The organism is Pseudomonas sp. FP215 (genome assembly GCF_030687795.1).
Classification (GTDB): domain Bacteria; phylum Pseudomonadota; class Gammaproteobacteria; order Pseudomonadales; family Pseudomonadaceae; genus Aquipseudomonas; species Aquipseudomonas salmasensis.
Genome location: NZ_CP117447.1, coordinates 3,268,811 through 3,384,153, shown reverse-complemented (window position 1 = coordinate 3,384,153; position 115,343 = coordinate 3,268,811). Strand labels below are relative to the sequence as shown.

The window sequence follows — 115,343 nt, the reverse complement described above, 5'->3', positions numbered from 1 at the left end:
GCTACGGCCCCGGCAGCCGTGCCAACCCGTTCGCGACATTCGAAGCGATCCCGGCCAAAGCGCGTTACCAATTCATGCTCGATAACGCCGAGTACTTCGTGCGTACCTTCATTCGCGGGCCGGTGTGCCGTGGGCAGATCGCCACGGACGTGATCCGCGATAACTTCTGGACGCTGTTCCAGGACCCCGACCACGACCTGTACATCACCGATGCGCGTTATCGCGGCCAGGCCACGCCGTTGCTGGCCATGCCTGGGCAGAATGACGACGTCGGCAGTGTACTGAGCCTGTGGCTGGCGTATCGCGACAAGCGCAACCAGTACGAAGCCCTGCGCCGCGACAACTATGCAGACCTGCCGGCGCCGAGCTGGTCGACATTGTGGGCGGGCAATGACAACGCCTTGCTGAGTATTTTCCGCCATTTCGACAGCGCCTCGGTGACCAAGGGCCTGATTGGCGAGGTGCCGCAAACGATGTGGTTGTTCGATTACCCACTGCTGGAGCGCACCTATTACCAGTTGGCGGTGAATTTCGATGTGTTCGGCAACGTCTCGCACCAGGCCCAGACCCGGCTGTATTTCGACCTGATCCGCAACGGCGCCGAGCAGAACTTCCTGCGCTTGATGCCAGCGGATACCCGCGAAGACTTCATGGACGACTGGTACCAGAACAGCGGCAAGCTCAAGTTGTGGCTGGACTACGAGGCGATTGACGATGACAAGGCCAGTGGTTTGCACCTGAGCGAGAAGGACCCCAAGCGTGACTTCGCCGACCAGTTGCTGACCCGCTACGGCCATTTGAACGCCAGCCCCGACCCGATCAACCGCTGCAGCGGCGCGTTCTGCTCCCGCGACGGCATCGACCCGGCCTTGCAGGATGCCGAGCAAGCCCTGAGCCGCCTGACCTCTCGCCCGGCGGCGGGGCTCAAGGTGATCGAGCAATTACCCGAAGCCACCATGCTGCGCATCGAAACCGCCAGCGGCAAGCGCGAGGTCTACAGCCTGCTGCGCAACCGTGCCCACAGTAACGTGGCGTTCCTGCTGGGTGAGGCGTATCGCTATCAGCCGGGCCTGGACACAGTGACGATCTACCCAGGCGTGCTCAGCAGCTACCCGAACTTCATGTTCAATATCCCGGCCCGGCAAGTGCCTGAGTTTGTCGCGCAAATGGAGCAAGCCAAGGACGCCAAGAGCTTCGAGAAAATCGTCGATCGCTGGGGTGTACGTCGCAGTCACCCGCTGTTCTGGCAGTACTTCCATGACTTGTCGCGGTATATCCACGAAACCACGCCGGTGGAAGAGGGCGTATTGGACATGAACCGCTACGAGAACCTATAACTACCGCTATTGATCCGGTCATTTCTCCATGCGGGGGCTGAAGCAGTCGGATATCTACCTACGGATTGGAAAGGGGATGCCGATGTTGATTTCAGTGCAGTTGCTACGCGCGTTGGCGGCATGGCTGGTTGTGGGGCACCACGTTATGCAGCTGTTTTTCAACTTCGAGGTCCACAACGCGTTGGAGGACCTGTTAGTCGAAAAGGGCGGCGCTGGCGTGGATGTGTTCTTCGTCATCAGCGGCTTGGTGATTTTCCTCGCAACTGCCGATAAAGCGCTGACACCTTGGCGTTTCATGCTGATGCGCGTAGCCAGGATTGCGCCGGCCTATTGGTTCTATACCGTACTGTTGGCCGTGCTGGCGGCGGCCATGCCTTCGATGTTTGCAGACGTTGAGCTCGAACTCGGCCATATACTCCTTTCAATGCTCTTTATCCCAGCGCAAAACCCCGCGGGCTATGGCGTCTATCCCTTGCTGGACGTGGGCTGGACGCTGAATTTCGAGATGCTGTTCTACTGTCTGTTTGCGGCTGCCTTGTTAGTGGGGCAAGCCTATCGGCTATGGGTGGTGGCGGTGTTGCTGTATCTGCTGTGTTACGTCATTGGCCCCGCCTTCGATTTGGCCGATGGGTTTTACCGTAATGACATTGTCCTGGAGTTTCTCATGGGCGTGGCGATCGGCATGCTGTATCGCCGCGGCCTGTGCCGGGCCAGGCCGTGGTTGGCGTTGCTGGGGATCATGGCGGCACTGGCGGCGATCTATCACGGCGCGGATGTCCCCCGTGCGTTGGAATGGGGCCTGCCCAGCGCTGTGCTGGTGATCAGTTGTGTGGCGCTGGAGCCGTATTTGCGCGGCTCGCGCGTTATAAAAATGCTGGGGGATTGTTCCTACTCGGTGTACCTGCTTCATGTCCTGGTGCTGTGCGCGGGGCGCTGGGCCATCGAGCAACGTGGGGTAGACCCCTACACCATGGTGCCTGTGTGTATCGTCATCATTGCGCTGGGCGCATTCGCCAGCTACCACGTGTTGGAGAGGGGCACGCACCGCAGGCTCAAACGCTGGTTTGGCATTGATGACGCGATACCCTCTCGGCAAGCTCATTAGGGCTGAGTTTCAGGGCCTCATGTACTTCCAGTAGGCTTTCCCGTAATCCATCAGCAACTCGGTCCCGGCAGGGATATCTCGCCAAGCGATTAAAAACACCATGTACTTGCCTACATACAGGGCGCCGACATTTTCAATGCCGACATCGGGCAGGTTCGGCACCTTGACCGCATTGATCAGGCTCAGCGTACTGCTGTTGCCGTGGCCGCTGATGGTCGCGCCTTGGGTGTTGGTCTGGAATAAATACGTACCGACGGCCGCCTCGCCTTTTTCGAGAATCTCGGCATTGATCGAGGCTTGATCCCGATGCAGCTTGCCGGTGTACGGCCCAAGGACATCGAAGCGCTTTATATCGGTCTTGGCCACCACCGACAGGCCTCGCTCCGGGCCATTTGCCAGTTTCTTGACCTCCAACAGCCGATCAAGGCGGCGATGATGGCTGCCCTCCTTGGAGATCCATTCTCGGATACTTTTGGTCGCAGCTTCTTTGACTTCGACGTGTTGCAGGCCAGTGAACTCGTCAAAAAAACGGTTGGCGTCGGTAATCTCGATGGTGTGCAGCGGGCCTTCAAGCTCGAGGGTCAAGCTGCGCCTGACGTCGGTCGGATCTTGCAAAATTGCCGCGTTGTTGTTGATTTTATGATCAAAAGAGCCTGTGATCGAGGTTGATCGGCGCCGCGTGGGTGGGGTGTTGTCTTCCAGGCGCGGGCGTTTTGAACTGCCTGCGGTAGGGGGCGGTGCAGGCCGTTTCCTGGCGACCGGCTGGTCCAGCGGGCTTCTTTGTCCGAACAGCCACATCTCCCGACCTGCGCGGGTCATGCTGCCATTGTCATTGACGTAACTGCGCCATATCACCGGGTTGAGGTTTTTGGCTTCGACAAACGAGAGCATCGAGACCCGTGAATTGGCAGCGTTGTAGTGTTTGTTCCAGGCTTTCAAGTGCTCGGGCGTCAGCACATCGAAGTCGCCGCCGCTGGCATACTTGGCCAGCACCTTGCCTGCCGCCCGGTAGCTGCCGTCCAGGTTGACATGCTCGGCAAAGTCCACCGGGTCAAGGTTGTGGTCGGCGGCGAAGCCTTCAAGGGTGAGGCTGTTGCGCTCACGTTGGGATACCTTGCTCCAGCGCTCCAGGTGGTCGTAGGTCACGCTGGAACGGGCGGTTCCCACACGGTCGAGCATCTGTTGGCCTCTGCGCGTCAGGGTGTTGCGGCTGTTGACGAACTGGCGAAATGCAGTGGGGTTCAGGTTGTAAGTGCTGACGAAGGTGTCCATGGTTTTTTTCAGGGCCTCTTCGCTGGCCTCGGTCCATTTCAACAGTATCGATGGCGTTACCACGTTGGATGCATCCGGCGCGCCGCCTGCCAGTTTGATCTGGCTTGAGTACCAGTGACCGGGCTCGACCGAGGACAGCGTGATCGATAAGTCGCGGTTGGTCTTTGGATTGACCAGTACGATCGAAAAGCTGTTGTCGGCGCCTGCGGCGGTCTCCTGAATAAACCCGTAGGAATTGTCGCGTACCTGGTACACCGCGATCTTGCCCTTATCATCGATATTGCAGATGAACTTTTGATTGTAGTCCGCTCGGGAGAAGAGGCCGCGAGCGTCGGGCGTCAGGCCCCTGATCAATTCGGGGTCGACCGCGTATCGACGGATCAACGGGCTGCTGTTGCTGATGACTGTGATCGGCTCTCGATAACGTGGCCCGAAGGCGGTATTTGAGGCGGCGTCGATCAGGCGATAATCGGGGGCGTCGAGGCTGCCGACGTTACGCATCGGGATATTGGCAAAACCGTCGACAGTAAACAGTCGATCGCCAGCCAGCAGCGGCTTCCAACTGTCAGGATCGACCGAACGCATGTGCCTGGCGGCGATTGTCCCATCGCGCAGTTGGGCGATGCCCCGTTTCGTCTGGCGCATCAGTTTGTGACCCAACTTGAGCATGCCCATGCGCGCCAGCCGGAGCAGGCTGGGCAGGGCGGCCAGGGGGTTGAATTCCTGCAGGGTGGCAATCACCAGTTTTCCCGTGAGTTTCGCCAGTTTCGGCATCGCCAGGCGCAGCCCGGTTTTGCCCGCCTGGATGAGCAGGCGGGTAGAGCCGGCCACATACCGACCCACCGGCAATGCGAAAGCCACGATGTCGATGAACAAGCTGGCGACGCCGGATTTGATGCGCTGGGGATCGCCGGAGGCGATGTCTTCGATACCGGCCCAGAACGGGACAAATATCTTGCCCCAGAACGCCAAATCTTCGAGTACCTCTGCGCCGATGTCCACTTCGCGTGTGTCTTTGCGGGTTTTTTCCAGCAGGGCTTCTTCGTCGCAAAAAAACAGCTCGCGGGCGATCATGCTCGCCAGCGCTTCACTGCGTGGCGCATACAGCGTGTTGGGCGCGAACGATGAGGGGCGCGATGTGTGCGAATCGATGCCAGGCAATGTTTCGCCGACTTGTTCAACGATCATCTCGGCCTTTTTGCCGCGCCTGGGCGCTTTGTTCTCGCGGTAGGCCTCGCGATCAAAGGGCACTTCGGTGGCCAATCTGTATTTGCACCAACTCATGGCGTCACGCAGTTCGACCACTTTGCCATTGAGCGGCAGGGTATCGATATCGCCACGTCGACGAATCACGCCGGCGAGGGGGAACACCTCGACGTAGAGGGCGCTGAAAGGATCGCGAGCCTTGACGATGCGCAGAATAAAACCCGTGCGGTAGCGAACGGCATCGGCCTTGCGTTTGGTTTCATATTCGATGGGCACCTTGTTCAGGGCCTCTCTCAATGAGTACACCGTGATTTCGTCCCGGTCCACATCCAGGGTCCAGCTACCCAGATGGGCAAGCAGGGACTGGATCAGTACCTTATAGGCGTTTCTCGGGCGCTCAAGGGCTTCACGGAAGGCTTTGTCGTACTCCGCGTCCGACGCCGAGCGCCAACGGCTGGGCAGATGGAGCGCAAGGTTCTGGACCGCGTTGAACACCTCATACTCATGCTGTTCCAGCGCGGTGACGGCCTGAGCGAGCTCCTCGCGGGAGTGGCCCGACTTTCGGCTGGCAATCAGGCCGTTGGCCTGCGCCCATTGCACGGTAGGGCCCAGCTTGGCCGCCGCGACCAGAGCCTGTTGTTTGACGTCATCGCCGCTGGCACGAAAATGCTCCGCCGTCAGGTTGAGCAGTTGCTCGAAGCTCATGTGGCGCGATGAGCCGGGCGCAAGTGTTTCGGCCAGCAGAAAACCGCTTCTGAAGTTGACCCAGGTACTGGTGGCGGCGTAGGGCAGGTCATCGGGAATATCGGCCACCCATACTTCGCTGGCGACATTGGCCTTGACCACGCACATGGCCAGTTGCGCCGCGTCAGTGCTGATCGACAAGGTGTGGTGATACTGGCTGATCAGGTCTTGGCGGACCGACTTGTAAGACGCCCCAGGCGTGATGAATAACTTCAATTCGTTATCCAACGTCGAGCGTGGGTTGGGGATGATCGTCAGCCACAGTGCGCGCCACAGCAACTTCACCAGCACCGGTTGTGGGCAGGTTTGCGCCTTTTGGCTGCCGTACCAGTCCAGCGCCTTGGCGATACGCTCGGCCAGCGCCAGGTTGCTCGGACTGTTGAGAATCTGCTCAAGCAAGACCGTCGGCGTGGTGCTGAGCATGGCCTGCTGTGATGAGGAAAAGGTCGGCGGCAGCACGCATTGGAACAGTGATTTACGGGTGTGTGTCTGGATCTCTTGGATAACAGACTTGATCTTTTTGTCAGCAGGCGCATCCAGTAAATGCTGCAGATCGCTGATGCTGCCTTCGTGGCCGAGTTTTTTCAGGGCGCAGTGTTCCTGCAAGCCATAAAGAACCGATTTCCACTGTTCGCCGGTTTTTGGATGGGACGGGAGGATGGCGTAATACTTGAGCACCAGGTCGAGCCGTACCGAACCGTCACTTTTAAGACCATTACCCACGCGCCGGTTGATATCCAGCAACACATCGACGTCGATGTACCAATAGGTGGGCACATGGCGCAGAATCACCGAACGGTCGGCGATGCTGAACGTTTCGGGAGGGTCGGGTACCGGCGAGCGGGCGCTGCTGAGTAGGGTGGAGAGCAGATCGTAAAGAAAGTCCCGGCCTAGCAGAGAATTATCCGGTTCAGGCTTGTCCCGCAGGAACTGCTGAAAGTCTTCATCGGCTTCCAGTTTTGCCAGGACCCGTAAGGCTTCCTTGCACTCGCGATTCAGCTCGGACTGCGGGGGAGGGTAGTAGTACACCTCGGCGGCGGTTACTGAACGTGAAATGTGCGCCGTCACGAACTCAATCAGATGGTCCAGGTGCGCTTGCTGTTCAGGCAAGCCGTTGAAATAGAAACTCTGCAACGCGTTGTTCATGCAATCCTCACAATCCTTGGTCGAAGAGGATTCACTATATTCAGCGCGGTTTTGCAGGTGGCCTACATAGGTAGGCATAGGTTTTCGCAGAAACCGGTAGGAGCGCCAGCGGGTTCGGTCAGCAGGATCAGGTCTTTCCCGACAAAAACACTCGGACTTTGTACCTGGGTAATAATTTGGCGTAAACTGCGGGCAAGCCTGTGAGGAGTTTCCATGACTGCCATAACCATTACCGACGCCGCCCACGATTACCTGGCTGACCTGCTGTCCAAGCAGAACACCCCGGGTATCGGCATCCGCGTCTTTATCACCCAGCCTGGCACCCAGTACGCCGAGACTTGCATTGCCTACTGCAAGCCCGGCGAAGAGAAGCCTGAAGACACCGCCCTGGGGCTCAAGAGCTTCACCGCCTACATCGACGCGTTCAGCGAAGCCTTCCTTGACGACGCCGTGGTCGACTACGCCACCGACCGTATGGGCGGCCAGTTGACCATCAAGGCCCCCAACGCCAAGGTGCCGAACGTCAATGCCGACAGCCCGGTCAATGAGCGCATCAACTACTACCTGCAAACCGAGATCAACCCTGGGCTGGCCAGCCACGGCGGCCAGGTGAGCCTGATCGACGTGGTGGAGGACGGTATCGCCGTGTTGAAGTTCGGCGGCGGCTGCCAGGGCTGTGGCCAGGCGGACGTTACGTTGAAGGAAGGTATCGAACGCACACTGCTCGAGCGCATTCCTGAGCTCAAGGGCGTACGTGACGTGACCGACCACACGCAGAAAGAAAACGCCTACTACTGAGTAAGGTGTTCACTGCGAACATAAAAAAACGGCGCCCCGTGAGCGCCGTTTTTTATGCTTAAAATTCAGTAGCTTGGGAAATATATCTAACAAAGCGGATCAGTCGGGGGAGCTGGCTGGCCCGCGATAGCCTAAGGTCTCTAAACAATTTCGCAAGTTTGTAGCAGCCGACACTCTAACCACGATGCGAAGCGAGCCGCTCTTGATCTTGATCTGCTTGTGATCTTGATCTCAGGCGCCCCGTTAAACCACGCTGGCCGGAATTCGACAGGGATTTGGGGGGTAAACCGGCAGGGATGCCGGTTTAGCCGCCCCGCGCCATGGATGGCGCGTGGCGGCGGCCCCCCAAATCCCTGGCGGATTACGGGCACACCGAGCCTAGGCGAGGTGCCGAGTGGTGGGGCAAGAGCGTTTTGCTTACTTTTGCGCTTTTCAAAAGTGAGCCGCCGTCAGGGCGGAACCCTAAGTGGCCGTTACCGCAGCAATGGATATGTACCCAATCCAACTGTGTTGACTGCCAGGCCGCCTTCGCGAGCAAGCCCGCTCCCACAGTTGGCTTTCGGAGCGTCCGGTGGATATGCACTGACTGTCGGATCGTCACGGGAGCAAGCTCCCTCGCCACAGGTTCAGCGCCGCACCAGCGCTGTATAGCTAACTACGCTGCGATGGCTCTAACCGCGTTAAGTGTGTTTCTTCAGGGCCGATAGAGGTGCGCATGCCCCGCGCGGTACAGCGACGACTCACTGAAACTATCACTGGCCAACACCCGGCCCACCACAATCAATGCCGTACGCCGGAACCCCTTGGCCGCGACTTTCTCGGCAATGTCACTCAGCGTACCCACCACCCACTCCTGATCCGGCCAGGTCGCCCTGTGCACCACGGCAATCGGGCAGTCCGCGCCATAGTGCGGCAGCAGTTCGGCGACGATCTTTTCCAAGTGATTGACCCCCAGATGAATCGCCATGGTGGTGCCATGCCGCGCCAGGCTGTCGAAGTCTTCACCGGGGGGCATGCTGGTTTTATCGGCGTAACGGGTCAGGATCACGCTCTGGGCGATGTCCGGCAGGGTCAGTTCGGTCTCCAGCAAGGCCGCGCACGCCGCAACCGCCGTCACTCCTGGAATGATCTGGAACGGGATGCCCAGCTCACGCAAATGGCGGATTTGTTCGCCAATCGCCCCATACAAGCTGGGGTCGCCGGAGTGCACCCGCGCCACATCCTGGCCTTGGGCATGGGCCGTCTTGATCAGCTCGATGATCTGCTCCAGGTGCAGTTCGGCGCTGTTGACCACCTGGAGCGCCTGGTGACCTTCCAGTACGGCGGCGGGCACCAGCGAGCCGGCGTAGATGATCACCGGGCAACTGCGGATCAGCCGCTGGCCCTTGACGGTGATCAATTCCGGGTCGCCGGGGCCGGCGCCGATAAAGTAGACGGTCATGGAGAAGTCCTGTTGAAAAACGGGCGAGCATGAAGATTGCTCATGATCGAAAGCGGCAATTATCGGGATTTTAACCTGCGCAGGCCAATGCAAGGGTGGCCTGTGCGCTTTTCTGGCGAGTGATCAGCAGGCGCGCGGGGCCATTGGACAGGTGCTCGGCCAGGGCCAGGGCGGTGCTTTCGGCCACGCCGTAACAGCCGGTGTGGGCAAAAGCCAGCGCAGAGCGATGGCTCAGCCGATGCTCATAGCCCACCAGTTGTTCGGCACTGAAACACTGCAAGGGCAGGTTCAACCGCTGGGCCAGCGCCAGCAGGCCAGGCTCATCGCGTTTGCGGTCAATGCTTGCCAGCGCAGTCACGCGTGAGCGCTCAATGCCGGCCTCGGCCAGGGCGCTGTCCAGCAACGCCAGCAGGCTGTGAACCTCACAGCCCCGCTGGCAGCCAAGCCCGACAACCAGAATCATGCCGAGTATTGGTCGTCGCGATTGCGGCGAAACAACCAGGTGCTGATCAGGCCCAGGGCCAACCAGAAGGCCACGTTGGTCAATTGCGAGGCGATCTTGAACTGCGCTTCGAGCGCCTCCGGAGCCAGCATCGAATGCACTTGCGGTTGCGGCGCGCCGATGAAGTGGGGCACGGCAAGGATCGCCAGCCCAAGGCCTTTCAATAGCCAATTGCGGCCGAATACGATCAGCGCCAGGCCGGCGGCGGTCGATGCTGCAGTGCCGATCCACCAGGTCTGGCGCAGCGTCAGGTCAGCGGCCGCGGTACCGGGCAGTTCCGGGGGCAGGCCCAGGGTGGGCGCCAGTACAAAGGTCGCGTAGCCGGCCAGGCCCCAGAGCAGGCCTTGGGCGGTGCGGGTCGGCGCGCGCAGCGTGTAGAGGCCGGCGAGCATCAGCGCAAAGCCTACTGCCACTACCAGGTTGCCGCCGGTGGTGGACAGCACGCGCTGCCAGCCATCTTCCGGCTCCCAGGCTTGGGCGTCGTGGGTGTGGGCTGCGGCGCCAGCGGCGTGCTCATGCGCCACTTCGGCGGCTGGCGGGGCTTTTTCATAGCTTTCCGCCTGCAGAATCAGCGGTGCCACCCAGAAACTTTGCAGCAGGGTCAGCAGCAGGGCCGCCAACAGCCCGGTGAAACCTGCGGTTTGCGCAATACGCTTGATCATGTCGGCAGCTCTCAATGGCACGGGAACGCGGCGCTGTGGCGGGTATCGTGGGCGGCGTTGTGCACCGCCTCGATATGCGAAAACCCGGCGAAATACACCAGGCACGCGCCCAGGATCGACGCGCCGATGGCGGCGGTCAGGCGTTGGCTGAGGGTGGCGGTGCTAGTGGCGGAGTGCGAAGTGCTGCTGATGATCGACATGGCGCGTCCCTTTCAGGTGTCAGGGTGAAACGAGCGCATGAAGACCCCACGCGCCAGGCACGCAGGGTTCGAACAGCGCCCGCCCACCGCGGGTTTGTTATCTGATTTTTTCGGGCCGGTCTCCGGGCTTGCGAGGGGCGGCTCTTGAAAGAGGCCTCCTGAAAGCGTCGCCTTCCCATGCAAACGCACAGTGGCCATGACGCTTCGCTCGCTTACCGTTGCGGGGGCAGCACCGGACTGGTCATAGGTCTATGACGCACCGGTTTCCCGTTTCACCCTGTGAAGGGCACCCGAAACAAGAGGTGTAGGAGAGCATGGGCCGGGGACGGTAGTCAAATGCTGCAAGCCCCTGTAGCCTTGCACCCTCGAGGTTCTTCGGCCCAGGCCGAAGCTAAGAAGGGAACGCGGTTCAAGCCGCGGCTGCCCCCGCAACTGTGAAGGGTTCAGTTGACTGCCACGCCACTGCCGATAGGGCGGGAAGGCGCAGTCAGCGTTGGTCGCAAGACCTGCACACCCCAAGCCAGGAGACCTGCCTCGCGACTGATTTTCCAATTCAACCGGGCGGGGTGATCCGGTGACGAAATCCGCTGCTGCGCGCCGCCGCAGGGCCTGTCGTCCCGTATGCCCGCCCCAAAGGGCATCCGATGAAAACACTGGCCAAACTTCCCGTCACCATCGTTACCGGCTTCCTCGGCTCGGGCAAAACCACGTTGTTGCGCCATATGCTCGACAACGCCCAGGGCCGTCGCATTGCGGTGATCGTCAACGAGTTCGGCGAGCTGGGCATTGACGGTGAAATCCTCAAGCAGTGTTCTATCGGTTGCACCGAAGAAGAAGCCAATGGCCGCGTCTACGAGCTGGCCAACGGTTGCCTGTGCTGCACCGTGCAGGAAGAGTTCTTCCCGGTGATGCGTGAACTGGTCGCCCGTCGCGGTGACCTGGACCATATCCTCATCGAAACCTCAGGCCTGGCCCTGCCCAAGCCATTGGTGCAAGCCTTCCAGTGGCCGGAAATCCGCAGCGCCTGCACCGTTGACGCGGTGATCACCGTGGTCGACAGCCCGGCCGTGGCTGCCGGCACCTTTGCCGCCTTCCCGGACCAGGTCGACGCCCAGCGCAAACTTGACCCCAACCTGGACCACGAATCGCCGTTGCACGAGCTGTTCGCCGACCAGTTGGCCAGCGCCGATCTGGTGATTCTCAACAAAACCGACCTGATCAGCGCCGAAGACCTGGCCCGTGTGCGCCTGGAAGTCGCCGAAGAACTGCCGCCCGCGGTGAAGATCATCGAAGCCAGCAGCGGTCGCCTGCCTCTGGACGTGCTGATCGGCCTGGGCGCTGGTTCCGAGGAGCATATCGACGGGCGTCACAGCCATCACGACCATCACCACGAAGGTGAAGACGACCACGATCACGATGCCTTCGATTCCATCTCCATCGACCTGCCCCAAGCCGATGAAGCGCTGTTGCTCGACGCCCTGACCCAATTGGTGGTGCAGCACGGCATCCTGCGTGTGAAAGGGTTCGCCGCAATCCCGAACAAACCGATGCGCCTGCTGATCCAGGGCGTGGGCACGCGCTTTGACAAGCACTTCGACCGCGCCTGGGGCGCTGACGAAGCACGCACCACGCGCCTGGTGCTGATCGGCCAGGAACTGGACGCCGTGGGCCTTGAAGCGCAACTGCGCGCCGCCCTCAGCGTTTAACCATGCACCTGCTCAGGACCCAACCCGGTGGTTTCGTCGCGGACGACAATATTGCCGACCTTGGCCAGACCCCCGCTGAACTGGTGATCCTGTGCAGCGGCGATTCCAGCCTGGCGCTGCTCGCCGAAGCCGCCCAGCAATTGCCCGAGGACTACCCCAGCCTGCGCCTGGCCAACCCGATGCAGGTGCAGAACCATGCCTCGGTCGACCTGTACGTCGACGAGGTATTGCGCCACGCCAAGGTCATTCTGCTGTCATTGCACGGCGGCATCGGCTATTGGCGTTACGGCATCGAGCGCCTGGTGGAGTTGGCCGAACGCGGCGTTACCCTGATCCTGGTGCCGGGTGACGACCGCCCCGACCCGGAACTCAGCGGCCTGAGCAGCGTTGCTGCCGAACACCGCGAGCGCCTGTGGCACTTCCTGCGCCAAGGTGGCCTGGGCAATGCCCTGGATTTTTACCACTGCCTGGCCAGTGCCCACCTGGGCCGCGACTATGCCTGGGCCGAGCCGCAAGCGCTGCCACGCACGGCGATCTATCACCCGCACACCGCCAATGCCCGCCTCAATGACTGGCAGGCCAATTGGCACGCCGATTGGCCCGTGGCTGCGGTGCTGTTCTACCGCTCCCATTTACAGGCGGCCAATACCGGTTTTATCGATGTGTTCTGCCAGCGCTTACAAGCGGCGGGCCTCAACCCGTTGCCGATTGCGGTGGCCAGTTTGAAAGAGCCCGGCTGCCTCACGGTGGTCGAGGACCTGCTGGATGACGTGCAAGCCGCGGTAATTCTGAACACCACCGGCTTTGCCCAATCGAGCCCGGAAGCCCCGCATTTACGCCCGTTTCGCCGCAATATCCCGGTGATCCAGGCGATCTGCGCCCAGGACAACCAACCCGGCTGGCAGGCCAGCGAACAAGGCCTGGGGCCACGCGACCTGGCGATGCATATCGCCTTGCCGGAGCTGGACGGGCGCATCATCAGCCGGCCGATCAGTTTCAAGGACCTGGCCTGGCGCAGCGAGCGCAGCCAGTCGGACGTGGTGTGCTACCGCGCAGCGCCCGAGCGCATGGATTTTGTCGCAGAGCTGGCACGCCGCTGGGTCGAGTTGGCGCGGGTGCCCAATGCCCAGAAACGGATTGCGTTGATCCTGGCCAACTACCCGACCCGCGACGGTCGCATCGGCAACGGCGTGGGCCTGGACACCCCGGCGGCGGCGCTGAATATCCTGCGCGCCTTGCAAACTGAAGGCTACCCGGTGGCGGATGTGCTGCCCGACAGTGGCACCGCGCTGATCCATGAACTGCTCGGCGGCGTCACCAACGACCTCGACAGCCTAGACCTGCGCCCTTGCCATCAAAGCCTGGGCCTGGAGGAGTATCAGACGATGTTTGATCGCCTGCCGGCCTCCAATCGCCAGGCCGTGCTAGAACGGTGGGGCGCGCCACAAAACGATCCGATGTGCCGCGATGGCCGCATGATGATCGCTGGCCTGCGCCTGGGCCTGACCTTTGTCGGCATCCAGCCGGCCCGGGGTTACCAGGTGGATGCCAGCGCCGTGTACCACGACCCGGACCTGGTACCGCCCCATGGCTACCTGGCGTTCTATTTCTGGCTACGCCATACCTACGGCGCCCACGGCGTGATCCATGTGGGCAAGCACGGCAACCTGGAATGGCTGCCCGGCAAAGGCGTGGGCCTGTCGGAGCACTGCTGGCCGGATGCACTGCTGGGGCCGCTGCCGAATATCTACCCGTTTATCGTCAACGACCCGGGTGAGGGCGCCCAGGCCAAGCGGCGCACCCAGGCGGTGATCATCGACCACTTGATGCCGCCGCTGACCCGCGCCGAAACCTACGGCCCGCTGCGTGACCTTGAGTTGCTGGCCGACGAATATTACGAAGCGCAATTGCTCGACCCGCGCCGTGCCCTGGAGCTGCAAAAAGACATCCTCAAGCTGGTGCGCGAAACCCGTATCGACCAGGAGTTGGAATTGGGCAGTGAGGCGGACGCGGCGGTGTGGCTGCCGCGCCTGGATACCTACCTGTGCGACTTGAAGGAATCGCAGATCCGCGATGGCCTGCATATTTTTGGCGAGTCGCCCGAGGGCCGTTTGCGTATCGACACCTTGCTGGCGCTGTTGCGCATTCCCCGTGGCGATGGCCGGGGCCCGCAGTCGAGCCTGCTGCGCGTGTTGGCCAAGGCGTTCGACCTGGGGTTTGATCCGCTCGATTGTGCACTGGCCGAGCCCTGGACGGGTCGGCGCCCGTTGGTGTTGCAGAAGATTGACGATCAGCTGTGGCGCACCGCCGGGGATACCCGTGAACGTCTGGAGTTGTACGCAGCGCGCTTGATCGAGCAGGCATTGGAAGGCCCCATCGAGCAGTTGGAAGAGCCCGGTTGGCACGAGGTGAAGTCGGTGATCGAAAGCCTGCGCATTGTCGTCGCGCCACGCCTGGATGCGTGCGGCCCAGCGGAGATGCGCGGCTTGCTCGACGCCTTGACTGGGCGCTTCGTCCCAGCGGGGCCCAGTGGCGCGCCGAGTCGCGGTCGGCTGGATGTGCTGCCCACAGGGCGTAACTTCTTTACCGTGGACGTGCGCAACCTGCCAACCACCACGGCCTGGCGCATCGGGTTTCAGTCGGCCAATCTGATTCTTGAGCGGCACCTGCAAGACCACGGCGACCATCTGCGCCAGCTGGGCCTGTCGGTGTGGGGCACTGCCACGATGCGCACTGGCGGTGACGATATTGCCCAGGCCATGGCGCTGATGGGCGTGCGCCCGGTATGGGCCACCGGCAGCCAGCGGGTGGACGACTTTGAAATACTGCCGATCAGCCTTCTGGACCGTCCGCGTGTGGACGTGACCCTGCGCGTGTCCGGGTTCTTCCGCGATGCGTTTGCCAACCTGATCCGCCTGTTCGATGCGGCGGTGCAGGCGGTGGCGGCGCTGGATGAACCCGACGACATGAACCCGCTGGCCGCCAAGGTGCGCAGCGAACGCCAAGCGTTGCTTGAGTCGGGCCTGGATGAAGCTGCAGCGGCCAAGCAGGCCGGCTGGCGCATCTTTGGCGCCAAGCCGGGCGCCTATGGCGCAGGCGTGCAGGGCGCGATTGACGGGCGCTTGTGGCAGAGCCGCGAGGACTTGGCCGAGGTCTACCTGAACTGGGGCGGTTACGCCTACGGTGGCTCCGATGAAGGCACCGCAGCCCGCGAGCAATTTGCCCAGCGTTTGAGCCAGGTGCAGGCGGTGTTGCAGAACCAGGACAATCGGGAGCACGACTTGCTCGACTCCAACGACTACTACCAATTCCAGGGCGGCATGCTGGCCGCCGTGGAAACCCTGAGCGGTGACAAGGCCGCCAGCTACCATGGCGACCATAGCCAGCCTGACTTGCCGAAAATCCGCACCTTGAAGGAAGAGCTCAACCGGGTGATCCGCTCCCGTGCGGCCAACCCCAAGTGGATCGAAGGCGTGAAGCGCCATGGCTATAAAGGCGCGTTTGAAATGGCCGCGACCGTGGACAACCTGTTCGCCTTCGACGCCACCACCGCGCTGATTGACGACCACCAATACGCCTTGCTCGCCGATGCCTACCTGCTGGACCCTGACACCCGTGCCTTTGTGCAACAGCACAACCCCGATGCCCTGCGCGACATGACCGAACGCATGCTCGAAGCCCAACAACGTGGCTTGTGGCAGGCACCGGGGGCGTACCGCGAAGCCTTGGAAAACCTATTGCTGGACATAGAAGAAGACAGCTGAGTGATCGTTCCCACGCTCCGCGTGGGAATGCAGCCCGTGACGCTCTGCGTCACAAAAACGGACGCCGAGCGTCCAGCGAAGCGTTCCCACGCGGGAGCGTTGGAACGAGCTATTAAGAGTTGACTATGACTGATACTCCCCATTTCCCGCTGTCCGCCGTGGTCGGCGCTGATGACTTGAAGCTGGCGCTGTGCCTGGCCGCCATCGACCCGAAGATCGGCGGCGTGCTGATCGAAGGGCCACGGGGCATGGCCAAGTCCACTCTGGCCCGTGGGCTGGCGGACCTGCTGGCCAGCGGGCAGTTTGTGACCTTGCCCCTGGGCGCGACCGAAGAACGCCTGGTCGGCACCCTGGACCTGGACGCTGCACTGGGCGAAGGCCGCGCACAATTCTCCCCCGGCGTGTTGGCCAAGGCCGATGGCGGCGTGTTGTACGTGGATGAAGTCAACCTGCTGGCCGACCACTTGGTGGACTTGCTGTTGGACGTGGCCGCCAGCGGCACCAACCTGATCGAGCGCGACGGGATTTCCCATCGCCATGCGGCGCGCTTTGTGCTGATCGGCACCATGAACCCGGAGGAGGGCGAGTTGCGTCCGCAGTTGCTCGACCGCTTCGGCTTCAACGTGGCGTTGAGCGGGCAGACCTTGCCCGCCGAGCGTGGGCAGATCATCCGTCGCCGCCTGGATTTCGACACCGACCCAGCGGCGTTCTGCGCGCAGTGGGCGCCAGCCCAAGCCGCCTTGCGCGAACGCTGCACCCAGGCGCGGGCACGGCTCGACAGCATCGCCCTGGATGACCAGGCGCTGGCCCTCATCACCGAGCGCTGCTTTGCCGCAGCGGTCGACGGCTTGCGCGCCGACCTGGTCTGGTTGCGTGGTGCCCGTGCCCATGCGGCGTGGCGTGGTGCGGCCGCTATCGAGCAGGAAGATATCGATGCGGTGGCAGAATTTTCCTTGCGCCATCGTCGTCAGCAACAGACTCCGCCAGGCGCGCCGCCCCAGCCGAATGACGGGCCGTCGTCGTCACCCTCTGACACCTCGCCCGGGCAAGGCCAATGGGGCGATATGCCCGCACCCGCCTTGCCCACGGGCGCTCGCCGCGATGTACCCACCTGGCCAAAAAAGCCCTAGGCATCCGCCCCCGACCTGACGCGGGGGCGGATGCCCGGCCCCACGCGGGGCGATTGAACACCGGCCGGCAGGGCAAAGCCCGCAGCGCACAGCGCGGGGCGATCAATTGGCCGGGCACGTTGCTCGGCGGTCGGCCGCAATGTCGCGCGGACCTGCTGTTTCATCTGCGTAGCCGGTCAGCCCCTGAGCTGTGGCTGGTGATTGTCGATGCCTCGGCGTCCACGCGGCGCCATCGGGCGCTGACCGACGCCAAGGGGCTGTTGGCTCAGTTGTTTGACGATGCTTATCGGCAACGGGCGCGCATGGCGTTGCTCACGGCTAGCGGGCAGTCACCGAAGTGGCAAGTGCAGGGCTTGAAGGCGGCGAAAGGCTTGGCCGAGTGGTTGGCGCAGTTGGGTGCGGGCGGCGGCACGCCATTGCTGGCTGCGCTGACAGAGGCGGGGCATTGGTTGGCGGCACGGCGCAAGCGCTATCCCGCCGAGCAGCAGAAGTTGCTGGTGGTGACCGATGGACGACTCAAGGCGATGGGCGCGCTGCCGCGATTGGAGTGCCCAGGCGTATTGATTGATATCGAGCGCGGGCCGATCAGGTTGGGGCGGGCTGAGGAATTGGCGGTGGGGTTGCAGTTGGATTATCAGCACATCGATAAGCTGTAGCGCCTAGGCTAGCGCTTTCGCAGGCAAGCCAGCTCCCACATGGGGTAGGCGCTGCGGCCCATTCTGTAGGAGCGAGCTTGCTCGCGAAAACGTCAACGATAACCCGTGTTTGCTGAATGAACGCGGCGCCAGCGAGTTTTTCGCGAGCAAGCTCGCTCCTACAAAAGGCAAGCCAGCGGCGCGGTCAAAATGTGGGAGGCTTGCCTGCGATGAGCATAGGTATCTACACAACTTTGTAGCCTGTAGCAGCCGACGGTAACTACGATGCGAAGCGAGCCGCTCTTGATCTTGATCTGCTTTTGATCTTAGGCGCCCCGTTAAACCACGCTGGCCGAACGCAGGCTTGAATTCGTGGGTAACCCGGCAGGACGCCGGGTTAGCCGCCCCGCGCCATGGATGGCGCGTGGCGGCGGCCCACGGATTCAAGTCTGCGTTCGGGCACACCGAGCCCAAGCGAGGTGCCGAGTGGTGGGGCAAGAGCGTTTTGCTTACTTTTGCGCTTTTCAAAAGTGAGCCGCCGTCAGGGCGGAACCCTAAGTGGCCGTTACGCAGGAATGGATATGTACACAATCCAACTGTGTCGCCTGTCAGGCCGCCTTCGCGAGCAAGCCCGCACAGTTTGATCGCAAGGTGTCAGGTAGATAGATGTCGGCTGTCAGGCCGTCTTCGCAGGCAAGCCAGCTCCCACATTTGGATCGCGTTGCGTCAGTTAGAACAGCGTCGGCTATCCGGTCGTCACGGGAGCAAGCTCCCTCGCCACAGGTCCAGCGTCGCACCACCGTTGTGTAGATACCTATGCTGCGAAGAGGCCCTCAAACACACCACACCTGTATCAGCCTGTCCCCGGCACATTCGGCCAAAGATCGGCCACCAGAAACAACCGCTCGGCTTCTTCCCACTCCTCACCGTTGGGCACCATGCGCACCAGCAACTGCGCCGGGGCCATTGGGTCCAGGTCTGCCAGCCAACCTTGCATCTGCACCTCACTCCACACCTCATCGGCCGGGTAATGCGCGGGCGCCAGCCAGGCATGCCGGGGCAGGGGTTGCCAGCGGCCCGCGGGGCGGGTGCTGACAAAGCCCGCCCAATCGCGCTGATGCAACCAGCGCCCACGCAGGTGCTGCGGGTGAGCGCCGAGGGGGGAGTGCGCCGCGCCGGGCCAGGGGTAGAGCAGATAGCCGCCGAGCCACAAATGCGCATCGAACTGTTGGATATCCAACGCCGCCAAGGCCTCGCGGCTTTCTGCCCGCGCGGAGATCGGCAATTGATGCTGGGCCAGGTGCGCCAGTTTGCGGTCCAGCCGGTCATGGCAGCCAGGCCCCAGCCATTGCGCGGCGTCCTGACCGTTGCCGTCCTGCGGGCCCAGGTAGAGTTTGATCGCCAGCTCCAGGTGGTGCACGCCATCGCGGTCGCGCACCAGCATGTCCAGCTCGCCCAGGGTATGCCCGGCACGGCGGATCGGCAGGTTGGCGGCCAGTAACTCCACGCCTGGCGCATGCTGCACCGCGAATTGCCATAAGCGTTCGTAATACAGGCCCAGGCGCCGGGTGCGTGACAGGCTCAGCCACTGCTGCAACGCGCTGCTGTCCTGGTCCAGCTGGCGCAACCAGGCTTCGAGCTGGTGAGGGGCCTGCACCCAGTCACTGCCGGCCAGCGGGTGGCGCTGGGGCCAAGGCGTCTGCGCCAGCATCGGAGGCGCGAGCATCACCCACGCCAGATCGCGCACCTCGGGGTGGCGCAGTTGGCGGGGCAGGGTGTGCAAGTCGGGGAATGGCGTCATGTTCCGAGCATAGCCTTTTCAGCGTGCGCAAGGTGCCTGAGAACCATTGTCATCAAGGCGTGGCGGCGACAAAGGATTTTGCCTGAGGCGGCCTTTCGCCCATAATCGCTCTTTTTGCCTCACCCCAGATTCCGCAGGAGCCCCATGGAGCACTTTCGCAATATCGGCATTATCGGTCGCCTGGGCAGTACCCAGGTGTTGGACACCGTCCGCCGGCTGAAGAAGTTTCTGCTCGAGCGCCACCTGCATGTGATCCTCGAAGACACCATCGCTGAAATCCTCCCCGGCCACGGCCTGCAAACTTCGTCGCGCAAGATGCTTGGCGAGGTGTGCGACATGGTCATCGTGGTCGGCGGCGATGGCAGCCTGCTCGGCGCTGCCCGGGCGCTGGCGCGGCATAATGTGCCGGTGCTGGGGATCAACCGCGGCAGCCTGGGGTTCCTCACCGACATCCGCCCCGATGAGCTGGAAGTCGAAGTGGCCAAGGTGCTCGACGGTCATTACCTGGTGGAGAACCGCTTCCTGTTGCAAGCCGAAGTGCGCCGCCACGGCGAGGCGATCGGCCAGGGCGATGCCCTCAACGATGTGGTGCTGCACCCCGGCAAGTCCACGCGCATGATCGAATTCGAGCTGTACATCGACGGCCAGTTCGTGTGCAGCCAGAAGGCCGACGGCCTGATCGTCGCCACGCCCACAGGTTCCACCGCCTACGCGCTGTCGGCCGGCGGCCCGATCATGCACCCCAAGCTCGATGCCATTGTGATCGTGCCGATGTACCCCCATATGTTGTCCAGTCGGCCAATTGTGGTCGATGGCAACAGTGAGCTGAAAATCGTGGTGTCCAAAGACATGCAAATCTACCCGCAAGTCTCCTGCGACGGGCAGAACCATTTCACCTGCGCCCCCGGTGACACCATCACCGTGAGCAAGAAGGCACAGAAGTTGCGCTTGATCCACCCGCTGGATCACAACTACTACGAAGTGTGCCGCACCAAGTTGGGCTGGGGCAGCCGCTTGGGAGGTGGAGGCGACTGATGCTCGATCCCGCGCGTAGCTACGACCTGATTGGTGACGTGCACGGTTGCGCTCATACCCTTGAGCACTTGCTCGACCAAATGGGTTACCACAAGCAGGGCGGCACCTGGCGCCATCCGTCACGCATGGCCGTGTTCCTGGGCGATATCATCGACCGTGGCCCACGCATCCGCGAGGCGCTGCATATCGTCCACGATATGACCGAGGCCGGCCAGGCGCTGTGCATCATGGGCAACCACGAGTTCAATGCGCTGGGCTGGACCACGCCGGCCCCGCCGGGCAGCGGCAAGCAGTTTGTGCGTGAGCATAACCCGCGCCACGCCCGCTTGATCCACGAGACCCTGACCCAGTTCGAACACCACCCGGCCGATTGGCACGACTTCCTCGGCTGGTTCTACGACATGCCGCTCTTTGTCGACGCCGGGCGTTTTCGCGTGGTGCACGCGTGCTGGGATGAAGGCTTCATCAAGCCGTTGCGCGCCACCTTCCCGGACGGCTGCATCGACCAACACTTCCTGCAAGCCGCTGCCGTACCGGGCAGTTTCGCCTGCAACGCGTTCGATCGCCTGTTGCGCGGCACCGATATGCGCCTGCCCGACGGCCTGACGTTGACCGGTGGCGATGGCCTGACGCGTTCGTTTTTCCGCACCAAGTTCTGGGAAGACGACCCCAAGACCTACGGCGACATCGTGTTCCAGCCCGACGCCTTGCCGGAGCCGGTGGCGCGCACGCCGTTGTCGTCCACACAAAAGAATTCCCTGCTGCGCTACGGCGTCGATGAGCCGCTGTTGTTCGTCGGCCACTACTGGCGCAGCGGCAAACCGGCGCCGATCCGCCCGAACCTGGCCTGCCTGGACTACAGCGCCGTGCTCTACGGCAAGCTGGTGGCGTATCGACTCGACCAGGAAACCCAACTGGATCCGCATAAATTCGTATGGGTCGACGTTGAGCGACCAGAGGCCATCCCATGAGTACCGTAGCTGTATTGCGCTTGCCCCTGAGCGTCGACCTGGGCGGCTTCGTCAAGTTGCTGCACCGCATGCAGGTGCCGCACCGCGTCAGCGAGGAGGCGGGTGAACAGGTGCTGTGGGTGCCCGAGGCCATCAGTGACGACGTGCGCGTGTTGTATCAACGTTTCCCCGCTGGCGACCCGGACCAGCAACTGGACATTCCCGAGCAGGCGAGCGTTGCGCGGCCAGGTTTTGTCCAGCAGGTGCGCCACAGCCCGGTCACCGCGCTGGTGCTGTTGGCCAGTCTCATCGTCGCTGCCGTGACCTTGCTGGGTGAAAACCTGCAAACCATGGCCTGGCTGACCTTCCTGCCGTTCCGCGTGCTGGGCGAGTACATCCAGTTCACGCCGCTGGCCGACACCCTGGCCTCGGGGCAGTGGTGGCGCCTGGTCACGCCGATGCTGATCCACTTCGGCATCCTGCATCTGGCCATGAACGGCATGTGGTACTGGGAGCTGGGCCGGCGCATTGAAGCGCGCCAGGGCGGTATCAACCTGCTGGGCCTGACCCTGTTGTTCAGCCTGGCCTCCAACTACGCGCAATACGCCTACGGTGGCCCCGGTTTGTTTGGCGGCTTGTCCGGCGTGTTGTACGGCCTGCTCGGGCACTGCTGGATCTTTCAATTATTGTCGCCTAACCCGGCCTATCGCCTGCCCCGTGGGGTGCTGGTGATGATGCTGGTGTGGTTGCTGCTCTGCCTGTCGGGGCTGGTCTCGATGATCGGTTTCGGCGAAATCGCCAACGCGGCCCATGTGGGCGGCTTGGTCATCGGTTGCTTGACGGGTTTGCTCGGCGGTTTGTACAACCGTCGCAAAGCGTCTCTTTGATAAGGAAGAGCCTTATGTCCTCTTTTGCTGAAATGATCGAAAACATCACCCCGGACATCTACGAGAGCCTCAAGCTCGCGGTAGAGATCGGCAAATGGTCCGATGGCCGCAAGCTCACCGCCGAGCAGCGCGAGCTGTCGTTGCAAGCGGTGATCGCCTGGGAAATCCAGAACCTGCCCGAAGACCAGCGCACCGGCTATATGGGCCCGCAGGAATGCGCGTCGAAATCGGCACCGGTACCCAACATCCTGTTCAAGTCGGATGCGATCCATTGATTGAAATTGGTCGCGGTGCAGTCAGCAAAATGTCGGCGCAACTCGGTGAGCCGACCGTTCAATACGCCTTTCGCTTAGGAAGCACTGAGGTGCCGGTCAATCCGCTGATCGGCACCCATGTACGCCTGGAGTACCTGGGCGCGATTCATTGCAGCCATTGCGGGCGCAAGACCAAGACCAGCTTCAGCCAGGGCTATTGCTACCCGTGCATGACCAAGCTGGCCCAGTGTGACCTGTGCATCATGAGTCCCGAGCGTTGCCATTACGACGCCGGCACCTGCCGCGATCCGGGCTGGGGCGAGACATTCTGCATGACCGACCACGTGGTGTACCTGGCCAACTCGTCGGGGATCAAGGTCGGTATTACGCGTGCTACGCAGTTGCCCACCCGTTGGCTGGACCAGGGCGCCAGCCAGGCGTTGCCGATCATGCGCGTGGCGACGCGCCAGCAATCGGGCTTCGTCGAAGACCTGTTCCGCAGCCAGGTGGCCGACAAGACCAACTGGCGCGCCTTGCTCAAGGGCGATGCGCAATCGGTGGACCTCAAGCAGGTGCGTGACGAGCTGTTCGCCTCTTGCGCCGAGGGCTTGCTGGGTTTGCAGGAACGCTTTGGCCTGCAAGCCATCCAAACCATTGCCGACATCGAGCCGATTGAAATCCGCTACCCGGTCGAGCAGTATCCGACCAAGATCGTCAGCTTCAACCTGGACAAGAACCCGATTGCCGAAGGCACGCTGCTGGGGATCAAGGGCCAATACCTGATCTTCGACACCGGCGTCATCAACATTCGTAAATACACGGCCTACCAGCTCGCCGTGCATCAGTAGAAGGATCCCCAGCATGCGCACCGAACAACCGAAGATGATTTACCTTAAGGACTATCAGGCGCCGGACTACCTGATCGACGAGACGCACCTGACCTTCGAGTTGTTCGAGGACCACAGCCTGGTCCACGCGCAGCTGGTGATGCGCCGCAACCCCGAGCGCGGTACCGGACTACCACCGCTGGTGCTCGATGGCCAGCAGCTTGAGTTGTTGAGCGTCACCCTCGCGGATCAGGAGCTGACCGCAGCCGATTACCAGCTGACCGACAGCCACCTGACCGTGCAGCCAAAGAGTGAGACCTTCACCCTCGACACCACGGTCAAAATCCACCCGGAAACCAACACTGCCCTGGAAGGCTTGTACAAATCCAGCGGTATGTTCTGCACCCAGTGCGAGGCCGAAGGTTTCCGCAAGATCACCTATTACCTCGACCGCCCGGATGTGATGAGCGTGTTCACCACCACGGTGATCGCCGAGCAGCACAGCTACCCGGTGCTGTTGTCCAACGGCAACCCGATCGCCAGCGGCCCTGGTGAAGACGGCCGGCACTGGGCGACCTGGGAAGATCCGTTCAAGAAGCCGGCGTACCTGTTTGCGCTGGTGGCCGGTGACCTGTGGTGCGTCGAAGACAGCTTCACCACCATGACCAACCGCGAAGTCGCGCTGCGCATCTATGTCGAGCCGGAAAATATCGACAAGTGCCAGCACGCCATGACCAGCCTGAAAAAATCCATGCGCTGGGACGAAGAGACCTACGGCCGCGAGTACGACCTGGACATCTTCATGATCGTCGCGGTCAACGACTTCAACATGGGCGCCATGGAAAACAAGGGCCTCAACATCTTCAACTCCAGCGCCGTGCTGGCCCGCGCCGAAACGGCCACCGATGCCGCTCACCAGCGCGTCGAGGCCATTGTTGCCCACGAATACTTCCACAACTGGTCGGGCAACCGCGTGACCTGCCGCGACTGGTTCCAGCTGTCGCTCAAGGAAGGCTTCACCGTGTTCCGTGACTCGGGCTTCTCTGCCGACATGAACTCGGCCACGGTCAAGCGCATCCAGGACGTGGCGTACTTGCGTACCCATCAGTTCGCTGAAGATGCCGGCCCCATGGCCCACGCCGTGCGCCCGGACAGCTTTATCGAGATCTCCAACTTCTACACCCTGACGGTGTACGAAAAGGGCTCGGAAGTGGTCGGCATGATCCACACCTTGCTCGGCGCCGAGGGCTTTCGCAAAGGCAGCGACCTGTATTTCGAACGCCATGACGGCCAGGCCGTGACCTGCGACGACTTCATCAAGGCCATGGAAGACGCCAATGGGGCCGACCTCAGCCAGTTCAAACGCTGGTACAGCCAGGCCGGCACCCCACGTCTGGCGGTGAGCGAAGCCTACGATGCGGCGGCCAAGACCTACAGCCTGACCTTCCGCCAGAGCTGCCCGCCGACCCCGGACAAGGTCGAGAAGTTGCCCTTCGTGATCCCGGTGGAGCTGGGCTTGCTGGACGGGCAGGGCGCCGGTATTGCCTTGCGCCTGGCCGGTGAAGCAGCGGCGGGCGACACTTCGCGGGTAATCTCGGTGACCGAAGCGGAGCAGACGTTTACCTTCGTCGACATCGCTGAAAAACCCTTGCCTTCGTTGCTGCGTGGGTTCTCGGCACCGGTGAAGCTCAGCTTCCCCTACAGCCGCGATCAACTGATGTTCCTGATGCAGCACGACAGCGACGGTTTCAACCGCTGGGATGCCGGCCAGCAATTGGCCGTGCAGGTGTTGCAGGAGCTGATCGGCCAGCATCAGGCCGGCCAGCCGCTCAAACTTGATCAACGCCTGATCGACGCGTTGCGCACGGTGTTGAGCGATGAAAGCCTGGACCAGGCCATGGTCGCCGAAATGCTTTCGCTGCCGAGTGAAGCCTACCTCACGGAAATCAGCGAAGTGGCGGATGTGGATGCCATCCACGCTGCCCGCGAGTTTGCCCGCAAGCAACTGGCCGACCACCTGTTCGAAGGGTTGTGGCTGCGCTACCAGGCCAACCGCGAACTGTCCAAGCAAACGCCTTACGTGGCCGAGGCCGAGCACTTCGCCCGGCGTGCCCTGCAGAACATCGCGCTGTCGTACTTGATGCTCAGCGGCAAGCCGGAAGTATTGGCGGCCACCCTGGATCAGTTCGACACCAGCGATAACATGACCGAGCGCCTGACGGCGTTGGCGGTGCTGGTGAACTCGCCGTTTGAAGCAGAGAAAGCCCAGGCCTTGGCGGTGTTTGCCGAGAACTTCAAGGACAACCCGCTGGTCATGGACCAATGGTTCAGCGTACAGGCCGGCAGCACCCTGCCGGGCGGGCTGGCGCGGGTCAAGGCGTTGATGCAGCACCCGGCGTTCACCATCAAGAACCCCAACAAGGTGCGCGCGCTGGTGGGTGCATTTGCCGGGCAGAACCTGATCAACTTCCATGCGGCGGATGGCTCGGGTTACCGCTTCCTGGCGGACCTGGTGATCCAGCTCAATACCTTGAACCCTCAAATTGCCTCGCGCCAACTGGCGCCGTTGACCCGCTGGCGTAAGTACGACAGCGCACGGCAGGCGCTGATGAAAGCGGAGCTGGAACGCATCCTGGGCGCGGGTGAGCTGTCCAGCGATGTGTTTGAGGTGGTCAGCAAGAGCCTGGCGTAAACCTCATTGCTTTATGTAGGAGCGAGCTTGCTCGCGAGAAACTCACAGGCGCCGCGTTCATTCAGGAAGCACGCGTCATCGTTGACGTTTTTCGCGAGCAAGCTCGCTCCTACAGACGGCAGGATTAATCCCTGACACTAGGCCGACTCATAACTTCGGCGTGTACGCTCTATCTCTTCGACCAACCGGTCAATGCCCGCCAACCGCGCCCGGTTGTCATGATCCCAGGGATGAAAGCCCGGCTTGAAGTAATGCAGCCACGGCCGGAACATCCGTGGAAACACGCCTTTGGGCCCATACAAGAATTTAACCATGCGCCACAGCCCCTTCAGCGTGCCACCCGAAGTGCGGTCGGCAATCAACAGGCGCACGTGAAAATCCAGCACCACCACCCAGAACAGCACGCTGGTGGTCAGCATGGTGCCGGTGCGCAGCAGGTAACGCGCAGGCCCTGGCTTGATCACGGTGTTCCACACATCGAACGCCACGGCTTTATGTTCGGTTTCTTCCAGGGCGTGCCAGTACCACATCTGCTGGTAACCCTTGAGTGAGTCGCCAAAGCGCGACGGGTCGCTCAGCAGGATTTCCGCGAGCATCGCGGTGTAGTGTTCCAAGGCGATGGTCACCGCCAGGTTGAACGACGGCGGCAGGTGTTTTTTCTGCAGGTCGAGGAAGAACTTCAAGCGTCGGTCGAGGGTGTGCGCTGGTAGGCCGGCGGCTTGCAGCAAATCGTTGTAGGCCACGTGCTCGCGGCTGTGCATGGCCTCCTGGCCGATAAACCCCTGGATCTCTTTTTTCAGTTCGGCATCGTCGATCTGCCCACGGTAGTGGCGCACGCTGTCCATGAAGAACAGCTCGCCCTGGGGAAACAGCAACGACAAGGCATTGAAGAAATGGCTGACCACCGGCCCTTGTTCGTGCCAGTTCTTGATGCGCTCGGCAGGCAAGGCAAAACGGATATCGCGACGGATCGGCAACATGCTGCATGCTCCTGTTCAGAGTCGGGGCTCGTCGTTGGTTTCAAACACTGGCGTGCGCGGTTTGGGCGCCATGCGTTTGCTGGCAAACACCACCAGGGCCTGATAGGCCGCCGGCAGGCAACGGGCGAGCAGGTCGAGGAAATAGGCATCGCGGCCAATCAGCACGCGGCGCTTGTTTTTGCGTACGCCTTGCAGGATCACGTTGGCGGCCTGGTCGGCGTCGGTGATGAAGAGCTTTTCGAAATCGGCGCGGGCTTGTTGCTCGCTGTGGATGAGAAAACCGGTCATGTTCGCGTCGATGCGGCTGCTGCGGCAGATATCGGTACGAATGCCACCGGGGTGTACACAGGTAGCCGACACGCCGCAGCGTTGCAGGTCGAGTTCCTGGCGCAAGGCTTCGGTGAAACCGCGCACGGCGAACTTGGTGGCGTTGTAGCCGCTCATGCCCGGCTGGGCGAACAGGCCGAACACGCTGGACGTATTGATGATATGCCCGTCGCCGCTGGCCTTGAGGTACGGCAGGAATGCCTTGGTGCCATGCACCACTCCCCAGAAGTTGATGCCGACGATCCATTCCAGGTCGGCGTAATCCACCCCTTCGACGGTGCTCGACAGCGCCACCCCGGCATTGTTGAAGACCAGGTTGACCTGGCCGTGCTCGGCCGCGCAGCGCGCTGCCCACTCCTGCATGGCTTGGCGGTCGGAGACGTCCAGCACCTGGGTGGTGACGGTAACCGGCGACAAAGTCGAGGCGCGGATCAGGTCCTGAGTCTGTTCCAGGCCCTGGCTGTTTTTGTCTGCCAGCGCCAGGTGGCACCCTTCCCGGGCCAGGGCCAAGGCCAGTGCGCGGCCCATGCCGGAAGCCGCGCCGGTGATCGCCGCGACGCGGCCGTTGAATGACTTCATGACAGGCTGCCTTCTGTGGTGGAGTGGGGCGTTGCAACCGCACGCGGGAGGGCGGGCGCCGGCGCCTGGCTGACGCTGTAGTCCTTGAGGGCAAAATGCCGGGTGACCTGTTTGAAGCGCCAGGTCGAGTCGGGCCACAGCGTGGTGTTCTTGCCGGTGCGCGGGTCGAGGTACCAGCTCTGGCAGCCGCCGGTGTTCCAGATGGTGCGCTTGAGCTTGTCCTGCAACTGCTGGTTGTAGGCGTGCTCCACGGCAGGTTTGACCTCCACCGTGGTGATGCGCTGGCGCTGCATGTGTTTCAGGGCATCGAGGATGTACGCGACCTGGGCCTCAATCATCAGGATCATCGAGTTATGCCCCAGGCCGGTGTTGGGGCCGACGATCAAAAACAGGTTCGGGTAGCCCGGCACGGTGGTGCCTTTATAGGCATGGGCGCCATCGCGCCAGGTGTCCATCAGGTCGATGCCGTCACGGCCGATGATGCAGCCACGGGGCAACGGGTCGCTGGCCTGGAAACCGGTGCCGAAGATCAGGCAATCGGCGGGGTGCTTGATGCCGTCGGCGGTGATCACGCCGTCGGCTTCGATGCGCAGCACGCTGTCGGTGACCACCTCGACATTGCTGCGCGAGAGCGCCGGGTAGTAATCGTTGGAGATCAGCACGCGCTTGCAGCCGATGGTGTAGTCCGGCGTCAGGGTTTTGCGCAGGGAAGGGCGGGCCACCTGTTTGCGCAGGTGACGCAGGGCGATTTTCTGCACCATTTTCATCAGGCGCGGATGCAGGGCAAAGCCCACCACGCGGCCTTCCAGTGCCCAGTAAAGTGCAGCGCGCACCAGCTTCTGGGTGAACGGGAGGTGCTTGAACAGCCACCGTTCGACCGTTGAAATCGGCCGATCAGGTTTGGGCATGATCCACGGCGGTGTGCGCTGGAACAGGTCCAGGTGCGCTACCTGCGGGGCGATCTGTGGCACGAACTGGATAGCGCTGGCACCGGTGCCGATCACCGCCACGCGCTTACCCTTCAAAGAATACTCGTGATCCCACTGCTGGGAGTGGAAACGCTTGCCCTTGAAGCTGTTCAGCCCTGGGATATCCGGCATGGCCGGGCGTGACAAGCCCCCCATGCCCGACACCAGCACCCGTGCGCTGACCTGGCGGCCGTCGCTGAAGGTCAGCTGCCACCGCTGCTGTTGTTCATCAAACACCGCACGTTGCAGGCCCATGCCGAAGCGCAGGTAGGGCACCAGCTCGAAGCGCTTGGCGCAGTCTTCCAGATAGGCGCGAATCTCGGGTTGCGCCGCGAACTGCCGCGTCCAGCTCGGGTTGGGCGCGAAGGAAAACGAATACACATGGGACTGCACGTCGCAGGCGCACCCTGGGTAGTGGTTGTCGCGCCACGTACCGCCGAGGGTCTCGGCCTGTTCGGCAACAAAGAAGTCGGTGAGCCCGGCTTCCTTGAGTTTGATCGCCATGCACAGGCCCGCGAATCCGGAGCCAATGATGGCGATGTCGATTGAGTCACGGGGGGCATTCATAGGGCTGCCTCGTCAATAAAACGCTTGGGCATCGGATGTGCTCCTGTTTTTGTTTTGTCTTTTAGATAAAACACCATTGCAAAGGAAAATTGAATTAATTATTTTAAAAAAGATTTTAAATAATCTACCTGAAAAATTCGCCTACGCTAGGACCTTGTTGCGCATGAGCGATTTGTCCGACGGACGAACGTGGTATGCATGAAGTTCAGGTCCAGGGTGTGGACGATGGCTGAGGCCAGGCCAATTCCGGTCGGGTCGCCAGCAGCAGGGAAGCAGAGGACCGAGCTATGGCTGTGGAGTGGGTTGTCGCTGCGGGTGTGCTGGTGGGCGCCAGCGCGGCGTTATGGGGCTTGAGTGCCTGGATGACGCGGCGCATTGAAGCGACCGTGCCGATCAACGGGCGCTTCGTCGAGGTGGATGGCGAGCGCTTTCATTATGTCGAAGAGGGCAAGGGCCCGCCGCTGGTGATGATCCACGGGCTGATGGGCAGCAGTCGCAACTTGACCTATACCTTGTCCGGTCAGTTGCGTGAGCACTTTCGGGTTATCAGCCTCGACCGGCCGGGCTCAGGCTATTCCACCCGGCGCAGCGGCACGCCGGCAGACTTGCCGGCCCAGGCGCGACAAATCGCGGCTTTCATCAAGACGCTGGACCTGGACAAACCGCTGGTGCTGGGGCATTCCCTGGGCGGCGCGATTGCCCTGGCGCTGGCCCTCGACCATCCCCATGCCGTCTCCGGGTTGGTGCTGGTTGCGCCCTTGACTCACCCCCAACGCATGCTGCCGCTGGTGTTTCTGTCTCTGGCCGTGCGCCCGGCCTGGCTGCGGCGCTGGGTGGCCCACACCTTGACCCTGCCCATCGGCCTGCTGACCAAAGACTCGGTGGTCAAGGGCGTATTCGCCCCGGACCCTGCGCCGCCAGACTTCGCCAGGCGTGGCGGCGGTTTGCTGGGCATGCGCCCCGACAACTTCTACGCCGCGTCCACCGAGATCAACCGGGTCAACGACCACCTGCCGGACATGGTCAAGCGCTACCCCCAACTGACCCTGCCCATCGGCCTGATCTACGGCGCGCAAGACAAGGTGCTCGACTTCCAGAAACACGGCCAGGCCCTGGCCAGCAAGGTGCCAGGGCTGAAAATGCAGGTGATCGAAGACCGCGGGCATATGTTGCCGATCACCGCCACCGAGCGCGTGGCGGCGCTGGTGGAGCAGGTGGCCAAGCGGGTTCGACCCGGTGAAAACGTCAGGCAGTTACAGCCATCGGTAGCCTTGGCGAGCAAATAACAGTGCCACCCGACTGCGGTTCATTGGTGTCGATGCCTGCCCTGAATACCTGACCAGATGGCTGAAAAGAGACTGCTCGGTCACGGAAAAAAGGGCTGGAGAAACTAGTTGACGACCTAACGATTCCGCGCTATTTATTTAAAAAAATTATTTCAATGTGTAATTTGAAATTATTTTTGAAATGCCTAAGAGCGAATAAAATAATGAAAAAAACGCCTTTTATCGCATGCATGATTTTTCGCAGCAGTCAGCTCATCGCTGCCGCATCGCCTAACGAATGTGTTCGGAGGCTGCCATGAACCAGACGCTGACAGCTGCGACCGTGTGGGCCGACGGCAAACGCCACCTGTGGTGGCTCGGCATCATGCCGCTGGCCACTCCCTTACTCTCCGGCGCCCTGGCCATCACCACAGGCGTGCAACAACTGTGGTGGGTGGGCGTACTGGTGATCTTCGGTTTGATCCCGCTGATTGACGGCCTGCTCGGCGAAGACGTCAGCAACCCGCCCGAATCTGCGGTCAGCCACCTTGAATCCCAACGCTACTATCGCTGGATCGTCTACACCGGCGTGCTGTTTGTGATTGCTTCGGTGATCATCACCGGTTGGCTCGCTGCTGGCGGTATCGACTGGATCATCAACGGCGGCCTGTTGCACGCCACGGCCACCCTGGAACCCTCGAACTGGCTGGCCAAGACCGCTGCATTCATCACCGCGCGCACCGAACTGCACGGCGAAATCAGCTGGTTGACCTATGTGGGCATGGCCATGTCCACCGGCGCCGCCACGGGTATTGCCATCAATACCGCCCATGAGCTGGGGCACAAACCCAAACCTCTGGAAGTGTTCCTGGCCAAGGTCACCCTGGCGCCGACCTTCTACGGGCACTTCTACACCGAACATAACCGTGGCCATCACGTACGGGTCGCCACCCCGGAAGACCCGGCCAGCTCGCGCCTCGGTGAAAGCTTCTGGGCCTTCCTGCCGCGTTCGGTGTGGTTCAGCGCGGTGTCGGCCTGGAACCTCGAGCGCGAATGCCTGCGCAAACTCGGCCTACCGGCGCTGCACTGGAAGAACGCCGTGCTCAGCGCCTGGATGTACAGCGTGGTGTTGTGGGGCGCGATGATTGCCTGGCTGGGGGCGGCGGTGATTCCGTTTCTGCTTATCCAGGGCATCTACGGGTTTTCATTGCTGGAAGTGGTGAATTATGTCGAGCATTACGGCCTCAAGCGTCAGAAGTTGCCCAACGGCCGTTATGAACGCTGCTCGCCGCGTCACTCGTGGAACAGTAATCGGATTGTCACCAATATCTTTCTGTTCCAGTTGCAACGGCACTCCGATCACCATGCCAACCCCACGCGTAGTTATCAGTCGCTGCGTCACTTTGATGAATCACCGCAACTTCCGTATGGCTACGCCAGCATGATTGTCTGGGCCTATGTGCCGTACTTGTGGCGGCGGCGCATGGACCATCGCGTACTCAATCACTATGCCGGTGATATCACTCTGACCAATCTTCAACCGTCAAAGCGATTGAAGTACCTGGAGAAGTACAGCGGTAGCGCCAAGCCATTTTGAGATGAAGTAAGCCTTCAGGGTGGACTCGGGATCTGTGTATCGCGCAGGCCCTTATTGCCCGGAATATTGAATGCAAGCACCTGGTTTGACCCTACAACAATAATTTCAAGGGAAGGACGTACACCATGCAAAGTTCTGCCAAGTTCACCGCCCACATCCTGTTAGCGGCCATCGGCCTGATTGTGTATCACCAGGCCCAGGCTGCGCGTATCGAACCCGCTGGCAGTGCCTTCACCGCCCAGGGGCCTATCAGCTTCTCCAAAGGCAAGCTCATCAGTGCCGATTGCACCATCAAGGTGGCCGGCAAGGTTGCAGCCGATGGTTCGTCGGTGAATGTGGACAAAGTCGAGTTCGACGGTGGCCTCAAGTGCAGCCGTGTCGAAGCCATCAACTTGCCCTGGGTGTTAATCGCCAAAGACACAAAAAGCGGCTCCATGTCGAAGATCAGCGTGGATGTGCATGCCTTTGGCCTGGGCGGCAAGTGCGGGCCTTCGACGGCCGACGGTACCTGGGATAACGCCACCGGCAAGTTGGAAGCCAGCGATGTGGCGATTGGCGAAGACTGCAAGATCAAGACGGTGTCGATCAAGATGCCGCCCAACTTCAAAGTTGTCGAATAACACGCTCCGACTGTTGTAGCGGTACATGCATTGAAATTTGGCTGGAAAAGGAAGTTCTGCAGTTTCACCGTGACCTCTCGATCATGGCCATTACCCCTGGCGAAATGAATCGCCATAACATGTGAGGAAAAACAATGAAAAGCTTGAAAACTCTCGTGTCGCTCTCTGCCTTGGCTGTTTGCATGGGTGCTGCTTCCATGGCCAATGCCTACAGCATCACGCCGGTTAATTCGAACTTTACGGCGCCTGGGACTATTTCGGTGAAGTCACCGTCGTCCTATCAGGCCACCGTTAACTGCACCGCCAACTTTACCGGCAACGTCGACGCCACTGGGGTGGCCAAGATCACCGGGGTGACGGTGAGCGGTAGCGGCCTTTGCGCATTGCCAAAAATCACTGGGTTGCCATGGACATTGACCGCCACCGGCCCAGCGGCAGGTTCGGTCGCCAATGTCGGCTATACCATCGCCTCTTCGGTCCTGTACCCAGCCTCTAACTGTGGCCCATCGACCATCACCGTGGGCTACAGCGGTGGGGTGCTGACGGCGGCCAACCAAGGGCTCAGCGGCACCTGCACCGTGGTGAGCCTGAGCGTGACCCCAAGCCCAACCTTCACCATCGTGCCTTGATGGCCGGTCGGAACACTGGGTTGATCACCTGCTGAAAGACTGGCGCCTTTACCGGGCGCCAGTTCAGGCAGTGCCGGGCAGCAAGACGAACGGGCGAGGCCGGTTCACAGGGATAACAAAAAGGAGTGCCGCATGAATAATAAGAAACAACACGTGCAGGTTTTGCTGGGGCTGGCGTTGATGGGAGGGGTAACCGCCTTCATCGCGCCTGCACAGGCTGGCGGTTTTTCAACCCCGACCTACGGCGCACCTGGTTGGGGCAGGGCGTTTGCCGGCGGCTCGTTGTTCAAGAACGACCCGAGCTCGGCTTACAACAACCCGGCCGCCATGGCGTTTGTCGAACACAATGTTGCGCAATTCACGGTCGACTATGCGCGCATCAAGATCAAGTACAAGGGCAGTGCCTCGGATTACGCCGGCAACCCGATTTCCAGTACGCCGTTGGACGAGAATGGTTTTCCCGATGGCGCCGCAACCACTGTCAATAACAACGACGGTGGCCAGGGCGGCTTCACGGCCTGGCTGCCCACCGGCTTCATGGTAATGCCCTTGGGCGACCGGTTTGCCTTCGGCTTGAGCCAAGTGGTGCCACAGGGCATGCGCTCCACCTGGAATGAAGACTCCAAACTGCGCGACTTTGCCGTGGATACCAAAATCGAAACCGTCGGGCTGACGGGCTCGCTGTCGTTTAAAGTCAACGACCAGTTCTCCGTTGGGGGCGGCATGATCGTGCAGCACAGCAAGGGCTTCGTCAGCCAGAACGTCGACCTGTTGTCCGCTGCGGCAGTGTCGGACTCCGAGCTTGGCGGGATCAACTTCCCCTCAGACGTGGGCCATGCGCTGATGCGGGTCAAGGTCGACAATATTTCCACTGGCTGGTTTGCCGGCGTGGTGTGGAAACCCACCGAGCGCGACACCCTTGGCCTGAATTACCACGCCAAGATCAAAAACAAGATGACGGGTAAGTACAACCTGTACGCCGACCAGTTTTCCTACAACCTCATGACCCAACCCAGCCCATTCGGGGGCAACGGTACGTTGGTCAACACCGCCTACCCTGGCCTGGAATTGGCCCCCAACGGTGCGCATGCAAAGGTTCAACTGGATATTCCTGCCACGGCGGGCCTGGATTGGGTGCATCAGTTCAACGATCGCCTGACCCTGGGTGCCAGCGTCACGTGGACCGAATGGTCGTCGTTCAAGGACCTGACCCTCGACTCCGGCGACATGCGCATTGTCTCTATTCCCTACAACTACAAAAACACCTGGATGTACTCCCTGGGTGGTGACTACCGTGCGACCGATGAACTGACCTTGCGTGCCGGCGTGGCTATCGACCAGACGCCTACACGTAACTCCACCCGCGATCCACGCATCCCCGATGGCGACCGTACATTCCTTTCGCTGGGGGCTGGCTACGATGTGAAGGCGGTCAAGGGCCTGAGCCTGGATGTGGCCTATTCCCATCAGTTCGTGCAGAAGGTCAATCTCAAGACCAAAAACATCGACCGGCTGGGCGGCGCAAGCCTGGATGGCAAGGCCGAGTCTTCGGGTGATGTGGTCAGTTTGTCGGCGACTTATGCGTTCTGACGGGGCCTGAGGACGATGGCGGAGGGCGGCAAGCGCATCTTGCAGCCTTCCTCCGAGGTGCGTCCTTCTACATAGCTGTGATGTGTGTCGGTGATAACAGGCTGAGGCATTCAGCCGTGTTTTTTTTGGCTTATTGATTAAATAAAAATTTCAAAACAAAATTTGAATTTGATCTTTGAAGTTTGTAGTGTGGTTTTCAGCCGCAGTTCATATCGAGCTGCCCACGCGTTTGCCACGCCCCGAATCAAGTAGAGGTATCCCCATGCTTATCTGGTTATTGGTGGGTCTCGCCGCGGCGATTGCCCTGGCGTATCGACAAGCCGCCGCCACCTTGTGGCTGGGCGCTGGCCTGGTCTGGTTGGCGGCGGGTTACCTGTTCAACGTGGTGGCCGTGCCGGGCATTACCCTGGCGGCAGTGCTGGTGGTGCTGCCCGCCGCGGTACTGGCAATCAAACCCCTGCGCCGCAAACTGTTGACCACCAAGGCCCTGGGCCTGTTTCGTACAATCATGCCGGCGATGTCCGACACCGAGCGGGCGGCCATCGAGTCCGGCACCGTGTGGTGGGATGCCGAGCTGTTCAGCGGCAAGCCCGACTGGCAGCGTCTGCTGCAAGCCGCGCCGGCCAGCCTGAGCGCCGAGGAGCAAGCCTTCCTCGACAACGAAGTCGAAACCCTGTGCGACATCGCCAACGACTGGGAAACCACGCAAGTCTGGCAGGACATGTCCCCCGAGGGCTGGCAGTACACCAAGGATGCCGGGTTCCTCGGCATGATCATTCCCAAGCAGTACGGCGGCAAAGGCTTCTCCCACTACGCCCATTCCCAAGTGGTGATGAAGCTGTCGACACGCTGCTCGGCGGCAGCGATTTCGGTGATGGTTCCCAACTCCCTGGGCCCGGCCGAGCTGTTGTTGCATTACGGCACCGACGCCCAGCGAAACTACTACCTGCCGCGCCTGGCACGCGGTGAAGACATCCCCTGTTTCGCCTTGACCAGCCCGTATGCCGGCTCCGATGCCGGCGCGATCCCCGACCTGGGCATCGTCTGCAAAGGCATGCATGAGGGCGAGGAAGTACTGGGTTTCAAAGTGACCTGGGACAAGCGCTACATCACCCTCGGCCCGATTGCCACGGTGCTGGGCCTGGCGTTCCGCGCCGAAGACCCGCAGGGCTTGCTTGGCGCGCCAGGTTCCCTGGGCATTACCTGTGCGTTGATCCCCACCTCCCATCCAGGGGTGAACAGCGGCCGGCGTCACTGGCCGTTGAATGCGGTCTTCCAGAACGGCCCAACCACCGGCAAGGATGTGTTCATTCCGTTGGAGTGGGTGATCGGTGGTCGCGAACAAATCGGCAACGGCTGGCGCATGTTGATGGAATGCCTGGCGGCAGGCCGCGCGATTTCCCTGCCATCGGCCAACGTCGGCCTGGGTAAAGTGGCGGTGCGCGGTACCACCGCCTATGCGGCGATGCGCAAGCAATTCGGCCTGCCCATCGGCAAGTTCGAAGGTGTGCAGGCGCCATTGGCGCGTATGGCCGGGCATCTGTATGCGTGTGATGCGGTGCGCAAGGTGTCGGTGGCGTCCCTGGATGCCGGCGAGAAACCCTCGGTGATCTCGGCCATTGCCAAGTACCACGTCACCGAGCGGGCGCGGATCATCGTCAACGATGGTATGGACATCGTCGCCGGCAAAGGCATCTGTATGGGCCCCAATAACTTCCTCGCCCGTGCCTACCAGCAAAGCCCCATCGCCATTACGGTGGAGGGCGCGAACATCATGACTCGCTGCCTGATCATCTTTGGGCAGGGCTTGATTCGTTGCCATCCCTACGTGTTCCGCGAGATGGAAGCGGCGCACAACCCCGACCGACGCAAGGCTTTGGAAGACTTCGACAGCGCGATGTTCGGCCATGTGAGTTTTGTAGTGGCCAACACCGTACGCGCAGCGGTGCATGCCCTGACCGGCGGGCGCCTGATTGCGGCCCCGGCCAAGACCGACCCGGCACTGGCTGCCTACTACCGCCAGGCCAATCGGCTGTCGGTGGTGCTGGCGCTGATCTCGGATGTTTCCATGGGCGTGCTGGGCGGTGCCCTCAAGCGCAAGGAAAGTATCACCGGGCGCCTGGGGGATATTTTGTCGCAGCTGTACATCCTCTCTTGCGTGCTCAAGCGTTTCGAGGATGACGGCAGGCCCCAGGCGGACTTGCCGCTGGTGCACTGGGCAGCCCAGGACGCGCTGCTGCGCGCCCATGAAGCCTTGGCCGAAGTGCTCGACAACTACCCGTCAAAACCCGCTGCGGCGGTGGTGCGCACGTTGAGTTTTCCGTTTGGCATCCCGCTGCGCAAACCGTCGGACCGCCTGTTGGCGCAGGTGGCGGAGGTGGTGCAGACCCCTGGCGAGACCCGCGACCGTTTGCTGGCCAATTCCTACATCCCGCGTCCGGAAGTCGACAAGCTGGCGTATGGCGAACTGGGGTTCCGTTTGTTGCCCCAAGTGGAGTTGATCGAGGCGCGGCTAAAACCCGCCATCAAGCAAGGTCTGCTCGGCCCGCTGCCGATTGCTGCCACGGCCTTTACCGATTGGCGCGTCAAGGCGCGGGCGCTGGACTTGATCAGCGACGACGAAGACGCCTTGCTGGCGCGCTATGTGGAGTACGCCGACCACGGTATCCAGGTGGATGACTTCCCCCAGGACTTTGGTTTGCTGGAGGCCCTGCAGCAGCGCAAGCAGGCGCTCGAGCCGGTCGCCAAGCGGCGCAGCGTCCCGGTCAATTAATAGAAACCCGGCCCCCACGTGGGAACTGGATTGCCCTAACTGTAGGAGCGAGCTTGCTCGCGAAAAACTCACAGGCGCCGCGTTCATTCAGGCAGCCCCCGTTATCGTTGACGTTTTTCGCGAGCAAGCTCGCTCCTACAGAGGGCAATCCAGTTCCCCACATTTGATCGGGTTTACCAGCCAAGAACTGTGTTGTGAGTGGAACCCTCTATGAGTGACAGCTACCTTTCGTTCGTCAATTCCCCCTGGGGTCGGCGCCTGGCCCAGGCCGTTGGCTTGCCGCAACCCTTGGCATTGCAACGGCATCGCAGCGGCCAGGCCGGCCTGGCCAACCCGGTGATCATCGCCGGGGCAGGGCGCCTGGTGGCCTCGGTGCAGCGCATCTTCAGCGCCACTGACACCGTCGCCGCGACCCCGGCGACGCTCAAGGCGCCGTCCACGGTCAAGGTGCAAGGCGCGGTGTTCGACGCCAGCGGCGTGGCCGACCTGCAACAGCTGGATGAGCTCTACCTGTTCTTTCACAGCAATGCCAAACGCCTCGGCCAGCATGGCCGGGTGGTGGTACTCGGCACGGCCCCCGAGCATTGTAACGACTTGCCCCAGGCCATCGCCCAACGCGCCCTTGAGGGCTTGGTGCGGTCGCTGGCCAAGGAGCTGCGCCGCGCGATCACCGTGCAATTGCTGTACGTGGCGCCGGGCGCCGAAGACGCGCTGGACAGCAGCCTGGGGTTTTTCCTGTCGCGTCGTTCCGCCTATGTCTCGGGGCAGGTGGTGCGCCTGGAAAAACCGGTCGATGGCCACGCCGCCGTCAACTGGGACAAACCCTTTGCTGGCAAACGCGCCCTGGTCACCGGCGCCTCCCGTGGCATCGGCCTGGCAATTGCCCAGGTGCTGGCGCGCGACGGTGCCCATGTGGTGTGCGTCGACGTGCCCCAGGCCCAGCAAGCCTTGCAACAGGCGGCGACCAGCGTAGGCGGTTCGGCGTTGCCCCTGGATATCACCGCCGCTGACACCGCCGCGCTGTTGCAAACCCACGTCAGCCAATACGGCGCCTTTGATGTGGTGGTGCACAACGCCGGGATCACCCGCGACAAGACCATCGCCAAAATGACCGAGGCCGCCTGGCGCAGTGTCCTGGCGGTCAATCTCGAAGCACCGTTGCAGCTCAGTGAGGCCTTGCTCGACAGCCAGGGCTTGAACCCCGGCGGGCGCATTGTGTGCGTGTCGTCAATTTCGGGTATCGCCGGCAACCTGGGGCAAAGCAACTACGCCACATCCAAAGCCGGGGTGATCGGCCTGGTGCAAGGCCTGGCACCGCGTGTGGCAGCCCGGCAGGTCACGGTGAACGCGGTGGCGCCCGGCTTTATCGAAACCCAGATGACCGCCAAGATCCCGCTGATGATCCGCGAAGCGGGGCGGCGCATGAATTCGTTGTCCCAGGGCGGGCAGCCCATCGACGTGGCCGAGACCATTGCCTGGCTGGCCCATCCGGCGTCGGGCGGGGTCAATGGCCAGGTGGTGCGGGTGTGCGGCCAAAGCCTGTTGGGAGCCTGACCGATGGACTACGTGACGCAGATCATCGACCCACCGCCGTCGCGCACGCAGTTGTTGCTCGACGGTCTGCGTGCCTTGCGCAAACCCAAGCTCGACGGTGCGCCGCCATTGCCTACAGCACGCCTGGTGCGCAGCGCGGTGGAGCTTTCGCCGGCCGGTATCGCCGCTTACGCACGGGCGTGCGGCTTTCGTCGCGAGCAGGGCGTGCCATTGTCCTATCCCCATGTGCTGGCGTTCCCACTGCACCTGCTGCTGATGACCCGGCCAAGCTTCCCGTACCCGGCCAGCGGCATGGTGCACCTGGCCAATCGTATTCGTCAGCACCAGCGCCTGCACGAGGGCCAGGCGCTGCGCCTGGAGGTGTGTTGCGAGCGCTGGGTGGCCCATCCGAAAGGGCAGGCCTTGAGCATCGCCACTCGGGCCTACAGCCAGGAAACCCTGGTGTGGGAAAGCGACAGTCTGTACTTGCGCCGTGACGTCAGCAATCCGGTGGGTGAACCCTGGAATGACCCTCTGCCACTGCGGGAAGACGGCCTGTTACGCACCCAGCGTTGGGTGCTGCCCGCCGACCTGGGGCGACGCTTTGCCAAGGTCTCGGGGGATTTCAACCCCATTCACACCTCAATCATCGGTGCCAAACTATTCGGCTTTCGTCGCGCCATCGCCCATGGCATGTGGACCCTGGGCCGCGCATTGGCAGCGCAACAGCCACCCGGTGGCCTGGACCAGGCTGAGGCCCATTGCGACTTCAAATTGCCGATCTTCCTGCCCGGCCAGGTCGCCCTGTGGGGGCACCCGGTGACCGGCCCACGGCGCGAGTTCGAAGTGCGCAATTTCGCCGGGGACAAGCCCCATATGCGCGGGCTATTCATTTGCAAAGAGAGCCAGCAATGAGTGACTACAGCTTTACCCCAGCCCCGACCCGCCGCGTGGCGATTATCGGCGGCAACCGTATTCCCTTTGCGCGCTCCAACACGGTGTATGCCCACGACAGTAACCAGGACCTGCTGGTCGCCGCCCTGCAAGGGTTGGTCGACCGCTACAACCTGCATGGCCAGCGTTTGGGCGAGTTTGCCGCCGGGGCGGTGATCAAGCATTCGCGGGATTTCAACCTGGCCCGCGAGGCGCTGTTGTCCACCACCTTGTCCGCGCAAACGCCGGCCTATGATGTGCAACAAGCCTGCGGCACAGGGCTTGAAGCCGCGCTGCTGGTGGCGAATAAAATCGCCCTCGGCCAGATCGAAGTGGGCGTTGCCGGTGGCGCCGACACCACTTCCGACGCGCCCATTGGCATCAACGAATCCTTGCGCCATACCTTGCTTGCGGCCAATCGCGCCAAACGCCTGGGCGACAAGCTCAAAACCTTGTTGAAAGTACGCCCCTCGATGCTGTTCAAACCGTTGCTGCCGCGCAATGGCGAGCCGCGCACCGGGCTGTCCATGGGCGAGCACTGCGAAGACATGGCCAAGCGTTGGCAGATCAAGCGCCTGGCCCAGGACGAGCTGACCCTCACCAGCCACCAGCGCCTGGATGCGGCTTATAAACGCGGCTTCTTCGACGACCTGATCAGCCCCCATCGCGGCTTGGCCCGTGACAACAACCTGCGTGCCGATATCAGCCTGGAAAAGCTCGCAGGCTTGTCGCCGGCCTTCGACCGCCAGAACGGTACGCTTACCGCCGGCAACTCCACGCCCCTGACCGATGGCGCCTCGGTGGTGCTGCTGGCCAGTGAAGAATGGGCCGCCGCCAATGGCTGGCCGGTGTTGGCCTACTTGCGCACCGGCGAAACGGCTGCGGTGAATTTTGTCGACGGCACCGAGGGCCTGCTGATGGCGCCGGCTTACGCCGTGCCACGCATGCTTGCACGTGAAGGCTTGGGTTTTGCCGACTTTGATTTCTTCGAGATCCACGAAGCGTTCGCCGCCCAGGTGTTGTGCACGCTCAAAGCTTGGGAAGACGAGCAATATTGCCGCGAACGACTCGGCCTTGATGCCCCTCTGGGCGCCATCGACCGGGCCAAGATGAACGTCAACGGCGGCTCACTGGGCTGCGGCCATCCCTTTGCGGCCACCGGTGGCCGCCAACTGGCGGCGCTGGCCAAGGCCATCCACGAACGCGGTGGCGGTCGCGGCCTGATCTCGATCTGCGCGGCGGGTGGGTTGGGCATCACCGCCATCGTCGAAAAGTAGCGCTATCAAACACAACAATAAGGACACTGCGATGAACGCTATCAGCCTAGAACACACCGAACGCATTTGGTTGAACACTTACCTGCCCGGCGTGCCGGCGGACATTGAGGCCGGGATCGAGGATTACCCGTCGCTGCGCGAAGTGTTCCTGGAGCACCTGGAAAAATTCCGTGAGCGGGTCGCCTACGTCAGCATCGGCACGGAAATGACCTATGCCGATTGGCGCACCCAGGGCATTGCCTTTGCCGCCTGGTTGCAGGGCCAGGGCGTGAAAAAGGGCGATCGCGTGGCGCTGATGATGCCCAACTGCTTGCAGTACCCGATCTGCCTGCTGGGCACGATCCTGGCTGGGGCGGTGGTGGTCAACGTCAACCCGTTGTACACCGCCCACGAACTCAAGCACCTGCTCAAGGACAGTGGCGCCGAAACCGTGGTGATCTTCGAAAATTTCGCGCATACCCTGGAAAAAGCCATGGTGGGCAGCAGCGTCAAGCGTGTGGTGGTCGCGGCCATTGGCGACTTGCTGGGTACCTTCAAGGGCGCGGCGATGAACTTCATTCTGCGCAGCGTGCAGAAGCAAGTGCCGGCCTTCACGCTGCCCGGCTCGCTGCGTTTCAACCAGGTGCTCAAACAGGGTAGGGCCATGCACCATTTGCCGGTCAGCCTGGGCCGCGAAGAACTGGCCTTTTTGCAATACACCGGCGGCACCACCGGCGATGCCAAGGGCGTGATGCTCAGCCATCGCAATATCATTGCCAACCTGCTGCAAGCCAAGGCCTGGGTCGGTGACCAGTTAAACCTGCACAAGCAGGAAACCAACGTGACCTTGCTGCCGCTGTACCACATCTTCTCCCTGACGGTGAACTGCCTGATGTTCATGTGCCTGGGTGGGCGCAATATCCTTATCGCCAACCCTCGGGACGTGAAGCGCGTGCAGATGATCCTGCGCAAGGAACGCTTCAATGGCATTGCCGGGGTGAACACGCTGTTCAATGGTTTGCTGGAAAACAAGGCGTTCTGTGCACGGGACTTTTCCGACCTGCGCCTGGTGATTGCTGGCGGCATGGCCACCCACACCGCCGTGGCCAAGCGCTGGAAGGAAGTGACCGGGCTGCCGATCATCGAAGGCTACGGGCTGACCGAGTGCTCGCCCGTGGTGAGCATCAGCCCCATTGATATTTCGCGCATGCACGAGATGGAGTTCACCGGCAGCATTGGCGTGCCGTTGCCCTCGACCTGGGTGCGCTTTGTACGCGAAGACGGCGAACTGGCGGACATCGGCGAGCAGGGCGAGTTGCAAGTACGCGGCCCGCAAGTCATGCAGGGCTACTGGCAACGACCGAAGGAAACCGCCGAGGTGCTGGATGCCGAGGGCTGGCTGTCCACCGGTGATATCGGCGTGATGGACGCACGCGGGTATATCCGCCTGGTGGACCGCAAGAAAGACATGATCCTGGTCTCGGGTTTCAACGTGTACCCCAATGAAATCGAGGACGTGGTGGCCATGCACCCTGGCGTTGCCGAAGTGGCGGCGATCGGTGTGGAAGATGCCGTGAGTGGGGAGAAGGTCAAAATCATCGTGGTGCGCAAGGATCCGACCCTGACCCAGGAGCAGATTCTTGCGCATTGCCGGGAATACCTGACGGGGTACAAGGTGCCAAAGTATGTGGAGTTTCGCACCACGGAATTGCCCAAGACAACGGTGGGCAAAGTACTTCGTCGGGCGCTGCGTTGATCTAAAGTGACGGAGACCCAAGAGTGGGGGGGATACCGCACCCTTAAACGCAAGCAGCGCAAGGTACGTGTCGACAATGGGAGGTTGTTCGATAGCTAACTGTATGCTGAGTTTGATGAGAGGATTTTTGAGGTGCTGGTGTTTTAAGTTATTAAGGTTATAACTAATGGGTATAGATGTCTGCAGGGTTTCACAGGTGTATTTAGAATGAAAGGTCTCTTAACTTAGGTGGCAGGGATGTTGCGGTTAACACTGCAATCGTGCCCTGAGGCACACTTAATGGAGATTCTTAAATGGTGAGCAAAAAATCGTCGGCCTTATTGCTTTCTGGCGCATTGTTTGGTGGTGTAATGGCTTCAACTTACGTGCGCGCAGAGACGCAGGTTTATAATCAACCTGGTACCCATTACTTCACCGCCCCACTAGGAGTTACAGTAAAAGTCACTGTGATCGGCGGTGGCGGCGGGGGTGGGGGCGGTGGGGGCGCTCTTGACCGGCTTTTGGTGAGAAGTCGTGGCGCTGGTGGCGGTGGGGGGGGCGCAGGTGGTGGTCTAGTGTGTTCGGTATCCACCGCGTCAAATCCAACCTTCACCATTACTGTCGGTAGCGGCGGCGCCGAGGGTAGCGCAGGAAAGAAAGGCAGTCACACCCAGCTCGGCACATCGGGTGGTAATGGAGGGGACGGCGCAAAAAGCATAGTTAATACAAATGACGGTGTTTATTCCGCTGATGGGGGCTCTGGTGGAGGCGGCGGCGGCGATGGTGGGCTTACAACCGCTAAACCTGGACATGGCGGAAACGGAGGCGCTGCCCACCTCCCGGAGAATCAAGGAAACAACTGTTCTACGTTTAAGATTGGGGGCGTTGGCGAAAGCGGAGGCCTTTACGGTGGCTCAGAAACTCCTGGCAATGGCGGAGACAGTTTAGGTCTGTGCAGCAACGCGGGTAAAGGTGGTAAAGGCGGCGTTGGCGGTATCGCTAACTCAAGCAGCCAGACTGGATATTCCGGCTCTCCAGGGCTCAAGGGGGGAGATGGCTGTGTCATTCTCGAATATTGACTTTCCCTTAACCGTTTTCATCAATATCGAGGCTGTAAAGAATGATTGTGGGTTCTTTATAGCCCCTGCGTATATCGTTTAAAAAAGGAAGGTATATTATGGCTCTTACTTTGGTTAATGTTTATGTGCTCCTGCGGCATGGGAAAACTATCCCAGGCCCAACACCTAATGATCCGGCCTATGGAAAGCAATACAAAACTTGGATTGATACCAGCACGACTACCGGGAAAGATCTCGCATTGATCATTGCTGGTTTGTGTGGGGCTCAGCCATTAAAAAGGTACGGCGACCAGCCCGCGTTATACTATTTTAGTAATGTTGCACCACTTGAAAAGCCTGAGGGGACGGAGTTTGTGCAAACAGCACAACAGTTGAGAGTAAGAGGCTTGCCAAATTTAATGGATGTGCCGTCCATGTCAGGAGTTCCTATTTGGGAGGTAAGCCTACTTGCAGAAAAGCAGGTTAGCGAGGCTGGTTTGATTTTTTGCCAAACGTTTCGTTATCGATACTAGTATTATATGACAAGGAGTATTTCCGGTGGTCCGCGATGCCTAGGCACTCGCGGACTAGCTGACTTTAATTTAAAGTACCGTGCCCTCTACCTCCCCAAAATTTTTGGGTTGACTGTTTTTGAGTGGCCCGTGCGCGCTGACCTTGACCCAACGTTCTTCGAGGGCTGCCACGCGAATCGCTGTCGCCAATCGCTCTATCTCCCATGCAGCCTCGAAGTCGGTGCCATCCGCACCTTGCCCCGCCAGCGCCATGATCAACTCCTGCACCTCCAGCGTCTTCAACTCGTTGTAGCCCAACTGATGCCCCGCCGCCGGGCTGAACGCCGCATAGCCGGGCAGGGCAGGGCCATCCAACAGGCGCTGGAAACCGTCCTGGCCGATGCGGCACAGGCGCAGTTCATTTAAGCGTTCCTGGTCAAACGCCAGCGTGCCTTGGGTACCGCTGATCTCGAAACTCAGATGGTTCTTGTAGCCGTGCTTGAGCCAACTGCTGCTCACCGTGCCACGGGCGCCGTTGGCGAAACGCAACAGGGCGTGCACCTGGTCATCCACGGCAATGGTTTTTGAGGTCGGGCTGCCGGCGGTGGCGGGGCGCTGGCTGTGTACGGTCTGGGTATCAGCACAAACATGGGTTACCTCGCCCACCAGATAGCGGGCCATCGACAGCAAATGGCTGCCCAGGTCGGCCAGGGCGCCGCCGGCGTGCTCCACTTCGCAGCGCCACGACCAAGGGGAAGCCGGGTCGGCCATGAAGTCTTCGCTGAACTCACCTTGAAAACTGATGATCTGGCCCAATTCGCCCCGGGCAATCATCTGCTGCGCCAGCACGATCATCGGGTTGTGCTGGTAGTTGTAGCCGACCCGAGTCACCACCCCAGCGGTATGGGCGGCGCGGCGCATGGCATCGGCTTGTTCAAGGCTGACGGCCAGAGGCTTTTCGCAATACACGGCTTTACCCGCCGCTATCGCGGCCATGGCCATGGGGTAATGCAAATGGTTGGGGGTGGTGATGGCTACGACGTCGACCTTGGGATCGTTGACCAGCGCTTGCCAGTCACCATGGGCCTGGGCAAACCCCCAGGCGCTGGCGCAACGCTGGGCGCGCTCGGTGTCGGCATCGGCCAGGGCGGCCAGCTTGAGGTGCACCGGCAGTTCAAATACCGCCCGCGCGTTATTGAACGCCAGCGCGTGGGCGCGGCCCATGAAGCCTGTGCCGATCAAGCCGATTCCGAGTTCACGCATCGTCGTGGTCCTTTGGATTATTGTTTTCAGGAAGCCTATTAATGGAATAAATATTCTCTAAATTCAATAGATGGAATAAAAATTCATTGCGCCTGATCGCTCACCACTTGATCAGCGGCCGTTCGACTTTTGTGCGACTCCAACCATTTTTGTACATGCAGTCCTTGATCAACGTTTCGCGAGGCAGGCGGTTTTTATCCGTATAGCTGTACTCGGTGTCGGTCTGTTCATTCTTTTTCCTGCAAGTGCTGTCGTCACTCGAGCAGGTTGAGCGTTTGGACGTTGCCGACGCCCTCACGTTATTGGGGGGCAGTGCCCTTAGCGCATCCGCTTCACACGCTGCTTGCTGATGCTTGCGTTGCTCGCGGGAGGCATCGGCCTTGACCCACGTTCGATCGTAGGTCGTACAGGAAACCAGAAGCAGGCAAGACACTAATAGGGTTAGGGCAGGGGGGGTCATGGCTGGCGCGTCCTTATGGCAAGGTTTGAGCGCCGATTGTGGTTCAGCTTGCAAAGGGCCAGCCAGTAAGCCGTTTCCGAATAGGCCCGTCGAAATTTCCGATATCGCACGTTAAAACGCCATCATTGCGCCGAATGCTCGGCTATTCACCCTTCGCTTTGCAGCCATCAGTTAACAAAAGATAACGTAGCGCCGATTGTCAGACGATTCCAAAGCCCGATAGGATGGCTCCTGCTTCCTCCAGGCGCTCTAGATTGCAGGTTTCAAGGTCCTGGCAGAGAAGACGACCTAACAATAATAAATGGGAGAAAGGTCTATGAGTGAGCCTGTCATGGGTTGGGTTGTTTGCCGCCCACGCGCCGCACGCAGGGTTGCGTTGCTGGCCACAGCGCTCTCGCTGCTTGCTGGCAGCGTATTGTCGCTGCCGGTGCTGGCCGCCAGCGATACCCCCGCCGCCGCAGTCTTTGCGATTGAATCCCCCAAGGCCGCCAAAGGCTTGATGATCGACGTGGTTCACGCGGGCAAGCGCCTGGTGGCGGTCGGTGATCGCGGGCATATCCTTTATTCCGATGACCAGGGCAACACCTGGGCCCAAGCCAAAGTACCCACCCGGCAACTGCTCACGGCGGTGTTTTTCGTTGATGATCAGCACGGTTGGGCCGTCGGCCATGATGCGCAGATTCTTGCCAGTACCGATGGCGGCGCCACGTGGACCCAGCAATATCAAGACCTCAAACGCGAAGCGCCGTTGCTCGATGTGTGGTTCAACGACGCCAACCACGGCCTGGCCGTGGGCGCCTACGGTGCGCTGATCGAAACCACCGACGGCGGCAAAACCTGGAACGACGTCAGCCAGCGACTCGACAACGAAGACCAGTACCACCTCAACGCCATCGCCCAGATCAAGGGCGCCGGCCTGTTTATCGTCGGTGAACAAGGCAGCATGTTTCGCTCCAGCGATGACGGCCAGACCTGGGAAAAACTCGAAGGCCCCTACGAGGGTTCACTGTTTGGCGTGATCAGCACCGCACAGCCACAGACCCTGCTGGCGTATGGTTTGCGCGGCAACCTCTACCGCTCCACTGATTTCGGCAGCACCTGGGAGCAGGTCCAATTGAACGCGGCACGTGGTGCGCTGGAGTTTGGCCTGTCGGGTGCGACCTTGCTGGAGGACGGTTCTATCGTCGTGGTCGGCAACGGCGGCAGCGTCGTGGTCAGCCATGACGACGGCCAGACCTTCAGTGTGTTCAATCGCCCAGACCGCATTTCACTCTCGGCGGTCACGGCGGCAGGCAATGGCAATTTGATCCTCGCGGGGCAGGGTGGCGTGCGGGTTGCCACATCGGCCGGCGCAGAGCTCTCAAAATAATAAGAAGGCGGGGATTCAATGAGCAGTCATCACAACGATAAAGCGACCTTTCTTGAGCGTCTGATCTTCAACAATCGCCCGGCGGTGATCGTCATCTGCCTGCTGGTGAGCCTCTTCCTGTTCTGGCAGGCGACCTTGATTCGCCCGTCCACCAGCTTTGAAAAGATGATCCCCCTCAAGCACCCCTTCATCGAAAAAATGATGGAGCACCGCAACGATTTGGCCAACCTGGGCAACACCGTGCGTATTTCGGTGGAGGCCAAGGATGGCGACATCTTCACCAAGGAGTACATGGAGACCCTGCGCCAGATCCACGACGAGGTGTTCTACATCTCCGGTGTGGACCGCTCGGGCCTCAAGTCGCTGTGGAGCCCCAGCGTGCGCTGGACCGAAGTGACCGAAGAAGGGTTTGCCGGCGGGGAGGTCATCCCGCAGAGCTACAACGGTTCGCCACAAAGCCTCGACCAGTTGCGCAATAACGTGCTCAAGTCCGGCCAGGTCGGGCGGCTGGTGGCCAATGACTTCAAGTCGAGCATCGTTGATATCCCGCTGTTGGAGTCCTACCCGGACCCGCAAGACCAGGGCAAGTTGCTGGCCCTGGACTACCGCAAGTTCTCCCATGAACTCGAAGACAAGATTCGCGACAAGTTCGAAACCCAGAACCCCAACGTCAAGATTCATATTGTCGGCTTTGCCAAAAAGGTTGGCGACCTGATCGACGGCCTGGTGATGGTGGTGCTGTTCTTCGGCGTTGCGTTTGTCATCACCCTGGTTCTGCTGCTGTGGTTCACCAACTGCCTGCGCAGCACCATTGCGGTGTTGAGTACGACATTGGTGGCGGTGGTCTGGCAACTCGGGTTGATGCACTTCTTCGGTTTCGGGCTGGACCCGTATTCCATGCTGGTGCCGTTCCTGATATTCGCCATCGGCATTTCCCATGGGGTGCAGAAGATCAACGGCATTGCCCTGCAATCCAGCGAAGCAGACAACGCCCTGACCGCCGCGCGGCGTACCTTCCGACAACTGTTCCTGCCGGGGATGATCGCCATTCTGGCGGATGCGGTAGGCTTCATCACGCTGCTGATCATCGACATCGGTGTGATCCGCGAACTGGCCATCGGCGCGTCCATCGGCGTGGCGGTCATTGTGTTCACTAACCTGATCCTGCTGCCGGTCGCGATTTCCTACGTGGGCATCAGCAAACGCGCCATCGCCAAGAGCAAGAAAGACGCGAACCGCGAACATAGCTTCTGGCGCCTGCTGTCCAAATTCGCCAGCCCGAAAGTCGCGCCGGTTTCGGTGTTCCTGGCCCTGATCGCCTTTGGTGGCGGCCTCTGGTACAGCCAGAACCTGAAGATCGGTGATCTGGACCAAGGCGCACCGGAACTGCGCCCGGACTCGCGCTACAACAAGGACAACAACTTCATCATCAGCAATTACTCCACCAGTTCCGACGTGCTGGTGGTGATGGTCAAGACCAAGGCCGAAGGCTGCTCGCGCTATGAAGCCATGGCGCCCATCGACCAGTTGATGTGGAAGATGCAGAACACCGAGGGCGTGCAGTCGGCGATCTCGTTGGTGACCGTGTCCAAGCAAATGATCAAGGGCATGAACGAGGGCAACCTGAAATGGGAAACCCTGTCGCGCAACCCGGATGTGCTGAACAACTCCATCGCCCGTGCCGATGGCTTGTACAACAACAATTGCTCGCTGGCGCCAGTGCTGGTGTTCCTCAACGACCACAAGGCCGAAACCCTCGACCGCGCCGTGCATGCAGTGCAGGACTTCGCCAAGGAAAACAACAAGGACGGCCTGGAATTCATCCTCGCCGCGGGGAATGCCGGGATCGAAGCGGCCACCAATGAGGTGATCAAGGAGTCGGAGCTGATCATCCTGATCCTGGTGTACCTGTGTGTAGCGGCCATGTGCATGATCACCTTCCGTTCCTGGGCAGCGACCCTGTGCATCGTGCTGCCGCTGGTGCTGACCTCGGTACTGGGTAACGCGTTGATGGCGTTCATGGGCATTGGCGTCAAGGTCGCGACCTTGCCGGTGGTGGCCTTGGGTGTGGGCATTGGCGTGGACTACGGCATCTACATTTACAGCCGCCTGGAAAGCTTCCTGCGTGCCGGCCTGCCGTTGCAAGAGGCGTATTACCAGACGCTGAAATCCACCGGTAAAGCCGTGCTGTTCACCGGCCTGTGCCTGGCCATCGGCGTGTGTACCTGGATCTTCTCGGCCATCAAGTTCCAGGCTGACATGGGCCTGATGCTGACCTTTATGCTGCTGTGGAACATGTTCGGCGCGCTGTGGCTGTTGCCGGCGCTGGCGCGGTTCCTGATCAAGCCCGAGAAGCTGGCGGGGCAGAAGGGCAACTCATTGTTCGCGCATTAAGCCTGGGTAGCAGAACAAAAAGCCGCACACTGTGCGGCTTTTTGTTGGGCCTCAGGCCCAGGGTTTCACAATTTCAAGAACAGCTTTTCAGCCAGCGGCTTGGTGATAGCGGCCTTGATGAGTTTCTCAACGACCCCGTTGTTTCCGGCTTCTTCAATCAGCATCTTTTGAGTCTTGATGCGTTGCTGCGGTGTTTTCAAGTGCGCCGCCCTGAAGTCATCACGCGCCCAGCCTTTTTCTGGGTAGTGAAAGTGGGCATACCACAACGCATCGATTTTGTTTTTCTTGCGCACCACATACTCGGTGAAGACATCGCCACTTCTGGTCGGGATGTCGCGCCGTACCAGGTTGATATCGACAAAACCGTGACGCCACAGGTAATCGACGTTTTCCGCCGTGGGCGTCTGTACCAGATAGCCATCAGCGGTATGCTGGCGGGCCTTTTGCAGCATTTGTTCGGCCGCTGCTCGCCAGCGCGCCACCCATTCGGCGGTTTCCGGCTTGTTGCCGTGGGCGGCTTGTGCCTGTTGCGCCTTCTCGAAAAGCAGGTTGGCCTGGGCTTCGAGCATGTCGTTCCAGTCGCGGGGGCTGACAGTGTCTCGCCACAGCGGGTCATCGAGTTTCTTTTTCTGAAAGAGGATGGTTTTTTCTATCTTCGGCACGCCGTCGATGAGGTTTTGCGCCTCACTCTTATACGTGGACCAGGACTTGGGCGGTGAGGCTGGGCGAGGTGCTGTGGGCTGTCCCTGGACGATTTTCACCCAGCCGCGTTCCCCAGGGTGTTCGCTGTAGCTGGCAATGGGTTGCCCGCTCATTGGGTCGACCACGTCGATGATATCGACGGTTCGGCCCGGCTCCGAAGGGCGCAACGTGCCGATAAATGTTTCCTGGTGCTCGGTCCTGAACACGCGTTGGTTCTGCGGTTTCGCCCTTTGGTTGGTGCGCGCGGGCGCGGCAGGAAGCAGAAACTGCTCTTCTTTGACCACCTGGACCAGTTCGGTTTCGGCCTGAGTGATGAACTCATTGAGCAATTCGTTGAAGCGGTGGTGGTACTCGACTCGAAAAAACTCTGGGCGCTGCTCCTGCATCAGTCGACTGTCGTTCAGCACTTGTTTGAACTTGGTAATAATGGTGATCAATGCGGCATGGCGCTCCTCAAGGGTGTAGTCGTGGTATTGGCGAAGATCCTCATAGGTCAATATCTCGGTTTTCAGGTTTTCTGTCATCAAGCGGTTCATCTGCAAATACACGGCTTCATCGGGGCGACGTGCAGCCCGTGTGGTGGTCAGTTGCTGGAGGTACAACAATCTGTTCAGTTGTGTAATGAGTCGCAGGGTGTTCATGGACACCGGATACCGTTGCTTAAGAAATCCCTCGGCGGCCTTGTGGCCAAAAGGCGAGTCGTTCCTCCAGCTTTCGAATATGGCACTCATGGTTTGTCGCAGTGCCAACAGGTGCTCAGTGTCTTGATAGCCTATTTTGTACGCTTCCATCATTTCGTTATAGGACGCCTCTAAACCGTTATTGGATCTGTCGGTCAGTTCAACCAATGAGGCGCCATTCACACCATATTTCAGCGTGTCGCCGGCCAAACGCACGTATACAGTATCTATCTCGATCAGCGCGCTTAGAGTCTGCTGATATTCCAGTGAGCGGTTCTCTTTGAACTCGGATAAATCGTCAATGCCGCCGATCTTTTTCGGCGCCAAGGTTTCGATGTTGTGCTCGCTGGCCGCTATCAGTGACTGCGTCAACGGCCTGAGGTTTTCAAGTTGTTGGGCCAGGTCGGCCCTGAGTGCGTCGGCGACCTGCCGCTGATTGGAGTAGGTCCCCGCGAAACGCCCAGCAGATGCTTCATTGGTTGCCAGGCTGCGCAGCGTCTTGAGTTTTTTTCGTGCTTGTTCGTACTCGGCAAGGGTGTTGCGGATTTTTTCCATGCTGCCAGCATGCTCTTTTGAAATCTTGCTGCGTTCCTGCCAGCCGCGTTGAAAATCCGCTTCGGTACGGGCCTTGGCTTCCAGGTTTTGTTTGATCGTATTCTGCAGGTCTTTGGTTTTCGGCATCCCGCCCTTGAGCCTTGGCGCCAGGTCAAAGTACCAGTTGCCCCGGGCGTCCCGTGCTATCGAGGGCGCGGTGCGTGCCTTGTTGTGTTCGTCAATCACGTAAGGGCCATCCAAGTCGGTGGCGACGCGAAACCAGTGGTTGTCGATCTTGGCGTACCAGCGGTTATCCACCTGATACAGGCCCTTCCTGATGCCTTCGGCGATGGGGGTGCCGGGAGCTGCCGGTGCGGGCGCTTTGAACGAGTCGATGTGCGCGCGCAGCTCAGGGGTGAGTCCGCGTGGGCTCGACAGCCTGATATCGATGGCCGTACCTGCGCCCAAACCGGTGGTGACCGGCGCGTTCGGGTCCTGGTGAATGGTGGGCGCAGGGCGTACGGGGTCATTGCTCTGACGGGGGCGAGGCGCAGGGTTGCTGGTCTCTGGCCTCGGCTTGAACGGCTCAAAGGTGCGCGTCGGCGTGGGTTCGGCAACTGGGACATGGGTCAGGGTCATGCCCAGGTTCACCAGCAGGTCGACCATTGCCCCGGCCGGGTCCGGATCGTTCGCGGTCGACAGGCGCTTGATGTCGTTTTCGGCATTGGCCAGTTGCAGCAACCAGCCGGCCATGGCGCCCGGCCCGCGCATCAGCGGCAGCAGGGTATTGAACAGCAGCCAGCCGAGTTCCTTGTAGGAGGCCCATCGGCTTTGCGCATCGGAAGTGGATTGGCCTTCTGCGAGGGTAACCAGGCTGTTGGCGTTGGAGTGGAACCAGTGCGTGGCCAGGTCGCCATTGAGCAGGTCCTGGCGTAACGTGCTGGCAGCGGCATAGCCGTCGACAGCCAGAGTGGTCGGCTTGGGCGTAGCAGGCGGGTCAAACTCATTGAATACGGTAAAACGGGCAATATTGGGCGTGTGAAAACCGCCATTGCCGTACACCGCCCGTACTTTGTCGTCCGGCAACCAGGCCAACACGCTTTCCTGCAGCGCACCGGGCTTGCGGATGGCCTCCAGCAGCGCGTCGCGGCTGGCGAACTCCAGCAGTGCCGGCTTCAGCTGGGGGCGATATAAAAGGTGTGGGCCGCCGCCGCTGGCCAGCGGTTCGATGATGAACATATTGGCGACCACATCCGGCGTCGCTCCCGGCTTGCGCACAAACGCCAGGGGCCGCACGGTAATCTCTTGGCCGTCCACCCATTTGCTGCCCGCGCCGGGTTGGGTGACGGCTTCGATAAACGCGTGGCCCTGGGCGGTGATGCCGGCTTCACCCTTGAGCTTGAGTTCCAAGGCCTGCATCGCGAGCTGCAGGGGTACCTGCTCGATGAAACGTGCCAGCCGATCACGGGCCGCTGGGCTGTCGTCCAGCAGTTCACGCTTGAGCAATTCGGGGTAGTGGCCGCCTATGTCCACGGTGTTGATCAAGTCCTTGAGCATTTTTGGCAGGCTGGCATCGCTGACCCGTTGCCCATGCAGGTGGACTTCCATCTCACCCTTGGGCAAGCCCGAAAGGTTTTCCAGGGCCATGTCCACCAGGCTCATTTTCACCCGTTCCAGGTAGTTGCTGCCCATATCGCCCACCGGGACCTTGAACACCACCTCCACATCCTTGGCCGTGTAACCCTTGCCGGCTAAATGCTGGTCGAGCTGTTGCTCGGTGTAGGTGCGGATATCGGGGATGCCGTCTAGGAAGGTGCGGCCATTGTTGCGGCGCACACTGCTGGCCAGGGCCAGTGCGTGCTGTCGATAGGTGTCGCGTTCTGCGGTGCTTGCCGGGCCGAACCAGGTGGGCAGCTGTTCATGCAGGCGTTCAAGCTCGCGCACGTTGGGTGCATAGGCCCCGACAAACCAAGGGCTCGGGTCGCTGGCCTGGGTGAAAGCCTGCTCCAACGCCTCAAGCGAGCCGGTGGTGGGCACCTCGATGGACGCAACGTTCTCCACCATGGCATTGAGGATGACCGCCGCCTGGGTATCGAAAATATTCCCCGCAGGCTCCTGGCGCTTCCAGTTCAGGCTGTCGAAAACGAAGGCATCGCCCATTTTCTTGCCCCAGGCTTGGCCGAATGCGTGCAAGGAGTCATAGGGCGTCACCACGCCGGCGGCGGTGGCGTGCAGCACCTGCGTGCGGCCATCGACCTGGCGCGTGATCAACAGGTCTGGGGTGAGTTGCGAGGCATTGCCACCGGCATGGCTCACCGCAGAGTCGAGGATAAACACCTGCGCCGCGGCCTCGCCTTTGGCCGCTTGGCGCTGCGCACGGTCCGGGTAGGTCAGTACCTGGTCGAGGGTTTCGCGCTGTTGAGCGCTGAGCCCCGGCTGTTTCAGAGCGGCGATGGTCAAGGTGTCGCACAGCGTGTCGCTGAGCCAGCGCCAGTGGTTGTTGCCTTGAGAGTGGGCATCGGTGCTGCCCATGAAGTGCTTGAGCAGGGCCTGTTCGAAGGTTTTTTTGAGCGGGGCGCGCAGGCTGCGGATCGCCAGTTCGATGGCCTGTATATCAATGCCGGGCATCAAGGCATCTGGCGACGGCGCCGGTTTGAGGGTGTGCCCGGTGGCTGGGTCGACCAGCGTGCAGGGCAGTGCATGTTTGTCGGTAAAGTCGAGGTCGCCTTCGGTGGTCAGGTGCCTCAGGGCGATGTCCAGCAAGGGGGTCAGGCGATACTGGGGCGGGCTGCTTGAAATGGGTTCGGCGACCGCCGTTTCGGCGGGATTGAATGCCAAAGTGGGGTACAGGCTTTTGATCGCCTCCTCGAGCATCCCCGACACCACTGAACGCAGCGTAGGGCGGGTATCGAACTGGTGGGCGACCGCCGTTGCGGTGAGCGGCGCCGAGCTTTCGCTGGCCGGGGTGGAAGCGGTGGTCCCTGTGGTGCGCAACGGTGCGGATGCACGTCGGGGCCGGCTCAGCGGTTGGTCGTTTGCGGTATTCGATAAGGGTTCTTGATGGGGGCCGACGGTCTGGCGGGCAGCCGGTGTTGGCAGTGACAGGGGCAGGTTAGGGGCAAAAAAACGCTGGGGGTAGTTTCCCTGGATCATCGTGCAGCTTCCTTGTCGAGTCATGCTAGTCATAGAGGTGACCCTGTTCGCGTCATGCGGGCAGGTAACAAGGAAACTACCGAGGCGGGTTTTTCAGTGAAATCGGCAAAAGGTAATCAAGCATTTCCATTGGCACGCGCTGGCCGTCAACCCTTGATACGGCACGGGGTGGAGCAGGGCGCGGGATATATGGCTGCATGTAAACGCGGCGCAGGCCACGCGAGGATTTACGCCGCTGCAACCATTTGCCCTATCATGGGGTCTTTCCTCTGAACGATTGATGTTATGACTGCCGAATCCGCCTCCTTGCGCCCCGTGCTTGAAACCAGCGACATGCTTGAAATCGACGGCCTGCATGCCTTTGATTTCGAGTTGACTGAACTAAAGCTTGTGATTACCGCCATGGATGGCCGGGCCGAAAAACGCTGGAGCTTCACCACGGCGCAGGTGGACGCCGCCACATTTGACGACACGCTGCAAAGCTGGACCCTTACCGGTGAGTCGGGCGAGCACCGCTTGATCTGCATGAGCGCCTTCACCGGCAACAATAACGACGAGGACGAAGCGGATGATGATGCGTAAATTCTGGCCCCTGCTGATGGCAGGCAGCGTCGGTGCGATGTCGGTACAGGCCGCACCCAGCGATGTGCATGAACTGCTGGTGGGCAGCTACACCGCCGGTAGCAGCGAGGGTATTTACCGCCTGCAGTTCGACAGCCGCACCGGGCAGTTCAACGGCAAGCCGGTGCTGGCGGCGAAAACCGCCAACCCTTCCTGGCTGACGATTTCCAAAGACCAGAAGCAGTTGTTCGTGGTCAATGAAAACGGCCCGGGCCAGGAAGACCCGGTGGGGCGTGTCAGCAGCTACAGCATCGACCCGCAGAACCACCAGCTGACCCTGATCAACCAGGTGCAGAGCCTGGGCAATGAGCCCACCCATTCCAGCGTGGCCGCCGATGGACGTTACCTGTTCGTCGCCAACTATTCGGTGGTGGAAGACCCGGGTGGCAGCTTGGCGATCTTGCCGGTGGATTCCAGTGGCAAGCTGTCGGCGCCGGTGCAGTTGAGCGGGCACCCGGCCAGCCGCGTGAACCCGGAGCGCCAGGCGTCCAACCATGTGCACTCGGTGGTGTCGTCGCCGGACGGCAAGTATGTATTCGTGCAGGACCTGGGCGCAGACAAGGTGTTTGCCTACCGCTACGACCCCAAGGCCAATCACGAGCTGCCACTCACCGCGGCCAACCCGGCGTCGGTGCAGTTGCCACCGGGCAGCGGCCCGCGTCACTTGCTGTTCAGCGCGGACGGCAAACACGCCTGGCTGACCACTGAGATGAGCGCCCAGGTGGCCGTGTTCGACTACAACGACGGCAAGCTTAAGCAAACCCAGTTGGTGGACTATGCGGCTGGCCAACCGGTGTCCGACAAGGCCGGTGCAGCGTTGCATGCGTCAAACGACGGCAAATTCCTGTACGTGAGCAACCGTGGCACGGCCAATCAGATGCTGGTGTTCAGCATCGACCCGGCCACCGCGCACCTCAAGGAAATCCAGCGGCGCTCTGTCGAAGGCGACCATCCGCGCGAGTTCAGCCTCGACCCGAGCGGTAAGTTCCTGCTGATCGCCAACCAGAAAAGCAATGAAATCGTGGTGGTTGAACGCGACCCCAAGACTGGCCTGCTGGGTAAAACCGTGCAGAAATTGCTGATCGATGCCCCCAGCGACCTCAAGTTTCTGGTGCGTCAATAAGCCACAGGCCCCGCACTGCGGGGCCTGAGCCTTTGTATTAATCGCAGTGATAACGGCTACTGTTTCAAAGCATTTCTAAGGTTCAACCCTCGGGCGTAAGTTGGGTTCCAAGGCCTTCCCAGGCCACCCAACCAAACGAACACAAGGGTTACCGCCATGAATTTCAATCTCTTCTCGATCATTGCTGCTTCTGCTGTTTCCGCTACTGTGGCATTGCCTGCCGCTGCTAGCGTGGAAGTCTCCGGCAAAAAATCCAATGTTACGGCCTATACCCAGAAGTACCTGCAACAGAGTGCCAACTTCTACGCCGCGCTGGATCACAAGAGCCAGCACTGAGCCGCCATTGAGCCAAGGTCAACTGTGGGAGCTGGCTTGCCTGCGATGGCCATAAGTATCTACACAACCCTGTAGTGCTCAACGGTAACCACGATGCGAAGCGAGCCGCTCTTGATCTGCTTTTGATCTTGATCTCAAGCGCCCCGTTAAACCACGCTGGCCGGAATTCGACAGGGATTTGGGGGGTAAACCGGCAGGGATGCCGGTTTAGCCGCCCCGCGCCATGGATGGCGCGTGGCGGCGGCCCCCCAAATCACTGGCGGATTACGGGCACACCGAGCCTAGGCGAGGTGCCGAGTGGTGGGGCAAGAGCGTTTTGCTTACTTTTGCGCTTTTCAAAAGTGAGCCGCCGTCAGGGCGGAACCCTAAGCGGCCGTTACCGCAGCAATGGATATGTACACAATCCACCTGTGTTGACTGCCAGGCCGCCTTCGCGAGCAAGCCCGCTCCCACAGTTTGGACCGCGGGGTGTCAGGTAAATAGATATCGACTGGCAGGCCGTCATCGCAGGCAAGCGAGCTCCCACAGTTGGTTGGATTAGCCTCAGGGTTTTGCCATCACCGCCATAAACAACGGTGAATCCAGAAACCGTTGCAGCCAGGCCTGCAAACGCCGATACGGCGTGCTCGCAAACCACTCCCGATCCACATGGGCAAACTGGCGTACAAACGGCATCAGCGCCGCATCTGCCAGGCTCAGGTGCTCGGCGAGCAGGTACTCACGGTCTGCCAGCAATGTTTCCAGTTTCTGTAAGAACACTTCACCCTCGGCCCGATAATGCTCCATCGAGTGCTCCGGGTAGCGTTCGGCGTACTTGTATCGATTCAAATGATGCTTGAACACCTGATCATTCTCGGTAATCAACGCCAGCACCGCAGGGTCACCTTGCAGCAGCCAATCATCCGGGTCGTGCTGCGCCAGCGCCCACTGCATGATCTGCAGGCTTTCCTCGATCACTCGACCTTCGACACTCAGCACCGGCACCGTGCCCTTGGGCGACAGCTTGAGCATCTCGGTCGGCTTGGCTTTCAGGCTGACTTCGATAATGCGCACCGCCACGCCGGAGTAGCGCAGCGCCAGCCGCGCGCGCATTGCATAGGGGCAGCGCCGGAACGAATACAGCAGCGCTTCGCTCACTTGACCTCCAACGTGCTCAGGCCGTTGCCCTGGCGCTGGACCTGAATCTGCACCGGGATGCGTTCATGCATTTCCTGTACATGGGAGATCACCGCCACTTTGCGGCCCTGGGCTTGCAAACCGTCCAGGGCGTCCATTGCCAGTTGCAATGACTCGGGATCGAGGCTGCCAAAGCCTTCGTCGATAAACAGCGACTCGATCTTCAAGGTGCTCGACGCCATCGACGCCAGCCCCAACGCCAGTGCCAACGACACCAGGAAGGTTTCGCCACCGGACAGCGAGTGCACCGAGCGCAGTTCATCGCCCATTTCTGTGTCCATGACCAACAGCCCGAGCATGCTGCCGCCGCGTTTAAGCCGGTAGCGGCGCACCAGTTGGCGCAGTTGCACGTTGGCGTGGTGCACCAGCAAGTCGAGGTTGTAGGCCTGGGCGATCTTGCGGAAGGTGTCGCCGGTGGCCGAGCCGATCAGCGCATTCAGGCGTGCCCAGCGCTGCCATTGTTCGTAAGCCTTGGCGATCTGTTCGGCCAGGGCCTGGTTGGCATTCTGGCGACGCTGGTCTTCGGATTGGCGTGCGCGCAGTTCGGCGCAGTGTTTCTCACCCTCGAGCAGTTGCTGGTTAAGCGTTGCCAGGGTGGCGTCCAGTTGCTCGGCCTCCAGGTTGCCGTTGTGCAGGGTCTGGTGTTCGGCCAGGCGCTGTTCGCGCTCGTGCAGCAGAACCTTGGCTTGCTCCACGGCCTTTTCGCTGCTGTGCAGGTGCTGGCGTAACTGCGCGACTTGGGCCTCATCGAAGGCCAACAGGCGTGTCAGACCCTGATCATCCAGTTCAGGGTGCAGGGCGCGCCATTCGCCGATGCGCGTCGCAAGGGCTTGCTGTTCCGCCTCCAATGCCTGCTGGCGTTGCTGCTGGGCGTTGAGGTCGGCGGCCAGCTGTACCAGGGCCGTGTGCACAGCGTGCAGTTCCTGGTTGGCGTCGGTCTCGCTCTGGCGGGACTGGGTGACGGCTTGTTCCAGTTGCTGTTGCCAGTGTTCGGCGCTGGGGTGGTCCCCTAGCAAGGCGCGGAGTTTTTCCTGGACGGCGTGTTGCTGGTCGGCCAGCTCGGCGACTTGCAGATTCAAGGCATCGAGTTGCTGCTGACGATGCTGCTGGTGGGTGTGTTGTTTCTCGATGGCCTGTTGGCGCTCTTGCTGCTCGGCCTGCTCGTCGCGTTGATGGCCCAATTGCTCAAGGCGCTGGCTGACCTGCTGGTCAAGCTGCATGAAGGTCGCCGCAGGCGCGCTGCGCAAACCCTCCAGCGTATCGGCGGGCAACAGGCTGGCGAAGGCGCTGAGTTCCGCCTCCAGGCGTTCGCGGTCGCCGGCCAGTTGCCGCTGTTGGTCCACCAGCAATTGCCGGGCTTGCTGGCTGGCGTCCTGGGCCGCTTGCAATTGTTGCTGCAAGCGCCCGGCGTTCTGTTGCAGGTTGAGCAGGGCGCCCTGGCGTTGTTCGTCCTGGCTGATGCTTTGGGTCAACTGGGCCAGTTGCTGGGCCAGCCAAGGGCTGCGCTTGTCGACGTCCTGGTTGAACAGCGAGGCGCACAGCGGATGGGCTTGCAGGCTCGGTGCCAACCCCTGCTGCTGCATGGCCAACTGTTCCTGCTGTTGCAGGAACTCTTTTTGCTGGGCAATCAGGCCGCCCACTTCACCGCGCAATTCAGTGAGTTTTTCCTTGAGGCTGTCGACGGCTTTCTGCGCCGCTGCCTCTTCACTTTCATCATGGCGACCCAGGCTTTGTAGCAGGGCTTCAGGCTGGTGATAGGGGTGTTCGTGGCTACCGCACACCGGGCAGGGTTGGTCATCCTGCAACTGCTCGCGTAATTCCTCGACGCTGGCACTGCGGGCCAGGCGTTGGCGTTCCAGCAGTTGCTTGGTCACCGCCAGGGTTTGTTCGGCAACGGTGAGTTCGGCCTTGGTTTGCAGGCCGGTCTGGTTCAGTTGTTCGCGTTTTTGCGCGGCCTCGGCGAGTCTTTGCGTGAGCGCAGCGGCCTGTTGATCCAGCTGTTGCTGGCTGTCCCACAAGCGGGCCAGGTCTTCGAAGGCGCGCTGTTGCTTGCGATTGTCTTGCAGCAGGCTGGCCAGTAACTGGATTTGTTCGGCCACCGCGTGCGGTTCGGCACCGGCCTCGTGGTAGAGCAAATCCAGGGCTTCGCGCTGTAGGGTGAACTGTTCGGCGGCGGCGCTGGCGCGCTGTTCGAGCTGCCCCAGCTCGGCCTGGCCTTGGTTGAGGCGATTGCCAATCAACACCAGCTGTTGCAGGCGGTCACGGTAGGCGTTCCAGGCATCGCTCAGCGGCGCGAGGGCGGCGCTGTGTTCAAGCTCGGTGGCCAGGCGTTGCAGGCGCTCGCTGCCTTGGGCCTGCGTGTGTTGCAAGCCGTCGAGCAGGGCCTGGCCTTCGGTGCAGGCGCTTTCGTGCTGGTGTTTTTCCTCGTTGCGCTTGGCCAGTTCGCGGCTCACGTGGGCGAGGGTGTTTTGCTCCTCGATGGCCTGGCGCAGCAGGGGCGCGGCGTCGGCCTGGTTTTTCAGGGCCTCAGCCAGTGCTGCCTGGGCGGCCACTTGCTGGTGTTGCGCCTGTTCCTGGCGGGTGTGCAGGGCGGTTTGTTGCTCCAGGTGCTGGGCAATCTGCGCCGCCAAGGGGGTCAGCAAGGTGGCGAGTTCTGCCTGGCGCAGGAAGTGATGGCGTTGCGGTGCCAACTGCTCCAGCAGGCTCAGGTCCTGGCGTTGCTGGCCTTGGGCGGCCCAGGTCTGTTCGTCGCGTTGCAGTTGCTCCACGGCATGCTGATGGCGCTCCTGCCATTCACGCAGCTCCTTGAGCCAGGTGTGCTGCAACTCCAACTGCTTGAGCTGGGCTTGCTGGGTCTTGAGCTGTTGCTGGGCCTCGGCCAACTGTTGGTCCAGCTCGGCGCGGGCTTCGGGGGCCAGGGGCACCACGCCGGTGGCTTGGTCCTGCAGCTGTTTGTGGGCGTCCTTGGCTTCTTTGGCCTTGTCGAACGCACGGCGGCCGAGCTGGGTGTAAAGCGCGGTGTCGGTGAGCTTTTCCAGCAGCTCGCTGCGCTCATTGTCATTGGCCTTGAGGAAGGCGCTGAACTCGCTTTGCGCCAGCAGCACCGCACGGGTGAACTGTTCGAAGTTCAGGCCCAGGGCCAATTCCAGCTGGGTCTTGTATTCGGTTTTCTGGCTGGCCAGCAGTTGGTCGCTGTCCAGGTCGATCAGGCTTTGCCGGCTGTTCTGTAACTTGCCGCTGGCTTTGTCGCGAGCGCGGTTGGCTTCCCAGCGCGCACGGTAGCGACGGCCACTGACACCGACAAAATCCACCTCGGCATAGCCACCACCGGTGCCGCGGCGAATCAGGGTGCGCGGGTCGCCGATGGAAATATCCGTGTCGGCATCCGGCATTTTGGCCTGGCCGGTATCACCCAGGCGCGGCACCGCGCCAAACAGCGCCAGGCACAACGCATCGAGCAGGGTGCTTTTACCCGCGCCAGTCGGCCCGGTGATGGCGAACAGGCCTGCACTGGCCAGGGGCTCGGCGGTAAAGTCGATTTCGAACGGGCCCGCCAGGGAGGCGAGGTTTTTCAAGCGGATGGCGAGAATCTTCATGGCTGTTCGCCCTCCTGTTGCACTTCCTGGAGCAGCACGGCGAAGTCCTTCAAGGTCTGTTCATCCACTTCACTGCCGTAGCTGTCCTGCCAGGCGCGGCTGAACAGTTCCTGGGGCGTGAGCTGGTCGAGTTCGATCAGTTGCGCATCGTCTGCCTCCGCGCTGCCGCGCGTGCCGGCGTATTCGGCGGCGATACGCACCAGGCGCACGGCCTTGCCTTGCAACGCGGTTTCGATCTGTTGGCGCAGGTCTGGTTGCGGCTCGTCGAGGCGCACGCGCACTTCCAGCCAGGGGTGGCGCTGGGTTTCGGCGAGCAGGTCGATGTCGGGCAGTTCACCGAGTTGCTTGAGGATATCGGCCAGGGGCGCGGCGTCCAGGCGTTGCAGGTTGACGGAGCGGGGGATCAGGATCGGTTCGCAGCCCACCAGCCTTTCGCCCTGGAACGTCACGTCGAGAATCTGGTGCTTGTAGCCGATTTCGGAGAACGACAAGGGTATCGGCGAGCCGCTGTAGCGAATGCGCTCCTCGCCATTGACCTTTTGCGGCTTGTGCAAATGGCCGAGGGCCACATACGCCACGCTTCGGTCGAACAGTGTGGCGGGCAGTGCCTCGGCATTGCCGATGATCAGGCTGCGTTCGGAGTCTTCGGATACCGAGCCACCGGCCATGTGCGCATGGCTGATGGCTATCAACGCCTGGCCTTTGTTGCGCTTGGCATTGGCGGCCGCGATCAGCCATTCATGCACTTGGCCGATGCCGCGCAGGTAATCATCGCCCAACTGGGCACCGGTGACTTCCGCTGGCCGCAGGAAGGGCAGCGCCAGGCACCAGGCGACGATCTTGCCTTTGGCATTGGGCAGCGGGATCAGCAGGCGGTCGGCATCCAGTTGGCCGTCATCCAACCACAGCACCCGGCCCAGGGCATGGGTGCGCAGGCGGCGCATCAGGGGCGCAGGCAGTTCGATGCGCGAGCCGGAGTCATGGTTACCGGCGATCATCACAATGGTCAGCGTCGGCTGTTGTTCGTGGGCGCTGATGATGAAGTCATACAAGCGCTCCTGGGCCTTGAGCGGCGGGTTGACCGTGTCGAAGATATCGCCGGCGATCAACAGCACATCCGGGCGCTGGGCCTTGAGTTGGCCCAGCAGCCATTCAAGGAAACAGGCGTGTTCGAAGTCGCGTTCCTGGCCGTGGAGGTTTTGGCCCAAGTGCCAGTCGGAGGTATGAAACAGACGCAAGGCGAACTCCGTGGAGAAGATGAAAAGGAGGGGAGTTTACCTGTATTGCGAACACGCTGCCCCCGCTGTCCCATTCTTCAATTGCTGCAATCAATGGGAACAGCTACTCAACTTCCGCCACGGTTTGCCCTCTGGCCCAGCGTTCAGGTCGGGACGCTGACGTTGTGTCCAGTGCGCAACCTCATAGTTGTAGCCGGCGTAGGATGCTTTCTCGTTAACGGTTGCGTAGATTTTTTCTTCCTCCCAGGGCGCAGCGCATAGGGCCAGCGCTGTAAGAATGACGACGCTCGAACTGCGTTTAACCTCGTTTGTGCCGTCGCTGACCGTCACATAAATAGTGGTGTTAGTGTCTTTATCGACGTCTGCCGCAGTATAGATGCCGCTGGGCCGCCCCCCCGTGGTGCCGGTGTACATGCCCGCCGTCCTGGACCAGGCGTAGGTCAGTGGCTTGTCGGTTGAACTGTAGGCGTCGACCTTGACGGGCAATTGACCACCAGCGATAACGGTCGGCGGGATATCCATGGTGGCGGTAATCGGTGCAATAGCGGGCCTGATCGTGAGGGTCTTGTTCAGTAGGGTGGTGCCATAGGCGTTGGTCAATTTCACCGAAATGGGTTTTCGCAGGGGTTGCGCAACATTCGGGGCTTTCAAGCTCAGCGAATCGGCGCTACCGACCTCGGGTGTGAAGCCAGGCGCGGACCAGGCATAGTCCAATGTGCTGCCACCGGGGTCGGTCGCTATAGCGCGGGCGACGAACGTCTGGTTGGCCTCGACATCCAGGGGAATCTCCAATTGGCCGACAGGCAGTTGGGCCTCGAGTGGTGGGTAAAAGTTGGCGAGCACTTCGCGCCGTAGATTGAGGACACGCACGCTGTTGTGAATACCGGCGATGCCCATGGGCAAGCCGTTATATGTACGGTTGGGGCTGGACCAATAATTGCCCCTTGGACACGCCGGTATGCAGTCGTAGGCCATGGTCGTACGCCAGAAAGGACTATGCCCTTTTTGTTGATAGCCGAAGCCATCGCCGTATTGGCCTGCCGGCACATCCGAATAATGGTTCAAACCAAAGTTATGCCCCATCTCATGGGCGAAAGTGTAGTTGCCGGTTGGGCAACTGACGATGCTGAAGGCGTAACCCTTGGGCGCATTCACGTAGGCCAGCCCGCAATAGATACTGGCCTTGCTGACCATGACAACCAGATCGGCCCGTTGTTGTTCGCGCAATAAACTTACCGGCCCGCCCAGGGCCGCATGGGTGGGTGTCCTGAGGTCCACGAGCATTTGGCTGTAACCGTCCGTTCCCTGCTTATCGGAATAGTCGAGGTGATAGACCCCTGCGCTCTCAAAATAGATCGGTACGTCGCTATGGGCCATGCCTTGATTGGCTTCAGCGAACATCAGTGCGGCATGGCCTTCCATATCGGGCCACGCCGCCTTGGCCTGGTTGGTGTAGATCAGCAGTACACGAATGGCGCTTAGCGCAGTGCTAGTCGGTGCTGCCGGGGAGTGTTCCAGGGGGGGATCAACCGGTAGGACGAGGTCTTCAGGGTATTTGGAGGTGTCTACTTTAACGATGACGTGTTCTCCCACGCCCACCGGAACGATTTGATACAGCTGGCCGAGATAATGAATAGAACCGGAGACTTGATCGCCATTACGCACCAGTATCGCGCTATTGAGCTCGTCCACCGGCACTTCTTTGCCGGTTTGCACCCCGGCGTTGATCATGCGCTGATCGGGAAGGCGTCCATGCCAGGTGAACAGGCGAGTGCTGGCGAATTCGGCTTGAAACTTACTCGCCACGACAACCAGGCCTTCCTCCAGGGGAAACGCCAATTCCTGCATATCGGTTGTCAGCAACCCAGCATCCAGGGTCAATTGGTTGACTTGTACTGTGGTCTGATCGTCGAGGATGGCTTTCAAGGCGCTGTTCGCCGGATGGCCTGCCGTGGACTGGGCTGATACCTGTGGGCCCAGCAGAAATAATGCCTCGGCGGCGAACAGCCGTGAAGACATTAGCAGCCAGCAGGTGGCAAGGGCATAAAGTACGAGTCTGTTCATTGTTTGCGCTCTCCTGGATGCTTCCCGCTTGGGACGTTCCGTACAGCTAAATCGGGAATCGCGCGGGCGGATACTGTCGTAAATACCAGTTCCGATCAGTGGTCAGGAGGGGAAGCGCCTAAGTGCCTGGGTGCCTGCACACACCCAGGCTGGGGTTACGTCATACCTTGGGTTGCAGGCAATCCAGCGCACGGTCGGCGAGGGTGCGGGCCATGTCGATCAGGTGAGCGGTGGAGCAGGCCATGTCTCGCTGGGTGCCTTTGAGGCCCTCGGCGGTTTCGGTGGCGGTGGTGGCGGCGCAGCGCAGTAGCGAGGAGATGCTGGCGATGGCGTCTTCGAAACTCAGGTCTTCGTGGGCGACGAAAATCGGGAAGGGTGGGTCGGGGATGAGTTTGTTCATGGATAAAGCTCCTGCTTGGATTGGGAGCCATTCTTTTGCCGATCTCACACGTCAAAAGGTGGCAGCTATGTGCGGGGTGAGATACCGGAAAACAGGACCCGGCCAGACCGAAGTCTGCCCGCACACAGCCGCCATAGACGGTTGTAGCGCATTGCGCCTGCTAATAACGGGATCTCACACCCGATCGCTGATATGCAGCGACGAAGCGAAGGCTAGCCAGCGAAATGAGCGGGCGCAAGGCCAAAGGATTGTCTAGGAAACGTCCTGCAAATTAAAGGGATATGGATTGCTGGCCTTTAACAATGCATGTCGAGCGGGCGGTGATAAATGGAACGGCAGGTTGAGTGACGACCACCCACAAGGTGGATTTTTCAATCAATCCCTGAATGAATCAGAGGCCCAGCATGACATTTTCAATAAAGCCATCTTCCACTAGCGCTTTCACCGCTCTACCCGAGCAACCGGATGCTGACAGTCGCTCACGCCAAGCTAGCCATCGACAGGCACGAAGCGCTGAAACCCAGGCCATCGTCCCCGACACGCGCCCGTACGCTAGTGTGACTGACCGACAACTAATAGGGCTGATCCGCGACCACTTCCGCGAATTCGCCGCAGGGGCGACAGACAGCTATGTGAACTTCAATGAGTTGAAAGAAGCCGCCGGCCTGGTTGCCACCGACAGGACATTTTCACCAGAGGCACACCACGCGGCCAAGGAGTTACTTTCACGTCCCAAGCTGCTGCGCAAGCTGGATATCGGCATCAGCTTCTTCGGTGGCCCCGGTAAGGAGGATGGCCGATTCGATATGGATAACCTGAACTATCTGTACAAATTCCCCCATCGTGAATGGAAGGTGCCGCGTCGTAATCATTAAGTGCAGGCAGGCGTTCGAGCAGGCACTGCAGATCAATTGTGGGAGCTGGCTTGCCTGCGATGGCGGCCTGACAGCCGACGCTGATCTAGCTGACGCGCCGCAGTCCAAATGTGGGAGCTGGCTTGCCTGCGATGGCGGCCTCCCAGCCGACGCCTATCTACCCGATGCCCCACGATCAAACTGTGGGAGCGGGCTTGCTCGCGAAGGCGGCCTGGCAGTCAACACAGTTGGATTGTGTACATATCCATTGCTGCGGTAACGGCCGCTTAGGGTTCCGCCCTGACGGCGGCTCACTTTTGAAAAGCGCAAAAGTAAGCAAAACGCTCTTGCCCCACCACTCGGCACCTCGCCTAGGCTCGGTGTGCCCGTAATCCGACATTGATTTGGGGGGCCGCCGCCACGCGCCATCCATGGCGCGGGGCGGCTAAACCGGCATCCCTGCCGGTTTACCCCCCCAAATCCCTGTCGAATTCCGGCCAGCGTGGTTTGACGGGGCGCCTAAGATCAAGATCAAGAGCAGATCAAGAGCCAGATCAAGAGCGGCTCGCTTCGCATCGTGGTTACCGGCTGCTGCTACAGGCTACAAAGTTGTGTAGATACCTATGGCCATCGCGGGCAAGCCCGCTCCCACAGGGTTTTGTGGTGTTGGTTGAGGCTGGGTTATTTGGGGTAGAGCGGCGGCAAGCTGGTGGTGTCGGTGGCCGGGTCTTGCTCGCGTTCGGCCACGGGGATCGCCTTGATCGCGCGCCATAGGTCATCGCCCAACCAGTATTGGCCGCTTTCGCTGTACAGCGCACCATTCAACCCGTCCAGGGCATCTGACAACGGCACAAACCGTGCGGCCATGTCGGCCAGGGTTTCGGGTTGTTGCCTTGCCCAGGCGTCGAGGGCCTGGCGGGTGGCGTGGGGGTCGTTGGCCTGGGTGGCGCGCTTGAGGTCGTCGAGCAGCGTGCGTGGGCTGGGGCCGGTTTGGGCGGCGCGTTGTACCGCCGGTTGCCGGCGTGCGCGCCACCACAGGCCAAAGCCCAGCAGGGTGGTGCAGGCCAGTATCAGTGTGCTCAGTTGCCAGAGCCACAGGCGGTCATCGTCGGGTGCGGTGATGATGGTCGGTGTCGCCGGGGTGTCGACCACCAGGCTGGGGTTCACCGCCACGTGCACGGTACGCGCCGGCAGGCTGGTGCGTTCCAGATGGTCTTCGTGGGTGTTCCACCACACCACTTCCACGGCGGGCAGTTCCAGCTCGCCGGCGCGGGTCGGCACCAAAGCTTCGCGGTCTTCACGGCTGCCGGTCAGGCCGCGGTCGCTGGTGCGGTTAGCCATCACCGGTTGGTCGGGGTAGCGGCGCAGGCCGTTGACCTCGGTGCCGGGCAGCGCCGGCAATTGTGCGCTGGACAGGCCTTCGGCCTCCACGGTGAGGCTGCGGGTCAGTGAGTCGCCGACTTGCACGTGGTCCGGCGTGGGATTCCAGCCTTCGCTCAAGCTCAGGCTGCGTGCGGGCAGCCAGGGGGCGTCGGCGGGGTAGGCGTCCGGTTTGGGTTTGACCGTCAAGGGCAGGGGCGCGGAGCTGACGTGAATCATCTTGCCCGGCTTGGTGCCCTGCAAGGTGTTTTCCTGGGGCGGGCGCGATTCCACCAGGGTGGCGCTGAAGGTCTGTGCCGGAATCACCACGGCGCCACTGTGTTGCGGGTAGAGGGCGTAGCGGGTTTCGATCACGCCATGGCGGATGCTGTTGATGACCTTCTCATAGGTGCGTGATTCGCCCAGTTGTTCGACACGTGCATCCGGTATCTGCAAAGGCGTGAGGCTGCTGTCGTCATACAGCGACACCGAGTGGTACACGCGAACGGTCAACAGGGCCTGGGCCTGCACGTACACGCTGGTCTGGTCGAGGTTGGCTTCGATGAACACCGGGGCCAGTTCGGCGCTGGTGTTCTGGCTGGCGCTTTCCACCACTTGCAGGGTGATCGGCTGGGTCTTGAGCGCGCCCACTTGCAGCGGCGGGATGACCACGTTGCCGTTCACCTTGGGCAGCAGGGTAATGATCCAGCGGGTGGTGGCGTGGTTGTCGCCGTCCAGTGTTGTAAGTTGGTTGATCTGGCGGGTGCCGCTGACTTCGAACTGTGCGTCCAGGGGCGACAGGTCCGGTTTGCCGAACTGGGTCACATCACTCGATTGCACCGTCAGTTCCACCGTTTCCCCGGAGTTGAGGCGGCTGCGGTCTACGCTGGCGACCAGGTCCGCCGCCTGGGCGTGGCCTGCCGACAGCGCGAGCAGGAGCAAAAGGGTGGTGCGGCGGCTCATCGAGTGGTGTCCTGATGTTGTTGCTGTTCGTACCAGAATTTGCGTCGCAACAGTTCGCCGGGGTTGTCCGGGATCTCCTGCAACCATTGCTCCAAGGCCTGGCGGCGCTCGCCTTCCAGGCGTGTGTCGGCGGGGCGCAGTGGGGGCGTGGTGGTTTGCTCGTCGCCCAGTTCGCTGCCTGGCACTTCATTACCGCCAGGCAGTGGCGTGGCGGCTGTCTGAGTCTCAGCGGTGCCCGCTTCGCCCTGGCCGTGGGACGACTGCTCGCCACCCTGTGCCGTTTGTGCGCTGGCACCCGGTTGCGCAGTTTGGCCGGGTTGGGCGGTTTCGTCATCTTCGTTTTTTGCTGGCGGCTCTGCCTCGGGCTGCGCTTGCTCCTGCATCAGGGTTTCAACCAGGGCTTTGTTTTTCAGTGCCGGTTGCAAATCGGGCTGGGCTTCCAGGGCTTGTTCATACGCATCAATGGCCGCTTCAAGCTCGCCGGCCTTGGCCAGGGCATTGCCACGGTTGTAGTGGGAATAGGCATCGCTGCCTTGGGCAAACCGCTTGATGGCCTCGGCGTAATTGCCGGCTTCATACAGCGCCACGCCTTGCCATTGCGGGTCCTGGAAGTGTTCGGCGGCTTCGGCCGGGCGTTTGTGCTTGAGCAGGTACTGGCCTTGTTGGTCGGGGCGCAGCCACAGGTCCTGCAGCCCAAAGGCGTAGCTGGGTTGCGGCGCACCCATCAGCAGCAAGGGCAGGCAGAACAGCCAGCCGCGACGCCCGGCGCACGCGGCCAGCAGCAACAGCGGCAAGAGCAGCCAGTAACCCTGGTCGGCCCAGCTGTCCAGGCGCAGCCGTTGGCCGTCGTCGCGCAGGGCTTGGGCGCTGTCGAGCATGCCGAGTTGGCGCAGGTCCTTGTCATCCAGGCGCGCCGCACGGTAGCGGCCACCCATTTCGCTGGCGAACGCCTTGAGGGTCGGGCTGTCGAGACGCGGCACCAGGATCGCGCCCTGGTCGTCCTTGAGGAACTCGCCACTTTCCTGAGTCACCGGCGTGCCTTCGCGACTGCCGATGCCGAGGATCGACAACGTTGGAGCCTGGGCACTTTGCAGTTGCAGGCGGATGCCTTGGCGCTCTTGTTTGGACAGTGAGGAACCGATCAGCAGCAGGCGCCCCTGGCCGAGACCGCCTTGCTTGAGCAGGCCCAGGGCTTTTTCCACGGCCAGATCGGCACGATGGCCGGGCTCGGGCATGATCGATGGGCGCAGGGCTTCCAACAGGTTGCGGCTGGTGGCCAGGTCATCGGACAGCGGCACCAAGGTATGGGCGCTGCCGGCATACACGATGATGGCTGTTTGCGCATCGGTGCGCGCTTGCAGCAAGTCATACAGCTTGCGCCGCGCCTGCTCCAGGCGGTTGGGCGGGCTGTCGGTGGCGAGCATTTCCGGGGTCAGTTCCAGCAGCACCACCAAGGGGTCGGAAGGTTTCTGGCTGGCTTGTTCAACCCGTTGCCAACTGGGGCCCAGCAACGCCAGCACGGCCAACAGCCAGGCGATGCCGAGCACCACCCACGGCGATTTACTCTCGCGGCCATTGCCACCACTGAGCAACTCGGCATGGAACGCCGGCGGCAGGATCATCTGCCAACGCCCGGCGCGCTTTTGCCGGTGCCACAACTGCCACAGCAACCAGCCAAGCAGGGGCAACAGCAATAGCCACCAGGGGCGCAACCAGTGCGGCCACAGCGCGATCATCTACGCCTCCGCAAGCGCAGGCGCTGCAGACGCTGGCGCCATTCAGGGTGTTGCTGCAAAAAGATGCCCCTGCTCGATAGTCGATTGAAGCCGCGCTGCAAGGCGTTGTTCGGCCAGCGTTCCTGGATTACCAGCAACAGGCTCAACACCAACGCCAAGGCCAATGGGCCGCTGTACAGCGCCTGGGCCGGGCGGGCCTGGGTGGGTTGTTGCTCCACCGGCTCAAGGGTGTCGAGGGTGTCCTTGATCTTCAGCAACTCCTCACCATCACGGGCGCGGAAATACTGGCCGCCGGTGGCCTCGGCCAGTGCCTTGAGCGCCGGTTCGTCGAGGTCCAGGCTCGGGTTGACGCCAAGGATGCCCAGGGAGCCGGTTTGCTCGGGGTCGGCACCGATGCCGATCGGGTAGATTTTCACGCCTTCCTCGGCCGCCAGGCGCGCAGCGGTCAACGGGTCGATCTGCCCGGCGTTGTTGGCGCCGTCAGTGACCAGGATCAGCACGCGGCTTTGCGCCGGGCGTTGGCGCAGGCGCTTGAGGGCCAGGCCGATGGCGTCGCCGATGGCGGTGTTCTTGCCGGCAATGCCGATGCGCGCTTCATCCAGCCAGGTGCGCACGGTGCGGCGGTCAAAGGTCAAGGGCGCTTGCAGGTAGGCTTGGCTGCCAAACAGGATCAGGCCCACGCGGTCACCTTCACGCTCCTCCAGAAAGTCCCCCAGCAGGTGCTTGACCAGGGCCAGGCGGCTGACGTCCTCGTCCTGCCAATGCATGTCGGGAAAGTCCATGGAGCCGGAGACGTCCACCGCCACCAGCAGATCCCGGCCGCTGGCAGCAATCGGCAGGGGTTCGCCCAGCCATTGCGGGCGGGCGGCGGCGGTCAACAGCAGCAACCACAGCACCACGAACGGCGCTTGCTGACGCCAGCCGGGCAGGTTGACGCGGGCACGGCGGCGGGCCAAGCCTTCGAGGTCGCTGAGGTAGCTGACTTTCAGCGCCGGTTCGCCGCTGTCGGCCACAGGCAGCACCAGGCGCATGATCCACGGCAGTGGCAACAGGGCGAAGATCCACGGCCAGGCGAACTCAAACATGTTTGCGAATCCAGGTGTCGACGGCTTGCGTGAGACCGGCGATGGCTTTGTCGTCGAGCTTGCATTCGGGCTTGTAGGCGCCTTCCACCAACACCATCCAGCGCGTCAGGCCGGCGGCGGGGCAGCGGTTGTCCAGAAAGGCCAGCCATTTGCGCCCGTTGAGGGTGTGGCTCTGGCTGTAAGGGTAGTCGTTACGGCACAGGCGCTTGAGCAGGCCGTTGAGTTGCTGCAGCCAGGCGCCAGCCGGCGCGCCGTCGTAGGGCTTGGGCATCAAAGCCAGCTCGGCCAGGGCGGCGATACGCAACGGGTCCAGCGGTTGTTCGGCACGCGCCACGGGGCGGCGAGCCGGCAGGAAACGGCGCAGCCACCACAGGCCCCAACCGAGCAGGGGGATCACCAGCAGCAACAGCCACCAGCCCGGCGCAGGCGGCCAGAAGCCAATGGCGGGCGGGGCGATCAGTGGTTGCAGTTGGTCCAGGCTGCTCATGGTTTTTTAACCGGGCGTTGCGGGTTGAGGTATTCGCGCAGTTGCTCGACCATTTCACTCTGGGTACTCAACGGCATCAACAACAGCCGCAGTTTCTGCGCGAGCAGTTCCCAACGGGCGATACGGGCTTCGGCCTGGGCCTTGTAGGCCTGGCGCAGGTCGATATTCAGGGTGTCCAGTTCCAGTTGCGCGCCTCGTTGCGCGAAACGCAGCAGCCCGGCGGCGGGCAGGGCGTGGTCCAGCGGGTCGGAGATCGGTAATAACAGCAGGTCGCAATGGCGCGCCAGCAGGCTCAGCTGTTGCTCGGCGCCTTCGGTGAGGGCGCGCTCATCACAGATCACCACCACCAGGCTGCCCGGGCGCAGCACCTCGCGGCCACGGCGCAAAGCCATGCCCAGGGCATCCGCTTCCGGCTGACGCTCAGTGTTCAGGCTCTGGTTGACCCGCACCAGCCGGTTAAGCAGTTGCAACAGGCTCTGCTTGCTGCGCCGTGGCTTGATCTCGTAGTGCTCGCTGTCGCCGAACACCAGCCCGCCCACTCGGTCGTTATGGCCCAGGGCGGCCCACCCGATCAGGCTGGCAGCCTGGGCGGCGAGCACCGACTTGAACATTTGCCCCGAGCCGAAAAACAGCCGGCAACTTTGCTCCACCATGATGAAAATCGGCCGTTCGCGCTCTTCGTGGAACAGCTTGGTGTGCGGCTCCTGGGTACGCGCCGTCACGCGCCAGTCGATGGTGCGCACGTCGTCGCCGGCCTGGTACACGCGCACCTGGTCAAAATCGACGCCACGCCCGCGCAGCTTGGAGTGATGCAGGCCCACCAGCGGGCTACGTTGGCCAGGCGTGGAGAACAACTGCACTTCACGCACGCGGTGGCGCATCTCAATCAATTCACTGAGGGTTACGCGGATGCCATCGCTTGCGTTCATCGACTTCAAGCGACGGCAACGACGTCGAGAATGCGCTGCACCACGCGGTCCTGGTCGACCCCGGCGGCTTCGGCCTCGAACGACAGGATGATGCGGTGGCGCAGCACGTCGAACAGCACCGCCTGGATATCTTCGGGGCTGACGAAATCGCGACCGGCCAGCCAGGCATGGGCGCGGGCGCAACGGTCCAGGGCGATGGAGCCTCGGGGGCTGGCGCCGTAGGCGATCCACTCGGCCATTTCCGGGTCGAACTTGGACGGGGTGCGCGTGGCCATCACCAGTTGCACCAGGTATTCCTCCACGGCATCGGCCATGTACAGGCCGAGGATTTCCTTGCGTGCGGCAAAGATGGCCTGCTGGCTCACCCGACGCTCGGGCTTGGTTTCGCCATTGAGCGCTTCGCCACGGGCTTGCTGCAGGATACGGCGCTCGACGGCGGCGTCCGGGAAGCCGATCTTGACGTGCATCAGGAACCGGTCGAGCTGGGCTTCGGGCAGCGGGTAGGTGCCTTCCTGCTCGATGGGATTTTGCGTGGCCATCACCAAAAACAGCGGCGACAGCTCGTAAGTGCTGCGGCCCACGCTGACCTGGCGCTCGGCCATGGCCTCGAGCAAGGCCGACTGCACCTTGGCCGGGGCACGGTTGATTTCGTCCGCGAGCACCAGGTTATGGAAGATCGGCCCTTGCTGGAACACAAAGCTGCCGGTTTCCGGGCGATAGATCTCGGTGCCGGTGATATCGGCGGGCAACAGGTCGGGGGTGAACTGGATACGATGGAACTGCGCTTCGATCCCTTCGGCCAACTCCTTGATCGCCTTGGTCTTGGCCAGCCCCGGTGCGCCTTCGACCAGCATATGGCCGTCAGCGAGCAGGGCGATCAGCAGGCGATCAATGAGTTTTTCCTGGCCGAGAATCTGCGTAGAAAGAAAGGTTCGCAGCGCAAGCAGCGCTTCACGATGTTCCATCGATGACGGTTCCTGGAAAAGATGAGCCTGGGTGTTGTGACAGAACACCGGGCCTGGGGCGTTTACTTTAATGCATCGCGGGGTGCGGCGACTAACGGCTTGATGGGTATTTTTGGCGAAACTTACAGGATTGCGGTGCGCAAGGCATAACGGCTGGGTAGGTAGAGCACGGTCACTGTGGGAGCTGGCTTGCCTGCGATCCAGTCAACTCGATGATTCAGGCACACCGAGTCGATACCTTCGCAGGCAAGCCAGCTCCCACAGTCGACCGCGCCCGGCCACACACTCCACGATGCGAAGCGAGCCGCTCTTGATCTGCTTTTGATCTTGATCTCCGGCGCCCCGTCAAACCACGCTGGCCGGAATTCGACAGGGATTTGGGGGGTAAACCGGCAGGGATGCCGGTTTAGCCGCCCCGCGCCATGGATGGCGCGTGGCGGCGGCCCCCCAAATCACTGGCGGATTACGGGCACACCGAGCCTAGGCGAGGTGCCGAGTGGTGGGGCAAGAGCGTTTTGCTTACTTTTGCGCTTTTCAAAAGTGAGCCGCCGTCAGGGCGGAACCCTAAGTGGCCGTTACCTAAATAACGGATATGTGCCCGGTCCAACTGTGTTGACTGCCAGGCCGCCTTCGCGAGCAAGCCCGCTCCCACAGTAGGATCGCGGGGTGTCAGATAGATAGGTGTCGGCTGGGAGGCCGTCTTCGCAGGCAAGCCAGCTCCCACAGGGGGTCTTCGGTGCATTCAGATCCGAATGAAAGTGCCGGTGCCTGTGAGGATGTTCTGCAGGGTTTCCTGCACTTCGGCCATGTCTGACGCGGCGGTGCTGTGGGTGATCTCCAACTGGTCCTTACCGCCCAGGGCATCGGCATCGCCGGCCGCCAGTTCGATCAATAAGGTGGTGTCGCCCAGCGTCACTTTCAGCCCATCGAGGGTCGAAGGTTCGTAGTCCCAGGTCAGCTCCACTTCATCTTCATCCGGGTAACGGGTGAGCATGAACATTTCGCCGTTCTTGCCGTGACAGCACAGCATGGCCATGTTGTCTTCTTCGTCGTCGCACGGGGTGACCATCAGGGCGTCGGTTTTCAGCTGCAGCATGGGGCAATCCTGTGTAGGGGAGGGCAATTGTGCCACCGCGGCGAATTTTGTGCTTCATCCTGTGTCGGAACTTGAGCATGACCTGACGGACCGGATCGGTCATTTCTGGTACTGATGGTGTTCAAAGTAGCAAGATTTTCCACCGAAAAACCGAGGTTGCCCAAGTTGCAACCGAGACCCTGCTTACCGATGACCGAATATGTCGCAGCGTCGCAAGCAGCGTTCTTCCTACACTCGTTAAGCTGCGCAACGGATGTGCCCTGTGCCAGGCGCCTGACCTGCCCGTCGTATCGTCATCTGGCCAAGGGCATGCCGTATGGAAGTTGTATGTGACCTGACTGTCTTGTCCAGCTTCACCCACCTGTCACCCTGATTCGTTTATGGTGCTTGTCAGCACACCAGCGAACAGAGCTGACGGTCTCCCCGCAAGGGGACAACACGCGACGCTTTCATCAATAACAAGCCCAAGCGGAGTACCACAGATGGCGTTCTTCACCGCAGCCAGCAAGGCCGACTTCCAGCATCAACTGCAAGCGGCACTGGCGCAGCACCTCAGTGAACAGGCACTGCCACAAGTGGCGCTGTTCGCTGAACAATTTTTCGGCATCATTTCCCTGGACGAACTGACCCAGCGTCGCCTTTCCGACCTGGCCGGTTGCACCCTGTCTGCCTGGCGCCTGCTTGAGCGCTTTGATCACACCCAACCGCAAGTGCGGGTCTACAACCCCGATTACGAACGTCATGGCTGGCAATCGACCCACACCGCGGTCGAAGTGCTGCACCATGACCTGCCCTTTCTGGTCGATTCGGTACGCACTGAGCTGAACCGCCGTGGCTACAGCATCCATACCCTGCAAACCACCGTGCTCAGCGTGCGTCGTGGCAGCAAGGGCGAGCTGCTGGAAATCCTGCCCAAGGGCACCCAGGGCGAAGGCATCCTGCAAGAATCGCTGATGTACCTGGAGATCGACCGCTGCGCCAATGCCGCCGAGCTGAACGTGCTGAGCAAAGAGCTTGAGCAGGTGCTGGGCGAAGTGCGCGTGGCCGTGGCCGATTTCGAACCGATGAAAGCCAAGGTCCAGGACCTGCTGGCCGGTATCGACGCCAGTGCGTTCGCCATCGACGGCGAAGAAAAAGCCGAGATCAAGAACTTCCTCGAATGGCTGGTGGGCAACCACTTCACCTTCCTGGGCTACGAAGAGTTCGTGGTACGTGACGAGGCAGACGGCGGTCATATCGAATATGACGCCAGCTCCTTCCTCGGTCTGACCAAGCTGCTGCGCGCCGGCCTCACCGCCGAAGACCTGCGCATCGAAGACTACGCCGTGGCCTACCTGCGCGAGCCGACCGTACTGTCGTTCGCCAAGGCCGCCCACCCAAGCCGCGTGCACCGCCCGGCTTACCCGGACTACGTGTCTATCCGTGAGATCAGCGCCGACGGCAAGGTCATCAAGGAACACCGTTTCATGGGCCTGTATACCTCTTCGGTGTACGGCGAAAGCGTGCGGGTGATCCCTTATATCCGTCGCAAGGTTGCGGAAATCGAACGTCGCTCGGGCTTCCAGGCCAAGGCGCACCTGGGTAAAGAACTTGCCCAAGTGGTTGAAGTACTGCCCCGTGACGATCTGTTCCAGACCCCGGTCGACGAGCTGTTCAGCACCGTGATGTCGATCGTGCAGATCCAGGAGCGCAACAAGATCCGCGTGTTCCTGCGCAAAGACCCGTACGGTCGTTTCTGCTACTGCCTGGCCTACGTGCCACGCGATATCTATTCCACCGAAGTGCGCCAGAAGATCCAGCAAGTGCTGATGGACCGTCTGAAGGCTTCGGACTGCGAGTTCTGGACCTTCTTCTCCGAGTCCGTGCTGGCCCGTGTGCAACTGATTCTGCGGGTTGACCCCAAGAACCGCCTGGACATCGACCCGCTGCAGCTGGAAAAAGAAGTGGTGCAGGCCTGCCGCAGCTGGCAGGACGACTACGCCAGCCTGGTAGTGGAAAGCTTCGGCGAAGCCCAGGGCACCAACGTGCTGGCGGATTTCCCCAAAGGCTTCCCGGCCGGCTACCGCGAGCGTTTCGCCGCGCATTCGGCTGTGGTGGACATGCAGCACCTCAACAGCCTGACCGAAGCCAACCCGCTGGTGATGAGTTTCTATCAGCCGCTGGGCCAGGTCTCCGGCCAGCGTGAGCTGCATTGCAAGCTCTACCACGCCGATACGCCGCTGGCGCTGTCCGACGTGCTGCCGATCCTGGAAAACCTCGGCCTGCGTGTGCTGGGCGAGTTCCCGTATCGCCTGCGTCATGCCAATGGCCGCGAGTTCTGGATCCATGACTTTGCGTTCATCGCCGCCGAAGGCGTGAACCTGGATATCCAGCAGCTCAACGACACCCTGCAGGATGCATTCGTGCACATCGTGCATGGCGATGCCGAGAACGATGCGTTCAACCGCCTGGTCCTCACCGCCGGCCTGCCATGGCGCGACGTGGCACTGCTGCGTGCCTATGCCCGTTACCTGAAGCAGATTCGCCTGGGCTTCGACCTGGGTTACATCGCCAGCACCCTGAACAACCACACCGACATCGCCCGCGAATTGACCCGGTTGTTCAAGACCCGCTTCTACTTGGCGCGCAAGCTCACTGCTGACGACCTAGAAGACAAGCAGCAACGCCTGGAGCAAGCGATCCTCAGCGCCCTGGACGACGTCCAGGTGCTCAACGAAGACCGCATCCTGCGTCGCTACCTGGACCTGATCAAGGCCACCCTGCGTACCAACTTCTACCAGACCGACGCCAACGGCCAGAACAAGTCGTACTTCAGCTTCAAGTTCGACCCGCGTGCTATCCCAGAGCTGCCCAAGCCCGTGCCGAAGTTTGAAATCTTCGTGTACTCGCCACGGGTCGAAGGCGTGCACCTGCGCTTTGGCAACGTGGCCCGTGGCGGCCTGCGCTGGTCCGACCGTGAAGAAGACTTCCGTACCGAAGTGCTCGGCCTGGTAAAAGCCCAGCAAGTGAAGAACTCGGTGATCGTGCCGGTGGGCGCCAAGGGCGGCTTCCTGCCGCGTCGCCTGCCATTGGGCGGCAGCCGGGACGAGATTGCAGCCGAAGGCATCGCCTGCTACCGCATCTTCATCTCCGGCCTGCTGGACATCACCGACAACCTGAAAGACGGCGCCCTGGTACCGCCGGCCAACGTCGTGCGTCATGACGACGATGACCCGTACTTGGTAGTGGCGGCGGACAAAGGCACTGCGACCTTCTCCGACATCGCCAACGGCATTGCCATCGACTACGGCTTCTGGCTGGGCGATGCGTTCGCTTCCGGTGGTTCGGCCGGTTACGACCACAAGAAAATGGGCATCACCGCCAAAGGCGCGTGGGTGGGTGTGCAGCGTCACTTCCGTGAGCGCGGCATCAACGTGCAGGAAGACAGCATCACCGTGGTGGGCGTCGGCGATATGGCCGGTGACGTGTTCGGTAACGGTTTGTTGATGTCGGACAAACTGCAACTGGTCGCAGCCTTCAACCACCTGCATATCTTCATCGACCCGAACCCTAACCCGGCCACCAGCTTCGTCGAGCGCAAGCGTTTGTTCGAACTGCCGCGTTCGGCCTGGACCGACTACGACACCAGCATCATGTCCGAAGGTGGCGGTATCTTCTCGCGCAGCGCGAAAAGCATTGCCATCTCGCCACAGATGAAAGAACGCTTCGACATCCAGGCCGACAAGCTGACCCCGACCGAACTGCTCAACGCCTTGCTCAAGGCGCCGGTGGACCTGTTGTGGAACGGCGGTATCGGTACCTACGTCAAGGCCAGCACCGAGAGCCATGCCGATGTGGGCGACAAGGCCAACGACGCACTGCGCGTCAATGGCAACGAGCTGCGCTGCAAGGTAGTGGGCGAGGGCGGTAACCTCGGCATGACCCAGTTGGGCCGTGTGGAATTCGGCCTCAATGGCGGCGGTTCCAACACCGACTTCATCGACAACGCCGGTGGCGTGGACTGCTCTGACCACGAAGTGAACATCAAGATCCTGCTCAACGAAGTGGTGCAGGCCGGTGACATGACCGACAAGCAGCGCAACCAGCTGCTGGCGAGCATGACCGACGAAGTCGGCAACCTGGTGTTGGGCAACAACTACAAGCAGACCCAGGCCCTGTCCCTGGCCGCGCGCAAGGCTTACGAGCGTGCTGCCGAGTACAAGCGCCTGATGAGCGACCTGGAAGGCCGTGGCAAGCTGGACCGTGCCATCGAGTACCTGCCGACCGAAGAGCAGCTGACCGAGCGCGCCTCCAGCGGCAAGGGCCTGACCCGTCCGGAGCTGTCGGTGCTGATCTCCTACAGCAAGATCGACCTCAAGGAAGCGCTGCTCAAGTCGCTGGTACCGGATGACGAGTACCTGACCCGCGACATGGAGACCGCGTTCCCACCGAGCCTGGTGGCCAAGTTCGGCGAAGCCATGCGTCGCCACCGTCTGAAGCGCGAGATCGTCAGCACCCAGATCGCCAACGACCTGGTCAACCACATGGGCATCACCTTCGTTCAACGACTCAAAGAGTCGACCGGCATGAGCCCGGCGAACGTGGCGGGCGCGTATGTGATCGTGCGGGACATCTTCCATCTCCCGCACTGGTTCCGTCAGATTGAAGCCCTGGACCACCAGGTTTCCGCTGACGTGCAACTGGAGCTGATGGATGAACTGATGCGCCTGGGCCGTCGCGCTACGCGCTGGTTCCTGCGCAGCCGTCGCAACGAGCAAGACGCCGGGCGTGACACCGCGCACTTCGGTCCGCACCTGGCCGCGCTGGGCCTCAAGCTCGACGAACTGCTGGAAGGCCCGACCCGCGAAGGCTGGCAGAACCGCTACCAGGCCTACACCCAGGCCGGCGTACCGGAGCTGTTGGCGCGCATGGTTGCAGGCACTACCCACCTGTACACCTTGCTGCCGATCATCGAAGCCGCCGACGTGACCGGGCATGACGCCGCCGAAGTGGCCAAGGCCTACTTCGCCGTCGGCAGCGCCCTGGACCTGCCTTGGTACTTGCAGCAGATCAGCGATCTGCCGGTTGCCAACAACTGGCAGGCCCAGGCCCGCGAAGCCTTCCGCGATGACGTGGACTGGCAGCAACGGGCGATCACCATCTCGGTCCTGCAAATGGCCGATGCGCCACAAGACATGGAAGCCCGCGTGGCCCTGTGGCTTGAGCAGCACCAGGACATGGCCGATCGCTGGCGCGCCATGATGGTGGAAATTCGTGCCGCAGTGGGCACGGACTACGCCATGTACGCGGTGGCCAACCGTGAGTTGCTGGACCTGGCGTTGAGTGGTCAGTCGGTGTTGCAACCGGCTTGATGCCTCGCTAAACCAAAAGCCCCCGCATCGTGAGATGCGGGGGCTTTTTTATTTGATCTGGAATGCGATCAATGTAGGAGCGAGCTTGCTCGCGAAAAACGTCAACGATAACGCGTGCTTGCTGAATGAATGCGGCGCCTGTGCGTTTTTCGCGAGCAAGCTCGCTCCTACAATCGCATTAAGGCAAGCCAGCTCCCACAGGTTGATCTTCATTCACTGGGGATCAGTGGTGTTTGAGTAGTCGGGTTTCCAGGTGATCCAGGTGCTGGGTCATCAAGGCGACGGCCATGTGGGCGTCGCGCTGTTCCACGGCATCCACAATCGCCACATGCTCCTGCCACGCGCAATACGTGCAGGCCTTGGCTTCAAATTGCGCAATGATCAACGACGTCAACGGCACCAGGCTGTTGAGAAACTGGGCCAGCGGCGCATTGCCGGCCATGTGCGCCAGTTGCAGATGAAACTCTCCGGAAAACCGAATCGCCGGCCCCCGTTGGTCACGCTCAATGGCGTCGCGCTCCTGGGCAATCAGCTCGCGCAGTTGGCGAATCTGCATCGCGGTGGCCTGGGCGCAGGCCAGTTGCACCACTGTGATTTCGGTGAGGCGCCGTGCTTCCAGAATCTGCCGTGTGTGCTGGGCATCCGGCGCGGCGACCTGGGCGCGCTGGTTGGGGCGCAGGATGACCACTTGCTGATGGGACAGCTTGGCCAGCACCCGGCGAATCACGCTGCGGCTCACGCCAAAGAGCTCGCCCAGGCCTTCTTCGGTGAAGCGGCTGGCGGGCGCAATGCGTTGCTCAAGGATGGCGTCGAACAAGCGTGGGTAGATGTCGTCCACCGAGGGCTTTTTTTCGGGCGTCCAGCGTAAGGACGTGAGGGTGCAATTGCGTTGCAAGGCGTGAGCGTTCATGGCCGGTCTCCGAAAATCAACTGCCCAGATGGTCGTCCGGGATATTCAAGCGAATGCCCATGCGCAGGCCTTCCTGCAGGATGTGCCGGCGCATTTCGGCACTGGCCAGCGCGCTGTTCTTGTTGCGGATGGCGCGTACCACGGCTTCGTTTTCTTGCAGGCGTTCGGCCAGGTGTTCTGGCGAGTTGCGCAATACCTGGGCGCTTTGTTTGAGCGCGGTGCTGGTTTGCTGCACCACGTTCTGAAAGATCGGGTTGGAAGTCAGGGCGAACAGTTCTTCATGGAAGTCGATATAGGCGTTCATGCCGGCTTCGGCATCGCCCGCATCGAGAGCCTCGCGCATGTCCATCAGGGTCAGGCGCAGTTGGCCGATTTCCTTGCTGCTGATGGACTGGGCCACCAGGCCGACGATGAAAGGTTCGAGGGTGTAGCGCAGTTGCAGGATGTCCTCGAGGCTGGCATCGGCCACGGCGTCGCTCGATTGCGGCTCGCTGACGCTGGTTTCCAGCACGACCACGCCTTTGCCGGGCATGGAGCGCACCAGGCCAAGGGTCTCCAGCACGATCACCGCTTCGCGCAGGCTCGGGCGGCTGATGCCCAGCTGTTCGGCCAGTTCACGCTGGCCAGGCAGCATTTCACCGCGGCGCCACTGGCCTCGCGCCAAGGCGGCGCGCAGTTTTTCTACCACTGAATTGACGACGGTTGAGGTGCTGATCACGTCGAAGGCTCCTTGATGTTGCTCATACAGTATTCAGTCTGGCGAAGGTCCAATGTGGGAGCTGGCTTGCCTGCGATGACTGAGTGTCAGGCACTACATTTGACGCTGACCCACCGCTATCGCAGGCAAGCCAGCTCCCACATTGGATGGGTGTTGTCCTAGAACTCCTGATGCGCCGGCAGCACCGGCTTCTTGGCCTGGAAGGCGTAGCCCTGCTGGCCGTCGAGCACCTTGTTGGCGCGCTGGATATCAATGTCTTTTTCCCAGCGCGCAATTGCCACGGTGGCCACGCAGTTGCCGATCAGGTTGGTCAGCGCGCGGCCGATGCCCATGAACCAGTCCACCGCCAGCACCAACACCAGGCCGACCACCGGAATCGCCGGGATCGCCGTGAGCGTTGCCGCCAGGATCACCAACGCCGAGCCTGGAATGCCATGGGCGCCTTTGGAGGTGATCAACGATACCAGGAGGATGGTCAGCAAGTCGGTCATCGACAGCGGTGTACCGGTGGCGTTGGCGATAAACACGATCGCCAGGGTCAGGTAGATGGAGAAACCGTCGAGGTTGAACGAATAGCCGGTGGGAATCACCAGGCCCACGGTGGAGCTGCCGATACCCAGGTGTTCCAGCTTGCGCATGATCTGTGGCAACACCGCATCCGACGAAGCGGTGCCCATCACGATCAGCAGTTCTTCACGCAGGTACTTGAGCAGCGGCAACATGCGCAGGCCCGAGAGGCGCATCACCAGCCCGAGGATCACCGCCACGAAGGCAAAGCAGGTCAGGTAGAAAAGCCCCACCAGGCTGCCCAGGTGTTGCAGTGAGTCCAGGCCATAGGTGCTGGTGGTGAAGGCGATGGCACCGAATACGCCAATTGGCGCCAGGCGCACGATCATGCCCATGATGCGGAAGATCACATGGCTCAATTCGTTGATCAGCCGCGAGATGCCGCTGGCCGCTTCGCCCACCAGGTTCAGCGCGCTGCCGAACAGCACCGAGAACAGAAGCACTTGCAGCACGTTGTTATCGGCAAAGGCGCCGACCACCGAATTGGGGATCAACTCCATCAGGAACTGGCTGGTGCCGCGGATGTGCTGGCCCTTGTCGGCCAGCTCATTCAAGCCAGCGGAAGAGAGTTGCTCCAGGTGAATATTGGCGCCGCTGCCAATGCCGGTGCTGAAGGCCATGATCAGGCCGAGCACCAGGGCGACGGTGGTGAGCATTTCAAAATAGATCACCGACTTGAGGCCGATGCGCCCGACTTTCTTCAAGTCGCCCGCGCCGGAAATACCGCTGACCACCACGCAGAACACGATCAGGCCAATCAGCATTTTGATCAGCTTGATAAAGCCGTCACCCAAGGGTTTGAGTTGCGAGGAGAATTCGGGAAGGGCCAGGCCGCAGGCGATGCCGAGCATCAGGCCAATCACGACTTGCAGGAAAATCGAACGCGAGCACCATCTGAGCATGGGAGGGATCTCTATTCGGTGCCCTGGTGGTTCCAGGGCTTAATTGTTGTGGTCTTACCGGTAAGTCCAGTGCGGGGCCAGTCTACGCTCGGTTTTTTTCAAATCACAAGCAATTATTTGGCGGTTGGCGGGTCCCGGTCTGACCAGTTGGTCGGTAAGCACGATGCTTGAGCGGTTGGCGGGGATTAATTTTTTTTGCGTATCATCGCCCCCGGCATACGAGGTGATGGATGGACCAACCAGGGCTGACAACCGACGAAGCAGGGCGCATGTATTGCGCCTGGCGCACTGCAGCGCCTGCTTACCTGCATTACCACGACCACGAGTGGGGCGTGCCGGTGGCGGATGACATCGCGCTGTACGAGAAGATCTGCCTGGAGGGTTTTCAGGCGGGGATGGCGTGGATCACCATCCTGCGCAAGCGCGAAAACTTTCGCCAGGCGTTCGAGGGCTTTGATTTTCGCCGGGTGGCGCAGTATGGCGAGGCGGACATCGAGCGGTTGATGAGCGACCCGGGCATTGTGCGCAACCGGGCGAAGATCGTCTCGGCCATCAACAATGCACGTCGGGCCTGTGAACTGGTGGAGGAGACCGGCTCGCTGGCGCGCTGGCTGTGGGCGTTCGAACCCGGCGCACAAGAGCGGCCGGCAGTGGTGGATATGGCTTACTGGACGGCCAATCCGACCTCGGCGGCTTCGGTGCGTTTGTCCAAAGCCCTGAAGAAACGCGGCTGGACCTTTGTCGGCCCGACCACGATGTATGCGTTGATGCAGGCGATGGGGATGGTCAATGACCATCTGGAGGGTTGCGAGTGCCGGTCGCGTATTGAACACCTGCGCAACCTGTTCAAACGTCCCTGACCAGACACGGTTGAAACTGTGGGAGCTGGCTTGCCTGCGATAGCTGTGTATCAGCCAGCTCATCTTTTACTGGCCCACCGCTATCGCAGGCAAGCCAGCTCCCACGGGGATTTGTGGTGTGGCGGGTTACTGTGCAAGCGGGGTAAGCACCTCAGCCTTGTCATCCAGCACCATCACCACCAGCAGTTTGGCCGGTTGGGTCTGGCTGGCATTGCTTGACTCAAAATGCCGCGAGCCGGCCGGTTCGTAGAACGATTGCCCGGCTTTGTAGGTGATCGCCTTTTCATCATTGACCCGCGAGGTAATTTGGCCTTCGAGCACATACGCCACGGCGGTGCCGGTGTGGCTGTGGGGCACGGTGGCCTGGCCGGGGGCGTAGTCCACGGTGAGCATGATGGTTTTCTTGCCTGGCACGTTGGTCAAGGCGTGCTCTTGCAGCACCTTGAGCGTTTCCTGGTTGTAGACCGGGTCGTGGGCAAATGCACTGAGGGAGGCGAGCATCAGTGTGGCAGCGAATAAGCGTTTCATGATGAGGGTTCCATCGGGTGAAAGACCGCTTCACCCTACGCCGCAGAAGGCCTGCCACCAATGACCAATGCGCCGGAAAACCGCCTAGCCAATCTGCAAGAGAATATCGCGAACCTTGTCCAGCGCCGGGTCAATGTCCAGGGTCTCGATGGCGCCGAACCCCAGAATCAGCCCCGAGCGCACCGGCAGATCGTGAAAGAACAGGTCCAGGGGATACAACCCCACCTCGACCTCACGCGCCCGTTCCATCAGTAAGGGAATATTCACTGGCACCTTGCACAGGGCCGCGAGGTGAAAACCCGCCACCGTGGGCACGGCCTCGAACCACGGTGACAGATCGCCCGCCAGACGCTGCAATATGCGTTCGCGACGCCCCGCATAGAGGCTGTGACAGCGACGAATATGCTTGAGCAGGTAACCTTCACTGATGAACTTGGCCAGTGCCCACTGCGGCAAGGTAGCGCTGTGCTGGTCGGTCAATTTCTTGGCCTTGAGCACCGCACCGTAGATGGCCGGCGGCAGCACCGCATAGCCCAGGCGTAACTCCGGCGACAGGGTTTTGGAGAAGGTGCCGACGTAGGTAACCACGCCTCGGGTATCCATGCTTTGCAGGGAGTCGGTGGGGCGGCCTTCGTAGCGGAATTCGCTGTCGTAATCGTCTTCAATGATGATCGCGCCGAGCTCAATGGCGCGGTCCAGCAGGGCCTTGCGCCGCGCCTGGCTCATGGGCATGCCGAGGGGGAATTGGTGGGACGGCGTCACATAGATCAAGCGGGTGCCATCCGGGATCTGGTCGACCTGCAGGCCCTCTTTGTCGACGGCCACACTGGCAACATTGGCGCCCATCGCGACGAACAATTGGCGTGCGGGGCTGTAGCCTGGGTCTTCCATCGCGACCAGGCTGCCGGGCTCAAGCACCACGCGGGCAATCAGGTCCAGCGCCTGCTGTGCCCCGTTGGTGACCACAATATCGCGGGCCCCGCATTTGACCCCGCGAGAAAACGCGATATGCCCGGCGATGGCTTCGCGCAGGGCGGGCACGCCTTCTGGCTGGCTGTAAAAACCACTGTTCTGGGCGATACGACGCAACGCATCCTGGGTGCAACGCCGCCATTCGTCCTGGGGGAAGTGGTGGCGTGTCGTCGCGCCGCCGATAAATTCGTAGCGCAGGATGTCTTCACGGGCGGGGTGGCCCATGGGCGAGGGCAATGCCGCCCATTTGCCCAGGTTGGCGGCGCACGCCAGGTCGGTGGCGGTTTGCACGCGATCGGGCTGTGGCGCCCACGCATTGACGAAAGTGCCGCGGCCGATCTTGCCAATCAGCAGGCCTTCGTAGGTCAAGGTGGCGTAGGTGTCCGACACGGTCTTGCGCGAGATGCCCAGTTGTTCGGCGAGCAGTCGGCTGGGGGGCAGTTGCGCGCCCGCCGACAGTCGCCCGGTGGCGATGGCTTGGCGCAATTGCTGATAAAGCTGGGCAGCCAGGTCCTTGCGGCCGGTGATGACGAGGTGCAGTTCCATGTTTCATCCTGGGACAGATCGATCTGCGCCAAGGTTACGCGCAAATCGATCTGAAGAAACCCAGGCGAGATCAGGACAAGAAGCCACCGTCCACATTCAGCGAAACGCCGGTGGTATAGCTCGACGCGTCACTGGCCAGGTACAACACCGCGCCGGCCATTTCGCTGGGGGCGGCAACGCGCTTGAGCGGGATTTGCGCCAGGGCCATGTTCAGGATCGAATCGTTCTTGACCAACGCCGAGGCGAACTTGGTGTCGGTCAGGCCCGGTAGCAGGGCATTGCAACGGATGCCAAAGGCCGCACATTCCTTGGCAAACACCTTGGTCATATTGATCACGGCGGCCTTGGTCACCGAGTAGATGCCCTGGAACACACCCGGCGAGATGCCGTTGATCGAGGCCACGTTGATGATGCTGCCGCCGCCGTTCTCGCGCATCAGCTTGCCGGCTTCCACCGACATGAAGAAGTAACCACGGATATTCACGTCGACGGTCTTCTGGAACGCGCCGAGGTCGGTATCCAGCACGTTGCAGAACTGCGGGTTGGTGGCGGCGTTGTTGACCAGGATATCCAGGCGGCCGAACTGTTCGCGAATGCCGGCGAACACCTGGGTGATCTGCTCCATTTCACCAATATGGCAGGCAATGGCCGTGGCTTTGCCGCCGTCGGCGATGATCGCATCAGCCACGTGCTGGCAGCCCTCCAGCTTACGGCTGGAGACAATCACATGGGCGCCTTGCTGGGCCAGTAACTTGGCGATGGCCTCACCGATGCCACGGCTGGCGCCGGAAACAAACGCAATCTTGCCGTCGAGGTCGAACAGGTTGGTCTTGGACATGAGGGTTCCTTGTAGTTGCACTCAGAGCGCAGATTTGCCGATGACGTTCAGGCTCATCTGCTCCAGCAGTTTGTTCATGTGAATGAACTGCGCAAAGCGTTTGTCCTGGGTCTGGCCATGGAAGAAGCGGTAGTAGATCTGCTGCACAATGCCGGCCAGGCGGAACAGGCCGTAGGTGTAATAGAAATCGAAATTGTCGATCTGGATGCCGGAGCGCTCGGCGTAGTAGTCGACAAACTGGCGGCGGGTGAGCATGCCGGGGGCGTTGCTCGGCTGGCGGCGCATCAGTTGCACCGGCGCCGGGTCTGCGGCCTCGATCCAGTAGGCGAGGGTGTTGCCCAGGTCCATCAGCGGGTCGCCCAGGGTGGTCAACTCCCAGTCCAGCACGCCGATGATCTGCATCGGGTTGTGCGGGTCGAGGATCACGTTGTCGAAGCGGTAATCGTTGTGCACGATGCTGGAGGTGGGGTGATCGGCTGGCATTTTGTCGTTGAGCCAGGCGCGTACCGCCTCCCACTTTGGCGCATCGGGCGTCAGGGCTTTTTCATAACGCTCGCTCCAGCCGCGAATCTGCCGTGCCACGTAGCCTTCAGGCTTGCCCAGGTCGGCCAGGCCGCACGCGGTGTAGTCAACCTGGTGCAGCTCAACGAATTTGTCGATAAAGCTTTTGCACAAGGCTTCGGTGCGGGTGGCGTCCAGGCCCAGTTCGGGCGGCAGGTCGGACCGCAGGATGATGCCGTTGACGCGCTCCATCACATAGAACTCGGCGCCGATCACCGATTCATCGGTGCAGTGCACGTAGGCTTTGGGGCAGTACGGGAAGCCATCTTTAAGCTGGTTGAGAATGCGGTATTCGCGGCCCATGTCGTGGGCAGACTTGGCCTTGTGGCCAAACGGCGGGCGACGCAGCACAAATTCCTGGCCGGGGTATTCCAGCAGGTAGGTCAGGTTCGACGCACCGCCCGGAAACTGGCTGATAGTGGGCGTGCCCTCCAAGCCCGGGATATGGGCCTTGAGGTAGGGATCGATCAGGCTGGCATCAAGTTCTTCGCCTGGGCGAATCTGGGTCGATTGGTCGTTCAGCGCCATGCTTATCCCTTCTGCTTATTCTAAAGGCCTTGGACTATTTCCTAATCTAATGCGCACAGCCGCCCAGCGACAAGGTCGGGGCGGCTTAATAGGTTAGCGTGTTGAAGCGTGATCAGCGTGCCTGATCGGTCATTTTGCAGGCGCTGGCAAGGCCACCGGTGTAAGCACGGGGCGGCCGGCAAAGTATTCCACCAGGTTGTCAGCGACGCGCTGCACCGTGTCATGGACCGCTTCCGGGGACAGCCCGGCCACGTGGGACGTCAGCACGGTATTGCTCAGGCGCGTGAGGGCATCGGGCACTGCGGGTTCGTCGTCAAACACGTCCAGCGCGGCGCCGCCGATGCGTCGCTGTTCCAGTGCGGCGACCAGGTCGGCGGTCACCACCACGCTGCCGCGGCCAATGTTGACCAGAAAACCGTGCGGCCCCAGGGCGTCCAGGGCGTGGCGGTCGATCAGGTGGCGAGTGCTGGCACCGCCGGGCGTGGCCAGCACCAGGAAGTCCGAGGTGCGCGCCAGCTCCACGGCCGTCGCACAATAGGTGTAATCCACGTCATCGCGGGGTTGGCGGTTGTGATAACTCACCTCCATGCCGAACCCCAGGGCGGCGCGCCGGGCAATTTCCATACCCACCGCGCCCAGCCCGACAATCCCCAGGTGTTTACCGCTGAGGGAAGGGCGCATCACCTTCGGCCATTCGCCGCGCCGTACCGCCGCATCTGTCTGGGGAATGCCACGCACCAGCGCCAGCAACAACGCCATGGCGTGATCGGCCACCGAAGGGGCGTTCACGCCGGCGCCGTTGGTAACCACAATCCCACGGTTGCTCGCCGCCTGCAGGTCTACATGCTCGTAGCCGGCACCAATCACGCAAATGATCTCCAGCAGGGGCAGCGCGGCGATTTCCTCGGCGTACAGCCCCAGCGGGCCACGGGTCAGCACAGCCTGGATCTGCCCACCATGGGTCTTGATCGCCTGGGCGCGTTCAGCGGGCGTCGGCGCCAGGATCACATGAAAGTCACTGCTTTCGATGATTTGCAGGTATTCGTTGATGGTTTCAACCAGGACCAGAACAGTGGTGGGCATCGCAAGGCTCTTCCTGAAGGGTTTGAGAGCATGAGTATGCGGGATTTGTAAGACAGAGCGTTTTATTGCGGTGGAAAAATTTCTTCGCTCGTAAGGCCTGTCTGATTTTACAGGCCGTCCATTCGCGCCCGCTTTTTTGCGCAAGGAAAACCTTGGAAAGTGATGGAGTTCTCCCACTGCATTGGGGCCAGCCATGGCAAACTCAGCCGCTGGGTGCGGATAGAGCTCAGCGCTGGTGCTATTCATGGTCACCCGATTTCTGAACAGGAATTCAGGAGGTTAACAAATTGATCTCGCTTAACTTTACCGGTGGCACAGTCACCCATGACGATCTGTCGCACCTGCAGGATATTGCAGTGGCCAAGCAGGTCGATCTGTTAAAGGAAGATATGCTCCAGGTGGAGTTCGCCGAGGGATTGTTACTGGATGTGGGTTGGTACCCAGAATTTGATGCGGCGGGTGGTTTTCGGATAAACGTCATCAAGAACTATGACTGGGACCTCCCACTTATGGCGCTGACGGCCCACGAAACCTCTGAATTGTTAGAAAAACTGGCTATTGCGCAGAACGCCATACAAAGCGAGCTGCGCAATCCAAACCTGGGCACCTCGGCCACTTAGCGAGTGCGCCAGCTACTGCGCAGTCCCCGTTTGCCGTGCCTGGGCTCGCTCTCTTTGCGCGATCGGCATGAAATCGTACGTCGGGAAGAATTCTGTCTTGTAGACACCCCACGCCGTGTTCTCGATGGCCAGGTTGACTTGAGCCAGGCGCGACGCCGGCAGACGCAGCACAATGACTTGCCCGATGCCCATGGTGATATTCCAGCTGACGACTTCGACACCTTCCGGCGGGAAGACTTTATGAAATTCCTGCTTGGCCAGCTGGGCTTTCAATTCGCTGAGCGGTCGTGATTGATCGTGTTTAAGAAATACGGTCAACATGACGGTGTTATCTGGCGTGGCGGCGATGCTTTTAGTGGGCAGTGTCGTGCTGGCCTGTAGCGTAGTTGCGCTGGGTAACAGCACGGCTGCCAGCAGTGCAGGCATTAATAGCGATTTGAATGAAGTATATGGCTTTATCATGAAGTGTCTCTTTTGTTGTTGGCTTTTATGGCTGGATATAAAGAAGGTGTCCAGCTAGTTTGACATTTGAGTCTTTATCGGCCCTGTGTAAGGGGCATGTACAACGTAAATTCTAACGGGAGGGTTGGTCGCTACCATGTCGCGAGGGACTTCGCGAGAATACGTAAACTCGGTGCTGTCCAGTTTTTCCAGCCTTCTGACGATGGTGCGGTGCGGGCCTAGGTCAGGCACCAGGATGTGGGTCTGTTTGTCGCCAGTGACCAGGAAATAGCCGCCCCCGCCGTCGGGGTGTTTCGAGCGCCCCGTATCGGTGTAGAAGAATTCATAACGATTGCGCTGCGGATCCCACATCGATATGCCCACCACGCCGGGGTACTGGGCCTTGACGTCGTTTTCTGGCTCGCCCTCTATATAGACTTTGGTGGTCAGCCATTGGGGCGAGGAGGCCAGGGCACGTATATCCGCCTCGTGTTCAACAGGCTTGGCGTAAGTGGCAGGCGCGCCTAATAAGCCTGCAAAGAGCAGGCCGGTAACTGCAAGGGTGAGTCTTCGCATTGTCAAACTCCTTGAGCGTTGACTAAGTGTTGTTATCGTGTTGTTGGTCGGTGCGCGAAGATATTAGTTTGTGAATTTGTGCACGCTCAATAGCTGTGTATGGTTCTGTAACAGTTGAGGTGTTGTATGAGTAATAATATGTTTTTGAAGGAGGTTACTTCTGAAGTTGTTGTCGGACTCTTCTTGTATGTTTAGCGCTTAATAGTAAAGAGCTACTTTCCGTTTGACTTCTCGGTCATCCAAATCCTTCCCTCGGGACGGCCTCTGAACGGCTGCACCGCCTAACCATTCCTCAGCTAAGTCTTTGCTTCTCCAAGAGAATCCCGGACAATCCGGCCCTTGTTTCGGCCAGGGCGCTGCCTGTCAGGTTTTTCTGACTCGTGCTGGCCGTGTGAATGCGGAGATCCGACCGGATGAATGATCAGGCCAATAGCGTCGACGAACGCTATGCAACGACACCTGCAACGCTCACAAGCTGGAGCCGCCAGGACACTACCTGGATGCTCGGGCTATTCGGTACCGCCATTGGCGCCGGTACTTTGTTCTTGCCGATCAACGCGGGCCTGGGGGGCTTCTGGCCGCTGGTGATCCTGGCGTTGCTGGCCTTCCCGATGACGTTCTTTGCCCACCGTGGGCTGACCCGTTTCGTGCTGTCCGGCCGTGAAGGTTCCGACATCACCGACGTGGTTGAAGAGCATTTCGGTATCAAGGCCGGTGCGCTGATCACCTTGCTGTACTTCTTTGCAATCTTCCCGATCCTGCTGATCTACAGCGTAGCGCTGACCAATACCGTCAGCAGCTTCATGGAGCACCAGCTGCATATCCTGCCGCCGCCGCGGGCGATCCTGGCGTTTGTGTTGATCCTGGGTCTGCTGGCCGTGGTGCGTTGCGGTGAGCAGGTGATCGTCAAGGCCATGAGCCTGATGGTGTATCCGTTTATTGTCGCCTTGCTGTTCCTGGCGGTGTACCTGGTACCGCACTGGAATGGCGGCATTCTCAGCACCGCGAGCGAAGTGCCGGCACCGTCGGCGTTGCTCAACACGCTGTGGCTGGCGATTCCGGTGATGGTGTTCTCGTTCAACCATTCACCGATCATCTCGGCCTTTGCGGTGGACCAGAAGCGCCAGTACGGCGTACACGCCGAGGAGCGCAGCTCGCAGATCCTGTCCCGCGCGCACTTGCTGATGGTGGCGATGGTGTTGTTCTTTGTGTTCAGTTGCGTGCTGACCCTGTCGCCCGCACAGTTAGCCGAAGCGAAAGCGCAGAACCTGTCGATCCTGTCGTATCTGGCTAACCACTTCGATAACCCGACGATTGCCTTTGCCGCACCGTTGATTGCGTTCGTGGCGATTGCCAAGTCGTTCCTGGGCCACTACATCGGCGCCAGCGAGGGCCTCAAGGGCCTGGTGGTCAAGACTGGCCGCCGTCCGGCGCCCAAGACCCTGGACCGCATGACCGCAGCCTTCATGCTGGTGGTGTGCTGGATCGTCGCCACGCTTAACCCGAGCATCCTCGGCATGATCGAGACCCTGGGTGGGCCGGTGATTGCGTCGATTCTGTTCATGATGCCGATGTACGCCATCCGCAAGGTGCCGGCCATGGCCAAGTACCGTGGGCAGGCGTCGAATGTGTTTGTGACGGCAGTTGGTTTGGTTGCCATTACGGCGTTGGTGTATTCGCTGGTTGCTTGAGCCCTGATGCGGTCTATCTGACTGAACTTTGTGGGCTGTAGCAGCACACGGTAACCACGATGCGAAGCGAGCCGCTCTTGATCTGCTTTTGATCTTAAGCGCCCCGTTAAACCACGCTGGCCGGAATTCGACAGGGATTTGGGGGGTAAACCGGCAGGGATGCCGGTTTAGCCGCCCCGCGCCATGGATGGCGCGTGGCGGCGGCCCCCCAAATCACTGGCGGATTACGGGCACACCGAGCCTAGGCGAGGTGCCGAGTGGTGGGGCAAGAGCGTTTTGCTTACTTTTGCGCTTTTCAAAAGTGAGCCGCCGTCAGGGCGGAACCCTAAGTGGCCGTTACCGCAGGAATGGATATGTACCCGGTCCAACTGTGTTGACTGCCAGGCCGCCTTCGCGAGCAAGCCCGCTCCCACATTAGGATCGCGGGGTGTCAGGTAGATAGGCGCCGGCTGGCAGGCCGTCATCGCAGGCAAGCCAGCTCCCACATTTGGATCGCGTTGCGTCAGTTAGATCAGCATCGTCTGTCAGGCCGTCCCGGGAGCAAGCTCCCTCGCCACAGGGTCCGCGGCTCCCACATTTGTTTTGTGTTGGCAGTAATGGTTAGTTCCAGGCATAAAAAAACGCCGCGTACCTTGCGATACGCGGCGTTTTTTACATCAACACACCGTTAAGCTTGAATCACCGGGATGTTGGCGCTCGCTGCGATCTTGCGGAACTCAGCGATCTGGTCGAAGTTCAGGTAGCGGTAGACGTCACTGGCCATGGTGTCCAGTTTCGCCGCGTAGCCCATGTACTCTTCGACGGTCGGCAGGCGACCCAGGGTAGAGGCCACGGCCGCCAGCTCAGCCGACGCCAGGTAGACGTTGGCACCATCACCCAGGCGGTTCGGGAAGTTACGGGTCGAGGTCGACACCACGGTGGAGTTCGGCTCAACGCGTGCCTGGTTACCCATGCACAGCGAGCAGCCTGGCATTTCCATGCGGGCGCCAGCCTTGCCGTAGATGCCGTAGTAGCCTTCTTCGGTCAGTTGGTGAGCGTCCATCTTGGTCGGCGGCGACAGCCACAGACGGGTTGGCAGCTGGCCCTTGACCTGCTCCAGCAGTTTACCGGCAGCGCGGAAGTGACCGATGTTGGTCATGCACGAACCGATGAACACTTCGTCGATCTTCTCGCCAGCCACGCTGGACAGCAGACGGGCGTCGTCCGGGTCGTTTGGCGCGCAGAGGATCGGCTCGTTGATTTCCGCCAGGTCGATCTCGATGATTTCGGCGTATTCGGCGTCGGCATCGGCTTCCATCAGTTCCGGGTTGGCAACCCAGGCTTCCATCGCTTGGGCGCGACGTTCCAGGGTGCGTGCATCGCCGTAGCCTTCGCCGATCATCCAGCGCAGCAGGGTGATGTTGGAGTTCAGGTATTCGGTGACGGACTCTTTGGACAGCTTGATGGTGCAACCGGCAGCCGAACGTTCAGCCGAGGCGTCGGACAGCTCGAAAGCCTGTTCCAGCGTCAAGTCGTTCAGGCCTTCGATTTCCAGGATGCGGCCAGAGAAGGCGTTCTTCTTGCCTTTCTTCTCTACGGTCAGCAGGCCAGCCTGGATCGCGTAGTAAGGAATGGCATGAACCAGGTCACGCAGGGTGATGCCAGGCTTCATCTTGCCTTTGAAGCGCACCAGGATCGATTCCGGCATGTCCAGCGGCATGACGCCGGTGGCGGCGGCAAATGCGACCAGGCCAGAACCGGCCGGGAACGAGATGCCCATCGGGAAACGGGTGTGGGAGTCACCACCGGTACCGACGGTGTCCGGCAGCAGCATGCGGTTCAGCCAGCTGTGGATGATGCCGTCGCCTGGACGCAGCGATACACCGCCACGGGTCATGATGAAGTCAGGCAGGGTGTGGTGGGTGGTCACGTCGATCGGCTTCGGGTAAGCCGCGGTGTGGCAGAAGGACTGCATCACCAGGTCGGTCGAGAAGCCCAGGCACGCCAGGTCTTTGAGTTCGTCACGGGTCATTGGGCCGGTGGTGTCCTGGGACCCCACGGTGGTCATCTTCGGCTCGCAGTAGGTGCCAGGACGAACGCCTTTGCCTTCTGGCAGGCCGCAGGCCTTGCCGACCATTTTCTGTGCCAGGGTGAAGCCTTTGCCAGTGTCGACAGGCGCTTCAGGCAGCTTGAACAGGTCGGTAGGGCCCAGGCCCAGTTCGGCGCGGGCCTTGTCGGTCAGGCCACGGCCAATGATCAGCGGGATACGGCCGCCGGCGCGAACTTCGTCCAACAGCACCGGAGTCTTCATTTCGAAGGTGGTCAGGACTTCGTCGGTGCCGTGCTTGCAGACTTTGCCAGCATGCGGGTACAGGTCGATCACGTCGCCCATGTTCATGTTGGTGACGTCGAATTCGATTGGCAGTGCGCCAGCATCTTCCATGGTGTTGTAGAAGATCGGAGCGATCTTGCTGCCGAAGCAGAAACCGCCGGCACGCTTGTTCGGCACGTAAGGCACGTCGTCACCGAAGAACCACAGCACCGAGTTGGTTGCCGATTTACGCGACGAACCGGTACCGACCACGTCGCCCACGTAGGCGATCGGGAAGCCTTGGCCGCGCATCTCTTCGATCTGCTTCATCGGGCCGGTCTTGCCTTGCTCGTCCGGCACGATGCCTTCACGGGCCATTTTCAGCATGGCCAGGGCGTGCAGCGGGATGTCAGGGCGGGACCAGGCATCAGGCGCAGGCGACAGGTCGTCGGTGTTGGTTTCGCCGGTGACCTTGAAGACGCGCAGGCTGATCTTGTCGGCCAGGGTAGGGCGGTTGCGGAACCACTCGCCATCAGCCCAGGACTGGATCACGCCTTTGGCGTGTTCGTTGCCGTTGCGGGCTTTTTCGGCGACGTCGTGGAACGCATCGAACATCAGCAGGGTGTGCTTGAGCTGGGCGGCCGCGACGGGCGCCAGTTCGGCGTCGTCCAGCAGCTCGACCAACGTCACGATGTTGTAGCCGCCTTGCATGGTGCCGAGCAGTTCAACAGCGCGCTTCTTGTCGATCAGGGGGGAAGTGGCTTCGCCCTTGGCCAGGGCAGACAGGAAACCGGCCTTGACGTAAGCGGCTTCGTCAACGCCTGGTGGAATGCGGTTGGTGATCAGGTCAACGAGGAATTCTTCTTCGCCAGCCGGAGGATTTTTCAGCAGCTCGACCAGGCCTGCGGTTTGTTCGGCGTTAAGCGGCTGGGGAACGATACCCAGTGCTGCACGCTCTTCGATATGTTTGCGGTAGGCTTCAAGCACAGTTATTACCCTCATCAGTGGTCCCACGGGACGCTCATCCAGAAATGAACGGCACGCATGCGCTCGGGGGCTTTTTGGGCCGCAAAGCCAGCGCTGCCGGCATTCCTTACAGAAGCTGCTTTCAAAGTTTTACGCCTGCAGAACGGAGCTGATGAGGGTTGGCGCGGGCTCTGACCTACCGGGTCGAACCTGCGCCAACACCGTTCTGAAGGAACGACTGTGCTCGTGACGCTTTGAAAACAGCTTCCAGCGGATTATTGGCGCCTTACAAGGCCGGGTGATTCTACGGCAAAAAAAATCTAAAGGTAAGTTGCCTGCTCAAGTTTGCTGGGTGATCAACCTTAGACAAAGGGCTAACATGGCGCACTGTTTCGCGGATTTGCGTGTCGTTGCCCATGCCCAACCAAACCATCAAAACTCCCTGCGTCGGCCTGTGTTCCACGGTCTACGGCGATCTCGTGTGCCGTGGATGCAAGCGTTTCCACCATGAAGTGATCCAGTGGAACGGCTATAACGAAGAAGAAAAACGCGCGGTCTGGCTCAGGCTTGAGCAGCTGTTGGTGCAGGTCATGGCCGGCAAAGTGGAGGTTTTCGACCCTAAGACCCTGCGCGGGCAGTTGGAGCAACGCAAGATTCGCTTTGTGCCGCACCAGTCCGAGTATTGCTGGGCCTACCAGTTGATCGCCCGTGGAGCCCGGGTGATCAATAACCTGGAGGCCTATGGCATGGTGCTGTTGCCGGAGTTTCGCGACTGGGCGCTGCCTGAATTGCGCGATGCCATTGATCGCGAGTTCTTTATCTTGTCCGAGGCGCATTACCAGCGCTATATCGCGCCGGGCTTCTTGAAAGATGCGCTGGGTAACTGACGGGCGCGGTCAATGTAGGAGCGAGCTTGCTCGCGAAAAACTTAAAGACGCCGCGTTTATTCAGGAAGCGCGCGTTATCGTTGGCGTTTTTCGCGAGCAAGCTCGCTCCTACAGTTGATCTTCAGGGTCAGGGTTTGGTCGCCAGCTCTTCCAGTTGATCCATGAGCGTCTGCGGTTTTAGCACCAGCACATCGCTTTGCACCGCATCCAGCACCACCTCCGCCGTATTGCCGATCAACGCGCCGGAAATCCCCGTGCGCGCCACCGTGCCGATAATGGTCACCGCCGCCTGTAATTGATGGGCCATATGCGGGATCAGCACATCGGCTGGGCCTTCCTTGATATGCAGGTGACTGTCGTCTACGTCGAACTCAGCCTGGAATGCCTTGCATTGCTCACGATAGCGCGCCTCGATGGTTTCCTTGAGCTGAAAGGTCGGGTCGGCCGCCGACAGCATGGGCGACGGGTGAGCGCTGATGACATGCAATTTGGCCTTGGCCAGGCTGGCGATATCAAAGCCATGGTCGATGATCGAATGGTGCAGCGAGCGGTGTTCGGCATCGGTATTGCCCACGTCGATGGCCGCCAGGATCACGCCGCCCGCCCAGGGCGTAGCGGTCTTGACCAGCAACACTGGCGTTGGGCAATAGCGCAGCAACTTCCAGTCCGCCGGGGTCAATAGGGCTTTTTTCAGCGGGCTGTCGGGGAAGTGCTGCTTGATCACCAGGCCGCAGCCTTCGGCTTGCTGCACATCGATGATGGTTTCATGCAGGCTGTCGTTCCACGCTTGCTCGGTGGTGACGCTGTAGCCGTCTTCCGTCAAGCCTTGCTTGAGCAGGCTCAGCAGCGCCGAATGTTCGTGTTTCTTGTCACAGACCAGCAAGTGCAGGTGCGCGTCGGTCACCCCGGCAATCAGCTTGGCACGCTTGAGTGCCAGGCTTTCGGAGTGCTCGGGCTCGATGACCACCAGGATGCTGCGGATGGCTTGCATGGTCGGGATCTCCAAAAAGGGCGGGCGTTGGATAACTATAGTTGCTGGCCGGCAGCCGTCATGTTGATACACATCAAGGCCGGTGGCTGGTGGTCTGCGGCGGGGTCGGTATAATCGGCGCCCTTTAGTGATCCTTTGCCCGTGAGCCCGATGAACCTGCCCGAAATCCATGAATTCCTCGGCTGCCGCACCCCTGATGCCTGGGTACAGGCCGCATTGGCCGATCAGGAAACCCTGCTGATCGACCATAAGAACTGCGAATTCAAAGCCGCCAGCACCGCCTTGAGCCTGATGGCCAAGTACTACGGCCACGTTGACCTGATCAACATGATGTCGCGCCTGGCCCGCGAAGAGTTGGTGCACCACGAGCAGGTCATGCGCCTGATGAAAAAGCGCAAGGTCGAACTGCGTCAACTGCACGCCGGGCGTTATGCCTCGGGCTTGCGCAAGGTGGTGCGCAGCCATGAGCCGGTCAAGCTGGTGGATACCCTGGTGGTAGGCGCCTTTATCGAAGCGCGCAGTTGCGAACGTTTCGAAGCACTGGTGCCGCATTTGGACGAAGAACTCGGCAAGTTCTACTTCGGCTTGCTCAAGAGCGAGGCGCGGCACTTCCAGGGCTACCTGAAGCTGGCCTACCAGTACGGTGACGCCAAGGACATCGCCCAAGTGATCGAGCGGGTGCGGGCCACCGAGCAGGACCTGATCGAATCACCCGACGTCGAGTTCCGCTTTCACAGTGGCGTGCCAGCCTGAGGCCACGGCCACACCGATCAAGGCGGTGATTCCCGCCAGCAGGAGGATCACCGTTGGCGTGCCCAAGGGCGCCGCCAGCACGGCAATCATCAAGCCCGCCAAGGGCTGGGCGAGGTTGTTGAGCAAGGTCATCACGCCGACTGTCTTGCCGAAATCCTGCACCGGGATCACCCGTTGACGAGTGCTGCGAAGATACACGTTGAACATCTTGTCGAAGCCGCTCACCAGCAGGAAGCCCACCGCGTAGGCCCACACGCCGGGGCTGAGCGCGGTGATCAGCGCGCCGACGGTGATCATCGAGTACGACAACCCGCCCAGTACCTTCAGCTTCAGTGATGAGCGCGCCAAGTAGAACAGAATAGCGATGGTCACCAGCGCCCCGGCGGCTTGCAGCAGGGCATAGGCGTCTTTGCCCGCTGCGAAGTGGCCGGTGACCAGGGCGGCCGAGGTGGCCAGCGTCACGCCGACTATCAGGTTCACGCCGACCGCCAGGACGATGATGCGCTTCAACTCCACCCGGTTGAGGATATGGCCAAAGGCGGTGCGCAGGGGTTGCAGCCAGACACCCGGGTGCTGTTGGTGTATTTCCAGGGTCACCGTGGTGTTGCGCTGCCAGATCAGCATCGCCAGGTCAGCCAGCACAAACAGCACGGCCACCCCCAGCACCACCCAAGGCCACGCCCAGACTTCCAGCATCAGCGCCGCCACCAACGGGCCGAGCACCAGGCCACTCTGGTCGGCGATTTGCGAATAGGACAAGGTCTTGGCGTAGGTGTACTGCCCGAAGATATGCGGCATCACCACTTCCCGCGCCATGATGCCCTGGGTGGTCAATACGCCGCACAACGCAGACAGCATCACCAGCCAATGGATGCCGTCGAACAGCCCATAGCACGCCATCGCTACCACACACGCCAACGCCCGATACACCTGGCTGATATGCAGGATACGCACCGGTGAAAACCTGTCGCACAGCGCGCCGCATACCGGAAACGCCAGGTAACGCGGCAGCGACTCGAAAAAAAATGCCAGCCCCGCCCACGACACGCTTTGGGTGGTCTGGAACACGATCAGGGGCACGATAAACAGCAAAACCTGGTCGGCCAGCCGTGACAGGAACAGCGAAATGAAGAACGCCAGGTAATCCTTACGCATGGAACTCCCTGTCAATGGCGTTAAAAAGTGCAGGCTATTTGTTAAAAACTCTTAAAAGCATGAAGCTTCTTCGCTGGGTGCTGGCCAGCGGCTTCTGTCGGCCAGCTTGCCACCTATAATGGCCCTTTTTCAATCCGCGCATCCACACTGAGAACTTATGGAAAACCTGGGTCTGGGCAAGGTCCTGCTCGTTGAGGACGATGAAAAGCTGGCAGCGCTGGTCTCGCATTTTTTGTCGCAACATGGGTTCGAGGTTCGGGTGGTGCATCGGGGCGATGAAGCCCTGGCGGCGTTTGTGGATTTCAAGCCGAAGATCGTCGTGCTCGATCTGATGCTGCCGGGGCAGAGTGGGCTGCATGTCTGTCGCGAGATTCGCAACGTGTCGGACACGCCCATCGTAATCCTCACCGCCAAGGAAGATGACCTGGACCATATCCTTGGCCTTGAGTCCGGTGCTGACGATTACGTGATCAAGCCGATCAAACCGCCGGTGTTGCTGGCGCGCCTGCGTGCGTTGCAGCGCCGCCAGGTGCCAGAGCCCACGGTGCGCGGCGCTCTGGAGTTCGGCCGCTTGTCGATTGATCGCAGTTGCCGGGTGGTGCGTCTGGGCGACGAAACCATTGACCTCACCACCATGGAGTTCGAGTTGCTGTGGTTGCTGGCCAGCAGCTCGGGCAAGGTTCTCTCCCGTGACGATATCCTCAACCGCATGCGCGGCATTGCCTTTGATGGACTGAACCGCAGCGTAGACGTGTACATCAGCAAACTGCGCGGCAAGCTCAATGACAACCCCCGCGAGCCGGTGTGCATCAAGACCATCTGGGGCAAGGGCTACCTGTTCAATCCGTTCGCGTGGGAGGTGTAGATGCTGCGCTTGTATCTGCGCCTCTATTTGATTCTCGCGCTCGGCCTGGCCGGGTCGATCTGGCTGGTGAACTTCGGCCTGGACACCTACATGCCCGAGTCCAACGAGACCTACAACCGTGAAGCCCTGCGCGGCCCGGCGTGGGCCTTGGTGGAACAGCTGCGACCCGTGCCGGCAGAGGCGCGCCAGGCACGCCTGGACGAACTTCAGCCGCATTACGGCTTGCGGCTTAAACTGGTGCAACGCGACACCCAGCAGTTGAGCGAACGCGAGCAGAAACTCCTGGCGGCTGGCCAGGTGGTGGTGCGCGAAGATTTCATGAAGTTTCTCGCGCCTATCGACGATGGCCCGCAATTACTCGAAATCAAATTGCCGGAAGAACCCAAGTGGTTGTACCTGTGGGCCTACGGCTTCCTGGGCGTGAGCCTGGCCATTGTCCTGTATTTCTGGGTGCGCCCACACTGGCGCGACCTGGAGCACATTCGCCTCGCGGCGCAACGTTTCGGTGACAACGACCTGGGCTCGCGCATCTTGCTGCCGAGCCGTTCCACCGTGCGTTCCCTGGCCGGGCATTTCAACCAGATGGCCGAGCGCATTGAGGGTTTGATCGCCAACCAGCGCGAACTCACCAATGCGGTCTCCCACGAATTGCGCACACCGATTGCGCGGTTGTCATTCGAGCTTGATCAACTCAGGCAGCAGGGCGACCCACGGCAAAGCCGAGCGTTGATCAACGACATGTACGCCGACCTAGGTGAGCTGGAAGAAATGGTCTCCGAACTATTGACCTACGCAAGCCTGGAGCCAGGCGCCACCCAGGTCACCCGCGAGCATATCGAGGCCCACAGTTGGCTCGACAGTGTTATAGGCGCCGTGGCCCTGGAGGCCGAGGCGCAAGGGGTGCAGCTGTCGTTGCGCACCTGCGAGGTGGACGTTATCCAGATCGAGCCACGCTTTATGGCGCGGGCCGTGATCAACCTGCTGCGCAACGCCATTCGTTATGCCGACCGCCGTGTGGAAGTGTCGCTGGTCAAGTTTGGCAGCGGTTACGAAGTGCGGGTCAACGACGATGGGCCGGGGGTGCCGCTGGAGGGCCGCACCAAGATATTCGAACCCTTCCTGCGCCTCGACGCCAGCCGCGACCGCCGCACAGGCGGGTTTGGCCTGGGCCTGGCGCTGGTCAAGCGTGTCAGCCAGTGGCATGGCGGGCAAGTTGAGGTGCTGGATTCGGAATGGGGCGGGGCGTCGTTTCGGATGACGTGGGCATATGCCGAGTAAAGGCGCATGCCCCAACGTCATGCTGTAGGAGCGAGCTCGCTCGCGAAACACTCACAGGCGCCGCGTTTATCCAGAAAACACGCGTTATCGTTGACGTTTTTCGCGAGCAAGCTCGCTCCTACAGCAACTGCGTTACCGCGGCAAACGCCGCCTGGCGCCGTTGTTCCCAGCCCCCGCGAATCACCACCAGTGGCTGTTGGTGCTGCTGCATCCATTCCAGACTGGCCTGGAAAAACGCCTGCCTATCCGCCAGTTCCGGCTGGCAGCGCTGGCCGTCGGCACTCCATTCCACGTCTTCGGGGGAGAGCAGCAGGTGCAGGTCGTAATGCCGCGCCAGGAGTTCGTCATCCAGCCAGCCGGGGTAGTCGCCGAACAAGGTCTGGCTCCAGAGCCTGTTGGTGAGCAGGTGGGTGTCGAGGATCAGCAACGCGGGGCGTTTGGCGCGGGCGGCATCCTCCCAGGCCAACTGGCCTTGGGCAATGGCCGGGATATCCGCCAGGGTGGTGTCGCGCTGATGCTGATCGATGAAGTAGCGCACATATTCCCCTACCATCAACCCGCCGAAGTGCGCGTGCAACTGCGCCGCCAGCCAGCTCTTGCCGCTGGATTCGGGGCCTGCCAATACCACCACCTTCATGCGCGCAACGCCGGGTCGGCGCGCCACTCGCGCCAGCCTTGCACGGCAATCACGGTAAACAGTGCGTAGAGCGCGGCGGTGAGGTAGAGGCCTTTGTAAAGGAACAGGCCGACGAAGATCACATCCACCACGATCCACAAGGCCCAGCACTGCACACGTTTTTGCGCCATCCACATTTGCGCCACCAGGCTGAAACCGGTGAGCGCGGCGTCGAGCCAAGGCTGGGCGGCGTCGGTCCAGTGGGCCATGGCGGCGCCCAGCAGCAGACTGCCAACGGCACCCACAGCCAGGCTGGCCATGATTGCCGGCGCTTTCAGGCTGGTGACCTGGCGGCCTTGCTTGACCTCGCCAGCGCGGGTCCACTGCCACCAGCCATACACCTGCAAGGCCGCATAGACCACTTGCAGCAGCATGTCGGAGTAGAGTTTGACCTCAAAGAACACCCAAGTGTAGAGCAGCACCATCACCAAGCCGATGGGCCAGCACCAGGGGTTTTGTTTGACCGTCAGCCAAACGGCGATCACCCCCAGGGCAGCGGCAAACAGTTCAAGCCCGGACATGGCGAATCCTTGGGGGAGTGGGAGAGGGCGGTGATTGTACCTAGAGGCCACCGAACCTCAAACACCGCAGGACAAACGCGCACGTGGGCTCGCTCCATGCGCGCGGCGATGCCGTGGCTGGGGACGTAAGCGCAGCCGGTTATTGACCCTTGAAGCGCAGTTCCCGATACCGCGGTACGGCCAGATGCCAGGCAATGTTGCCGCGCCATTGGTTATGCAGGGCTTGAGCACAGGTCATTGCCTGTTCTTGAGCTCGCGTGTCGTAGCCCAGCGCATCCAGGCGTTTGGGCAACTCGGCTTGCGCCATTGCGAAGCTTTTCGCCCATTGTTCAATCCGCTGTGACACCTCGGCTGCGGCCTGCAGCGCCGATTGGCCCTGGGTGTGCCTGAGGTGAGTCAGTAGGTTGTAGATGTCTTCATCAGGGTTTTCCATGATCTGAAAAGACAACAAATCGTTAACTGCCTTGAAGAGTTTCAGGGCCAGGTTTCGCAGGTCTTGCCAGGGGGGGCTGTAGTAAAGCGAGGACGATAATTGAATGTTCTGCACCAGGTAGGTGAACTCCAGACAGACTTGAAAACCGCCGGCGTTTTGCCACAGAGCTTCATAGCCTTCTACCCCCGGCTGCGTGTTATGAAGGCGATGCATCAGCGCGGTGGTGCAGGGAACCAGGTAGGTCAAGTATTGCTCGGCCACTCGCTGCTGCCAGAGCGAGGGCATCAAGCGTGACGCGCGTCGCATGATGTCTGTGAGTGCATTGCCCAACGGTTCTCGGGGTGTGCTCGCCCGCGTGAACGCTCTTGCGTAGACACCTCGAATCAGGCGTTCGAGGGCTTCGGGGTCATTGCAGTCTTCGTCGGCGAGATCGTCCTGGCAACTGAACCACCCCACCAGATCAGACAGAATGAGTAATAGCTCAAGTGGCGCGTCACTCCACATATAACCGGCATACAAACCGGGAATGTAGATGTCCAATTGATGGGTTGCGCGGGATGTTTGTTCCAGCCCCATATTCTTGAGCCATTGGCGTGTGTGCTGCTGAGCCTCTTGCGCAAAGGGGCTCAAAGGATAAGTCGCCGTCTCAAGCCATCGGGGTAAATGAAAGGGGCCGATGGGCTGTTGGACATCAAGGCGTGCTGAAGAGGGCGAGGTTTTTTCCCGCGAGCCTGATCGCGCTGACATACGATGTAACCTGTAACGTTAGAGTGCGTCGATAAGTAGCAAGACAAGTTATAGCACTCAGTGTTGTAGCGTCTGGTGCGCTTTCAATATGGGTTTGGAATCAATGTGCAGCGCCTTATGAATAAATAAACTGAGTTATTGCGAGCGGTAAAATGTTGTCTCCTTGTGCCTATCTGAAAAATGGCTAACCTTTCCATCATGTGAATGGTGATCACGTAAAGCGGTGGCCTGCGGATGTTGAAGGTCTTTTACGCGTGAAGAACGTAGAAGACAGTGAGTGTTGAGGCGCTCACGCGGTCAACAACGAGGCCTATGAAATGAACCCTTTCTGCTCGTCATTCGATGACACTTGGTACTTAAACGCCAGGGCCCAGTGGTCTGAGCCTTTTGCTTATCAAGAGCGTTTCCCCGGTAAAGCCGTAAGAACAGAACTCATGTGGGCACTCTCGGTGTTCTACGGCTTGCCTTCTGTCCAGACTCACACCCTCTGCGCGGCCATCGAAAAGATGAATCTTTCCTCATTGATTCATGACGATTTACTGGATGGGGATACGGTGCGCCGTGGTGTTCCAACGGTATGGAAGCAATACGGTACAGAGGTTGCTCTGGTGTCGGGGATGTATGGTTACCTGGAAGGGCTTCAGCTCCTGGCCAAGCTCAACGACTTGAATGTTGTGCGGGCGGGTATAGAAAGCCTTGAACGTCTGCATGTTGGGCAATACCTCGACGCCAAAGCAAGTGCAGGTGACACATTGCCCACCTTGGAAGACTATGGCTGTATTGCACAGGCTAATACCGGCTGTTTTTTTGTGTTTCTGTTAAAGGCTTGCCAATGTCTGAAACCGTTGGAAACGCAGACCTATGTTCTGCTTGAACGGATGCTGCTGTTGATGGGCATCTATTATCGTTACGTCAACGACTATTGCGATATCAATCATATTCCGCACTTTGAAAAAAAAGGATTCGCCATGGATTTGGAGGGTGGGCCAAAGTCGTTCCTGATGATCTTGGCGGGCAGGGCACTGGTCAAGGGCGCGCTCACTTCAGATCAAAAAAAACAGATTATTCGAGAATATGGAGACGCCGGCGTATTTGACGCTGCCCTGGCGTTGATGGAGCAAACCTATGGGCAGCTATTGCGCTTTGCAGACGCTATAAAGCGGCGAAACCGCACTGTCAGCATTCACGCATTAAAGGGGTTTTTACGCAGCATTCATTTCCAACCTGAGCCCGATGACAATTATTACGCAACGCTACTCAGGTAACGCCCTCCGGTGTGTCGCACCAGTCACTGAAGGTCGCGGTCAGAGGTGGCCGCGACAGTCGGAGACCCTGTCGTGGTTTATTGATCCATCGTGCTCAAAATTTCATAAGCCAACTTTACCCGCTCGGCATTCGGGTAGTTCTTGTTCGCCAGGATCACTACACCCATGTCCTTGCTTGGCACAAACGCCACATAGGCGCCAAAGCCGCCGGTGGAGCCGGTTTTGTTGTAGAGCACGTTGGCAGGCTGCGCCTGGGCGGGTTTGAGCCAGTTAACCTTGTGCGGCTCCATCGCCATCGGTGTGGAATTGCCCTCAAGCAACGCTTGCAGCGCGATGGGGTAGGGGTAGCGTTCCCAGCCCAGGCCCTGGGTCATGCCGTTGACGGTGTAGTAGCCGGCGTGAGTGGTGGCAATGGCCTGCTGCACCGGTTGCTCCAGAGTTTGCGGGTGCATGTTCGCGATCACGTAGCGGGCCAGGTCCTGGCTGCTGCTTTTGAGGCCGTAGGCTTCGAAGTCCAAGGCGCCGGGGTTGACGCGAACCGGTTTCTGCTGGCTGTCATAGCCCTGGGCGTATTGGCCGGTCTTGTCGGCAGGCACGCGGGTATAGGTGTTGGTCAAGCCCAGCTTGGGCAGCAGGGTTTTTTCCATGGCGACGGTGAACGGCAGGCCCAGGCTTTTTGCGGTCACGTAACCGAACAGGCCAATGCTTGGGTTGGAATACAGGCGTTGTTCCCCCGGCGCATAAGTGGGTTTCCAATGCTGGAAATAATCCATCATGGTGGTTGCACTGTCGGCGGCATCCGGAAACTGCAGCGTCAGGCCGCCGGGGGTATAGGTCGCCAGTTGCAGCAGGCTGATGCGATCGAACGCGCTGCCAGCCAGCACCGGCAGGTGTTGGCTGGTCATGTCCGACAGCTTGAGCTTGCCGATAGCCTGGGCATACCCGCCGAGGGTGGCGTTGAAGGTTTTGCTCACTGAGCCGATTTCGAACAGGGTGTTTTCGGTGACGGGTGCCTGAGTGTCCTTGGCAGCGACGCCGTAATTAAAGTATTGCACCTTGCCGTGTTGGACGACCGCGACCGTCAGGCCGGCGATGCCTTGCTGTTTCATCAGAGGGGTGACGTGGCTGTCCACGACCTGGCGCATATCGGTGGCGGCCATGCAGCTGCCGGCCCCAAACAATAAGGCTGAGATCGCATATTTTTTCAGGGTGTGTTTCATGCTTCGCTTCCATGTAAGTAAAGGCAATGACGATCGAAGCCTGCGCAGGCGTGGCAAATGTAGGTGGATTTCCCAGAGCGGGCAAACGATGATATCTCGCACCAGCCATTAGAAAAATTTGGGCCAAGCCATGTTGCGTTCCCACCTGCCGCTCAATGCCTTGCGCGCCTTCGAAGCGTCGGCGCGTCATTTGAGCTTTACCCGTGCGGCCATCGAGTTATGCGTGACCCAAGCGGCGGTCAGTCATCAGGTCAAAAGCCTCGAAGCGCAACTCAACGTCACGCTGTTCAAGCGCCTGCCACGGGGCTTGATGCTCACCAGCGAAGGCGAATCCCTGCTGCCCGTGCTGCGTGACGCCTTCGACCGAATTGCCCTGACCTTGGATCAGTTTGAAGGCGGGCATTACCGTGAAGTATTGACCGTGGGGGCGGTCGGTACCTTTGCGGTGGGCTGGTTGTTGCCGCGCCTGGCGGATTTTCATAGCCGCTACCCGTTGATCGACTTGCGCTTGTCCACCCACAACAACCGCGTGGATGTCGCCGCCGAGGGCCTGGATTATGCCATCCGCTTTGGCGCTGGCGCCTGGCACGGTACTGATGCCTGCCCTTTGCTTGAGGCGCCGTTGACGGTGTTGTGCGTGCCGCAGATTGCCGAGCAATTGCGCAGCCCGGCTGACGTGTTGAAGCACACCTTGCTGCGTTCCTACCGTGCCGATGAGTGGAACCTGTGGTTCCAGGCCGCCGGTTTGCCCAGCGATACCCGGGTGCCGCGCAGCGTGGTGTTCGACTCCTCGCTGGCGATGATGGAGGCCGCGCTGCAAGGGGCTGGCGTAGCACTGGCGCCAGCCTTGATGTTCTCGCGGCAATTGGAGAGCGATGTGATCCGCCAGCCGTTCGAGGTGGGGATCACGACGGGCAGCTATTGGCTGACGCGCTTGCAGTCGCGGGCTGAGACGTCAGCGATGGTGGCGTTCAAGGGGTGGTTGCGCGAACGGGTGGGTGTGTAGCCACTGGATAGGGTGGGTCACAGGGGACTTTTGTGAAACTGCCCGCAACGGGTGCAAGCGTTTCATAACTGTGTTCGCCATGTTGCACGCACAGCCAGTAATCGCCATAAGCATCCACGTGGTCGACTTTCCATACCAGGCCGCTTTCGAAAAAGAACCGATAGAGACCCTGTTCCTGCGGGCTGATTTCTGCGTTAGGCACGCAGGTGATCTGCAGGCCGAAGTCCAGCCAGGTCAGCTTATAGCTCTCGGTAAATTGCTCGCTCAGCCCCAGACAAATCTCACAGGCCATCTTCAAGTGTTCCTTATGCAGGGTGTCTGATCACGGTTGTCACTACGGCGCCGGATCAAACCTCGCGACCATGGGCGGCGGCAGCCAGTTGCCCGGTATCAACGCGCACGAACACCGAGTCGCCGACGGCGGTGAGCACGCTGCCTGCATACACTTCGCAGACCACACGGCTTTTGCGCCCGACTTCGCCTTCGACCCGAGCGCGCAGGACCAGGGGCACACCCATGGGCGTGGGCTTGATGAATTTGATCCCCAGGTTGCCGGTGACGCAATCGATGCGCGGCAGGCTGCCGGGTTCACGCTGTTCGGCGCGGTAGTGGTAGGCCATGGCGGTCCAGTTGGAATGGCAGTCCACCAGCATGGCGATCAGGCCACCGTAGACCAGGTCTGGCCAGCCGCTGTATTTGGCCTCGGGTTGGTGCTCGGCAATGACGTGCACGCCGTCATCATCCCAGCGGCTTTTGATGTGCAGGCCATGGGGGTTGCTGCTGCCGCAGCCGTAGCAGATGCCTTCCGGCGCCGTGGTGTCCTGGAGAGAAGCGCTGTGCATGCAGAGTCCTTATTGTTTTTTGGGGCGACGCTTCTATTTAGCAGGCCAGGGGTTAGCGAGCAAACTTCTTCGCCCCGGCCACGCAACCGATCACCGCCACCGTCACCAGCACCATGCCCAGGCTGACCTGTTCATGCAGCAAGCCCGCCGCCAGCGCCAGGCCGAAGAACGGTTGCAGCAACTGCAACTGGCCGACCGCGGCAATCCCGCCCTGGGCCAGGCCGCGGTACCAGAACACAAAGCCGATCAACATGCTGAACAACGCCACGTAGCCCAGGCTCAGCCACGCCGGCAGGCTGATTCCGCTGAGGGTGGCAGGTGCCAGCAACAGGCTCAAGGGCGCCACCACTGGTAGCGACACCACCAACGCCCAGCAGATCACCTGCCAGCCGCCCAGGCTGCGCGACAGCTTGGCGCCTTCGGCATACCCCAGGCCGCATACCAGCACCGCCAACAGCATCAGCACATCGCCCGCGGGTGCGGCGCTCAAGCCTTGGGCAACGGCGTAACCCATCACCAACAGGCTGCCCAGAATCGAAAACAACCAGAACACCGGCCGCGGCCGCTCACCGCCGCGCAGCACGCCGAACACCGCCGTGGCCAGCGGCAGCAGGCCAATAAAGACGATGGAGTGGGCCGAGGTCACGTACTGCAAAGCCAGGGCCGTCAGCAGCGGAAAGCCGATCACCACGCCAAGCGCGACGATGACCAGCGGTGCCCATTGCTGGCGCGTAGGGCGTTTTTCCTTGAATAGCCACAGCAGGCACACCCCCAGTAGGGCTGCGAGGGTGGCGCGGATCATGGTCAGGAACACCGGGTCGAATTCCATCACCGCCACGCGTGTGGCCGGCAGCGAGCCGCTGAAAATCACCACGCCGATAAAGCCGTTGATCCAACCCTGGGTGCTGTTGTCCAGAGTGCGTAGGCGAGAAGTGCGGTCCATGGGGGCGTCCTGAAAAGGCAGTTGCGTGCTGGGCATCCTAGGATTGAAGATTAAGACAATCAAAAAATTGTCATGGATACATCCTTATGCCCCGTGCTCGCTACAAGTCGCTGGTCGATACCTTCGCCGAGGCCATCCGCAGCGGCCAATTGCTGCCCGGCACACGGCTGCCCACCCATCGGCAATTGGCCGCTGAGCATGGCCTGGCGCTGGTCACTGCCAGCCGGGTGTACAGCGAGCTGGAAGCCATGGGCCTGGTCAGTGGCGAGACCGGGCGCGGCACCTTCGTGCGTGAGATTGCCTTACCGCCGGGGCAGGGCAGTGGGCAGATGACGGTTGCGGCGGGGTTGCTTGACCTGAATTTCAACTACCCGTCTTTGCCGGGCCAGGCCGAGCTGTTGCGCACGGCGTTGCGCCAACTCGCCCTGTCTGGCGATCTGGAGGCGCTGCTGCGCTACCAGCCCCATGCCGGTCGCGTGCACGAGCGCGCTGCCGTGGCCCGGCACTTGTTGAACCGCGGGCTGACGGTGCAAGCCGAGCAGGTGCTGGTGGTCAGCGGCGCCCAGCACGGCCTGGCGGTGAGCATGATGACCTTGCTCAAGCCCGGGGATGTGGTGGCGGTGGATGCGTTGACCTATTCAGGTTTCAAGGTGCTGGCCGAAACCCTGCACTTGGAACTCGTCGCCATCCCGGTCACTGCCAGCGGCCCGGACCTGGAGCATCTGCACAGCCTGTGTCGTCAGCGCCCGGTACGAGCGGTGTACAGCATGCCGACCCTGCACAACCCACTGGGCTGGGTGATGAGCCTGGCGCAGCGCGAGCGCTTGGTGGCGCTCGCCCGGCAGCACAACTTGATGATTATCGAGGATGGTGCCTATGCGTTTCTCGCCGAAGACGCACCGCCACCTTTGGCGACTCTTGCACCGGAGCGCACGGTGTATATCGGTGGGCTGTCCAAGAGTGTTGCCACCGGGTTACGCGTGGGCTTTATCGCTGCGCCTATGGCTTGGGTAAGCGGCTTGGAACGCACGATCATGGCCACTACTTGGAACGTGCCGGGGGTGATGAGTGCGATTGCGGTGGGCTGGCTCGAAGACGGTACGGTGGCGCAACTGGAGGCGCAAAAGCGCGCCGATGCCCAGGCTCGCCAGGCGTTGGCGGCGCAGGTGCTGAGAGGGGTGAAGACCATCAGCCATCCGTCATCCTACTTTCTGTGGCTGCCGTTGGCGGAAGATGCCCGCGCCGATCAGGTCGCCATGACTTTGCAGCGTGCTGGCATCTCGGTGTCAACTGCCGAGCCGTTCGCGGTTTCGGCCCAGGTGCCCCACGCGCTGCGCCTGGCTTTGGGTTCGGTGCCGATGGCGGCGTTGTGGGAGGCGCTGGTGGAGGTGCGCAAGGTGGTGGTGTGGTGAATCAAGGCCCAGCGACAGGGCTTGATTTGAAATACGGCAAAAATGTGGGAGCTGGCTTGCCTGCGATGGCGGCCTCACAGTCGACACCGTAATACCGAGTACATATCCATTCCTGCGGTAACGGCCACCTAGGGTTCCGCTCTGACAGCGGGTCACTTTTGGAAGGACCCAAAAGTAACCAAAAGGTCCTCGCCCCACCACTCGGCACCTCGCCTGGGCTCGGTGTGCCCGTAATCCGTCAGTGATTTGGGGGGCCGCCGCCACGCGCCATCCTTGGCGCGGGGCGGCTAAACCGGCATCCCTGCCGGTTTACCCCCCAAATCCCTGTCGAATTCCGGCCAGCGTGGTTTAACGGGGTGCCTGAGATCAAAAGCAGATCAAGATCAAGAGCGGCTCGCTTCGCATCGTGGTTACCTGCGGCACATTCGGCATCTCTGTCGATTGAACGGCTGCCATCGCAGGCAAGCCAGCTCCCACATGGAGTCGGCGCCGCGGCCAATTCTGTAGGAGCGAGCTTGCTCGCGAAAAACGTCAACGATAACCCGTGTTTGCTGAATGAACGCGGCGCCAGTGAGTTCTTCGCGAGCAAGCTCGCTCCTACAAAAGCCTTGACTGACTGGCATTAAGGCAAGTCAGCTCCCACAGGTTGACCGCGTTTAGCGGGCTGCCAACGGTGGCGTACGCGGCGGGATCATGCGTTTGCTGCCGGTGGCTTCGAACGCCGAGGCGAAGCGCAACAGCGCCGAATCGTCATAGGCGCGCCCGGCGAAGGTGAGCCCCACTGGCATGCCGATGTCTGCCATCACGCCCATTGGCACGGTGACGGTGGGCACACCCAGGTGGCGGATGGCGAGGTTGCCGTTGGCGACCCATACGCCGTTGCTCCAGGCGATATCGGCAGACGCTTCGTTCACATCGGCATCCGCCGGGCCTACATCGGCCACGGTGGGGAACAACACGGCGTCGAGCCCAAGGGAGTTCATCCAGTCTTCCAGGTCCAGGCGCCGGGTTTGTTCCAGGCCGCGCAGGCCATAGGGTACGGTGCTGATCTGGTCCCATGGGGTGATGCCGCGTTGGGCCATGCGCACGTATTCGTCCATGCCGGCGGCCAGGTCGTCTTCACGGTTGGGAAGGGTGCCGGGGTCGTGAGGGAATATCTTCGGCCCGTCTACATCGGCCAGGCGGTTCAGGTTTGGGTCGCCGTTGGCGCGCAGGAAGTCATCGAAGGCCCAGGCCGACAGTTCCCACAGTTCGTCGTGGAGGAATTCCTTGGAGACCAGGCCACGGGTAAACACCGTCGGCGCGCCGGGGCGGTCGCCTTCGCAGTTGGATACCAGCGGGAAATCCACTTCGATCACTTCGGCACCGGCGGTTTCCAGTGCCTGGCGTGCGGCTTGCCACAGTTCGATCACCGTGGCGCGGGTGTGGATCTTTTGCCCGGTCGGGCCGCCGATACCGGGTTTTTCGCTGGTGCCAGCCTCCGGGTCGGCGTTGATGTACATGCGCGGCACGCCAAAGCGCTTGCCGGCAAGGCTTTCGCTGCTGACTGCGAGGGCCGCGTAGGACGCTGGGCGCACCGAGGTGACGCTGGGGATCGGCACCCAGGGTTGCAGGCGCCACAGGTCGCCACGGGTGTCGGGGTCTTCGGCCACCACGACGTCGAGCACTTCCAGCAGGTCGGCCATGGTGCGGGCGTAGGGCACCACCACGTCCATGGTCGGGGTCAGCGGCCAGTTGCCGCGCACCGAAATCACCCCGCGTGAAGGCGTGTAGGCACACAGGCCATTGTTGGAGGCCGGGCCGCGACCGCTGGACCAGGTTTCTTCGGCCAGCCCGAACGCGGCAAAGCTGGCGGCGGTGGCGGTGCCCGCGCCGTTGGAGGAGCCCGACGCAAACGGCGCGGTGAGGTAGTCGGCGTTGTAGGGGCTTTCGGCGCGGCCATACACGCCACGTTGCATACCGCCATTAGCCATCGGCGGCATGTTGGTCTTGCCCAGGCAGATGGCGCCGCCGGCCCGCAGGCGCTCAATGGTGAAGGCATCGCGCTGGGCCACCAGTTTGGCAAACGCCGGGCTGCCGGATGCAGCCGTCAGCCCCTTGACCAGGTAACTGTCCTTGGCGGTGTAGGGAATGCCATCCAGCGGCCCCAGGGTTTGCCCCTTGGCGCGGCGCGCATCGGAGGCCTGGGCTTCTTTCAGCGCCTCGGGATTGCGTACCACCACGGCGTTCAGCGCAGTGGCCGTTTGCGGGCCATCGTAGGCGTCGATTCGCGCCAGGTACGCCTGGACCAGTTCAACCGCCGTGGTCTGGCCGGCTTCAAGCGCAGCGCGCAATTGGGCAATGGAGACTTCAGTAACTTGCATCACGTTTTTTTCGCCGCCTTCAAGTGGGGGTATGGCGGCAGTCTACGTACAGATATTTCACAAAACCAGCGCGGCATACTCGTGTAGGCGGCGCGCAGGACATCTCGAGAAAGACGTCAGCAGGATTGCCAGCGGCAGCCTCTTATCGCTAAGGTGGCCGCGCTGATTAACGTTGCGCTTCAAGGAAGAGACCATGCAAAAACCTTATATCGCCCTGGCGGCCTTGCTGGGATTTACCGTCTATACCGTGGCGACCATGCTCACGGCTGAGCAATCACTGCTGGCGTTTGGATGGGAACTGATGTCCAGACCCGATACGGCACAGGTGGTGATTGACCTGTATCTGATGGCGGTGCTGGCGTGTGTGTGGATGTACCGGGATGCGCGTGGGCGAGGGCGGTCGATGGCCTCAGTGTTGCCGTATTTTCTACTGACGGCAGTGTTTGTGTCGGTAGGGCCGTTGCTTTATATCGTGGTTAATGGGTTTTCTCGTCGGGCCATGAAGTGAGGCTTGTTGCTCCCGTGACGACCTGCCAGCCGACGCTGATCTACCTGATACATGACGATCCAAATGTGGGAGCTGGCTTGCCTGCGATGGCGGCCTTACAGTCAACACAGTTGGACCGTGTACATATCCATTCCTGCGGTAACGGCTACTTAGGGTTCCGCCCTGACGGCGGCTCACTTTTGAACAGCGCAAAAGTAAGCAAAACGCTCTTGCCCCACCACTCGGCACCTCGCTTAGGCTCGGTGTGCCCGTAATCCGCCAGTGATTTGGGGGGCCGCCGCCACGCGCCATCCATGGCGCGGGGCGGCTAAACCGGCATCCCTGCCGGTTTACCCCCCAAATCCCTGTCGAATTCCGGCCAGCGTGGTTTAACGGGGCGCCTAAGATCAAGATCAAAAGCAGATCAAGAGCGGCTCGCTTCGCATCGTGGTTACCGTTGAGCGCTACAGAGTTGTGTCGATACCTAAGGTAAGGCTATTTGGGGCCCCGCAACCGATCAAACGCCTTTGGTCGACGGCAACAGTACCGTCAGGATACCCACCAACGGCAGGAATGAGCACAACTTGTACACGTACTCGATGCCGTGATGATCAGCGAGCATCCCGAGCAGCGCCGCGCCGATCCCACTGAAGCCGAACATCAGGCCGAAGAATATCCCGGCGATCATGCCCACATTGCCCGGCACCAGTTCCTGGGCAAACACCACGATGGCCGAGAACGCCGAGGCGATGATAAAGCCAATGACCACGCTGAGTACGGCGGTCCAGAACAGGTCGACGTAGGGCAGGGCCAGGGTGAACGGTGCGGCGCCGAGGATGGAGAACCAGATAACCTTTTTGCGGCCGATCTTGTCGCCGATCGGGCCACCAGCAAAGGTGCCCACGGCCACCGCGCCGAGGAACAGGAACAGGTACATCTGGGAGCTTGCCAC

The 115,343-nt window shown here is 60.9% G+C and carries 89 protein-coding genes and 2 riboswitches (2 of these 91 running past the window's edge); of the genes, 43 read left to right on the top strand and 46 right to left on the bottom strand.

Going from position 1 to position 115,343, the window contains the following annotated elements; all coding sequences use genetic code 11:
* Together PSH76_RS15235 and PSH76_RS15230 are read left to right on the top strand one after the other, a co-directional pair.
* A protein-coding gene (locus PSH76_RS15235) for a fatty acid cis/trans isomerase (RefSeq protein WP_305492476.1) crosses the window boundary here: on the top strand, nt 1-1,337 show its 3' portion. It extends 955 nt beyond the left edge of the window; only the last 1,337 of its 2,292 coding nucleotides appear in the window; the start codon falls outside the window, past its left edge; its stop codon occupies nt 1,335-1,337.
* 82 nt (nt 1,338-1,419) lie between these two features.
* Nucleotides 1,420-2,442, top strand: coding sequence for an acyltransferase (locus PSH76_RS15230; RefSeq protein WP_305494467.1), 1,023 nt, complete (start codon nt 1,420-1,422; stop codon nt 2,440-2,442).
* A gap of 9 nt (nt 2,443-2,451) precedes the next feature.
* Here PSH76_RS15230 and PSH76_RS15225 read toward each other — a convergent pair whose 3' ends face one another.
* Nucleotides 2,452-6,810 (bottom strand): SET domain-containing protein-lysine N-methyltransferase, encoded by a 4,359-nt coding sequence (locus PSH76_RS15225; protein WP_305492475.1) that lies wholly within the window; start codon nt 6,808-6,810, stop codon nt 2,452-2,454.
* Nucleotides 6,811-7,023: 213 nt separating this feature from the next.
* Between PSH76_RS15225 and nfuA the strand changes: the two genes are divergently transcribed.
* Nucleotides 7,024-7,608 (top strand): Fe-S biogenesis protein NfuA, encoded by a 585-nt coding sequence (nfuA, locus tag PSH76_RS15220; RefSeq protein ID WP_032892187.1) that lies wholly within the window; start codon nt 7,024-7,026, stop codon nt 7,606-7,608.
* 694 nt (nt 7,609-8,302) lie between these two features.
* Here the strand turns inward: nfuA and cobM are convergent.
* The 4 genes from cobM to PSH76_RS15200 form a co-directional block, all read right to left on the bottom strand.
* Nucleotides 8,303-9,049 carry a precorrin-4 C(11)-methyltransferase gene (cobM, locus tag PSH76_RS15215; protein ID WP_069558666.1) on the bottom strand — a complete coding sequence of 249 codons (747 nt, stop codon included), beginning with the start codon at nt 9,047-9,049 and terminating at the stop codon, nt 8,303-8,305.
* A gap of 70 nt (nt 9,050-9,119) precedes the next feature.
* Entirely contained in the window at nt 9,120-9,512 is a 393-nt protein-coding gene (locus PSH76_RS15210; protein WP_278917784.1) for a cobalamin biosynthesis protein, read from the bottom strand.
* On the bottom strand, nt 9,509-10,213 hold the full coding sequence (locus PSH76_RS15205; RefSeq protein WP_305492474.1) for a CbtA family protein: 705 nt from the start codon (nt 10,211-10,213) through the stop codon (nt 9,509-9,511). Before PSH76_RS15205 ends, PSH76_RS15210 begins: the two co-directional genes overlap by 4 nt.
* 11 nt (nt 10,214-10,224) lie before the next feature.
* Complete coding sequence (locus tag PSH76_RS15200) at nt 10,225-10,413, bottom strand: CbtB-domain containing protein (protein WP_032892180.1); 189 nt, start codon at nt 10,411-10,413, stop codon at nt 10,225-10,227.
* Nucleotides 10,414-10,508: 95 nt separating this feature from the next.
* Nucleotides 10,509-10,722: riboswitch (cobalamin riboswitch) on the bottom strand.
* A gap of 42 nt (nt 10,723-10,764) precedes the next feature.
* Nucleotides 10,765-10,965, top strand: a riboswitch (cobalamin riboswitch).
* A 92-nt stretch (nt 10,966-11,057) separates the two neighbouring features.
* Here PSH76_RS15200 and cobW point away from each other — a divergent pair.
* From cobW to PSH76_RS15180, 4 genes are all read left to right on the top strand, one after another.
* Nucleotides 11,058-12,119 carry a cobalamin biosynthesis protein CobW gene (cobW, locus tag PSH76_RS15195; RefSeq protein WP_278917785.1) on the top strand — a complete coding sequence of 354 codons (1,062 nt, stop codon included), beginning with the start codon at nt 11,058-11,060 and terminating at the stop codon, nt 12,117-12,119.
* A gap of 2 nt (nt 12,120-12,121) precedes the next feature.
* On the top strand, nt 12,122-15,883 hold the full coding sequence (gene cobN, locus PSH76_RS15190; RefSeq protein WP_305492473.1) for a cobaltochelatase subunit CobN: 3,762 nt from the start codon (nt 12,122-12,124) through the stop codon (nt 15,881-15,883).
* A gap of 125 nt (nt 15,884-16,008) precedes the next feature.
* On the top strand, nt 16,009-17,013 hold the full coding sequence (locus PSH76_RS15185; protein ID WP_305492472.1) for an ATP-binding protein: 1,005 nt from the start codon (nt 16,009-16,011) through the stop codon (nt 17,011-17,013).
* 53 nt (nt 17,014-17,066) lie between these two features.
* Entirely contained in the window at nt 17,067-17,669 is a 603-nt protein-coding gene (locus tag PSH76_RS15180; RefSeq protein WP_305492471.1) for a VWA domain-containing protein, read from the top strand.
* An 832-nt stretch (nt 17,670-18,501) separates the two neighbouring features.
* Here PSH76_RS15180 and PSH76_RS15175 read toward each other — a convergent pair.
* Entirely contained in the window at nt 18,502-19,449 is a 948-nt protein-coding gene (locus PSH76_RS15175; RefSeq protein ID WP_032892175.1) for a DUF1853 family protein, read from the bottom strand.
* Nucleotides 19,450-19,593: 144 nt separating this feature from the next.
* On the opposite strand from PSH76_RS15175, the gene PSH76_RS15170 reads away from it, so the two are divergent.
* From PSH76_RS15170 to pepN, 6 genes are read left to right on the top strand one after another with little or no spacing between them, the layout of a single operon-like run.
* Nucleotides 19,594-20,484, top strand: a complete 891-nt coding sequence (locus tag PSH76_RS15170; RefSeq protein ID WP_003190745.1) for an NAD(+) kinase — start codon at nt 19,594-19,596, stop codon at nt 20,482-20,484.
* A complete protein-coding gene (locus tag PSH76_RS15165; RefSeq protein WP_305494466.1) occupies nt 20,481-21,455 on the top strand; it encodes a metallophosphoesterase in 975 nt (324 codons plus the stop codon). The genes PSH76_RS15170 and PSH76_RS15165 overlap by 4 nt, the downstream gene beginning before the upstream one ends.
* Complete coding sequence (locus PSH76_RS15160) at nt 21,452-22,321, top strand: rhomboid family intramembrane serine protease (protein ID WP_305492470.1); 870 nt, start codon at nt 21,452-21,454, stop codon at nt 22,319-22,321. The genes PSH76_RS15165 and PSH76_RS15160 overlap by 4 nt, the downstream gene beginning before the upstream one ends.
* 14 nt (nt 22,322-22,335) lie before the next feature.
* On the top strand, nt 22,336-22,596 hold the full coding sequence (locus PSH76_RS15155) for a YeaC family protein (RefSeq protein ID WP_016972751.1): 261 nt from the start codon (nt 22,336-22,338) through the stop codon (nt 22,594-22,596).
* The gene (locus tag PSH76_RS15150) at nt 22,593-23,423 is read left to right on the top strand and encodes a DUF2797 domain-containing protein (RefSeq protein WP_032892171.1); all 831 of its coding nucleotides are present in this window, start codon (nt 22,593-22,595) and stop codon (nt 23,421-23,423) included. The genes PSH76_RS15155 and PSH76_RS15150 overlap by 4 nt, the downstream gene beginning before the upstream one ends.
* Nucleotides 23,424-23,436: 13 nt before the next feature.
* Nucleotides 23,437-26,094 (top strand): aminopeptidase N, encoded by a 2,658-nt coding sequence (gene pepN, locus PSH76_RS15145; RefSeq protein WP_305492469.1) that lies wholly within the window; start codon nt 23,437-23,439, stop codon nt 26,092-26,094.
* Between the two features lie 137 nt (nt 26,095-26,231).
* On the opposite strand, the gene PSH76_RS15140 is transcribed toward pepN, so the two are convergent.
* Genes PSH76_RS15140 through PSH76_RS15130 form a run of 3 tightly spaced genes read right to left on the bottom strand, consistent with a single transcriptional unit; the run spans nt 26,232 to nt 29,515 of the window.
* A complete protein-coding gene (locus PSH76_RS15140; RefSeq protein ID WP_003190755.1) occupies nt 26,232-27,074 on the bottom strand; it encodes a metal-dependent hydrolase in 843 nt (280 codons plus the stop codon).
* A 15-nt stretch (nt 27,075-27,089) separates the two neighbouring features.
* Nucleotides 27,090-27,980, bottom strand: a complete 891-nt coding sequence (locus PSH76_RS15135; protein WP_278917891.1) for an SDR family oxidoreductase — start codon at nt 27,978-27,980, stop codon at nt 27,090-27,092.
* Nucleotides 27,977-29,515 carry an NAD(P)/FAD-dependent oxidoreductase gene (locus PSH76_RS15130; protein ID WP_305494428.1) on the bottom strand — a complete coding sequence of 513 codons (1,539 nt, stop codon included), beginning with the start codon at nt 29,513-29,515 and terminating at the stop codon, nt 27,977-27,979. Before PSH76_RS15130 ends, PSH76_RS15135 begins: the two co-directional genes overlap by 4 nt.
* Nucleotides 29,516-29,802: 287 nt before the next feature.
* On the opposite strand from PSH76_RS15130, the gene PSH76_RS15125 reads away from it, so the two are divergent.
* The 12 genes from PSH76_RS15125 to PSH76_RS15070 all read left to right on the top strand — a co-directional run bounded on the left by PSH76_RS15125 (nt 29,803) and on the right by PSH76_RS15070 (nt 45,037).
* Nucleotides 29,803-30,801, top strand: a complete 999-nt coding sequence (locus PSH76_RS15125) for an alpha/beta fold hydrolase (RefSeq protein ID WP_305494427.1) — start codon at nt 29,803-29,805, stop codon at nt 30,799-30,801.
* Nucleotides 30,802-31,096: 295 nt separating this feature from the next.
* The gene (locus PSH76_RS15120) at nt 31,097-32,377 is read left to right on the top strand and encodes an alkane 1-monooxygenase (protein WP_305494426.1); all 1,281 of its coding nucleotides are present in this window, start codon (nt 31,097-31,099) and stop codon (nt 32,375-32,377) included.
* A 125-nt stretch (nt 32,378-32,502) separates the two neighbouring features.
* Nucleotides 32,503-32,997 carry an alkane oxidation protein activator PraA gene (gene praA, locus PSH76_RS15115; RefSeq protein WP_098951779.1) on the top strand — a complete coding sequence of 165 codons (495 nt, stop codon included), beginning with the start codon at nt 32,503-32,505 and terminating at the stop codon, nt 32,995-32,997.
* Nucleotides 32,998-33,131: 134 nt separating this feature from the next.
* Nucleotides 33,132-33,626, top strand: coding sequence for an alkane oxidation protein activator PraB (gene praB, locus PSH76_RS15110; protein ID WP_098951777.1), 495 nt, complete (start codon nt 33,132-33,134; stop codon nt 33,624-33,626).
* A gap of 132 nt (nt 33,627-33,758) precedes the next feature.
* Nucleotides 33,759-35,216, top strand: coding sequence for an outer membrane protein transport protein (locus tag PSH76_RS15105; RefSeq protein ID WP_098951775.1), 1,458 nt, complete (start codon nt 33,759-33,761; stop codon nt 35,214-35,216).
* A 262-nt stretch (nt 35,217-35,478) separates the two neighbouring features.
* Nucleotides 35,479-37,989 (top strand): acyl-CoA dehydrogenase, encoded by a 2,511-nt coding sequence (locus PSH76_RS15100; protein ID WP_305494425.1) that lies wholly within the window; start codon nt 35,479-35,481, stop codon nt 37,987-37,989.
* Between the two features lie 210 nt (nt 37,990-38,199).
* Complete coding sequence (locus tag PSH76_RS15095) at nt 38,200-39,543, top strand: 3-oxoacyl-ACP reductase (protein WP_305494424.1); 1,344 nt, start codon at nt 38,200-38,202, stop codon at nt 39,541-39,543.
* Between the two features lie 3 nt (nt 39,544-39,546).
* The gene (locus tag PSH76_RS15090) at nt 39,547-40,437 is read left to right on the top strand and encodes a MaoC/PaaZ C-terminal domain-containing protein (RefSeq protein WP_305494423.1); all 891 of its coding nucleotides are present in this window, start codon (nt 39,547-39,549) and stop codon (nt 40,435-40,437) included.
* On the top strand, nt 40,434-41,732 hold the full coding sequence (locus PSH76_RS15085) for an acetyl-CoA C-acetyltransferase (RefSeq protein WP_278916400.1): 1,299 nt from the start codon (nt 40,434-40,436) through the stop codon (nt 41,730-41,732). Before PSH76_RS15090 ends, PSH76_RS15085 begins: the two co-directional genes overlap by 4 nt.
* 31 nt (nt 41,733-41,763) lie before the next feature.
* Nucleotides 41,764-43,467, top strand: coding sequence for an AMP-binding protein (locus PSH76_RS15080; RefSeq protein ID WP_305494422.1), 1,704 nt, complete (start codon nt 41,764-41,766; stop codon nt 43,465-43,467).
* Nucleotides 43,468-44,175: 708 nt separating this feature from the next.
* Nucleotides 44,176-44,394 (top strand): hypothetical protein, encoded by a 219-nt coding sequence (locus PSH76_RS15075; protein WP_032892153.1) that lies wholly within the window; start codon nt 44,176-44,178, stop codon nt 44,392-44,394.
* A 229-nt stretch (nt 44,395-44,623) separates the two neighbouring features.
* On the top strand, nt 44,624-45,037 hold the full coding sequence (locus PSH76_RS15070) for a hypothetical protein (RefSeq protein ID WP_138183577.1): 414 nt from the start codon (nt 44,624-44,626) through the stop codon (nt 45,035-45,037).
* Nucleotides 45,038-45,106: 69 nt separating this feature from the next.
* Here the strand turns inward: PSH76_RS15070 and PSH76_RS15065 are convergent, their stop codons facing one another.
* Both PSH76_RS15065 and PSH76_RS15060 read right to left on the bottom strand, forming a co-directional pair.
* On the bottom strand, nt 45,107-46,279 hold the full coding sequence (locus tag PSH76_RS15065; RefSeq protein WP_305494421.1) for a Gfo/Idh/MocA family protein: 1,173 nt from the start codon (nt 46,277-46,279) through the stop codon (nt 45,107-45,109).
* A gap of 100 nt (nt 46,280-46,379) precedes the next feature.
* On the bottom strand, nt 46,380-46,739 hold the full coding sequence (locus tag PSH76_RS15060; protein WP_305494420.1) for a hypothetical protein: 360 nt from the start codon (nt 46,737-46,739) through the stop codon (nt 46,380-46,382).
* A 331-nt stretch (nt 46,740-47,070) separates the two neighbouring features.
* Here PSH76_RS15060 and PSH76_RS15055 point away from each other — a divergent pair, with 331 nt between their 5' ends.
* Both PSH76_RS15055 and PSH76_RS15050 read left to right on the top strand, forming a co-directional pair.
* Nucleotides 47,071-48,108 carry a YCF48-related protein gene (locus PSH76_RS15055; RefSeq protein WP_305494465.1) on the top strand — a complete coding sequence of 346 codons (1,038 nt, stop codon included), beginning with the start codon at nt 47,071-47,073 and terminating at the stop codon, nt 48,106-48,108.
* Nucleotides 48,109-48,126: 18 nt separating this feature from the next.
* A complete protein-coding gene (locus tag PSH76_RS15050) occupies nt 48,127-50,502 on the top strand; it encodes an RND family transporter (RefSeq protein ID WP_305494419.1) in 2,376 nt (791 codons plus the stop codon).
* Between the two features lie 65 nt (nt 50,503-50,567).
* Here the strand turns inward: PSH76_RS15050 and PSH76_RS15045 are convergent, their stop codons facing one another.
* Nucleotides 50,568-55,571: a dermonecrotic toxin domain-containing protein gene (locus tag PSH76_RS15045; protein WP_305494418.1), complete on the bottom strand. Its 5,004-nt coding sequence runs from the start codon at nt 55,569-55,571 to the stop codon at nt 50,568-50,570.
* A gap of 285 nt (nt 55,572-55,856) precedes the next feature.
* On the opposite strand from PSH76_RS15045, the gene PSH76_RS15040 reads away from it, so the two are divergent.
* The 3 genes from PSH76_RS15040 (at nt 55,857) to PSH76_RS15030 (ending at nt 57,651) form a co-directional block, all read left to right on the top strand.
* Entirely contained in the window at nt 55,857-56,153 is a 297-nt protein-coding gene (locus PSH76_RS15040; RefSeq protein ID WP_032892149.1) for a DUF5629 family protein, read from the top strand.
* Nucleotides 56,140-57,315 (top strand): lactonase family protein, encoded by a 1,176-nt coding sequence (locus PSH76_RS15035; protein ID WP_305494417.1) that lies wholly within the window; start codon nt 56,140-56,142, stop codon nt 57,313-57,315. The genes PSH76_RS15040 and PSH76_RS15035 overlap by 14 nt, the downstream gene beginning before the upstream one ends.
* Nucleotides 57,316-57,471: 156 nt before the next feature.
* Complete coding sequence (locus PSH76_RS15030) at nt 57,472-57,651, top strand: hypothetical protein (protein WP_278918045.1); 180 nt, start codon at nt 57,472-57,474, stop codon at nt 57,649-57,651.
* 543 nt (nt 57,652-58,194) lie between these two features.
* Here the strand turns inward: PSH76_RS15030 and PSH76_RS15025 are convergent.
* From PSH76_RS15025 to PSH76_RS15005, 5 genes are all read right to left on the bottom strand, one after another.
* The gene (locus tag PSH76_RS15025) at nt 58,195-58,788 is read right to left on the bottom strand and encodes a glutathione S-transferase (RefSeq protein ID WP_305494416.1); all 594 of its coding nucleotides are present in this window, start codon (nt 58,786-58,788) and stop codon (nt 58,195-58,197) included.
* Nucleotides 58,785-62,423 (bottom strand): AAA family ATPase, encoded by a 3,639-nt coding sequence (locus PSH76_RS15020; protein WP_305494415.1) that lies wholly within the window; start codon nt 62,421-62,423, stop codon nt 58,785-58,787. The genes PSH76_RS15025 and PSH76_RS15020 overlap by 4 nt, the downstream gene beginning before the upstream one ends.
* Nucleotides 62,420-63,661 (bottom strand): exonuclease SbcCD subunit D C-terminal domain-containing protein, encoded by a 1,242-nt coding sequence (locus PSH76_RS15015; protein WP_098951755.1) that lies wholly within the window; start codon nt 63,659-63,661, stop codon nt 62,420-62,422. The genes PSH76_RS15020 and PSH76_RS15015 overlap by 4 nt, the downstream gene beginning before the upstream one ends.
* A 90-nt stretch (nt 63,662-63,751) precedes the next feature.
* Entirely contained in the window at nt 63,752-65,725 is a 1,974-nt protein-coding gene (locus PSH76_RS15010; protein ID WP_305494414.1) for a zinc-dependent metalloprotease family protein, read from the bottom strand.
* A 160-nt stretch (nt 65,726-65,885) separates the two neighbouring features.
* Nucleotides 65,886-66,125 (bottom strand): hypothetical protein, encoded by a 240-nt coding sequence (locus tag PSH76_RS15005; protein WP_032892142.1) that lies wholly within the window; start codon nt 66,123-66,125, stop codon nt 65,886-65,888.
* Nucleotides 66,126-66,682: 557 nt separating this feature from the next.
* Here PSH76_RS15005 and PSH76_RS15000 point away from each other — a divergent pair.
* On the top strand, nt 66,683-67,000 hold the full coding sequence (locus PSH76_RS15000) for a hypothetical protein (protein WP_228391225.1): 318 nt from the start codon (nt 66,683-66,685) through the stop codon (nt 66,998-67,000).
* A 660-nt stretch (nt 67,001-67,660) separates the two neighbouring features.
* Here the strand turns inward: PSH76_RS15000 and PSH76_RS14995 are convergent.
* The 7 genes from PSH76_RS14995 to PSH76_RS14965 form a co-directional block, all read right to left on the bottom strand.
* The gene (locus PSH76_RS14995) at nt 67,661-69,301 is read right to left on the bottom strand and encodes a BatD family protein (RefSeq protein ID WP_138762567.1); all 1,641 of its coding nucleotides are present in this window, start codon (nt 69,299-69,301) and stop codon (nt 67,661-67,663) included.
* The gene (locus tag PSH76_RS14990; RefSeq protein WP_305494413.1) at nt 69,298-71,037 is read right to left on the bottom strand and encodes a tetratricopeptide repeat protein; all 1,740 of its coding nucleotides are present in this window, start codon (nt 71,035-71,037) and stop codon (nt 69,298-69,300) included. Before PSH76_RS14990 ends, PSH76_RS14995 begins: the two co-directional genes overlap by 4 nt.
* Complete coding sequence (locus tag PSH76_RS14985; protein ID WP_138762569.1) at nt 71,034-72,122, bottom strand: VWA domain-containing protein; 1,089 nt, start codon at nt 72,120-72,122, stop codon at nt 71,034-71,036. The genes PSH76_RS14990 and PSH76_RS14985 overlap by 4 nt, the downstream gene beginning before the upstream one ends.
* The gene (locus tag PSH76_RS14980) at nt 72,115-72,609 is read right to left on the bottom strand and encodes a DUF4381 domain-containing protein (RefSeq protein WP_003190798.1); all 495 of its coding nucleotides are present in this window, start codon (nt 72,607-72,609) and stop codon (nt 72,115-72,117) included. The genes PSH76_RS14985 and PSH76_RS14980 overlap by 8 nt, the downstream gene beginning before the upstream one ends.
* Nucleotides 72,606-73,538: a DUF58 domain-containing protein gene (locus tag PSH76_RS14975; RefSeq protein ID WP_044273431.1), complete on the bottom strand. Its 933-nt coding sequence runs from the start codon at nt 73,536-73,538 to the stop codon at nt 72,606-72,608. Before PSH76_RS14975 ends, PSH76_RS14980 begins: the two co-directional genes overlap by 4 nt.
* Nucleotides 73,539-73,543: 5 nt before the next feature.
* Nucleotides 73,544-74,503, bottom strand: coding sequence for a MoxR family ATPase (locus tag PSH76_RS14970; protein ID WP_032892134.1), 960 nt, complete (start codon nt 74,501-74,503; stop codon nt 73,544-73,546).
* 742 nt (nt 74,504-75,245) lie between these two features.
* Nucleotides 75,246-75,599 carry a hypothetical protein gene (locus tag PSH76_RS14965; protein WP_032892133.1) on the bottom strand — a complete coding sequence of 118 codons (354 nt, stop codon included), beginning with the start codon at nt 75,597-75,599 and terminating at the stop codon, nt 75,246-75,248.
* Nucleotides 75,600-76,081: 482 nt separating this feature from the next.
* Between PSH76_RS14965 and PSH76_RS14960 the strand changes: the two genes are divergently transcribed.
* On the top strand, nt 76,082-80,950 hold the full coding sequence (locus tag PSH76_RS14960) for an NAD-glutamate dehydrogenase (protein WP_032892132.1): 4,869 nt from the start codon (nt 76,082-76,084) through the stop codon (nt 80,948-80,950).
* Between the two features lie 223 nt (nt 80,951-81,173).
* On the opposite strand, the gene PSH76_RS14955 is transcribed toward PSH76_RS14960, so the two are convergent.
* From PSH76_RS14955 to PSH76_RS14945, 3 genes are all read right to left on the bottom strand, one after another.
* Nucleotides 81,174-81,860, bottom strand: coding sequence for a GntR family transcriptional regulator (locus tag PSH76_RS14955; RefSeq protein WP_032892131.1), 687 nt, complete (start codon nt 81,858-81,860; stop codon nt 81,174-81,176).
* 16 nt (nt 81,861-81,876) lie between these two features.
* The gene (locus PSH76_RS14950; protein WP_014718317.1) at nt 81,877-82,578 is read right to left on the bottom strand and encodes a FadR/GntR family transcriptional regulator; all 702 of its coding nucleotides are present in this window, start codon (nt 82,576-82,578) and stop codon (nt 81,877-81,879) included.
* A 158-nt stretch (nt 82,579-82,736) separates the two neighbouring features.
* Complete coding sequence (locus PSH76_RS14945; protein ID WP_169855370.1) at nt 82,737-84,062, bottom strand: C4-dicarboxylate transporter DctA; 1,326 nt, start codon at nt 84,060-84,062, stop codon at nt 82,737-82,739.
* 215 nt (nt 84,063-84,277) lie between these two features.
* Here PSH76_RS14945 and PSH76_RS14940 point away from each other — a divergent pair, with 215 nt between their 5' ends.
* Nucleotides 84,278-84,907, top strand: a complete 630-nt coding sequence (locus PSH76_RS14940) for a DNA-3-methyladenine glycosylase I (RefSeq protein ID WP_032892129.1) — start codon at nt 84,278-84,280, stop codon at nt 84,905-84,907.
* A 126-nt stretch (nt 84,908-85,033) separates the two neighbouring features.
* On the opposite strand, the gene PSH76_RS14935 is transcribed toward PSH76_RS14940, so the two are convergent.
* From PSH76_RS14935 to PSH76_RS14915, 5 genes are all read right to left on the bottom strand, one after another.
* Nucleotides 85,034-85,435: a cupin domain-containing protein gene (locus PSH76_RS14935; RefSeq protein WP_098951742.1), complete on the bottom strand. Its 402-nt coding sequence runs from the start codon at nt 85,433-85,435 to the stop codon at nt 85,034-85,036.
* 84 nt (nt 85,436-85,519) lie between these two features.
* Nucleotides 85,520-86,953 (bottom strand): PLP-dependent aminotransferase family protein, encoded by a 1,434-nt coding sequence (locus PSH76_RS14930; protein ID WP_305494412.1) that lies wholly within the window; start codon nt 86,951-86,953, stop codon nt 85,520-85,522.
* Between the two features lie 70 nt (nt 86,954-87,023).
* Nucleotides 87,024-87,791: an SDR family oxidoreductase gene (locus tag PSH76_RS14925; RefSeq protein ID WP_032892126.1), complete on the bottom strand. Its 768-nt coding sequence runs from the start codon at nt 87,789-87,791 to the stop codon at nt 87,024-87,026.
* A gap of 21 nt (nt 87,792-87,812) precedes the next feature.
* Nucleotides 87,813-88,880: a phosphotransferase family protein gene (locus PSH76_RS14920; RefSeq protein ID WP_098951739.1), complete on the bottom strand. Its 1,068-nt coding sequence runs from the start codon at nt 88,878-88,880 to the stop codon at nt 87,813-87,815.
* A 129-nt stretch (nt 88,881-89,009) separates the two neighbouring features.
* Nucleotides 89,010-89,963, bottom strand: coding sequence for a 2-hydroxyacid dehydrogenase (locus PSH76_RS14915; protein WP_305494411.1), 954 nt, complete (start codon nt 89,961-89,963; stop codon nt 89,010-89,012).
* A gap of 287 nt (nt 89,964-90,250) precedes the next feature.
* Between PSH76_RS14915 and PSH76_RS14910 the strand changes: the two genes are divergently transcribed.
* Nucleotides 90,251-90,583: a hypothetical protein gene (locus PSH76_RS14910; protein WP_032892123.1), complete on the top strand. Its 333-nt coding sequence runs from the start codon at nt 90,251-90,253 to the stop codon at nt 90,581-90,583.
* 12 nt (nt 90,584-90,595) lie between these two features.
* Here PSH76_RS14910 and PSH76_RS14905 read toward each other — a convergent pair whose 3' ends face one another.
* Nucleotides 90,596-91,009: a hypothetical protein gene (locus PSH76_RS14905; RefSeq protein WP_032897465.1), complete on the bottom strand. Its 414-nt coding sequence runs from the start codon at nt 91,007-91,009 to the stop codon at nt 90,596-90,598.
* A gap of 90 nt (nt 91,010-91,099) precedes the next feature.
* Nucleotides 91,100-91,600, bottom strand: coding sequence for a DUF4822 domain-containing protein (locus tag PSH76_RS14900; RefSeq protein WP_305494410.1), 501 nt, complete (start codon nt 91,598-91,600; stop codon nt 91,100-91,102).
* 413 nt (nt 91,601-92,013) lie between these two features.
* Here PSH76_RS14900 and PSH76_RS14895 point away from each other — a divergent pair, with 413 nt between their 5' ends.
* Entirely contained in the window at nt 92,014-93,291 is a 1,278-nt protein-coding gene (locus tag PSH76_RS14895; RefSeq protein ID WP_305494409.1) for a serine/threonine transporter, read from the top strand.
* Nucleotides 93,292-93,958: 667 nt separating this feature from the next.
* Here the strand turns inward: PSH76_RS14895 and acnB are convergent.
* Entirely contained in the window at nt 93,959-96,568 is a 2,610-nt protein-coding gene (gene acnB / locus PSH76_RS14890) for a bifunctional aconitate hydratase 2/2-methylisocitrate dehydratase (protein WP_032892119.1), read from the bottom strand.
* A 395-nt stretch (nt 96,569-96,963) separates the two neighbouring features.
* Between acnB and PSH76_RS14885 the strand changes: the two genes are divergently transcribed.
* Nucleotides 96,964-97,434, top strand: a complete 471-nt coding sequence (locus PSH76_RS14885) for a DUF1289 domain-containing protein (protein ID WP_032892118.1) — start codon at nt 96,964-96,966, stop codon at nt 97,432-97,434.
* Between the two features lie 127 nt (nt 97,435-97,561).
* Here PSH76_RS14885 and PSH76_RS14880 read toward each other — a convergent pair whose 3' ends face one another.
* Nucleotides 97,562-98,425, bottom strand: a complete 864-nt coding sequence (locus tag PSH76_RS14880; protein ID WP_305494408.1) for a universal stress protein — start codon at nt 98,423-98,425, stop codon at nt 97,562-97,564.
* 150 nt (nt 98,426-98,575) lie between these two features.
* Between PSH76_RS14880 and PSH76_RS14875 the strand changes: the two genes are divergently transcribed.
* The gene (locus PSH76_RS14875; RefSeq protein WP_032892116.1) at nt 98,576-99,178 is read left to right on the top strand and encodes a tRNA-(ms[2]io[6]A)-hydroxylase; all 603 of its coding nucleotides are present in this window, start codon (nt 98,576-98,578) and stop codon (nt 99,176-99,178) included.
* Here the strand turns inward: PSH76_RS14875 and PSH76_RS14870 are convergent.
* Complete coding sequence (locus PSH76_RS14870; protein ID WP_305494407.1) at nt 99,134-100,333, bottom strand: MFS transporter; 1,200 nt, start codon at nt 100,331-100,333, stop codon at nt 99,134-99,136. The two genes, PSH76_RS14875 and PSH76_RS14870, sit on opposite strands and share 45 nt — an antisense overlap.
* A 157-nt stretch (nt 100,334-100,490) precedes the next feature.
* Here PSH76_RS14870 and PSH76_RS14865 point away from each other — a divergent pair, with 157 nt between their 5' ends.
* Together PSH76_RS14865 and PSH76_RS14860 are read left to right on the top strand one after the other, a co-directional pair.
* Entirely contained in the window at nt 100,491-101,198 is a 708-nt protein-coding gene (locus tag PSH76_RS14865; protein WP_032892114.1) for a response regulator, read from the top strand.
* A complete protein-coding gene (locus tag PSH76_RS14860; protein ID WP_305494406.1) occupies nt 101,199-102,476 on the top strand; it encodes an ATP-binding protein in 1,278 nt (425 codons plus the stop codon).
* Nucleotides 102,477-102,594: 118 nt separating this feature from the next.
* On the opposite strand, the gene PSH76_RS14855 is transcribed toward PSH76_RS14860, so the two are convergent.
* From PSH76_RS14855 to PSH76_RS14845, 3 genes are all read right to left on the bottom strand, one after another.
* Nucleotides 102,595-103,113, bottom strand: a complete 519-nt coding sequence (locus tag PSH76_RS14855; protein WP_003190840.1) for an AAA family ATPase — start codon at nt 103,111-103,113, stop codon at nt 102,595-102,597.
* Nucleotides 103,110-103,673, bottom strand: coding sequence for a nicotinamide riboside transporter PnuC (gene pnuC, locus PSH76_RS14850; protein ID WP_032892112.1), 564 nt, complete (start codon nt 103,671-103,673; stop codon nt 103,110-103,112). The genes PSH76_RS14855 and pnuC overlap by 4 nt, the downstream gene beginning before the upstream one ends.
* Nucleotides 103,674-103,812: 139 nt before the next feature.
* Nucleotides 103,813-104,682 carry a hypothetical protein gene (locus tag PSH76_RS14845; protein WP_305494405.1) on the bottom strand — a complete coding sequence of 290 codons (870 nt, stop codon included), beginning with the start codon at nt 104,680-104,682 and terminating at the stop codon, nt 103,813-103,815.
* Between the two features lie 488 nt (nt 104,683-105,170).
* On the opposite strand from PSH76_RS14845, the gene PSH76_RS14840 reads away from it, so the two are divergent.
* The gene (locus tag PSH76_RS14840; RefSeq protein WP_305494404.1) at nt 105,171-106,118 is read left to right on the top strand and encodes a polyprenyl synthetase family protein; all 948 of its coding nucleotides are present in this window, start codon (nt 105,171-105,173) and stop codon (nt 106,116-106,118) included.
* Nucleotides 106,119-106,195: 77 nt separating this feature from the next.
* On the opposite strand, the gene ampC is transcribed toward PSH76_RS14840, so the two are convergent.
* On the bottom strand, nt 106,196-107,338 hold the full coding sequence (gene ampC / locus PSH76_RS14835; protein WP_305494403.1) for a class C beta-lactamase: 1,143 nt from the start codon (nt 107,336-107,338) through the stop codon (nt 106,196-106,198).
* A gap of 130 nt (nt 107,339-107,468) precedes the next feature.
* Between ampC and PSH76_RS14830 the strand changes: the two genes are divergently transcribed.
* Entirely contained in the window at nt 107,469-108,344 is an 876-nt protein-coding gene (locus tag PSH76_RS14830) for a LysR family transcriptional regulator (protein WP_032897463.1), read from the top strand.
* Here PSH76_RS14830 and PSH76_RS14825 read toward each other — a convergent pair.
* The 3 genes from PSH76_RS14825 to PSH76_RS14815 are packed head-to-tail and all read right to left on the bottom strand — an operon-like array spanning nt 108,310 to nt 110,129.
* Nucleotides 108,310-108,636 carry a hypothetical protein gene (locus PSH76_RS14825; RefSeq protein ID WP_078467504.1) on the bottom strand — a complete coding sequence of 109 codons (327 nt, stop codon included), beginning with the start codon at nt 108,634-108,636 and terminating at the stop codon, nt 108,310-108,312. The genes PSH76_RS14830 and PSH76_RS14825 overlap by 35 nt on opposite strands.
* A gap of 55 nt (nt 108,637-108,691) precedes the next feature.
* Nucleotides 108,692-109,186, bottom strand: a complete 495-nt coding sequence (locus PSH76_RS14820) for a PaaI family thioesterase (RefSeq protein WP_032892109.1) — start codon at nt 109,184-109,186, stop codon at nt 108,692-108,694.
* 52 nt (nt 109,187-109,238) lie between these two features.
* On the bottom strand, nt 109,239-110,129 hold the full coding sequence (locus PSH76_RS14815) for a DMT family transporter (RefSeq protein WP_305494402.1): 891 nt from the start codon (nt 110,127-110,129) through the stop codon (nt 109,239-109,241).
* 86 nt (nt 110,130-110,215) lie between these two features.
* Here PSH76_RS14815 and PSH76_RS14810 point away from each other — a divergent pair, with 86 nt between their 5' ends.
* The gene (locus PSH76_RS14810; RefSeq protein ID WP_305494401.1) at nt 110,216-111,541 is read left to right on the top strand and encodes a PLP-dependent aminotransferase family protein; all 1,326 of its coding nucleotides are present in this window, start codon (nt 110,216-110,218) and stop codon (nt 111,539-111,541) included.
* A 656-nt stretch (nt 111,542-112,197) separates the two neighbouring features.
* Here PSH76_RS14810 and PSH76_RS14805 read toward each other — a convergent pair.
* A complete protein-coding gene (locus PSH76_RS14805; protein ID WP_305494400.1) occupies nt 112,198-113,907 on the bottom strand; it encodes an amidase in 1,710 nt (569 codons plus the stop codon).
* Nucleotides 113,908-114,097: 190 nt separating this feature from the next.
* Here PSH76_RS14805 and PSH76_RS14800 point away from each other — a divergent pair, with 190 nt between their 5' ends.
* Nucleotides 114,098-114,412 carry a DUF2834 domain-containing protein gene (locus PSH76_RS14800; protein ID WP_014718650.1) on the top strand — a complete coding sequence of 105 codons (315 nt, stop codon included), beginning with the start codon at nt 114,098-114,100 and terminating at the stop codon, nt 114,410-114,412.
* 496 nt (nt 114,413-114,908) lie between these two features.
* On the opposite strand, the gene PSH76_RS14795 is transcribed toward PSH76_RS14800, so the two are convergent.
* A protein-coding gene (locus PSH76_RS14795) for an MFS transporter (protein WP_034135455.1) crosses the window boundary here: on the bottom strand, nt 114,909-115,343 show its 3' end. Its footprint extends 777 nt past the window's final position; 435 of the gene's 1,212 nt are visible here — the last part of the coding sequence; its start codon lies off the right edge, out of view; the stop codon is at nt 114,909-114,911.

What these genes read in the sequence shown, in the direction of transcription:
- PSH76_RS14880 (WP_305494408.1), bottom strand. Translation starts at nt 98,425, where the DNA reads ATGCAAGCCATCCGCAGCATCCTGGTGGTCATCGAGCCCGAGCACTCC.
- PSH76_RS15075 (WP_032892153.1), top strand. Translation starts at nt 44,176, where the DNA reads ATGACGGTGTTTATTCCGCTGATGGGGGCTCTGGTGGAGGCGGCGGCG.
- PSH76_RS15100 (WP_305494425.1), top strand. Translation starts at nt 35,479, where the DNA reads ATGCTTATCTGGTTATTGGTGGGTCTCGCCGCGGCGATTGCCCTGGCG.
- PSH76_RS15020 (WP_305494415.1), bottom strand. Translation starts at nt 62,423, where the DNA reads ATGAAGATTCTCGCCATCCGCTTGAAAAACCTCGCCTCCCTGGCGGGC.
- PSH76_RS15060 (WP_305494420.1), bottom strand. Translation starts at nt 46,739, where the DNA reads ATGACCCCCCCTGCCCTAACCCTATTAGTGTCTTGCCTGCTTCTGGTT.
- PSH76_RS15185 (WP_305492472.1), top strand. Translation starts at nt 16,009, where the DNA reads ATGACTGATACTCCCCATTTCCCGCTGTCCGCCGTGGTCGGCGCTGAT.
- PSH76_RS15005 (WP_032892142.1), bottom strand. Translation starts at nt 66,125, where the DNA reads ATGAACAAACTCATCCCCGACCCACCCTTCCCGATTTTCGTCGCCCAC.
- PSH76_RS14915 (WP_305494411.1), bottom strand. Translation starts at nt 89,963, where the DNA reads ATGCCCACCACTGTTCTGGTCCTGGTTGAAACCATCAACGAATACCTG.
- cobM (WP_069558666.1), bottom strand. Translation starts at nt 9,049, where the DNA reads ATGACCGTCTACTTTATCGGCGCCGGCCCCGGCGACCCGGAATTGATC.
- PSH76_RS15010 (WP_305494414.1), bottom strand. Translation starts at nt 65,725, where the DNA reads ATGAACAGACTCGTACTTTATGCCCTTGCCACCTGCTGGCTGCTAATG.
- PSH76_RS15035 (WP_305494417.1), top strand. Translation starts at nt 56,140, where the DNA reads ATGATGATGCGTAAATTCTGGCCCCTGCTGATGGCAGGCAGCGTCGGT.
- PSH76_RS15210 (WP_278917784.1), bottom strand. Translation starts at nt 9,512, where the DNA reads ATGATTCTGGTTGTCGGGCTTGGCTGCCAGCGGGGCTGTGAGGTTCAC.
- PSH76_RS14905 (WP_032897465.1), bottom strand. Translation starts at nt 91,009, where the DNA reads ATGCCTGCACTGCTGGCAGCCGTGCTGTTACCCAGCGCAACTACGCTA.
- cobN (WP_305492473.1), top strand. Translation starts at nt 12,122, where the DNA reads ATGCACCTGCTCAGGACCCAACCCGGTGGTTTCGTCGCGGACGACAAT.
- PSH76_RS14920 (WP_098951739.1), bottom strand. Translation starts at nt 88,880, where the DNA reads ATGGCGCTGAACGACCAATCGACCCAGATTCGCCCAGGCGAAGAACTT.
- PSH76_RS15160 (WP_305492470.1), top strand. Translation starts at nt 21,452, where the DNA reads ATGAGTACCGTAGCTGTATTGCGCTTGCCCCTGAGCGTCGACCTGGGC.
- PSH76_RS14825 (WP_078467504.1), bottom strand. Translation starts at nt 108,636, where the DNA reads ATGGCCTGTGAGATTTGTCTGGGGCTGAGCGAGCAATTTACCGAGAGC.
- PSH76_RS15125 (WP_305494427.1), top strand. Translation starts at nt 29,803, where the DNA reads ATGGCTGTGGAGTGGGTTGTCGCTGCGGGTGTGCTGGTGGGCGCCAGC.
- PSH76_RS15155 (WP_016972751.1), top strand. Translation starts at nt 22,336, where the DNA reads ATGTCCTCTTTTGCTGAAATGATCGAAAACATCACCCCGGACATCTAC.
- PSH76_RS14820 (WP_032892109.1), bottom strand. Translation starts at nt 109,186, where the DNA reads ATGCACAGCGCTTCTCTCCAGGACACCACGGCGCCGGAAGGCATCTGC.
- PSH76_RS15105 (WP_098951775.1), top strand. Translation starts at nt 33,759, where the DNA reads ATGAATAATAAGAAACAACACGTGCAGGTTTTGCTGGGGCTGGCGTTG.
- pnuC (WP_032892112.1), bottom strand. Translation starts at nt 103,673, where the DNA reads ATGTCCGGGCTTGAACTGTTTGCCGCTGCCCTGGGGGTGATCGCCGTT.
- ampC (WP_305494403.1), bottom strand. Translation starts at nt 107,338, where the DNA reads ATGAAACACACCCTGAAAAAATATGCGATCTCAGCCTTATTGTTTGGG.
- praA (WP_098951779.1), top strand. Translation starts at nt 32,503, where the DNA reads ATGCAAAGTTCTGCCAAGTTCACCGCCCACATCCTGTTAGCGGCCATC.
- PSH76_RS14840 (WP_305494404.1), top strand. Translation starts at nt 105,171, where the DNA reads ATGAACCCTTTCTGCTCGTCATTCGATGACACTTGGTACTTAAACGCC.
- PSH76_RS15090 (WP_305494423.1), top strand. Translation starts at nt 39,547, where the DNA reads ATGGACTACGTGACGCAGATCATCGACCCACCGCCGTCGCGCACGCAG.
- PSH76_RS15045 (WP_305494418.1), bottom strand. Translation starts at nt 55,571, where the DNA reads ATGATCCAGGGAAACTACCCCCAGCGTTTTTTTGCCCCTAACCTGCCC.
- PSH76_RS14900 (WP_305494410.1), bottom strand. Translation starts at nt 91,600, where the DNA reads ATGCGAAGACTCACCCTTGCAGTTACCGGCCTGCTCTTTGCAGGCTTA.
- PSH76_RS15050 (WP_305494419.1), top strand. Translation starts at nt 48,127, where the DNA reads ATGAGCAGTCATCACAACGATAAAGCGACCTTTCTTGAGCGTCTGATC.
- nfuA (WP_032892187.1), top strand. Translation starts at nt 7,024, where the DNA reads ATGACTGCCATAACCATTACCGACGCCGCCCACGATTACCTGGCTGAC.
- PSH76_RS14895 (WP_305494409.1), top strand. Translation starts at nt 92,014, where the DNA reads ATGAATGATCAGGCCAATAGCGTCGACGAACGCTATGCAACGACACCT.
- PSH76_RS15120 (WP_305494426.1), top strand. Translation starts at nt 31,097, where the DNA reads ATGAACCAGACGCTGACAGCTGCGACCGTGTGGGCCGACGGCAAACGC.
- PSH76_RS15085 (WP_278916400.1), top strand. Translation starts at nt 40,434, where the DNA reads ATGAGTGACTACAGCTTTACCCCAGCCCCGACCCGCCGCGTGGCGATT.
- PSH76_RS15030 (WP_278918045.1), top strand. Translation starts at nt 57,472, where the DNA reads ATGAATTTCAATCTCTTCTCGATCATTGCTGCTTCTGCTGTTTCCGCT.
- PSH76_RS14855 (WP_003190840.1), bottom strand. Translation starts at nt 103,113, where the DNA reads ATGAAGGTGGTGGTATTGGCAGGCCCCGAATCCAGCGGCAAGAGCTGG.
- PSH76_RS14885 (WP_032892118.1), top strand. Translation starts at nt 96,964, where the DNA reads ATGCCCAACCAAACCATCAAAACTCCCTGCGTCGGCCTGTGTTCCACG.
- PSH76_RS15175 (WP_032892175.1), bottom strand. Translation starts at nt 19,449, where the DNA reads ATGACGCCATTCCCCGACTTGCACACCCTGCCCCGCCAACTGCGCCAC.
- PSH76_RS15130 (WP_305494428.1), bottom strand. Translation starts at nt 29,515, where the DNA reads ATGAATGCCCCCCGTGACTCAATCGACATCGCCATCATTGGCTCCGGA.
- PSH76_RS15055 (WP_305494465.1), top strand. Translation starts at nt 47,071, where the DNA reads ATGGGTTGGGTTGTTTGCCGCCCACGCGCCGCACGCAGGGTTGCGTTG.
- PSH76_RS14870 (WP_305494407.1), bottom strand. Translation starts at nt 100,333, where the DNA reads ATGCGTAAGGATTACCTGGCGTTCTTCATTTCGCTGTTCCTGTCACGG.
- PSH76_RS14810 (WP_305494401.1), top strand. Translation starts at nt 110,216, where the DNA reads ATGCCCCGTGCTCGCTACAAGTCGCTGGTCGATACCTTCGCCGAGGCC.
- PSH76_RS14995 (WP_138762567.1), bottom strand. Translation starts at nt 69,301, where the DNA reads ATGAGCCGCCGCACCACCCTTTTGCTCCTGCTCGCGCTGTCGGCAGGC.
- PSH76_RS15205 (WP_305492474.1), bottom strand. Translation starts at nt 10,213, where the DNA reads ATGATCAAGCGTATTGCGCAAACCGCAGGTTTCACCGGGCTGTTGGCG.
- PSH76_RS14940 (WP_032892129.1), top strand. Translation starts at nt 84,278, where the DNA reads ATGGACCAACCAGGGCTGACAACCGACGAAGCAGGGCGCATGTATTGC.
- PSH76_RS14990 (WP_305494413.1), bottom strand. Translation starts at nt 71,037, where the DNA reads ATGATCGCGCTGTGGCCGCACTGGTTGCGCCCCTGGTGGCTATTGCTG.
- PSH76_RS15135 (WP_278917891.1), bottom strand. Translation starts at nt 27,980, where the DNA reads ATGAAGTCATTCAACGGCCGCGTCGCGGCGATCACCGGCGCGGCTTCC.
- PSH76_RS14800 (WP_014718650.1), top strand. Translation starts at nt 114,098, where the DNA reads ATGCAAAAACCTTATATCGCCCTGGCGGCCTTGCTGGGATTTACCGTC.
- PSH76_RS14930 (WP_305494412.1), bottom strand. Translation starts at nt 86,953, where the DNA reads ATGGAACTGCACCTCGTCATCACCGGCCGCAAGGACCTGGCTGCCCAG.
- cobW (WP_278917785.1), top strand. Translation starts at nt 11,058, where the DNA reads ATGAAAACACTGGCCAAACTTCCCGTCACCATCGTTACCGGCTTCCTC.
- PSH76_RS14970 (WP_032892134.1), bottom strand. Translation starts at nt 74,503, where the DNA reads ATGGAACATCGTGAAGCGCTGCTTGCGCTGCGAACCTTTCTTTCTACG.
- PSH76_RS14865 (WP_032892114.1), top strand. Translation starts at nt 100,491, where the DNA reads ATGGAAAACCTGGGTCTGGGCAAGGTCCTGCTCGTTGAGGACGATGAA.
- PSH76_RS14860 (WP_305494406.1), top strand. Translation starts at nt 101,199, where the DNA reads ATGCTGCGCTTGTATCTGCGCCTCTATTTGATTCTCGCGCTCGGCCTG.
- PSH76_RS15095 (WP_305494424.1), top strand. Translation starts at nt 38,200, where the DNA reads ATGAGTGACAGCTACCTTTCGTTCGTCAATTCCCCCTGGGGTCGGCGC.
- PSH76_RS15200 (WP_032892180.1), bottom strand. Translation starts at nt 10,413, where the DNA reads ATGTCGATCATCAGCAGCACTTCGCACTCCGCCACTAGCACCGCCACC.
- PSH76_RS15040 (WP_032892149.1), top strand. Translation starts at nt 55,857, where the DNA reads ATGACTGCCGAATCCGCCTCCTTGCGCCCCGTGCTTGAAACCAGCGAC.
- PSH76_RS14935 (WP_098951742.1), bottom strand. Translation starts at nt 85,435, where the DNA reads ATGAAACGCTTATTCGCTGCCACACTGATGCTCGCCTCCCTCAGTGCA.
- PSH76_RS15225 (WP_305492475.1), bottom strand. Translation starts at nt 6,810, where the DNA reads ATGAACAACGCGTTGCAGAGTTTCTATTTCAACGGCTTGCCTGAACAG.
- PSH76_RS14875 (WP_032892116.1), top strand. Translation starts at nt 98,576, where the DNA reads ATGAACCTGCCCGAAATCCATGAATTCCTCGGCTGCCGCACCCCTGAT.
- PSH76_RS14965 (WP_032892133.1), bottom strand. Translation starts at nt 75,599, where the DNA reads ATGCTGCAGCTGAAAACCGACGCCCTGATGGTCACCCCGTGCGACGAC.
- pepN (WP_305492469.1), top strand. Translation starts at nt 23,437, where the DNA reads ATGCGCACCGAACAACCGAAGATGATTTACCTTAAGGACTATCAGGCG.
- PSH76_RS14975 (WP_044273431.1), bottom strand. Translation starts at nt 73,538, where the DNA reads ATGAACGCAAGCGATGGCATCCGCGTAACCCTCAGTGAATTGATTGAG.
- PSH76_RS14815 (WP_305494402.1), bottom strand. Translation starts at nt 110,129, where the DNA reads ATGGACCGCACTTCTCGCCTACGCACTCTGGACAACAGCACCCAGGGT.
- PSH76_RS15080 (WP_305494422.1), top strand. Translation starts at nt 41,764, where the DNA reads ATGAACGCTATCAGCCTAGAACACACCGAACGCATTTGGTTGAACACT.
- PSH76_RS15140 (WP_003190755.1), bottom strand. Translation starts at nt 27,074, where the DNA reads ATGTTGCCGATCCGTCGCGATATCCGTTTTGCCTTGCCTGCCGAGCGC.
- praB (WP_098951777.1), top strand. Translation starts at nt 33,132, where the DNA reads ATGAAAAGCTTGAAAACTCTCGTGTCGCTCTCTGCCTTGGCTGTTTGC.
- PSH76_RS14955 (WP_032892131.1), bottom strand. Translation starts at nt 81,860, where the DNA reads ATGAACGCTCACGCCTTGCAACGCAATTGCACCCTCACGTCCTTACGC.
- PSH76_RS14960 (WP_032892132.1), top strand. Translation starts at nt 76,082, where the DNA reads ATGGCGTTCTTCACCGCAGCCAGCAAGGCCGACTTCCAGCATCAACTG.
- PSH76_RS14980 (WP_003190798.1), bottom strand. Translation starts at nt 72,609, where the DNA reads ATGAGCAGCCTGGACCAACTGCAACCACTGATCGCCCCGCCCGCCATT.
- PSH76_RS15170 (WP_003190745.1), top strand. Translation starts at nt 19,594, where the DNA reads ATGGAGCACTTTCGCAATATCGGCATTATCGGTCGCCTGGGCAGTACC.
- PSH76_RS14830 (WP_032897463.1), top strand. Translation starts at nt 107,469, where the DNA reads ATGTTGCGTTCCCACCTGCCGCTCAATGCCTTGCGCGCCTTCGAAGCG.
- PSH76_RS15065 (WP_305494421.1), bottom strand. Translation starts at nt 46,279, where the DNA reads ATGCGTGAACTCGGAATCGGCTTGATCGGCACAGGCTTCATGGGCCGC.
- PSH76_RS14985 (WP_138762569.1), bottom strand. Translation starts at nt 72,122, where the DNA reads ATGTTTGAGTTCGCCTGGCCGTGGATCTTCGCCCTGTTGCCACTGCCG.
- PSH76_RS15070 (WP_138183577.1), top strand. Translation starts at nt 44,624, where the DNA reads ATGGCTCTTACTTTGGTTAATGTTTATGTGCTCCTGCGGCATGGGAAA.
- PSH76_RS14925 (WP_032892126.1), bottom strand. Translation starts at nt 87,791, where the DNA reads ATGTCCAAGACCAACCTGTTCGACCTCGACGGCAAGATTGCGTTTGTT.
- PSH76_RS15230 (WP_305494467.1), top strand. Translation starts at nt 1,420, where the DNA reads ATGTTGATTTCAGTGCAGTTGCTACGCGCGTTGGCGGCATGGCTGGTT.
- PSH76_RS14845 (WP_305494405.1), bottom strand. Translation starts at nt 104,682, where the DNA reads ATGGGGCTGGAACAAACATCCCGCGCAACCCATCAATTGGACATCTAC.